We start from the raw sequence: 115,343 nt of genomic DNA, 5'->3' as shown, positions 1-115,343 counted from the left end.
TGCTTAAAGTAATAGCTAAAAGTACATCCTTATCCGCAAAAGATGTGGCCTCCCTCAATATACTCTCATACATTCTTAAGGCCTCTTCATACTGACCTTTTTCTGTGTAACTTACTGCAATAAGTATCTGGCAATTAATTATATTTCTAAACTTATATTCACTACGAAATCCTTCTAATGCTATATTCACAAAATGAATTGCAAGGTGATGAATATCTAAATGAGTATATGCAAGCGCTATATTATAGTACATACCCGTTTCATGATACCCTTGTTCCTTGGCCATTACTTCTGTTTTTAATAAGTGGTCTAGTCCATCCTTCCATCTATACTGCAAACAGCACAATAACCCTCTACTGTACGTATATAATAACTTCTGAAATGGAGAATACTTTTTGTAGACTTTCTTTAATCTCTCTAATTCTTCTTCAATTGCAGATATATCCCTTTTCATAATTAAATAACGTGTATACAGCAGTTTATAATAATTTATAATTTCAAAATCCAACACATGCTTCATTTCACCTTGCAACTCTTCGTATATGCGCTCTACTTGTTGCTTGTCCAAATGAACTAATGCATTCAACCACTCGTCCAACTTCACCTTCACATCTTCTTCTACATCTCTCAAATCCGTCACAGCAATTTCTAGTCTTGTGCAGAGCAATTGTAGAATTTCTTCTGATGCTTCAATCTTTCCATTTTCGATCTTACTTAAGTATGAGACAGAACAAATGCCCTGACATAATTCTTCTTGTGTCATTTTTTGCTGTAGCCGTTTATAAAAAACTTGCTTGCCTATTTTTTCTAATGTTTGTTGCATTGTCCTCCTCCATTCTCATTACCCCCATTACTCTAATAATACATAAAATCTTGAGAAATATAAATTGATAAATGTAAATTTTCTAAAAAATATGCATTATTTCATTTTTTTCTCCCTTGACTTCAATCCCCTATTACTTCTTTGCTACGAAAGGGGGAAAATTGGTATACTATAACCAAATTGCGGAGGTGTTTTCACAATGAATCATTATAAAGACGATAGTTACGCCTTACATACAGATTTATATCAAATCAACATGGCTTATACATATTGGAAAGATGGTATTCATACTCGCCGTTCTGTTTTTGATCTATACTTTCGAAAGCTTCCATTCGAAAACGGCTATGCTGTTTTTGCTGGTCTTGAAAAAATTGTAGAGTACATAGAAAATTTCAGCTTTACCGAAAGTGACATCGCTTATTTAGCAGAGCTGCAATTTGAAGAAGACTTCCTTCATTATTTACAAAACATGAAATTTACTGGCACGATTCGTAGTATGCAAGAAGGCGAAGTTGTTTTTAATAACGAACCATTATTACGTGTTGATGCACCGCTTGGCGAGGCACAAATAATTGAAACTGCCCTCTTAAATATTGTAAATTACCAAACATTAATTGCTACAAAAGCTGCACGTATGAAGCACGCTGCAAATAATGATGAGCTTTTAGAGTTCGGTACAAGACGCGCTCATGAGTTTGATGCTGCCCTTTGGGGAACACGAGCTGCCTTTATTGGTGGGTTTTCATCTACAAGTAACGTTCGCGCAGGGAAACGCTTTGGCATCCCTGTAGCTGGCACACATGCCCATTCTTTCGTTCAAGCATATCGCGATGAATATGTTGCATTTAAAAAATATGCTGAAACACATAAAAAATGTGTATTTCTTGTCGATACATACGACACATTAAAATCTGGTGTTCCAAATGCGATTCGTGTTGCAAAAGAGTTCAGGGATCGTATCGATTTTTATGGCATTCGCCTTGATAGTGGTGATATGGCATATTTATCAAAGGAGGCCAGAAAACAACTTGATGCAGCTGGATTTACAAACACAAAAATTATCGCTTCTAGCGATTTAGATGAATATACGATTATGCACTTGAAATCTCAAGGGGCAAAAATTGATGTATGGGGTGTTGGTACAAAGCTGATTACATCCTTTGAGCAGCCAGCATTAGGGGCCGTTTATAAACTAGTCGCTATTGAAGATACTGACGGAAAATTAAATGATACGATTAAGATTTCATCTAATCCTGAAAAAATTACAACCCCAGGACTTAAACGAATTTATCGTATTATTAACCGTGTTAACGATCATGCAGAGGGCGATTATATTGCTTTAGAGTCAGAAGAACCCGGAAAAGAAGAGCGTTTAAAAATGTTTCATCCAGTTCATACATATATAAGTAAATTCGTAACAAGCTTTGAAGCACGCGAACTGCATCAAGATATTTTCATTAACGGTAACAGAGCGTATGAATTACCTAATATATTAGAGATTCAAAAGTATAATGAACGCAGCCTCTCACTATTTTGGGAAGAGTATATGCGAACTTTAAACCCAGAAGAGTACCCTGTCGATTTAAGCCAAGAATGTTGGGATCATAAAATGAATTATATTCAAACTGTTCGAGAACAAGTTGAAAAAAACATACAAAAATAAAGTGAAGCTTTAATCAGTGGGGTTTTGTCCCTCCCCCACTTCTCCATTTTTCAATATTATATAGATATTTGTAAAAAATATATTAAAATAATAAGAAGAATATTGTTTTTTGTAATTTTATATATTACATTATTCAAAAACAAAATAATATTTGATGTTATTTTCTTGAGTCAATTTCAACAAAATAACCAATAAAAAAGAGGACGCAATTGCGTCCTCTTTTTTATAAATCTTTTACTCGTAGTACACGCATTGCATTTAATACTGCAAGTAACGTCACACCAACATCTGAGAAGACTGCTTCCCACATTGTTGCAATACCAAAGGCGCCGAGTAATAACACTAACCCTTTTACCCCTAATGCAAATATAATATTTTGCCAGACAATACTACGTGTACGTTTTGCAATTTTTACAGCTGTCGCAATTTTTGAAGGCTCATCAGTCATAATAACGATGTCAGCAGCTTCAATTGCTGCATCTGATCCTAAACCGCCCATCGCAATACCAACGTCTGCCCTTGCTAGTACTGGCGTATCATTAATACCATCACCGACAAATGCAATCTTTTCTTTACCGCGTTTTGCTGCATCAATTTTTTCGATTTCTTCTACTTTTTGGTGTGGTAATAATTCGGCATGGACTTCATCTAAACCTAATTCTTTACCAACAGCTTCACCAACTGATTTTGCATCACCAGTTAACATGACTGTCTTCTTAATACCTAGTTCTTTTAACTTTTGAATTGCTTGTTTTGAATCCTCTTTTACCTCATCAGAGATAACAATATAACCTGCATATTTACCATCTACAGCAACATGAACTAGTGTACCTACTGTATTTGGTTGCTTAAATGTAATGTTTTCTTTTTTCATTAATTTAGCATTACCTGCGAAAATTTCTTTTCCTTGTACCTTTACAACCGTACCAAGACCTGAAATTTCACTATAGTCTTCAATACTATTTTCATCGATTGATTTTCCATATGCGTTTCGAATAGATTGTGCAATCGGATGATTTGAATATACTTCTGCAAATGCTGCATATTCTAATAGCTTTTCAGCTGTGATACCTTCACTAGGCTCCATCTTCGTAACTTTAAAGACACCTTTTGTTAATGTTCCTGTTTTATCAAAAACGATATATTTCACATCATTCAATGCTTCTAAATAGTTACTTCCTTTTACTAAGATACCACTTTTAGATGCCCCACCAATACCGCCAAAGAATCCAAGAGGAATCGATACAACGAGCGCACATGGACAAGAGATTACTAAGAACACTAAAGCTCTATAAATCCAATCGGAGAATGTAGCACCCTCTAAAATAAGTGGTGGAATAAATGCCATTATTGCTGCTGTTATAACTACAACAGGAGTATAATAACGTGCAAACTTCGTAATAAAGTTTTCTGTTGGCGCTTTTTTGCTACTTGCATTTTGTACTAAGTCTAAAATTTTCGATACAGTGGATTCACCGAACTCTTTTGTAACTTCGACAATTAATACACCATTTTGGTTTACAAAACCACTTAATACGTCATTACCAACTTCTACTTCCCTCGGTACAGACTCACCTGTTAACGCTGAAGTATCCATCATTGATGTTCCCTCAACTACTTTCCCGTCTAACGGTACTTTTTCACCTGGTTTTACGATAATATACTCACCAACTTGCACATCTTCTGGTGATACTTGTTTCGTTTCGTTTCCAACTTTCACATTCGCATAGTCAGGACGAATATCCATTAATGACGTAATTGATTTTCGAGAACGATTTACTGCAATACTTTGGAACAGTTCCCCTACTTGGTAAAATAGCATAACTGCTACCGCTTCTGGATATTGTTGAATCGCGAAAGCTCCTAAAGTTGCAATTGCCATTAAAAAGTTTTCATCGAACACTTGGCCGCGAGTTATGTTTCTCGCCGCTCTCCAAACGATATCTCCACCTATTAATAAATAAGCAAGGACGAATAATGGAATTGTTATCATTTGCGGTAATCCGGCTAATGCAGCAATTCCTGTCAAAATTCCACCGACTACTAATCGTCCTATCATCTTTTTCACATTTCCATCACCATGATCATGGCCATGGTCGTGTCCTTTTTCCTCTTCACGAACAACTTTTACATCAGGCTCTAACTTTTGAACAACATTTTTTATATTTTGTACAGTTGATTCAAGTTCTCGTTTATTTGCAACTTCTACTCGTAATTTCTTTGATACGAAATCAACAGTCGCTTCTGAAACCGTTGGCATTTCCTTTACCTTATTTTCAATCTTCATTGCACAATTTGCACAATCTAAGCCTTCTAATACAAATACTTCTTTTACTGATTTTGTTTTTTGCTCTTCTTGCACTTTAATATGCGGCTCTAATTTTGTAACAAGTCGCTTCGCTTCCGTAACAACTTGATTTTCTTTATTTTGCGGTGTTTCTAAAAGCATCGTTTTTGTTGCAAAGTTTACGGAACAAGATGTTACCCCTTCTATATTCCCAACACCTTTTTCAATTTTCATTGCACAATTTGCACAATCTAAACCTTCTAGCATAAGTTTCTTTTTCACTAATGCTTCTGCCATCGTTCTCCCTCCTCACTTTTTTATTCTTCCTCGTTTACGTGTTCAAACGCTTGCTCGAAGATATGAATTACGTGTTGATCAGCTAATGAGTAATAAACTACCTTTCCTTCTTTACGGTTCTTTACAAGCTTTGCTTGCTTTAATACACGAAGCTGATGTGAGATTGAAGATTGCGTCATTCCTAATAAATAAGCTAAATCACAAACACACATTTCAGCTTCAAATAATGCATGTAATATTCTCGTACGTGTGCGGTCACCTAATACTTTAAATAATTCTGCTACTTTACTTAAACTTTCATCAGTCGGAATTGTTTGTTTTACTTGATCCACGATTTCCTCGTGAATTACCGTTTGAGAACATGCTTCCTGTTGCGTTTCTACTTTATTTTCAGCCATCACAGCTCACCTCTTTATTTGAACATATGAACAATTATTCATATGTATTATACCTTTATTATATGAGCGTCCATTCATATGTGTCAATGAATTCTCATACATTTTTTAAAACATTTCGTTCACATTTCAAAATAAACATATAAATATTCTCCGCATCTATCATGCTCTCCATACAAAAAGGATACACGAAAACTACCGTGCATCCCTTCTTATTTATTAACTTTTACTGCATCCACAATTAACGAAGCAAATCCTAATTTACCATCTTGATTTCTATGATCAAAACGTTTCGATCGATAAATAAATCCACCGTTCTCTTCCCAATCACTATAATGAAACTGGCCATTCTCATCACAGTATTCTAAAAGCTTTACTTGAAAACCTGCTGCTTCAAACATAGATATAATCGTTTTGTAGTTATGTACAATTTTATGACTTGCAGCTGGATGATCTAACGGGCCAGGTCCTCCCACTTGCACACCACGCTGATACTCTTCATTTTGGAAAAATGCATCCGGCACTGCACAGCGAATATATCCACTATCTTCTAAAAACTCATAACAAACTTTAGCTGCTTCTATACCTTCTTCATACGATAAATGCTCCCATACGTGCTCAGCCAAAATTACTGATAAAGAATTAGGCTGAAATTTATTAAGCCACGTTTCTCTTTTTAATAAATGTAATTCTTTTTCATTCGTATGTAACCACCCTGGGTTATTATTATATCCCTCTGCTCCAACGACAACTTTCGTCTCCATCTTTCCACCCCTTCTTATATTCCGACATAAAAATTCGACAACATAACATTGGTCTCCTTTATTTCCCCAAAAGAAAAAGCCTTGCGCGCTCCCTAGACGCACAAGGCTTACTAACTTTATATCCCTTTAATTAGCTTTTTCTAAACCATCTTGCGAACTTCCATCGTCTTTTAAATGACTATGTTTTTTCGAATAAACAAAGTATACAACCACTCCGATTGCTAACCAAACACCGAAGTATATCCATGTTTTTAACGGTAGATTTACCATTAAGAATAGACAGCTTGCAACTGAAATAATCGGTAAGATTGGTACAAGTGGTACCATAAATCCACGTTGTAATTTCGGATGCGTTTTACGAAGAATGATGACAGTTACACCAACCATCGCAAATGTTAATAACGCTCCAATATTCGCTAAATTCGACAATTCTTTTAAATCGATAAATCCGGCAATTAAAGCACTACCAATTCCTGTTAACCAAACTGAAAATGTTGGTGCTTCTGTCTTCTTGTTAATTTTCGCAAAAGATTTTGGCAATAAACCGTCACGGCTCATAGCGAAGAATACACGTGTCGTAGCGTAGATGTATGCGAAAATTACAGCCATAATACCAATTACAGCTCCAATAGCGATTACACCAGCCACTTTATCTTGTCCTACAACTTCTAATACATAGGCCATCGCTTCAGGTACATCTAATTCCTTATAAGAAACCATACCTGTCATAACGAGACAAACTACAACATAAATGATTGTACAAATGACTAATGAAGCAATAATACCAATCGGCAAATCACGTTGTGGATTTTTCACTTCTTCAGCAGAAGTTGCTAATGCATCAAATCCTAAGAAAGCGAAGAATACTGCTGCTCCTCCGGCAAAGACTCCACTTAAGCCATACGGTGCAAATGGTATCCAGTTTTCTGGTTTCACGTAGAATACACCAACTGCAATGAATAAAACAACAATACCAATTTTAATTAATACCATTATGTTATTCACACGCTTACTTTCTTTTGTACCTCGCGATAATAACCAAGTTATCACCAACGTAACGATAACTGCGGGTAAGTTCACCATACCACCTTGCGATGGAATCGTTAACAACGCTTTTGGAATTTCAAGTCCCAATCCACTCACTAAATTATTGAAATAACCTGTCCATCCGCCAGCTACTGCGGCAGTCGTTACGACATATACGGATAGCAATGTCCATCCCATTAAATGGGCAACAAACTCACCAATTGTTGCATATGAATATGTGTACACACTACCTGAAACAGGAAGTGCAGATGCAACCTCTGCATAACATAAAGCTGCAAATCCACAAACAATTGCTGCAATCATAAATGAAAAAATAACTGCTGGACCAGCATCTCTTGCTGCTACTAATCCAGTTAATACTAGAACTCCTGTACCAATTATCGCACCAATCCCTAGCATTGTTAGGTCAAATGCCCCTAGCGTTTTCGTCAAAGTTTTACTTTTACTTTCCCCTAACAATTGCGTAACGGATTTCTTTTTAAATAGGTTGGCCACGATGAATGCCCCCTTTTACCAAGAAGAGCTAAGAGGTATTATCTCTTAGCTCTTATCATGTTGTTTTATATATTGTTCGATTTTGTTTTGTATAATGCTTCTATTAGCAAGATACTGTTTCTGCTTCTAATAATTCTTTAGCACCCTTGTACTCTACACCGTGAGCTTCTGCAACTGCTTCGAATGTTACATAGCCTTCTAATGTATTAATACCTTTTAATAATGCAGTGTTGCCTAGGCAAGCTTCTTTGTAGCCTTTGTTAGCAATTTGTACTGCATATGGTACTGTTACGTTTGTTAATGCAAGAGTTGATGTACGTGGAACCGCACCTGGCATGTTTGCAACTGCATAATGAACAACGCCGTGTTTTTCATAAGTTGGGTTATCATGAGTTGTAATACGGTCAGTTGTTTCGAAAATACCACCTTGGTCAATCGCGATATCTACAACAACAGAACCTTGTTCCATTGATTTAATCATTTCTTCTGTTACAAGTTTTGGAGCCTTTGCACCTGGGATTAATACTGCACCGATTACAAGATCAGATTCTTTTACAGCTTCTGCAATATTGTAAGGATTAGACATTAAAGTTTTTACTTGGTTTCCGAAAATGTCATCTAATTGACGAAGACGTTCTGCACTTAAGTCGATGATTGTTACATCCGCACCTAGTCCAACTGCAATTTTAGCAGCATTTGTACCAGCTTGTCCACCACCGATAATTGTTACTTTACCACGTTTAACTCCTGGAACACCTGCAAGTAAGATACCTTTACCGCCTTTGTTTTTCTCAAGGAATTGCGCACCGATTTGTGCAGCCATACGACCAGCTACTTCACTCATAGGTGCAAGTAATGGTAAAGAACGGTTTTCTAATTGTACTGTTTCATATGCGATAGCAACAACTTTCTTTTCAATTAACGCTTTTGTTAATTCTGGTTCTGGAGCTAAGTGTAAGTATGTGAATAAGATTAAACCTTCGCTGAAGTGTTTGTATTCGCTTTCAACTGGTTCCTTAACTTTCATAACCATTTCCATGTTCCAAGCTTCTTCAGCCGTATCAACAATTTTCGCTCCCGCTTCAACATACTGAGCATCTGTGAAACCAGATCCTACACCTGCGTCCTTTTGAATGAATACTTCGTGATTGTTACGAACTAAATGTACAACACCTGCTGGTGTCATTGCCACACGGTTTTCGTTGTTTTTAATTTCTGCTGGTACCCCAATACGCATAATGAAATGCCCCCTTATAATTAACAGAAAAAAGGAATTCTTTTTTCTTTTTTAAATAATTAATAACTTACGTCCTTATTCTAGCATAACTTAAAAGTTATGAAAACGCTAACATACTTTTTTTTTAAAGTTTATATATTTAGAATAGTGTAAATATATAAAACATTGATTTTATTGGGTTCTCCGTACCACTCCATCATCTATTACTCTATTTCTATTATATCCATTCAAAATGCATAGTAATTATTTATTATTTGACAATAATGTAACAATGTAAAAAAACTAAGCAATGACGTATACATATACACTTATTACTTTGTTCAATACTTTAGAAATATATTCTTTTCACAAAAAAACAGCTACTGGCATTTAGCCAGCAGCTGGATAACTTATAAATAACTTTGAAAATAGATCTTCTGTCGTCTCACTAATTTTATCAAACATATCACTTTCACGATCTTCTTGCTCTTTTAACATCTTAATTGTTTCACGTGCATCTTCAGGATAATCGGTAATGATACCATCTACGTTTAACTTATAATATCCCTTTAAACTTTCCATATCATTTACCGTCCATACGTAAATTGGCTTGTTTAACTTCCTTGCTTCTTTTACTAATTTCTTATTTAACATGTATTCTTCTGCTACATAAAAATCAGCCTTCACATTCTTTAAGTTAGCTCTACTCGCATACAGTATATATCCTACTTTTATATTTGGATTTGCACGTTTAAACTCTTTAATAAGCGGATAGTGTAACGTTTGAATGACACATTGCTTCTCAAATTCATTATCTTTAATCGCTTTTAATACTTTGTTTACGAAATCTTTTTCGCCACCATGAAGCTTCACTTCAATATTAAGTTTGATTTTTCCTTTTGCCAACTTAATGATCTCATCAAGTGTACTTATTTGTCCTGAAAAACCATCTTGACTAAGGGTAAGCTGTCTTAACTCCTCCATCGTTAAATCGGACACATGAACATTAGCATTAGCAAGACGTTTTAGCTTCAAATCATGTATAACTGCTAGTTCACCGTCTTTTGTTTGCAGTACATCAATTTCAGCGTAGTCTGCTTTGGCATCAATAGCCCCCTGCACAGCTTCTTTCGTATTCTCTACACCTTTTGAAATATAACCACGATGAGCCATAATAATTGGTTCTTTATATGAATTTGAAATAAACGTTACAATGAAGGCAACGACCATTCCGGCAGTAATAATTCCTACAATATATACACCAATAAATTTCCAACGATGTTTTTGGAAGAAACATTTATCTGCTTTTGTTTTCGAATAATCTAATCCTTCTTCTAATAAAACCTCTTCAACCGGAACCTTTTGTAAATACAATCGTGTTATTGCCATAATATAAAATGGCGTCACGATAAAACTAAATAAATACAATGTACTCGTTAAAAATACAGACATTGTTGATTCCGCTAATAATGCAAATGTTCCCTGTGGATTTGTAAATTCATACATGCCCCATAGACACAATAAATACATTCCAAAAAATACACCGTATACAATCCCTATTGAAATAAAAAATCCTACTAAAAAGAATAGTACTTTAAAAAAACTTTCTTTTACTAACGTTGCACTTTTACGTGCTGCTGTGCGAAACGGCTTTTGCTCTAAAACAACAATAGGTAGAACAAAAATCCAGCGAAGGTTCAAATACGCAACTACAGCAAAGAACGTGTAATAACCAACTTGTCCCATCGTTGTCTTAAACAGTTCTCCTGTAATAAAGTTAGGAATTTGAATTTGCGGAATTAATGCCGTTTCATATCCAATATTTAAAAGAGGTAACAATACGACAGCATATAAAATAAATCCTGGTAAGCAATATGTGAAAAGAGTAGGTAAATACGTTACGGTTTTATATAAAATCGGACGTAATTTCACCTTTTGTCTTTTATGAGCGAAGTACGAAATGATAATAAGCACCGCAAATTCCGTAAAGATAAGAAACAGTGCTAACAATGATAAAATTACGATTGCCAAAATGCCGTATGGTGTCTTTAAAAACGCTAATAATTCATCATTCGTCGCATTTGCATAACCACCAAAATACAATAACTTATTAAAAATGATCCCAAATAGCGGGACAAATACAATCGCTGCTAATAATTTATAAGTAAGTTGAAAGGTTAATACATTCCAAAAAGCAAATCTAACTGTTTGAAAGGAATGTCCCATTACTCCTGGTATAGATAGTCTTTTACGGTGTTGCATATATTCCTCCACATTCTAAAACGATATTTGAGATGGATTCCACATTTCCAATTTCAATCCATCTTTTTAATAATAATATATTCCGCTTAACATGAACACTCTTATACATATAATGAAAAAAGTGATGGCTAATCCCATCACTTTTTTCACTCGCTCTATTTTTTCTCTAGTCCTTGTCCAAATGCTTTTAAGAAACTAAAACCGAATGTAATCGCCCTGTTGATATCTGGATCTTTTAATACTTTAAAGAAATCCATCACTTTTGTTTTCTTTCCGTTTTTCAGCTCATCCGTTGCAAATTGTAATCCAGTGACTAAACTAGATGTTATTTGTTTCGTTATTTCTGGGTCCACTGAAGATAATGCCTCCCCTGCCCCCATCATATTGTTTAATGCGTTTTTTACTGGTTCACGATTCAATTGTTCAACAGCTATTTTGGAAACATCTTCTTTTGCAGCAAGTAAACTAATTGCCGCATCTAAAATTCCAGCTTTTTGCAACTGCGCTAATAGCTGCATCGTCTCTTCTACTGCTTCTCTATTTTCAGCTAGATCATTTAACAACTCATCTGTTACTTGCTGTTTTTTTTCTTCTTCTGTTACAATCTTCTTTTTAATTAAAGTAATCTCTTTTGCCATGATCTCCGCCCCCTAATTCTGGTCCACAAGTGATACGTATTGTTTTCTTTGCCACTTTCGCTCGATTTCAACACCATTTTGCGGATAACGTTTTTTATCTCTCGGGTTTGAAGATGGTAACGGACGATTTCCTTTTTCACGTAATACGCGCAGTTTCACCATTGTTTGTTTATAAGCTGGTGTACACGTATAAATGTCTGTTGCTGTTCCTGTTAAAATATTGATTGCCTCTTCATTTACTGTCGCATGCATCGGCAAATATAACTCATTTCCAGTTACACGATCTGTAACAAGCGCTTGTACTTTGATCTTTCCAAATGGTGATGCTAACTCTACAAGACCACCATCTTTCACATTGCGTTCTTTAGCAAGTTTAGGTGAAATTTCAACAAATACTTCAGACACTTTAGATAAAATACCAGCCGACTTATTCGTCATATTCCCTTCATGGAAATGCTCTAGCATACGGCCATTATTTAATAGTAAATCATACTCATCTGGTGCTATAACTGGCGGAACCCATTCATCTAGTGATAAACGTGCTAGTTTGTCTGGGAAGTTAAATCCATCTACATATAATAATGGTGTATCACTACCATCATGGCTACCCCAACATAAACTATTCCAGCCTTCTAGACGGTCGTACGTCGCTTGAGAGTATAACGGTGCAAGCGATGCAATTTCGTCCATAATTTCACTTGGACTTCCATAATTCCAGTCTCCGCCCAGTGCACGAGCTACTTTTTGTAAAATCCACCAATCTGGTTTTGAATCACCAAGCGGTTTCAATACTTCGTATAATCTTTGAATACGGCGCTCTGTATTCGTAAACGTTCCTTCTTTTTCTAAGCTTGGTGCTGCTGGTAAAATAACATCGGCGAAACGAGCTGTTTTCGATAAGAACATATCTTGAACAACAAGAAAGTCTAAATTCGCTAAAATATGTTGTACATGGTTGGCATTTGAATCTACTAAAGCCATTTCTTCTCCCATAACATACATACCACGCAGTTTTCCTTCTTCGGCCGCAAGTAACATTGCGATATTATTTAATCCCGGTTCTTTCGGAATGGTAGTACCGTATGCTTTTTCAAATTTCGCACGATGCACATCATCTGAAACTGCTTGGTAACCCGGAAGCCAGTTCGGTAATGTCGCCATATCACAAGCACCTTGTACGTTATTATGCCCGCGTAACGGATACGCACCGGCACCAGGACGACGGTAGTTACCTGTCACGAGAAGTAAATTTGAAATTGCTGCCGACGTTGTACTTCCTCCTGTATTTTGAGTTACGCCCATTCCCCAAAGTACACAAGTACCATCTGCTTCATATACCATACGAGCCATTTCTTTTAACTGATCTTTAGAAATCCCTGTGATTTTCTCAGTATAATCAAGTGTATATTTTTCTAGCATTTTGCTATATTCATCAAAGTTCTTTACATTTTCAGCTATGAACTTTTTATCGTGCCAATCTTGATCGATAATGTATTTCGTTATCCCAGCAAGCCATACATAATCCGTCCCTTGACTCGGGTGAACAAATATATCAGCACGCTCCGCCATTTCATGTTTACGAAGGTCTGCGACAATTAGTTTTTGTTCATGTAATTTATGAGCACGCTTCACTCTAGTTGCAAGTACAGGATGTCCTTCTGTTGGATTTGCCCCAACAATAATAACAAGACCTGCCTCAGCAATATCTTTCACTGTTCCAGCATCTCCGCCCATACCGACAGTTTTAAATAAACCGTCTGTTGCTGGAGATTGGCAATAACGGGAACAGTTATCTACATTATTTGTTCCATATATTTGACGAGCTAGTTTTTGCATAAGATAGTTTTCTTCATTTGTTACTTTCGAAGAAGAAATAAACCCAAACGCATCGCTACCATACTCTGATTTAATATGTTGCATATTAGATGCAACAACTTCAAGAGCCTCTTCCCATGAAGCCTCAACAAACATATCCCCTTGGCGAATTAACGGCTTTGTAATACGCTCTTCACTGTTCACAAAGTCCCATCCGAATTTTCCTTTTACACATGTGGAAATACCATTAACCGGTGCATCTGAAACAGGTTGCACTTTTAAAATTTGACGATCTTTCGTCCATACTTCAAATGAACAACCTACACCACAAAATGTACAAACTGTTTTTGTCTTATTAATTTTCGTCTTACGCATCGCGGACTCTACTTCTGAAACTGCTAAAATACTGCTATATCCAGGCTCTACATCTTTTACAAAATCAATCATTGGATTTAGCACATCTGGTTTTAAACCAGTCATAAATCCAGCTTCTCCTAGCATCGTTTTTTCCATTAATGCATTACAAGGACAAACTGTTACACATTGCCCACAGCTAACACAAGACGAGTCATTTATACTCACACCATTGTCCCAAATAACACGTGGACGGTCTAAACTCCAATCAATCGATAAAGTTTCATTCACTTGTAAATTTTGGCATACTTCTACACACTGCCCACAAGCAATACATTGATTTGGATCGTATCGATAGAACGGATGCGACGTATCCACTTCGCATGCACTTACTTTCGGTTCATATGGATATTTCTGTTCTTCAATCTCCATCATATGTACTGTATTATGGACTTTACAGTTACCATTATTGTTATCACATACTGTACAATACAATAAATGATTCTCTAGTATTCGATCCATCGCTTCTGTTTGTGCTTCCTTTGCACGTTCCGATTGCCTCTCAATATGCATGCCATCTTCCAACTTCGTCGAACAGGCACGTAGTAAACTTCCATTCACTTCTACAATACATGTATCACAAGTTTGAATAGGATCTACCTCTGGTACATGACAAATTTGAGGATGTTCTAAATTACCTTCGTTAAACAATTGGAGTATCGTCTTTTCACCTGATACGAAAAATTCTTTACCATCAACGGTTACACGGACTGTCTGTTCTGTCATAGTTTCCCCTCTCCTTACAACTAACTGTACAGCACAATTTTGAATCCGTTTTCATAATTTTGTTGTACATATTTTTGAAGCGCCCTGTTGAAATACTTTCCTTTGGAAGTCGATTCTAGATGTTATAAGGTATAACTACGAAAGCTTGAAAATGTCGCTATTCTACAAATCTATTATATCGTACATATACAATAATAACCAAAATAATCTGCCATCTTCTTGTTAGTAGGTGCTTTTATTTTTTCGATGTTTTATGATAAATATGGAGAAAAATACATATAAAGGGGAATTTAATATGGGGCCTATTCAAGAAACATATACAATTGTACGTTATCAATCTGGTACATTTTCAAAACAAACCGATGAGGTTGTTACGGAATCTCCCATTACAATTAAATTAAATAGCGAAGAATACGTAACAATTGTATGCACTCCTAATTACATTGAAGATATGGTAACCGGTTTTTTAATTTCTGAAGGAATTATTTCTTCTTATAAAGATATTGAAGAATTATGGATCCAAAAAGAAAACGGAATTGTCCATGTAAAATCATCAAAAATTAATCCGCTCTATCAAACTTTATATAATAAACGGTACGTAACTTCTTGTTGCGGGAAAAGTAGACAAGGCTTTGTTTTCGTCAACGATGCAGCAAAAGCAAAAAAGTTACATGATATACATATAACTATTACTCCGGAAGAATGTTTTCACCTAATGACTTCCTTACAACAATCTTCAACTACATTTCGCCAAACGGGTGGTGTGCATAATACCGCTTTATGTGATCGAAATAACATTCTTTTATCAAGAATGGATATCGGAAGACATAATGCGCTAGATAAAATATACGGTCATTGTTTACGAAACAATATCTCTGTTCAAGGGAAAATCATTGCGTTTAGCGGACGCATCTCATCTGAAATTTTGTTAAAGGTTTCAAAAATAGGTTGCGAAATTGTTCTATCTAAATCAGCTCCAACTAAACTAGCTCTGCAACTCGCCCACGATTTAGGTATTACCGTAGTAGGATTTATTCGAAATGGATCTTGCAATATTTATACACATCCGGAACGAATCGATGGCTACAAAATAAACGATTGAATACGTAAAAGAAAGTGAAAATTTAATCAGTGGAGGGTTTTTCCCTCCTCACTGATTATTAGCCCAACCAATCGGGCTTTTACGGGCAATCCGACTCCCACGAATAGTTGGATAAAAATGACTCCTTTACAAAGCGGGAATTTTAGTTATAAAAATGTAACATATTAAAACCTTGAATAGTTAATAAAGTTAATATATAATTTCATTACATAAAGTGAAACTATAATCAGTGGGGGGTGTTCATCCCCCACTGATTATTAGCCTTCACCAATCGGGCTTTTACGGGCAGCCCGACTCCCACCTAACTTCTTTGCTCCAGCCGAATTTCGAGGTAGGAGTTTTACTGCCCACAAATAGCGGGATAAATAAAATGAAAACATAGTAGCATAATCTTTTCATTCTTTTACAAATTAAGAAAGAATAGTCACAGAATACATTTAACTAAACTTAATCTTACAAAGTTAATGAATTAAATTTGAATCAATCTAGGAGGTTACAACTATGGAAATTCGCTTATTAACAACAGAGGACGCAGAAATTTATTTGAAAGTTTGTATGGAAGGTTTAACGAAAAACCCTGAGGCTTTTAGCTCTTCTTATGAAGATGTTCTTAAACATGAAAACCCTGTCGCTGCTATGGCAAAGCGATTAAGCAATCCGGATAAGTATACTCTAGGTGTCTTCAAAGATAATGATTTAGTCGGTATTGCTACTCTAGAAACAAAGCCATTTATTAAGCAAGAGCATAAGGCAAAAATCGGCTCCGTTTTTGTTTCTCCAAAAGCGCGTGGTCTCGGTGCAGGACGAGCTTTAATTAAAGCGATTATTGAAAATGCCGATAAATTACATGTAGAACAGCTCATGCTTGATGTTGTTGCTGATAACACTGCTGCAAAAAAATTATATGAGTCCCTCGGCTTCCAAACTTACGGCGTGCAAGAACGGTCCTTAAAACATAATGGCCAATATTGGGACGAAGAGCATATGGTTTTATTCTTAAATAATTAACATTTAAATATAATTTTTCAAAAGCATCTTCTTATTAATTAAGATGCTTTTTTCATTACAACAATGTAATCTTCATGTCACCTTTATCGATCGTTCCAATCCTTTCCATTCGTTATACTAAAAATATAAAGTGAAACTTTACTCAGCGAGGAGGATCCATCTCCCGCTAATTATTAAGTAAACGTATAGCAAGCAATTGATATGTAGAGGAGAATGTAACATGAAACAAAACAAACAAGCTATCTTTTTAATATTTGCTACAGCAATTGTAACTTCTGGATTAGCAATTTTACCTTGGTTTATTATATAGAATACATAAAAAAAGCTTATTGCTTCTTAAGAAGCAATAAGCTTTTTTTCTATTATAAAATCCCGAAAAATTTATTTACACAACTTATCATAATAAGCATAGATACCGCAACACACATTACAACCGCATTACGATCTTGCTTTTCTTTTTGTAAATGCTCTACTTTTTTACTCATGTGTACAATCCCCTTTTAAAAAAAGTGTGAGATAGGAAATTTTTCTTATCCGATGCGAGGTGAATACGAAAACCCTCTCTATCTCACATACACAATAGAATGGAATTGTCATTTTATAAATAAAATGACATGACGTTATGTCGCAACATAGGGTATTTGTGTCGCTACGTTTTCTATTATAAAAAATAGTTGTGCAAAACTAGTGCATTTTTTATGTCAATTGCCCTGATTGAAAAAATCAGCCATCCATTCAATCACATAAAAAGAGTTTTTTATTATTTTCATGTAAACTATACAAGTAGAATGAATAGTTTGGGGTGCACAAGATTATGGTGAAAATTTTATTAGTAGACGATGAAGAACGTATGTTACGATTGTTAGATCTGTTCTTAAGCCCTCGTGGCTATTTTTGTATGAAAGCTACTTCTGGCCTTGAAGCGCTAGAATTAATCGAACAAAAGGACTTCGATATTATTTTATTAGATGTTATGATGCCGAATATGGATGGGTGGGATACTTGCTATCAAATCCGTCAAATTTCCAACGTTCCAATTATTATGCTAACAGCTCGCAACCAAAATTATGATATGGTCAAAGGCCTGACCATGGGAGCAGATGACTATATTACAAAACCATTTGATGAGCATGTATTAGTTGCACGAATTGAGGCCATATTACGCCGTACGAAGAAAGACGGATTTGTTAGCTTCAATGGTATTGAGTGGGATAAAACGAAACATACTGTTACCGTTTATGGTGAAAGAATCTCACTAACTCCTATTGAATTCTCGTTACTTGGACTCTTTTTACAAAATACAAACCGTGCTTACAGCCGTGATGATTTAATTGAAAAAATTTGGGGATATCAAACAGACATCGAATACAGAACTATCGATTCACATATTCGTAATATCCGTGATAAATTACGCAAAAAAGAATTTCCAGTTGAAGATTACTTAGAAACCGTCTATAAAGTCGGATATAAATGGAAAAGTGAATAATTACTTTAATCAGTGGGGATGGATAAAACCCCACTGATTAAAGTTTCACTCTATATGAAATAAGGTATGGTGAGAAAATGAGCAAACTTTCCCTTAAAGTTGGGACATACTTTTTAATATTAGCTTTATGTATTGAGACAATCGCTTTCGTATCTTTTTATAAGAACCTTTCAAACATACGCATTGAAGAGGAAACTCTTGCTCTTTTAGAGAAAGGAAATCGCTATAGTAAAATGATTAAAAACCGCGCGAAGTGGGGTGCATATTCTAAAGAAAAGAAACTCACAGAAAGCGCTGAACACAGTAAACGGCCTAAACGTGCTGTGTACCCCGAGTTTGATATCAACACTGCGGCTGAACACTTAGTTGAATCAGAATTAATTGCTAACTCTGATATAGCTATCATTATAACAGACAATAACGGCAAAATTATTTCTACCTCAGAACCCGTAACGAAAGAAATGCAAAAACAACTTACTTGTAAAACTGAGACTATCCCAGAAGGTGGATTAATCGTTGAAAAAAACTGGAAAAAATCAAAATTCATCTCAACAGTAAGCCCGCTGGAAATTCAAGGATTTCAAGGTAAGTTATATATGTTATTAAAGACATCTTTCTTAGAAAATATGTTACTTAAACTCATGAATCAATTTCTTATCATTAGTGTTTTGACAATTATTTTAACTACTATTTCTGTCTTTGTTTTTTCTCGTGTTATTACAGAACCGCTTATAAAAATGAAGCGGGCGACAGAAAAAATGTCAAAATTAAATAAGCCGATTCAATTAGGAATTAAACGAAATGATGAACTTGGAAGCTTAGCAAAAACGATTGAAGATTTATCTAGTGAACTTACGTATATGAAAAAAGAACGAAACGAATTTCTCGCTAGTGTAGCGCATGAATTACTAACTCCATTAACCTATATGAAAGGTTATGCAAAGGTAGCAAAAAGAGATTCTCTAACGAAAGAAGAACGTGAAGAATACTTACAAATCATTGAAGACGAAACGGATAGTGTAACCGATCTCGTACAAGATTTATTTATGCTTGTACAATTAGAGCAACACCAGTTTGTTATAAAAAAACAAAAAGTAATTCTTAAACCATTTTTAGAACGAATGGTTGAAAAAACAAAAACAACATTAACAAACAAACAAATGCAACTCCATGTACATTGCAAAGATGATTTAGAAGTTTGCATAGACGAAAGACGTATGGAACAAGTTATGTTAAATTTATTACACAATGCTTATCAACATTCACCAGAAAACACTTCTATAATAATACGTGTACTAACCAGTGCGAATACTTTTACAATAAGTGTACAAGATGAAGGTGAAGGTATTCCAAAAGAAGATATCCCACATGTTTTTGATCGCTTTTACCGTGTCGATAAATCCAGAACACGAGCTACAGGTGGAAAAGGTATCGGACTGGCTGTTGCAAAAGAAATTGTAGAACTTCATAATGGTTCTATTGAAGTTAAAAGCGAATTAGAAGTCGGAACAGAATTTATAATTGAATTACCATTTGTATAATATATGCGTGAAATCACCAGTAGTAGTCAACACTACTGGTGCTATTTTATTTATAAAACCAACTATTATAAGCTAAGCTTTTGAAATTATTCTTATTTCAATATAAAATATAGGTACAACTGTCAAAGATTTGGAGGGTGATATAATTGGATATCCATGTATTAACAAAAGACGAAGCAGAAATTTACTTAGAACTTCGAGTAGAAGGGTTAAAACAAAACCCGGAAGCTTTCAGCTCTTCTTATGAAGATATTATTAATAAAGAGTGTGCTATTGAATATAAAGCCCAAAAATTAGCACAAGATGAGAACTATACACTAGGTGCATTTAAAGATGGAGAATTAATCGGAGTTGCAACACTGGAAACGAAACCATATGTAAAACAAGAACATAAAGCGAAAATTGGTTCAGTATACGTGTCTCCAAAAGCACGCGGACTTGGAGCGGGAAAAGCACTTATTAAAGAATGTCTTGAGCTTGCTAAATCTTTAGAAGTAGAGCAAGTTATGCTTGATGTTGTTGTTGGCAACGATGGTGCAAAAAAACTTTACGAGTCATTAGGGTTTAAAACATTTGGTGTGCAAGAACGTTCATTAAAATATAACGGACAATATTGGGATGAAGAGCATATGGTTCTTTTCCTAGATGAAGAAAAATAATAAAAAACATCCTCGCATTTATGAGGATGTTTTTTACTTTTTTATAAACCATGCCTTATTTAATAATTGAATCGCTTTCGCGATTTCTTCTTCTGATAAAATCGCAAATCCAAGTAGCACTATATTTTTAGGTGCAGTACCGTCTTTATAGTACGTAGACACAGGGTATATTTTGATACTATGTTTCGCAGCTTCTTTAATTAATTCTTCTTCCCGCATTCCATTATGCACCTTTAATAAAATGTGCAATCCTGAATCTTCTCCTATCACTTCAACACGATTTGAGAAGTACTTTTCTAGTTCAAAAACAAGTCGATCTCTCTTCTTTCGATAGACGACACGCATTTTATGAATATGTTTTTCCCAATACCCTTCACTTAAAAACCTTCTAATCACTTCTTGATCCATTCTTGAAACACTTTGTGTATAAAATAAATATTGTTGTTGATACTTTTTAATCAATTTCTTTGGTAACACCATATAGCTCATCCGTAATGATGGCAACAATGCTTTAGATAGCGTCCCCATATAAATAACTTTCCCGTCTGTATCTAACCCTTGCAGTGCCGGTATAGGTTTTCCCGAATAACGAAATTCACTATCGTAATCATCTTCAATAATATACCTACCTTCTTCTTTCTTCGCCCATTTTAAAAGCTGCATCCTTCTCGTGATAGGCATAATCATTCCGTACGGAAACTGATGGGAAGGAGTAACAAATACAACGTTCGCATCACTATTCTCTAAATCTACAATACAAATTCCATCTCTATCCAAAGATAACATTTGAACTCTTTTTTCTCCCTGTTCAAAAACAACCATTTTTCTATGATACCCTGGATTTTCAACTGCATAATTACTTCCCTTTAATAATTGAAACAGTAGTTTCACTAATATTTGTGTTCCCGCTCCTAATACGATTTGACTAGCTGCACAACGCACACCTCTAGATTCATACAAATAGTTCGCAATTTCTTCTCTTAAGCTCCATTCTCCTTGTGGGTGACCAAGAAAGAGCAACTCATTATTATGAGGCTGCCATACGTCATTTATAATTTTCCGATACATATTGAACGGAAAAGCATTTGTATCGACTCCTGTTTGTGTGAAATCAAATTTATAATCCCTCTCCTGAAAGGATACTTCTTCTATTCTCTCTTCGTTTTCTTCTACATGAACCATTTGCTCAACCTTACATACAAAATAACCTTTTCTCGAAATTGACTCAATATAACCTTCTGCAAGTAATTGCTCGTAAGCCGCCTCTACTGTATTTTTACTTACTTGTAAATGTGTTGCTAACTTTCGCTTAGCCGGTAATTTCGTAAAAGATAGAATCGTTCCATCTTTAATTTCTTTTTTTATATACTCATACAACTGCACATACAATGCCTTCTTACTATTCATATTTAAATTAGGCGTTAATTCTAACATAATATCTGACCCCTTAATAAAACTAAAATCTGATACTTTTTACAGTACCAGATTTTATATATAATTCCTTTTATCATGTCACACATAAAAAATCAAATACTAAAGAGGAGATGCATGATCATGAACAAAAGTAGACGTATCGGACTCATTATGATTATTACAGGAGCCACATTATGGGGATTATCTGGACCGATGATTCAATGGCTATTTCAACATACGAACGTATCATCAATTGATTTTTTAACAATTCGCTTGTTGCTTGCAGGAGTATTTATTTTGTCTTTCTTACTAATAAAGAAACAAAACATATTTCAAATTTGGAAACACCCTAGACATTCTATACAGCTTATTATTTTCTCTATTCTTGGCATGCTCGGTGCGCAATACGCCTTTATCGAAACAGTTCATATTAGTAATGCGGTCACAGCAACACTCTTTCAATTTCTAGGCCCTGTTCTTATTACTATTTACATTGCGTTTGAGCAAAAGAAATTCCCTGCTTCTATGCAAATACTCGCAATTATAACTGCTCTAACAGGGACATACTTTATTATTACAAACGGTTCAATTGAAAATATTGTTTTATCTAAAGCAGCTATTACTTTCGGCCTATTAACAGCGATTGGTTTTGCGTTTTATACCCTTCATCCGGCTTCCCTTATTAAAGAATGCGGAACAACTATAGTAATTGGCTGGGGGATGTTAATTGGAGGGATTGCACTGCTTATTTGTAATCGTTCTTTTGGATGGAATCAGATTTCGCAAACTTTCACACTTCAAACTTTTTCTATGCTTATTCTTATCATTATAAGCGGCACTCTTTCTTTCCTTCTTTATATCGGTAGTCTTAAATATTTAGCAGCAACAGAAACAAGTATTTTATCTAGCATTGAACCACTTGTAGCTGCCATCGTTTCAATCGCTTGGCTTAATGAGTCTTTTGGAGCATATCAATTATTAGGCGGAGTATGTATCGTCCTTTCTGTTATTTTCTTAACAATGCCTCAAAAAGAGAGAGAACCAACCTTTTCAACTGAACAAATATAAAGTGAAACTTTAATCAGTGGGGGGTTCCATCCCCCACTGATTATTAGCCCTCACCAATTGGGATAGAAAATGTCAAAAGAGGTCGTACAAAACTTACGACCTCTTTTTATGATTTAAAGGAATTGTCTCGTCTTCTAGCAAATACAATTACACTAACAATAAAAATTAGGAGTGTGGCACCATGAAAAAAATCGGAACTATGCTACTTTTCTCCTTCCTCATTACTGGCTGCGCGCAATCGCAACCCGATTCAAATGTACCTAAAAAAGAAGTAATAGAAACGTCATCCTCTCAAATTAACGCACCTTCCTTTTTTCACCTTAGTGTCTTAAAAGATGTAAATTGGGAAGAAGCACCATCATTCGTAGAAGGAAAAATACCGTTAAAAGGCATTGAAAGAAAAATTGCAATGGCTGATAGCTCTATTATCGCAAATGAGCAAAATGAAATAATGTGGTTCTTCCTGGATCCTGAAATGCCAACTGGAAAACTATCTATTATCGCGTTAAAACAAGGAACTACAACTCCAACACCAGTACTCTTTCAAAAAGAAACCTCTAAACAAACTTGGACTACTTCAAATACAGTCGATACAACCGTAAAGGAACTCCCTCTCGTAATGTCACTACCTTCATCTGGATTATGGGTATTAAACATATATGTGAATGAAAGATATTATGATCAATTTGTAATCAATGCCGAATAAAGTGACAAAACTGAAACACTTCCTTACAACAATGTAATTTCTACGTCACGTACTTCGATAGGTGGATTATCTCTCTTCTCTTATACTTAAAGTAAGAAATGACGCGAGGAGAGATGAGAGATGAAAAAAATGATAGAAGTGATCGTAGCAGTAACTGAGGTTTTAATAAATGGTAAACAAGTTGCAATGGAGTTAAATAAATAATGAACGGGGCTTGAATAAATTTACACTTCTTCATTATTTTGATTTCTTATCTCAAAAAAAGCAGTGCCTTTTTAAGGCGCTGCTTTTGACTATTTATAACTTGGCATTTTCGTAATCTGTGCCACACCTGAATCAATGGCTGCTTTCGCTACTACTTCTGCAACACTTGGAACAACTCTTTTATCTAATGGATTGGGAATTACATAATTCGCATTACGCTCTTCGTCCGTAATTATGTTAGCGATCCCATATGCTGCTGCTAATTTCATCTCTTCTGTAATATCAGTCGCGCGTACGTCTAATGCACCACGGAATATACCAGGGAACGCTAATACATTATTTACTTGATTTGAATAATCAGAACGACCAGTTCCAACTACAGCAGCTCCAGCTGCTAATGCGTCCTCTGGGAATATTTCTGGGATTGGATTCGCCATTGCAAACACAATTTGTTTCTCGTTCATCGTCTGTATAAGTTCTTTCGTTAATACGTTTGGAGCAGATACACCGATGAAAATATCAGCTTGATGAATCGCTTCCTTTAATGTTCCACGTACATATTCTCGATTTGTCTTCTTTGAAACTTCGATTTGCGCTTCGTTCATCCATGTTTCACCTTCACAAACAATACCTTCTAAACTAACTAACGTAATGTATTTTGCGCCAGCTTTTAATAATAATTTTCCAATTGCAATTCCTGCCGAACCCGCACCGTTAATAACAATTTTCACATCGTCCATTTGTTTACTTACAACTTTTAATGCGTTAATAACAGCTGCTAAAACAACAATAGCCGTCCCATGCTGATCATCATGAAATACAGGAATATTCGTTTCTTCTTTTAATCGTCTTTCAATTTCAAAGCAACGTGGTGCTGCAATATCCTCTAAATTAATTCCTGCAAATGTAGGCTCTAAATTTTTAACAAGGGTAACGATTTCATCCACATCAGTCGTCCCTAAACATAACGGGAAAGCATCTACATTCGCAAATGTCTTAAATAAAATACTTTTCCCTTCCATAACAGGCATAGCCGCTTTCGGTCCAATATTCCCTAAACCAAGTACTGCAGTTCCATCTGAAACAACTGCAACCATATTACCACGTGCTGTATAGTCATAAGCTGTTTCCTCATCTGCCGCAATTGCTTTACAAGACTCTGCTACCCCCGGTGTATAAGTCAAACTTAAATCGTCCGCTGTATTCACTTCTACTTTACTTGTAATTTCAATTTTCCCTACTAATTCTTTATGCAATAACAATGATCTTTCATTAATTTGTTTTTCTAACATACTTATAATCTCCCCTTAATTTGACAAGCTAGCTATATGAATATAGCTAGCTTGTTTGATCATGAAAACATTTTTAATAAAATTGTCGCTGTTACGACCATTGCAGCCCCACCTAAACGCGTTGAAATTTGTGCGAACGGCATTAATTCCATACGATTTGAAGCTGATAAAATAGCAACATCTCCAGTTCCACCTAAACCACTATGACATCCAGTTACAATCGCTGATTCAACTGGATACATTTTCATCACTTTCCCTACAAGAAAACCTGACGCTACCATTGTAAGAACAACCGATGCGCACACAACAACATATCCTACCGAAAGAACTGCTGCTACGTCTTTTAACGGAATATATAGCAATCCTAAACCGACCATTAATGGCCATGTTAAATTCTTTGAAATGAATTTATATAAATGGAATGCTCCTTGCTCCATTTTTGCTGGCATTAATTTAAAGTATTTCACAAGTGCTGCTGAGAAAATCATAATGATTGCCCCAGGAATACCGATGAACTTAGAAGCAAATCCTCCGAAGATGAAGAACGTACATGCAATTAATAAACCTGCTCCCATTAATGAGAAGTCAATTGGCTTCTCTGTATTTTGTTCTTTTAATAAATCTGCTTGATTGTCTGTTTTCACTAATACACCGTTACCACTAAGCTCCGGTTTCTTCTCACCTAAACGCTTCATATACCCTGCACTCACGATTGCAAACATATTCCCAATAATAGCTGCCGGAATAAGCTGTGATACAAATGTTGCTGATGATTCATTTAAAATATCACTATAAGCTAGCGACAATGGTAAAATCCCTTCCCCGATACCACCACTCACAATTGGTACGATGATAAAGAAGAATGTCTGCTTCATTTCAAATCCAAATAGTGAACCGACTAATAAGCCCACTGCTACAGAAGCTAACGTCCCTACTACTAAAGGAATAAACATACGAACGAAACCCTGCACTAACACTTTACGGTTCATTCCTAAAATACTTCCAACTACTAAACAAGAAATATATAAATATAAAAAGTTCGATTTTTTCATTAACATAGTCGCAGCTTCCATTGAAGCCGGATTCATCCAGTTAAAAAATACAAGTAACGATGGAATAAATAATGAGAGAATTGCTGGACCACCGATATTTTTTAATATCGGAATTCTCATTCCAATATCACCTAAGAAAATACCCATGATCATAATAACTGCAAAACCACCAATCATATCTGCTGGTAATTTATTATATACAGATGCTCCATAAATAATAGCAGCCAATACTACGTATAACGGTAAAGGTATAACACCGATTTTAACGTTCATAATTTTAGAAGCGAAAGATTCACTTTTCAATTCATTGCCTTCAGAAAATGATACCGCTTCCACATTCTTTTGAATTCCCATATGGCACCCCCTTGTTTTCTTAATAACAATATTAAAACGCTTTCAATAGTAAAAATAGTTTTTGTAAGTTTTGTAATTGGTTTTGTAATTAAAAAAAGTATAAGCGACCTATAATAAGTCGCTTATACGTAAAAGTCTATTTTATTCCGGTCAATACACCTTAATTTACTCACCGGTCTTCCCACATTTTGATACACCATTTCATTCTCTAATACTCCGATTTCAGTCAAAAACATTACATACTTTCGAATAGAAACTCTCGAAACCCCTACTAATTGCGCCATTTCATCAGTTGTAAATGCTTGTCCATTAAGCGATGCGATTTTCTGCCAAATGAGTTGCAATGTTTGCTTTGTTAATCCTTTCGGAAGCTCTTTAGTGACAGTTGGCTCTCTTCTTTCTTTTTGCAAAATTAATGAATCTAATTCCGATTGACTAATTTTTTGTTGTTCTTTCATGAAAGTAAATTTTTCTCGATATACAGTTAACGCCTCTTTAAATCGTTCAAATGTAAAGGGTTTAATTAAATAATCTACAACCCCGTATTGTAATGCTTTTTTGATACTTCCCATATCATGCACAGCTGAAATCATCATAATATCAATTTCTTTTTCTTGATTTCGAATATACATTAACAGCTCAAATCCAGTCTCCTCAGGCATAAAAATATCAAGTAATATGAAGTCTACCCGTGACTTCTCTAATACTTCTATCGCTTCTTTAACTGAGTTAACTGCATGAACAAGTTCAAATCCTCCCACTTGCTCTAAATAATGTGTATTTAACATTGCCACCATCGGATCATCTTCTACAATTAAAACTTTAATCATCTTTACCTCTCATCCCTACTATTAGGTATTTCAATTGTTATCGTTGTTCCTTCTCCTACCAATGAATGAATATGAATTTCCCCATTTATTCGCTGTATACTTTCTTTTACAAGATACAAACCATAACCGCGATTATCTCCCTTTGTGGAATAACCTTTTGTAAATAATGCATCCATCTCCTCTTCTTGTATACCTTTCCCCGCATCTTGTACTGTAATAGTTAATGTGTCTGTGTCCCCATACTGTATACCAACTTCAACTTGCTTCTTTTTACAATTCGCTACCGCATCTAACGCATTATCAATTAAGTTTCCGACAATCGTAATAAGTTCATGAATCATACTTTCATCATATATTTCTGGTAAATAAGAGCCTTCACTTATAATTAACTTTATATTTTTCTCTCTAGCATAGCTAAGTTTACCTAATAAAAAACCAGCAAATACTGGGCTTTGAATTTTTTTCATAATCCCCCCTATTTCATATTGATGCTCTGATACCATACTACTTACATATTTCTGCAATTCTTCATACTGTTTCATATGTGTGAGCCCTAATACGACATGCATTTTATTCATAAATTCATGAGATTGTGCCCGTAACGCTTCCGCATATAGCCTAATACCAGTTAGTTCCTCTGCTAATTTTCTAATTTCTGTTTTATCACGAAATGTTGCAATCGCACCAACTATTTCTCCTTTTACATATAAAGGAACACGATTCGTAACAATCGTAATCCCATAAATTTTTTGTTCTTCGTTTAATTGTACCTCTCCTGTTTGCAACACTTCTTTTATACGTGAATTCGGCATATACAATTCAACATCTTTACCAATAAAGTCTTCTTCAAGTCCACTTTTCTTAAATAGCCGTTTTGCTTCATTATTAATTAACGTTACTTTCGCTTCTTTATCTACAGCAATAATACCTTCTTTGACCGATTGTAACATCGTATTTCTTTCTTCAAGAATTTTCGCTATCCTGTGCGGTTCCAGACCAAACAGACTCTTCTTTATATGTCTAGCTAGCAATATCGCTCCTATAATGCCAATTAACAATCCAACTCCGACACCAATATAAATAATATGTCTACTTTCCTTAACTCTTTCTTTTACATTATCTGCTGAAATACCAACAGCAACCGCACCAAGCTGTTCACCTGTGTCAGCAAAAACAGGAACGAATACTCGCATTGAAATCCCTAAAGTTCCTTCTGCTAAAGATACGTGTTCCTTTCCCTTCAATACCGTTCCTTCATCCCCTCCAACGAAATGAAGACCTATTTTTTGAGGATTTGGATGAGACTTTCTTATCCCATCCATGTCCATAACGACAATAAATTGAACACCTGTATTTTTTAATATCCTATTTGTATACGTTTGGATGGCGGATGTATCTGCTTTCCCAATTAAACCATCGATTACCACTGAATCATTCGCCACAATATGTGCAATTGTTTTCGCTTTCTCTGCCTGGCTATCCTCCGTTGTCCGCTCTACATTATGACTAATTAATATATCTGTAACAAGTAAAGAAAAAATTACAACCGTACAAACTAACAATGTAATCGTTTTCCATAAATTCCATAGTCTTTTTCTTTTTTTCATCCCGTTAATGACTCCCCTAATTACTGAATATAAAAATAAGCAAGGTAATATTATTTTCACCTTACTTATTTGCTGTTATTATACTTTAAATTTACTAGTCATTGCTTGTAGTTCTTCGGCCATCTCAGCTAAGTTTTGCGAAGCCGAACTAATTTCTTCCATCGAATTTACTTGTTCTTCTGTTGAAGCTGCAACACTTTGCATACTAGCTGTATTTTCTTCTGCCGCCGCTGCAATTTCATCAATAGCATTTGTTACTTCGTTTGCATCTCCAGCTATACTCTTCGTTGTTTCTACCATTTGATTAACTTGAGAAACAATATGAGTAGTAGAACTTAAAATTTCTGTAAAACTTACTTTCGTTTTTGTTACAACATCTAAGCCTTGTTGAACTTCCCCACTCACATTATCCATTGCCTTAACAGTATGTTCAATATCAGCCTTAATTTCCGTAATTAAATTCGCGATTTCTCCGGATGACTCTCCTGATTGCTCTGCTAACTTTCTTACTTCATCTGCTACAATAGCAAAGCCTCGGCCCTGTTCCCCTGCTCTTGCCGCTTCAATAGCTGCATTTAAAGCTAATAAGTTCGTTTGAGTAGCAATGTTTTGAATTGCTTCAGAAATAGCTCCTACCTGCTTTGATTTCTCATCAAGAAGTTTAATAATAGCATCTGACTGGGATACCGACCTAGAAATAGACTGCATTTGTTTTGCGGTTTGTTCAACTAAATCTTCTCCCTCTTCAGCTCTTTCTCGCGCATGTAATGAGGAAATAGAAATTGACTCTGCGCTTCCAGTTACATCTTGAATTGCTGTATTTACTTGTTGTAATGTAGCCGCGCCTTCTTCAACACCTTGGCTTTGTGATTCAGCCCCACCTGATACTTGTTCCATTGCAATTGTAATTTGATCTGTCGCATCATTCGCTTGCTGTACGCTCGCTGTTAACTCTTCTGCCGATGCTGCAACATGTTCTGCTGAAAAGCTAATTTGGGTGATCACATCTTGTAAAGACGTAGACATTTCATTAAATGCATTCCCTAGTTTCCCTATATCATCCTTGGAATGGATTGTAATTTTTTCTGTTAAATCTCCCTTACTAATTTTATGTGCCGATTCAGCTATTTGTCGTAATGGCCTTGTAATAGAATTTGTAATGAAATAAATTAATACACTACCAAATGCAATAGCGATAGCTATGACAATCAAAGTCTTATAAAACACTGGACTGGCAGCTTGCATAATTTCTTCGTCAAACATAACTCCAACTATTTTCCATCCTGTTTTCTCATTTGTTGTAAAGATTAAATTCTTTTTATCATCTTGTTCTGTATAAGATACATTTCCTTGTTTGTCTTCATAAATTGGTTTAATCCAAGTATCAGTAACCTTTGAACCTGGCTTTCTAGACGGATGACTAACAATTTGCTTATTTTGATCTAAAATAACTGCATAGCCTTTTTCACCAATATTAATCATTTTTGAAACCTTGAGGATGTTATCCAAATTCAAGTTAATACCTATAACACCTTTACCATCTTTTACTTCTTTAGCAATTGTCACTACCATATTTTTTGTAGATGCTGATTGATACGGTGCAGTAACAATTACCTTTCCCTTATTTTCATGCGCTTCTTTATACCATGATCTATCTGTTGGGTTATAGCCATCAGACATTTGAATAAATGGTTCTCTTATAAACTTACCCGTCTGCGTTCCAATATAAATACCTTCTACTTCTGGATGAAGCTTTATATATTGTGCTAACTTCGTTCTTACTATTTCTTCTTGTCCATTTGGATATGTATCCTCTGTTAAGATGTCTGAAAAGTACGTCGCATCAACAAATTTCTCTTCTATATTTTGAGAAATAACAGTATTTAAAACTGAAATATTCTCCTTTGCTTTATCGGTCATTTGATGTTCAAAATTTGTTTTGGCAGTTTGATATGAAACACCACCGATAATAAGTCCTGGTATGGTTAAAATAATAAAAAATGAAATGATTAATTTTTTCTTGATACTCATGCTTTTAACCCAGTTAAATATATTTTGCATAATAAGCCTCCTTTATGTAATAGAACACTTGTGTAATTTTATACAATCAACATGTATAAAACAATATATAATGATAACATGTAATTTTTTTCGTCAATTATGCATTTTTACATATCCACTTCTCCTAAACATTTTAATCCTAAAAAATAAGAGAACTTTAGCTTATTATATAAGCTAAAGTTCTCTTATTTCTTAACAGCTTCTCTTCAAAAAAAAATCTGCAAAACTTCTCTTACAATTCCTTAAATCTTTATCCTTCATCTTATAGTTATATAGTTCATGCTCTTCTTCCTAATTTATTTGGAGTTATTTACATAGCTAATTGCCTGACTCCCCATCTGCACCCATGCCTGTTCAAAGTTTCCTCTTGGCACTTTTACATCTAAGCTATCATCGAGGGGATCTCGAATATATACAGATTCCTTATCGTACCCAACAAGTACAACACAATGTTCATTATACGTAATAGAAACATCCCCACTATTTGTTTCCCATGTAGTAAATTCATCTTCATCTAAAGGAGCATATGTTGCATTCGTAATCATGACTACCGGTTGCCCTGCTTTTACACTCTTATAAATTTCTTCTATACTCTTCCCTGTTAAGTCCACAGCTTTATTAGGTAAATATTTTTTCGCTAACTGAAAAAGTGGTCCGTGATATACACCGTATCCAGATTCAGAAAAGGTATAAATATTCCCTACAAATCCTTCATTCGGATTCCCACGTACACCATCTTCCATAAAATTAACTTTTTTTATTTCATTTGCTAATTTCATCTTATCTACAGAAACACCTGCGTATTGTAACATCATCGCTAAGCTTGTCACTTCGCAGCCTCTCTCTAGCTCTGGTAATTGCTGAATTAAAGGCACATTTGATAACATGACTTTTTCATCGTTATTACTAAACTCTATTCGTTTTTGACTTTGTACACTTGAAAATAGTACCCCCTTTACTTTCTCCACATACTTTGTAATTCCATTTGTATATGCACCCCATACCCCTATACATAGTAAGGCCATACATATATACCACTTCCATTTTCGTATCACTCTCACGCCCTTTTTAATTCGTTAAATACGAATAAAACGCATCAGCATCTGTTTGAATCATCGGTACAAATTTTAGTTCGTTTCCTTTTTCAGGTTGTTCTCGTTTTATTTTTTCCGCTAGCTCTTGAATGCCTATATTCGTTCTATCCATATTAAGCTCATCTGCCATTTCTACTACTTTTTGTTCATTAATTTCTCTTAATACTTGATATATATCTTTGCCGTATAAATCAATATGATATTTTTTTGCTTCTCCCTGCACTTTTTGTTCGTACACTTCTTGTGCTAAATCTTCCATCTCTTTTCCTTTTTGAGAAATACCTAACTTTCCTGCTTCTTCTCTTACTTTCGTTCCATAGATTTCTTCGGCAATGTCTTCTATTTCTTTTCCATTTGTCGAAATACCTAATTTATCCGCTTCATCATTAATTTTAATCGTATTAATTTGAGTAATCAAATTCACAATCGATGTATTATCTATAGATATGCCTAGTTTTGACGCTTCTTGCTTCACTTTTGTTTCATAGATTTCTTCTGAAAGAGTTCCGACATCTTTTCCTTCTGCCGAAATACCTAATTGTTCTGCTTCTCTTCCTACCTCAGTCTCATGAATTTCTTTTTCTAACGTAATTTGTTCTTTCCCATCCGTTTCAATGCCTAACTTTTCCGCTTTTTCTTCCGTATGCATTGCATGTATTTTCCCATCATTTAATTGTTCTTTACTACGCTGCGTGTAATCTGTCTTTCCTTTTTTCATTCCAGAAGGAGAGGCACCCCCTAATATACTTAAACTCATTACTCCAATAGTGAATACCGTCATCATTTTCTTTTGCAAAATTAATTCCTCCCTCTCACGCTTTCTTTTCCCAGCTTTCCCATAATTTTTTTTATACTATACATAAACTTCATCTCTGTTAGAAATAACCTTATGATTTATCCAGTTCATTCAAAAAAACCTTACAGCTTTTCTTTCCATCACAAGCTTCCATGATGTAATACATGATACAAGTTGTTCCTTAACTTTCCCTTAAAAAAAGACGACCTTGTAAAAAACAAGGTCGCCTTCTCACTTATAATCTTTGGTTTTTAGGAAAAATCACTTCAAAACAAGTTCCTTCTCCCCATTTGCTCTCTACCGATATTTTCCCATAATGCTTTTCTACAATCCAATTAGCGATTGAAAGACCTAACCCAGCTCCTTCTGACATACTTCTTGCTTTGTCTCCTTGATAAAAACGATCAAATAAATTTGGAATATCTTCTTCTTTAACTCCTATCCCATTATCTTTCACCCGTATACGAATTGAATTACTCGTTTGTGTGCAATCAATTTGAATATACCCATCTTCATTCGTATACTTCATCGCATTATCTAACAATATGACCATCATTTGATGGATTCTCTCTCTATCACCCATAAACGTTATATCACGTTCTACTTTTAATATCATCGCTTTTTCTTGGTAAGAGGCAATTTCTTTATATGGATTTATAATTTCTTCTAACAACTTATCCAGTTCAAATGTTTTCTTATCCATCTCAATTTGATTAGAATCCGAACGTGCTAACAACAATAAATTGCTAACGAGTTTCGATAGCCGCCTACATTCTTTTGAAATTATAGAGATATCCACGGCTTTTTCTTCTATCGTAGCGGATGGGGACTGGAATAATACATCCGTTTTTGATTGAATAACTGCAAGCGGTGTTCTTAATTCATGTGATGCATCGGAAACGAATTGCTGCTGTTTCTCCCATGAATTTTGAATAGGTATGAGTGCCCTGCCAGCTAGGAAAAAACCGATACCTATTGCACATAGACTGCCTATGCTACAACCTATTATGAGAATTAAAAATAAAGTATTTAGCATTTCTTCTTCAGCTGTTGTATCACGTACAATTTGAACTATTTTTCCATCTTCTTGAAACGCAAACATTCTAAAATATCGTCCTTGCACTTCAATATCTTGCAAATCCCCTACCTTTTTTGGAGAAAACTTTTCCAAATCCCCTTCAAAGTTAGAGCGAAATTTATGGTTATCGCCTTCTATCTCCACTATTTTTCCATTCCAAGTTATTATAGTTATCCGTGGGTCTCGAATTTTGATATTCTCTATACGTTTTCTTGGTGGTGGCATTTTAACATCAAATTTTTCTCTATACTGAGTTATCATTTTTATAGATTGATCCACTTCATTATAAGTACGCTTGTATGTGTACGAATAAATAATACTACCTAATACACCTATTAATAGGATAAATACTAACGAATTCAATATAGTTAGACGAATACGTGTCTTTTGAAACATGCTTCCCTTTCTCATTGTTCTTTTAATATATATCCAATACCACGAACGGTTTGAATATCTTTCTGATAACCGAATGGTTCTAATTTTTTACGTAAATGATGTACATACACTTCTACAATTGCTACTGTCGTATCAGAATCAAATCCCCAAACACGATCAAAAATTTGTTCACGCATTAAAATTTTACCGCTATTTTGAATGAGGTACTCTAGAAGTTCATACTGTTTTAAAGTTAACTTAATTGATTGCCCATCGACTTGTGCGTCTTTGTCTTTTCCAAATAATTCGATTCCTTTATAACAAATTGTTTGTTTTGTTGTTAAACTACCACTTCGTCTTAATAAAGCACGAATTCTCGCTTTTAGTTCTGGTGCTTGAAACGGCTTAACGAGATAATCATCCCCGCCAAAATCCAACCCTTTCACTCGATCTTCTAAAGAATCCCTCGCTGTCAAAAACAGGACTGGTGTTTCAATCTTTTCATCACGTATTTTTTGAATCACTTCAAAACCGTCCATTTCTGGCATCATCACATCAAGCAAAATGGCATCATATATATTCTGTAAAGCTAGAAATAATCCATCTTCTCCATTCAATGCTGTATCTACTTCAAATTCATCGTGTAAAATTTGTACGATAGACTCTATTAAAGAAGCATTATCTTCTACTACAAGTAAGCGCATATTCTCACCTTCCACAATCTATTTCAACTCTCTTTATTATTGCATCTCTTCTCTTCATAACGAAATAATGTAATCATATTATGTAATTTAATTCCCAAATATTCACTTCTAAAGTTTTGCTCGATATAAAATTTTGAACCTTTATTATAAAGGCTCTTTCTTAAATTTTACTTAATAAAAAATTGAAAGAAATAAGATTCCTCTTATCTCTTTCAATTTTTTACTACATATACCTTTTTGCTTGGCAACTCCAAACAATTTAACTGACCACCATACACAGCCCCGCCATCAATCCCAATAATACGATTACTACCAAAATACACTCCGCAATTCTCACTACCATGAAGCGTTTTTGTTTCCGTATGACCAAATACAACAACCTTTTCGCCGCTATATCCATTATGAAATTCATTACGGATCCACATTAATGTATATGGTTCAGATTCAGAAACTCGGTTCATCGGCTCAACACCAGCATGTACAAAGATATACTCTTCTGTTTCAATGTAATGATCTAATTCTTGAATAAACGTTACATGTTCCTCTAATATATGAGATTGTAAAATCGGTTTTTGGAAGTTTTCCTCATTAACCGCAATGTCTTCTTCTACAAATCCATAGCTATATAACGTTCATGGAACCATTCCTTTTTACCCAATGGTTCCATGAACGTTCCTCATCTGTCGTTAACGCCTTAATCATCATATCTTCATGATTTCCCTTTAAAACGAAGGCTCCCTCTTCTTTTAACTCTTTTACCTTTTCAATGACAGCACTTGCATTCGGGCCACGATCTACATAATCCCCCAACAAAATTAGTTGATCCTGTCTTGCATCGTATTGAGCTTCTTCCAATAACTGTTCGAACTTTTCTATTTCTCCATGAATATCACTAATAACAAGTATTCTCTTCATTTCTTCTCCTTCTTTCTAAACCATTCTCTTTCTAATTATAGATTAAAATGAAGGAAATTTCTGAATACTAATCAGAAATAACATTTATTACAAATAAAACTATTATCCTTACAATACTGTAAGTCTCTTGTCATTCAATTCGATAGTTGCAATTACTATATTTCCTTATACTAAAAGTAAGAAATGAAACAAAAAACAAGGAGAGATGAGATATGAAAAAAGTGATGGAAGTTGTAGTAGCGGTAGCAGAGGTTTTCGTAAATGGTAAACAAGTTGCAATGGAGTTAAACAAATAATGAAAAAGACAATATTCGTTCTAGATCCTTTACTCATATAAAAGAGATAAGAGTTCATCATTTCTTTGATCCCTTATCTCCCTGTAAAGAAAGCCGCATCCTGAACAAGGATGCGGCTTTCTCTTATTTTTGACTCGTACGAGCTGAAATACTAATTGCTCTATCTGTTGTTTTTGCAGCTTCATCTAACGCTTCTTTACTATTTTTCCCGTCATACATTGCTTCTAATGCTTTTACGACTGCATCTCTTGATTCTGGGAATACACTAATTAATGCACCTTGAGTTGCTGGAGATTGCTTCGTTGCTTGTAATTGCTCTACCGTTACTTTTAACTGCGGATACTTTTCATACTGCTCTTTTACTAACGGCTCATTATATGCATCTGGATTAATTGAGAAATATCCTGTTGCAGTATGCCATTTTGCTTGTACATCTGGCTTCGTTAAATATTTCATAAAGTCCCAAGCACCTTGCTGCGTTTCTTCTGAAACCATATTCGTCATCCATAATGAAGCACCGCCAATAACAACACCATTTTGTTTCGAATCTTCTGGATACGGAATATACGAAACGCCTACATTAAACTTAGATGCATCAATTAAATCACGAACACCAGCTGAAGAATCTAAATACATAGCAACTTGTCCAGACTGGAACGCAGCACGAATATCATCCCAACTTGCTCCATACTTTCCAAGTGCACCAGCTTTATTTAATTCATCTAACATCCCAAATACTTTTTGACCTTCTTTTCCGTTAAATACCGCTTTCTTTGCAGCATCTTTACGGCCGTTTTCGTTGTCTACATATAAAGCACCTTGTGTCGCTAACAACTCTTCAAAGAACCAACCATAATTCAGCATTGAAAATCCATACTGCTTTACATTTCCGCCTTCTTTAATCGTTAACTTTTTCGCCGCTTCTTTTAACTCATCATATGTTTGCGGAGCTTTCTCTGGATCTAATCCAGCCTTCGCGAAAGCATCCTTATTATAAATTAATACTGGTGTAGATGAATTAAACGGCATAGAATACATTTTTTCATCAACTGAATAATAGTTCGTAATTGCTTTTTCTAATTTTGATGTATCGTACTTATCTTTTTTAATCCAGCTATCGATAGGCGTAATCTTTTTGCTATCAATCATATACTTCGTTGTAATTTCACTCGATTGAACAAGAGCTGGCGCTTCTTTCGTTGCAGACATCGTTTTAAATTTCGTTAAAGACTCTTCGTATGTTCCTTGGAACTCTGCCTTTATCTCGTATTTATTCTGCGACTTATTATAGTCTGCAACAAGCCCATCTAGTACACCTTGTGTTTTTCCACCCATTGCATGCCAGAAACGAATTACAGTTTTATCACCATTCTTTTCAACTGGAGCTACTTTTGCCTGTGCTTCAGGTTTCCCCTCTGTTTTACTATTTGAACAAGCTGCGCCGGTTAATGCCATTGTGGCTGCCATTAAAAGAGCAGCACTTTTTTTCAATAAACTCATCTCAATCCCACCTTTTCCTATGTATGCTTATTTAATTGCACCTTTTGTTAATCCTTTTTGTAATTGCTTTTGCCCTAAAAATAGTAAAATCAACGTTGGAATGACGATAACCGTAACACCGGCCATTACACTGCCCCAATCAGTTGCAACTTCTTGAGATTGAAGCTGCTTTACACCAATTTGAACCGTTCTTACTTTTTCATCAGTGGTTACTAAGAGCGGCCACAAATACATATTCCACGTTGTTAAAAAGCTATATACTCCAAGCGTAATAAAACTCGTTTTACAATACGGAATTACAACACTGAATAAAAACCTTACATTTCCAATCCCTTCAATAAAAGCAGCTTCTTTCAGTTCATTCGGAAGTGTCATAAAATGTTGACGTAGTAAGAAAATACCGAAAGCTGTTGCAAAAAACGGCACCGTCATCCCAGCAAAACTATTAATCCATCCGAAGTTTTGAATCGTTAAAAAGTTCGGTACCATCGTTGCTTCCCACGGAATAAGCATTGTTGAAATAAACAAGAAGAAAATTAAGTTTCTACCTTTAAACTGAAGAAAAACAAAAGCATAAGCTGCTAAACTGGATACGATAAGTTGTCCAAGCATAACAACTGTCGATACAATTAAACTGTTATATAAGTATGTAAAAAGAGGTACTTTTTGAAAAATATTAATGAAATTATCAAAAGTAAATTGAGTTGGAAATAACCTTCTCATTTGAATATCGTCTGGTGTCATAAAGCTTATTAAAAACGCATACAGTACAGGAAAAAACACCATTACTGCACTAATAATGAGCAGCATGTATAATAGGAAATTTTGTTTCCACTGTTTAACGATCATTTATAATGCACCTTTCTCTCAGCAAACTTAAATTGAATCAATGTAGCAATAAAAATGAAAATAAATAATACCATCGCTTGTGCACTTGCTGTTCCAAATTGATGATTTACAAATGCCTCTTTATAAATCGAGTACACAATTAAATTCGTTGCATCATTCGGTCCACCGTGCGTTAAAATATCAATTTGTCCAAAGCTTTGGAATGCACTAATTAACGTTACTGTCACGATAAAAAATAAAGTTGGTGATAGCATCGGTAATGTGACGCGGCGAAGCTTATGTAAATAACTAGCACCATCTATAGATGCACTCTCATATAAAGACGTATCAATATTTTGTAAACCACCTAATATAACTAAAAATGCAAATCCTGTATTCACCCAAACCGTTGTAACCGATACAGAAAACATTGCCCAGTCCGGACTCGTTAACCATGCGATTGCCGGAAGATTCATAGAGGCTAATATATTATTAAATAACCCTACACTTGGATGAAATAAAAATAGCCAAATCACTGCACTAGCAGCTACTGATATTCCCATCGTTGAAGAAAACAGTACTCGGAATAACCCGATCCCTCTTACTTTTTCATTTGCAATTAATGCAAGAAATAAGGCGAATACAATACTAGTAGGCACTGTATATAAAACAAATAATAAAGTTGACTTTATACTTTTATAGAAAGCAGGATCCGAAAATAAATATTGATAATTTTCTAAGCCAACGAAAAGATTAGCTTCTCCGTGTATATCTGTTAAGTAAAAGCTATAGTAGATCGTCCTAAACAATGGATAGAAAAGAAAAATTGAAAATAACAAAATAGATGGCGCCAAAAACAATAATCCTATTCTTAAATCTTTCGTTCTGCCCCATAAACTCTTCTTTTTTGACACTGTTGTTTGAACTGGTAACTTACCTACTTCAATCATTATTTCGCCACCACTTTCAACTCTTCTTCAGCCACCACTTTTAATCGTTCATTCGTATTTTGGTGAAAGAAGCATAGTTTTTCTTGCGAGAATAATAATTTTACTTTGTCACCTTTGTTCAGGAGTAACTGTCCGATGACTTTCGCACTCCAAGTTGTTCCATTTACCGCAAAGTTTAATATAGATTCATTCCCTAATACTTCTACAGATTGCAGCGTAACTTCTTGTCCTTCCTCAGACAATGCAATATGCTCAGGACGCATGCCGATTCGAATTATTCCTTCTGGTAATTGCTTTAACTGTCCAATAGATAATGGAATTTGCAATTGCCCTATATGTAATATGCCTTTTTCTTTATCCACTTCCCCATCATTTATATTCATAGAAGGAGAACCTATAAAACTTGCAACAAATTCGTTTGCTGGTTCGTTATATATATCAAGCGGTGTTCCAACTTGTTGTATACTTCCTTTATTTAAAACCATAATACGATCTCCCATAGTCATTGCTTCTATTTGATCGTGAGTAACGTAAATCATCGTAATTCCTAATCGTTGCTGAATTTCTCTAATTTCAATCCTCATCTGTGCACGTAATTTCGCATCTAAATTCGAAAGTGGTTCATCCATTAAACAAATCGGTGCTTGACTGACGATGGCCCTAGCAAGTGCAACACGCTGTCTTTGTCCACCTGATAGTTGCCCAGGCTTCATTTTGACATATTCCTTCAACCCTACCATCTCAACAGCTTCCATCAATCGTTTTTGTCGTTCTTCTTTCTGTACTTTTCTTACCTTAAGTCCAAATAAAATATTTTCTTCTACAGATAAATGTGGGTATAGCGCATAATTTTGAAATACCATTGATAGATTACGATCTTTTGGCTCTAAATCATTTGCAACATGTTCATTAATAATTAAATCTCCCGAAGAAATTTCTTCTAAACCAGCCAGCATTCGTAATAATGTACTTTTTCCACATCCCGAAGGTCCAACTAAAACAAAAAATTCTCCTCTTTTAATATGAACTGATACGTCTTTAACTGCTGTCTCTTCCGCATTTTTATATACCTTTGAAACATTTTTCAATTCAATCACAAGGTTGCACTCCTTTTTTCTTTTTGTATCCACACTTCATAATGACTCGTTGAAATTGCACTTGCTCCTGCACGAATTGCGATTTCTGCATCCTCTCGCGTTTGAATCAGCCCACCTGCAATAATAGGGAATTTTATTTCCTCCGCTAGCTGTTTAATAATAGAAGGCATAATGCCAGGCATAATCTCTACTGCATTCGGTTTAGTCGTTTTACAATTTTCAATTGATTTTGTAAGAGATAAAGTATCAACAATAAAAATGCGTTGAATCGTTTTCAATCCAATTTTATTGGCATTTCGAATTGTCGATCCCTTTGTCGAAATAATACCTTGTGCTCCGATAACATCTTGAATATATAAAAGTGCTTCCTCTGTGTTCGTATTTAAGCCTTGTATAAAATCACAATGAAGAAATACATCGTGTCCATGTTTCTGTAGTTCATATACACGCTCTGGTAACTCCAGCATTGAACCAGTCATAAGAAAAACTGTTTCCGGTAATTTTTTGTATGTTTTGTACCCTTCCCAATCCTTTATCATCGCAATATAAGGTTCTTTAAACATTTATTCCACCTAGCTTTTCTATTTTTATCCAAACTAAAAACACCTACTTACATAGAACACCTTTCTCCTTATTTGAACTCTAGGGAATAGAGCACACTTAAGAAAGCGACACGTTATATGTAAGCGGGTGTTCTCAAATGTTCTCTACCCTAGTTATTTTGTTACCTTTACTATATTACGCATTTATTAAGTCAGTTTTGATAAATTGTTAATTAGATGTTAATCGAATGTTAATATTCACCATATTACTTTTACAATAATCTAGATATACGAATAAATCCCAACAGAACACAACAATGTTTAAAATTCAATCAATATGTAAATTCATTCCATAGTTAATGAGTTTTAGTTTTCTCGCCACTGCTTGCGAAGCAAAGTTATCCCAAGAAGTACTATAAAGCGGAATGCGCTTTTCCTCTTGTATTGATAGTGCCCAGGCTGTAACGACATCAGCACCATATCCATTCCCTTGAAACTCCACTAAAGTTTCCACACTTGCCTCAGCAGCTACGGGCGTACTTCTGGCACTGCAACATATAGAAACTACCTTTTCATTTTTTACAATTGCAAAATAAGGTCGCCTCCATTCCATCTGTTCTATTAGATTAGAAAAATTTTCTCGCAAAAGCTCTTTATTCTTCTCTGTTATTTGTATTGTTCTAGTTGGCTTATGTAAATTATTAGGAAACATGAAAGCAGGACCCACCCAAATATTCTCCACCGTTCTCTCTTCATTTAATACTTTAATGATCTTTGCTATCTCAATGTGATTTGAGCATTCTCGAATTAATTTCTCAATCTTACTTATCATTTCACCATGCAGTTTATAATGATACCTCGTTATATTGCCTTCACGAGTTCTGCTAAGAAAAAAACGTGGTGCTTTCAGATTTCCATTTTCATTTACACACTTTATTCTTCCTACTTGATTATGAACAAATAAAACTTCTGCCTGAATTGCTATTAACTCAAGTTCTGAAAATCGCATTTATACCCTCCTTAATTACTATTTGTAGCCTTCTCGATATAGCATCCATCCATTTTTTCAAAACAAAAATCCCATTTAAATACACATTACTGAATCCATCATACTAAAATGACTTCTTCATTCTGTCTATCTAAATGGGATTATTTCGTGCTTTTTATTTCTTCAGCTTGTTATTCCGCCAGTTGTGGTTGCGGCTGTACTACTTCATTCGCTCCAGCTATCCTCAACATATTCGCAATATCTTTAAAACCTCTTTTTTCAGCATATTGCAGCGGCGTAATATTTTCCTTATTGGCCATATTTACATCTGCCCCGTGGTCAATAAGCATTTGAATTACTTTCTTATGACTTTCACTACCATTTCCTAATACAATTACTTCTAATAAAGCTGTTCCACCACGTTCATTCTTATAATTCACATCAATATCTGTATGCTCTAATAATTCTTTAACAACCTCTACATGGCCACGCTCAGATGCAGAAATAAGTGCTGTTCCACCTGACTTAGTCGTTTCCTTCGTATTAACTCCTGCATTAATTAATACTTTTACAATATCCGTATATCCTTCTCTACTTGCATAAAGAAATGGATTACTTTGTTTTTCGTCTTGAATTTCAATATCAGCACCCGCATCAATTAATGCTTTAACTGTCTCTACATGATTTTGATACGTCGCTGCAAGGACAGGCGTTTCTCCGTTGTCACCTTCTACATTGATATTCGCTCCATCTTGGATCAGCTTCATAGCTGTTTCTGTGTCTCCAAGCGTCGCAGAAAGTAGCAACTGTTTGTCCATTAAATTTATACTTTTTTCTTCTTTAGATTCTTCCTGTTCTTTATGCTTTTCTTTTTTCTTTTCGTTTTTCACATGAACCGGTTTTGATTCTGGCTCCTCTTGCTTATCGCAAGCCACTACCGTCATTAAAAGTCCTAATAACATACATAATAAAATTTTTTGTTTTCTCACAACTACAGCTCCTATGAAAGATAATGTTTTCTTAACCATTCCTCCATCACATACAATAACTCTTCTTGAGTACATTTATCCATAAGCCCTTTAGATTCCTTCTTTAATCGGATTATCTTAAACTTATACTATGTTTCTCAACCTATTGGAATGATACGCCTGATGGCCTCATCATTAACATTATGAAGCAATTAGTTTAGCACGTTTTTACCGCATTTGTATATATTTCTAAAAAGTACATAAATGATTGCTTTAGGTTACTATATTCCATTGTAACCGTTCTTCTAAAATTTTTACACCTTTTCTATATTTGCACCTGAGTAATAATAGAAAAAGACAACTATATAGTTGTCTTTTTCTATTATTAATGATGCCCACCGTGATTCCCTGTTTTCGGTTTTCCCATCATCTCTTTATTCATTTCCCATTTATGCTCTGATAGCTCTTTATACGAAAGAACTTTCCCCTTATAGTTAGATACAAAACTCTCTGCATCTTTTTTATTTTTAAATGAAATGACATTATAAGCCATCGGTGTCGTTATTGTTTTATCATATACGTAAGTAGCATCTTCTAACGAAACCCAATCTTTCGAATCATAATCTCGAACAAATTTTTCTTTCGTCTTTTCACCTGAATTGATCTCCATCCATTTATACATGCAGCCAATATCATCAAATTTTAATGCTTTTCCACTCTCCAAAATAATTTCTGTTGTGAATTGATTATCCATTACCCCTATTTGACAAATATCACACTTATCGTTTTTCTCATCAACTGCAACAACTTCTATTTCCTTTTTTCCACACCCTACTATTGTAAATACGAAACATAAACATATAACAAGTACGACATATTTTATCCTCATCAATATTCCTCCCTAAAAACCGTTTACTCCACGAAAAGAATATCAAAAGGTTGTGTGAGATTTGTGAAAAAACAATGTTTTTTTTGTAATATATGGAACAAAAAAGAGATGTGCAGTTACTTCTACACATCTCTCATCATTCACAACCAGTAATTAATAAATCATCTTCTAACTTAACTAATAATGTGTCCGCATCAATGTTCTGTCCAACTTCTACATTTACTAATCTTATATTTCCACTGATGCCTACTGCGATTTTTTCAATCTCACCGTCATTTTTTCGGATCATCATTAATTTCTCCCATTCATATACGTAAGAGGATTCATTAATACAAATCTCTTCTACTATTCCTGTACATGAACTATAAATCTCTTCTATTCTTGTTTCCATTCAAAATCTACTCCCTACTTCACGCGCTTCTCTTTTTCACCTTATTCTACCATTCTTGTACGAAGGCATTTATCTTTTTAAAAATTCAAAATTACCTCGTGAACAAAATGATCAAAATAAAGATTATGCTTCTAATGATGTTATTTTCTTAATTATTTACCATTCGAATTGAACCTTTTATTATAAATAAAAAACCTTTTATCTGAATTTTCGTTTTATATTGAAAGCGCAATCATTTTTTGAGGGGGAGATTACATGGTAGCATTACTTGGATTTGCAATGGTATTCGTCTTTATGTTTTTGATTATGACTAAACGTATGTCAGCCTTAGTAGCATTAATATTAATTCCAATTACTTTCGCATTAATTGGTGGCTTTTATGCCAATATGGGCCCGATGATGTTAGAAGGAATTCAAAAGCTAGCACCTACTGGTATTATGCTTATGTTCGCCATTTTATATTTCGGAATTATGATTGATAGCGGTTTATTCGATCCTGTTATTAGTAAAATTTTAAAATTTGTAAAAGGTGATCCTTTAAAAATTGTTGTTGGTACAGCTATTCTTACTATTATCGTTTCATTAGATGGTGACGGAACAACAACATATATGATTACAGTTTCCGCAATGTATCCACTATATAAACGTCTTGGAATGAATCCACTTATATTAGCTGGGGTTGTTATGTTAGGAGCAGGTGTGACAAATCTTACACCTTGGGGTGGACCAACTGCTCGGGTTATGAGTGCTCTTGGACTTGATGCCTCAGAACTCTTCACACCACTTATACCAGGAATGATTGCTGGTGCAATTTGGGTAGTTTTCGTTGCCTATTATCTTGGAAAAAAAGAAAGAAAACGTTTAGGAATTATGGATGTACAATATTTAAAACAAATGCAAACAATGGATGAGCAAGCTGCAACAGTAGAAGCTGCCGTGCATAAACGCCCTAAACTTCTATGGATTAACTTTTTATTGACCGCTACATTACTTGTCTGTCTCATACTAGAAATTATGCCGCTACCTGTTCTATTTACAGTCGCTTTTGCTATTGCCGTTATGATTAACTATCCAAACTTAGAGCAACAGAAAGAACGTATTGCTTCTCATGCTGGAAACGTATTAGCGGTTGTTTCTCTCGTCTTTGCTGCTGGAATTTTCACAGGTATTCTATCTGGAACAAAAATGGTAGATGCGATGGCTCAAAGTGTTGTTACTCTTATACCAGATGCACTTGGCCCACAGCTTCCAATTATTACAGCTTTACTAAGTATGCCGTTCACATTTTTCATGTCTAATGATGCTTTTTACTTCGGCGTATTACCTATTTTAACGAAAGCTGCTGCCGCTTACGGAATTAGTGCCGCAGAAATGGGACGTGCTTCGTTACTCGGTCAACCTGTTCACTTACTGAGTCCCCTCGTTGCTTCCACTTATTTATTAGTCGGAATGGCCAAGGTTGATTTTGGTGAACACCAACGATTTACTTTACTTTGGGCTGTTGGAACAACAATGGTTATGTTGATTACTGGAATTGTAATTGGAATTATTCCAATATAAGATGCAACTAGGAAAAACAGTAGAGGAAATGTAATCCTCTACTGTTTTTATTGTTGTGAAAGTCCCCTATGAAGAAACGCGGAAATACCTTCTTTCTGGTCTCCCCACACTTCCATATATAAGCTCCGCATGCACTTTCTTTCCAGAGATCAAATACTCTAAATAGCGCCTCGCAGTTGATCGGCTTACACCTACCATTGAACTTAGCATCTCTGCAGTAATTCCCTCCTCATTAACAGCTAACATATGCTTTTTTATTTTTGCTAACGTTAAAGGATCGATTCCTTTTGGCGCATATTCTATTGGATTTGCCTGCACCCCTCTTTGGGACCATAGATGTTCAATCTGTTCTGAAGATAATTGAGCATTTTTCTTTAACTTCGTAATCTTCTTTTGATAACCTTCTAAACTTGTTTTAAACCGATCAAATGTAAGTGGCTTTACAATATAATCTGTTACCCCGCCTCGTAAAGCATGCCACACTACATCCGTCTCTGATGCGGCTGTAATCATAATAATATCTGTATCATGCAAATTATGCCTAATATATGTGACGAGTTCTGTCCCTTGCATGTCAGGTAAATATACATCTAATAAAACGAGTTGTGGCTTTACAAACTCTAGCCATTCTTTCGCCTGTTCCCCAGTCGTTGCTGTTCCAATTACTTTAAACCCCTCAATTTTTTCAGTAAAACGACGATGAATTTCCGCAATCCGAATATCATCTTCTACAATCAATACTTCAATCCCCTCATTCATTACAATTCGCCTCTCTCTTTCGGTAATGCAATGATAAATAAAGCACCACCTAAATCCCCTTTTTCAATCGCAATACTTCCATTTAAATCTTCCACTAACTCTTTCACTTTCGCTAATCCATATCCACGTTTTTCGCCCGCCTTCGTCGAAAAACCTTTATAGAATATGCTTGTAATTATTTCATCATGAACACCTTGTCCTGAATCTTCCACTTCAATTAATATTTCTTCGCCAATGTCTGTTACAAACATTCTTACTTTCTTATTATGCTCGTGATTTCTTTCAATTGCTTCAAATGCATTCGTAATCAAGTTCCCTAAAATAGAAACAACGTAATTACTCTCAATATGCGGACTTAACTCTTCTAAACTACTTTCCCGATCTAACATAAAATCAATCTTCAACTCTCGCGCCCTATTATAAAATCCAATTAAAATCCCACCTAACCATGGATTTTGAATTCGTTTCATAATAAATTGAACGAACTCTTGATATACTGCCGTTTCCTTATGAATAAGCTCTAAAGCATCTTCATAAGACTCTAATTGAATAAGACCTGAAAGCGTATACAATAAATTGTTATATTCGTGTGTTTGCGCCCGTAATGCCTCTGTATATTGCCGTGTTTGAGATAATTCCGCTGTTAATTGATCCATCTCAGATTTCAAGCGCAAGCTGGATACTACACCAGTTACTTTATTATTAACTTTAATAGGTAGGCGATTGGCAATAACATCCTGCCCCTTTATATTTAATTGGCGATCAAATTGTTCTTCTCCAGTTTGAAGTACATCCAGTATCGATGAATTAGGAATAACATCTAAAATAAATTTCCCTATTATATTTTGTTGTTTATCTAAAGAAAGGATATCGTATGCCGCTTGATTTACTAAACTAACCATACCATTTTTATCGATTACTACAATTCCTTCACGTACAGATTGAATAACTGTACTATGCTCCTCGTATAAAGATGAAATTTCTTCTGGCTCCATTCCAAACATCATCCGCTTAATACTTTTAGCTAAATATACAGAGCCAATTATCCCAATTAACAGACCTGTTATTGTAATCCAAAACACACGCTTTCCATACACTTCTATCGCTCCATGAATATCATCCATTGAAAAACCGACAGATACTACACCAATAATTTCATTATCCTGATTACGAATCGGGACTTTTCCGCGTAGTGAAGGCCCTAATGATCCCGTTGCTTTCGAAACATAAGATTCCCCTTCTAATAGAACCCCTTCATTATCTCCGCCAACCATTCTCTCTCCTATTTTATCTCGCTTAGGATGCGCATAACGAATACCATCTTTATTTCCAACTACAATAAAATCAGCATCTGTTTCGATTCGAATTTTTTCTGCAATTGGCTGAATAATAGAAGCTGGATTTTCTTTTTGAAAAGCTTCCCCGATTTCCGGTATAGCAGCAACTGTTTTCGCAACATACAGCGCTCTTTTTCCGATTTGGTCTTCTACTGTTTCAGATAATATGTAGTAAAATAAATAACTCGTTAACAGCAGTACAACAAGAATAAGTGTACTAATAGTTAATGTAATTCTCGGTTGCAGTTTCAATTTCTTCAATTTCAAAATCATTCCCCTAACATCAATGAAGATAGAATTTAAAGAAAATACAGTCTTTTGTTTTCGTATTTAATCATAACACGATTACTATATATTTCTTCACTTTATCTCATTACCGTTGCCATAAAAAAGAAACGAAGTAAAATGATTACCTCGTTTCTTAACACTTGCCTCTTATACTTTAAACTTGCCAATCATCCCTTGTAATTCTTCCGCCATTTGCGATAGATGAACTGCTGCTGCATTTATTTCATCTACTGAAGCTAATTGCTCTTCAGAAGAGCCCGCGATATTTTGGACGCTTGCTGCGTTTTCTTCAATCGTTGCTGCAATTTCATTAATAGATGCACTTACTTGTTTTGCATCTACCGTCATTTGCTTCGCTACTTCTACCATACTATCAATTTGTACTACTGTATCATTTGTAGATTTCAATATTTCTACAAAGCTTTTCTTCGTTTCATTTGCAACTACAAGCCCTGATTGTACCTCTGTCCCAACTTGATTCATAGAGCTTACTGTTTCTTTTATATCAAATTGTATCTCTTTCACTAGCTTATCAATTTCCGTAGAAGATTGTCCCGATTGTTCTGCTAATTTCCGTACTTCATTGGCTACAATTGCAAAACCTCTTCCTTGTTCCCCAGCTCTTGCAGCCTCAATTGCAGCATTTAATGCTAATAAGTTTGTCTGCTCTGCAATATGTTGAATCACTTCAAGGATTGCTCCAATTTGTTTCGACTTATCATCTAATAAAACAATGACTTTATCTGACTTTGAAACAGACTCATGAATTAATTGCATTTGATTCACAGTTTGCTCAACTAACTTTCCACCATCTTCAGCTTTTTTCTTCGTATACATAGAGGCTGTAGATACTAATGAAGAACTATCTGCAACACGCTGAACTCCTTCTGTAACTTCTTCTAATAATGTTGCTCCTTCTTCAACTTCTCTCGTTTGTATTTCAGCCCCACTCGATACTTGCTCTATCGCCTGTGTAATTTGTTCCGTCGCTTCACTTGTCTGCTTCATGCTAGCTGTTAATTCTTCTGAAGATGCTGCTACATGACTTGCTGAAATATTTATATTTGAAATGACATTATGTAATGATAATGCCATCTCATTAAAGCTTTCTCCTAACTGCCCAATTTCATCTTTAGAATGAACTGTAATTGATTCTGTTAAATCACCTTCACTAATTTTTTTCGATGATATTACAAGTTGTTTTAACGGTTTAATAATAGAAGCAATTATAAAGTAAATTAAAACCCCGCCGATCATTAATGAAATACCAATAACAGTTATCGTTTTATAGAAAATAGGCTCCGCCGCTTGAATAATTTCTTTTGAAGGCATAATTCCTGCTATTTTCCATCCAGTTTTCTTACTCGTTTTAAAAGTAATATTACGATCTTCACCATCTAATGAATAATGAAAATCACCAGCTTCCTGTTTATAAAATTCCTTACTAAGTTTCTCTTCTAATTTCTCTCCTGGCTTCAGTGTCGGGTGTGCGACTACATTTTTATCTTGATCAAATATCGCTACATACCCTTCCTTACCGATATTAACCATCTTAGAAGTAGTTACAATATCATTGATAATTAAATCAATCCCGAGAACACCACTTTTATCTTCGTTTTGTTTTGCTAGTGTAATAACAATATTCCCTGTCGTTTTTGACTTATATGGAGCAGTTACAATCACTTCTCCGCTTTTTTTCACTGCCTCTTTATACCAATCTCTTTCTGTAGGATTATATCCTTCGGGCATTTGAATAGCTGGTGATTGAATAAATTGTCCATTACTAGATCCTGTATAGATCGCTTCCATTTCTGGATGTAATTTATTATATTCTTCTAGTTTATTTTGGATGTTTTGAATTTGATCCGCTTGGTAACTTGATTGTGTAAATAATTTCGTAAAATAAGTTGCATCTACTTTTTTACTATCCAATTCCTTATTAATTACATTATCCAAAATTTTTATATTATCTTTCGCCGATTTTAAAATCGTTTCATTAAAATTTGTTTTCGCCTGCTGATAAGACGTCCAACCAATTACAATACTTGGAAGAATTAAAATAATAATAAATGACACAAGTAACTTTGTTTTTAAACTACTACTCCTTAATTTCCTTTGAAACATATTCCTACCCCTTCATACCGTTTTACATGCAATAACTTACGATTAATCTATTTATAAAAATTATAAGATATAAATACGTTAATGAGACTCTTTATTTCTCCTTTACTCATCTTTCTAAATTTAAAAGATTATTGCATACATACTTCATTCTATAAAAATTTAATAATTAAAACAATGTATAAAAATGTATATTATTCGAAATATTATAATTCACAGAAGAACCTCTAGTATCCCACTTACTAGAGGTTCTTTCCATCTTACTATTCTTTAGTTTTTTCTACTTCTTTTTCCTTATCTTCTACTACAGATACAACAGGTTTATCATTTGCTAATTGTTGTACTGCCCCTTTTCCTGCAAACCCTTCTAATAACTCTTTTAAATCAATACCAGAAGAAGCTTTTAGTGTTTCCTGCATTGTTGCCATTAAATCAGTCGCATAGCCTGCAACCTTCCCCGCACCGCTATTCTTACCACCGCCGCCTGTATCAACAACTGTAATTTTATCAATATTGCTAAGTGGACTTGCAATTTCTTTCGCATAACTTGGAAGCATTTTTAGAACCATATCCATAATTGCCGCTTGCCCATATAATTCAAATGCTTCTGCAATTTTTTGTTTCGCTTCTGCTTCTGCTAAACCTTTTAACCTAATAACATCTGCTTCCGCTGTACCTTGCGCTTTTTGTACTTCCGCTTTCGCTTGACCTTGCGCTTTTTCAATTTCTGCTTTTGCTAAACCTTCTACACGTACTTCTTCTGCACGTGCTCTTGCTTCTGCTTCAATTTTATATTGATCCGCATCTGCTTTTTTCATTTGTTTTACTTTTTCCGCTTCGGCTGATTGTTCAACAGCATAGCGATCTGCATCTGCCTTTTTCTTTACTTCTGCATCGTATTGCTTTTCACGACGCGCAATCTCTTTTTCTTCTAACTCAATTTGCTTTTCACGCTCAATGATTTTAACTCGCATTTGCTCTTCTGTAACACCTTGTTGCGCTTTCGCTTGTTGTAATTCGTAAGAAAGATCTGCATCTGCACGAGCTTGTTCTTGGTCTCTCTTATAAGATTGTACTTTTAATTCCTTATGTTTTTCAGCTTCAGCGATTTGTGCATCACGCTGGTACTCTGCTTCTTTCGCTTCTTTCTCAGCACGAGCTTTTTCAATTCGTGCCTCTTTTTCACGCTCTGCATTCGCAACTGTTGCATCACGCTTAACCATTGCAATTTGCGGCTGACCAAGTGCATCTAAGTAGCCGTTTTTATCCATTATTTCTTTAATTGTAAAGGAAACGATACGAAGACCCATCTTCTTCAGATCAGTAGAAGCTACTTCATGTACCTTTTGTGCGAATTGCTCTCTATTACTATACGCATCTTCTACTGTCATAGAAGATAAAATAGCACGTAAATGCCCTTCTAAAACTTCTTTTGCTTCTATTTTCAACTCTTCTGTTTCTTTTCCTAAATATTGTTCAGCCGCTGTAGAAACTTCTTCAATTGTCGATCCTACTTTAATAATAGAAACACCGTTTACTGTAATCGGTACACCCTGCTTCGTATACGTATCACGTGTACCAACTTCTAATTTGTAGTTTAGTAAGCTAAGAGGTTCTCCCCTTTGCATAATTGGAACTACAAAAGTACCGCCACCGCGAATAATCTTAATCTTCTTTCCGTCATCAGTGATAACAACATTCTTTCCACCACCAAGCCAGTTCCCTGTCACAATTAATGCTTCATCTGGGCCAACTGTTCGATACTTCGTAATGAATACTAAAATAAGTAGAATTAAAATTGCGAGTAAAACTCCACCGATAATTAATGGAATCGTCATGTAAATTCCCCCTTATAATTTTGGTTTTTTTAAAGAATAAGCGATGTTCTGTACAAGTAAAACACCATCTTGAACTCCCTCAATAATGACCTCGGTTCCTTGTGAAATATCTTTCTTTCCAATTGTTTTCGCTGGTATTGCATTACTTCCAAATGGAGAGGAGATTAACACTTCTCCAAATCCTTCTGTAGGAATTGTCGTAATGACTTCTCCCTTGCGACCAATGAATTCATCCATACGTTGCACCGTATTTTGTTCTGCTTCTGCAATCGGTTTTAAAATTAATATTTTCATTATGAAAACACCGATAAAGGATATAGCAAATGAGCCACCAAAAATAATAATGCTATTAAAGGAAAATAAATATTCTCCTATATAACTAAATCCACATAACATTGCAAAAAAACTAAGTAATAAAGTTAAAATGGATACAGATCCTCCACCAAAGCTAAATATTGATTCAAATATATCTCCAAAGAAGATATAAATGACAGTAAGTATAGTTGCAATTATAAATCCGTATAAATAAATTGTTTCAAGTGGATAACCAAACAAGACCATTTCTTATCCCCCTTTCTTAAACAATCCCTTTTTTGTTATGTGTATGCCCCACCTCTTTCAAAAATCATTAATCTTAATTTTCAGTTATTTACTTTTTAAAGAAAAACCTATAGACAGGTCTCTAAAAAAGAACAGGAGAAACCTATTGTGACAGGCTCCTCCTAGTAAATAACCGATATATTGTATATCTATATAATATACTATTTTCCACAAAAAGTAAAGTTAAACATACATTGGAAAAGCACTTATTTTACTGATAATGCGTACGCTCCATCGCCATTATCATATTTATATACATACAAGTAATACTTACCTGGTTTTGCATTAAATTTTGCTTCTATATGATTTCCATTAGCTTGACCGTAAGCTGCGTAATTTTGCATATTTGATTCATGGTGAAGTACCCATGTCATCCCGATTCCATGCTCATTTAAAACAGAAATATCGATATCTTTCGCTGATGCCACATTAAATGTATAAACATCGGTGTGATCCCCGCCGATAAGGCTACCTTTTATAGTAGTATTTAGCCCGATACGATTTGCTTCTTCTGGACGATTATTTGGTTCTGATTCTGTTACACTTCCATCTTTAATTGTAACAGTTGTTTCGCTTCTACTCTCTTTTCCTTTATCATCTTTTACTACTAACGCTACTTTATAAGTTCCTTCTCTTTCATATGCATGTACTGGATTAACTTCTTTACTTGTTCTTCCATCCCCGAAGTCCCATAAATAAGAAACGATTTTTCCATCTTCATCGTTTGATCCATCACTTTTGAATTGAATTCCTTCTTTTACAAGCCCGTTATAAGGTCCGTTTACATTAACCGTCGGGGCTTTATTTTCTCCGTCATCTTTTGCGATACCGTGGAAAACTACATCATATTCAAATTGATTAGAGCTATTCACACGGTAATTGACGAAATATGCTGTAACCGTTTTGTAGCCACTCCATTCTTTTTGCGTCAATTGTTCTAAAGTCTCATTTACTCTTTTACTCATTGCTTTCCAGTCTTCTGACTCACCTTTTGTTACACTACCTGTAAACGTGCCTTCTAATGTAAATGTATTAAAGAATTGAGATGTATGCTTTGTCATTTTTGTATCTTTCATAGACAACGTTTCACTAATTTCTTTCTTCACTTCTGTTAATGCTTTTGGTGCATGTTCAGCTAAATAATCATCTGCTACTTCCGGCACATTGTACTTATCTTGATTATCAATTAACTGCTGCATATACTCTTGATACTCTTTATTTAACTTAGAATCTTTACTTAAAGTCTCACGATACGTATCATAATTTCCCACATCATTCGCACGAATTAAATCTTGAATTTTATCAAACGTTTCAAATTGATGAGTATATAAGTAAGACTGCAATGCGAACGAGTAGTTATAGAAATCCCAAGAACCATATTTAGCAAATAGTGTACGCTCTGCTGTATAACGGCTTGCAGGATCAGATGATAATCCACTAATGATGCTCTTTCTTGGTACAACGTTATTTGTACGAGTAGATCCTGCGAAAAATTCTGCATTCCCTTCTTGGAACCAAGTTAATCTTTCATTTTGATACATATCTCCTCTTCCAAATAAACCGGGAACTTCATATCTCCCTTGAAGATAATGAGTAAACTCATGACGGAATAACTCTTCTAAACTATAAATACTTTGCTCTGGCGTACGCTCATATGTAAAGAATGTCCCTGTCTCTTCAATATAAATTCCACCGTTGTTTGTTTCATATCCATACAATTGTCTATTTAACTGGTATTCGTCTGGAGTATTATAGATTACTATCGTTAATACGTCGTCTGCATTACCTTGTTCTAAAGCTTTGTCATTTCCGATCACACGGTGATATTGCGCTTTTACTTCCTTCGCAGCCCAATATAATCTCTTAATTTTTTCTTCTGACACTTTATCCCCAGTTTTAAATACAATAGATCCATCATCGAATGTATACGTTTTTGGTAAGTATTGCTCTTTTCCTTCTTTACGTATCTTCTCTAAATCTACCGTATTCCCGCTATAATCTTTCCCATTATAGTTTGTTGTAATTTGTTCTACTGCAACAAAATACGACTCACTTAAACGCGGGTACATATGCATTGCCTGTGTAACAACTTCTAATCCTTTATTTGGATTACTATGAAACTTACCTAAACGACTAGCAAAATAAATTCCATTATTAACGAGCCACTTATTTTCTGGTGTTACTTGATTTAAAAGAGCAATACGATTTATTTCATTAATAAACCCATCTACTTTTCCATACCACATCGTTTCATTCGCTTCTTTACGAGCCTCATTTAAGTAAGACTGTATATCATAATCAATGCCTTGCATCATATCGTATACAGCTTGTCCCTTCATACGATCGTCTACATATGCATTAAAATTATCATTATATTGTTTTAAAATATTCGATGCGTATTGCACCGTTTCAACATCACTTGATGCATTACTAATTAATTTTCCGTATGCAGATACGACTGTATCTTGCTCATTTGTTCCAAGCTTAAAGTTGGGATTTTTCGCAATAGCTTTTAACGCTGGTAAACATTTGTTCTGGAAGCTTCTTTCATTTAAGTCGCTTAATTCATTATTATAAAATGCAAGATAAAAAGCTGAACGTAACACTTCAGTAAACGTTTGAATTCCTTTTGAATCATCTTTCGTAAATGTACTACCTCTATGAGCTAATTCGTCTATAATTACTTGCATTTTTCCGTTATCTTTATAAAAGGCTTTTGCATCTTCATTAAACTGGAATAAGTCTGTAATTTGGTGCCACTTAATACTGCCTAACGTTTCAATTAATTCTTGATCATTCATTTTGTTTAAATCAGCCATTGAATAGCTTTCTTTAGCTTGCTTTACTGCCGAGTTCTTCGTAATAGATGCTGGTCGCTGTGAAAAATCTCCTACTTTTAAACGTTCTTGAAATGATAATGTTTCCTCGGCTTTAGAAGCGTGTCCGATCTCATCTACTGGTTTTTCAATTCCAACTGGTTTCGAATGCAATACATTATACGGTACCTTTTCTTCTGCTGATACATTCGTTTGAATTGCTCCGAGCGATAGCGCCATTGTACTAATACTAAGCAACACTTTATTGATCTTTGATTTCTTGTTCATATTATTGCCCCCTATTTATATATTCCATTCAAAAAATTAACATATTATCTGGATAAAATGATATAAAATGCAATATTTCATATTATTTCTTCATACATTTTGAACATATAGTGAACGAAAGGGACTTACAGTTTCCGCTACAGTTGCTCCATTATTTAAGCAATCGAAACATCCTCGTATTAATATCCTTCCCCTATTCAAAAAGCCCTTATCATAAGCATATTTCAACATGAAATTGCTATAATAAGGGCTTCTCAAAAACTTATATAATCACTTTATATAATAATAAGATAAAACGTTATTCACTTCTTAAATAATCTCTTTCTAAATACAAACATACTTAATGCTGAAAGAACAAGTGCTAATCCAGAAAGTAAGGTCGGTGTGTTAGCTTGACCACCAGTTGCTGCTAAAGACTTCTGATTTTCCTCTTGCTTATTAGCATGTTGTTTATTTGAATCTTTTTCTTTCGCACTCTCTTGTCCTACCACTTTTACTGGACCAACTTGATTATTCCCTTTTGGCTCTTGATCCAATCCAGTTGCTGATTCTTTTACCTCTTCTTTTGTACCTGCAACTTCTTTCGCCGGCTCTTTTACTTCTTCTTTTGTTTCTTCAACTTCTTTTATCGGCTCTTTTACTTCTTCTTTTGTACCTGCAACTTCTTTCGCCGGTTCTTTCACTTCTTCTTTTGTACCTGCAACTTCTTTCGCCGGCTCTTTTACTTCTTCTTTTGTTTCTTCAACTTCTTTTACCGGCTCTTTTACTTCTTCTTTTATTTCTTCAATTTCTTTTACCGGCTCTTTTACTTCTTCTTTTGTTTCTTCAACTTCTTTTATCGGCTCTTTTACTTCTTCTTTTATTTCTTCAACTTCTTTTACCGGCTCTTTTACTTCTTCTTTTGTTTCTTCAATTTCTTTTACCGGCTCTTTTACTTCTTCTTTTTCAACTATATTCTGGATAACTGTTCCGTTAAAGCTTATACTAGTTTCATCCGAATCTAAATCAAATTTATATACCTTTTCACCTGGAGTACTCCATTTCATTACTCCGTTATTAAACGTTCCACCCTCACTTGTTAGTTTAATATTCTCAATAGTTTCTCCTTCTAAGTCATATACCGGAACTTGAATTTCTTCATTTACTTTCGCTTCATTTAAAATGATTTTTTGTCTTCCGGCATCAATTGAAAACCATTGACCTAATTGTATTAACGGCCTTACATCACGAATCTCATTTCCAGCTAATTTTAAACTGAGTAGGTCTAACATTGAGCCAAGAACTGATACATCTTTAATATGATTATCCGCAAGGTTTAACCACTGTAAATTTTCCAGTGAAGATAACGGCGTTATATCTTCAATTTTATTATGAGATACATTCACGTCTTTCAATTGTTTCAAGTTTGAAATGAACTCAATATTTTTCAACCCTACTCCTTCTAAAGTGAGATTTTCTAAGTTCGTCATGTATTCTAAACCAGTTAGATCTTTTATCTCTTTTCCTTTTTCTTTAAGTATCTCTAATGTTTTAATCTGTAATAAATCTTCTTTTGTTATAGGGGCATTTAGATTCTCTCTACCAAAATTCTTTTTATTAATATGTTGTTGTAAATTTTTATCAAGAATTACATTTTTACTTTCTGTTTGTTTTTCAACTATACTTTGTATAACCGTCCCATTAAATCTTATTTTACTTTCAGCAGGATTCGTATCTAGTTTAAATTCATATATTTTTTCTCCAGGACTATTCCATTTTATAAATCCGTTACTCAGCGTAGCCCCCTCACTTTTCAATTTAATATTTTGAAGTGGCTCTCCTTTAAAATTGTATACTGGAATTTTTATTTCTTCATCTACGCTTGCTTCATCTAAAAAGATTTTTTGTCTTTGAATATCTATTGAAGTTCGCTTACCCAATTCCTCAACAGACTTTATGTCAGAAATTTCATTCGCTCCAAGATTTATCTCATGTAAATTTGTTAAATTACTCAGTGGCGATATATCAGAGATATAATTCTCTTCTAAATTCAATACTTGTATTTTTACTAATTTAGATAATGATGATATATCTTTTATTTCACTATCAGCAATTTCTAGTTCAATAAGATTACTCATTTTACTAATAGGCTCAACATCACTAATTTTATTATTTCCTATCCATAATAGATTCACATTCTTTAACTTCTCAATACCCGAAAGATTACTAATTTGATTATTTGCTAAGTATACTTCTTCTAACGATAACACTGTAAATAATGGTGTAAGATCCTTTATATTATTACCAATTAAATCTAATATTTTAATCTTTTTCATTTGACTTAACGGTGTAAGATCTGCAATTTTGTTATCTCTTAAAAAGAGCATGTCAAGATTCTCTAGCTTAGAAACGGGTTGAATGCTTTCAATTGGATTAGAGGATAAATCTAAATATTTCAAATGTCTCAACCCCGAGATAACAGATATGTCTGTTACATTAGACTCTCTTAATGTCAACTTCTCTAAGTTTGTCATATATTCTAAACCAGCTATTTCATTTATCCCCTCACCTGAGTATATGGATAATGTTTTAATTTGTAATAAATCTTCCTTCGTTATAGGTTCATTTATATTTTTTCTCTCTAAGTTATATTTATTAATATGCATTTGCAATTGCTTATCTACTATTACATTTCCATCTTGTTGATCCACTGTATCCTCTTTATTTTCCTTTTGATCTTTTGGAACATTGTTTTCTAGATTTAACGCATTTACTTCAAACTGCACCTGGTACTTATTATCATAGGCCATTGTCGGAATATAAATATGCATTTGCATATTATATCTTTTTCCTAATTCTCCAACTTCAAATTGAATAACCTTCGTCCCATTTTTCTTTTTATCCTCTGATATGACTTTTACATCATGGAATACACCAGGAGTATCAATATCCTCTGTTTTCAAGTATTCGAAGAAATCACTATCACTTAACGTTGCCGTTACAATTTTCTTCCCATTCTCAATAGTTAATTTAGGATCTTTTATATAAACAGCTGCCATAGACTCTTCATTCGTTTTATCTTTATACGCTTTAATAACAGCATCATATGTACCATCTTCTAAAGCATGTCCAGTTTTGTTCGCCTCAATTGCTACAGCTGCTAAAGCAGGCGTTGAATACGTAGCAAATGGAAGTGATAACGCCGCAGCGATAATCATCGCATTTATATGTTTTCTTTTAGTTTTTTTCAACTTTACATCTCCTCCAAAATATATAAATCGAAATGTAATCATTTCTCGAATAAATGATAATGATTTTCATTATCATTGTCAACTAAAAAAATAAAAAGTTTACAAAAAAATAACCCCTTTACAAGGGGTTATGCCATTTTTTCTCCTGATTCTTCTTTAAAAAAGCTCTTCATCGCATGAAATACATCTGCTTTTTGCTTTAAAATATAATATCTGAAATTCTCGTCTTTAATATTTTTATATGCTGACATAAGCGTACTGTGGCGGTTGTACTGATTCACTTCCCCATACCCAAACATATTACATTTTTTCATCAACTCTTCCACAAGCTTTACGCATCTAGCATTATCCGAAGTTAAATTATCACCGTCTGAAAAATGGAATGGATAAATATTATAACGGTCTGGTGAATATTTATTATCGATTAACTCAAGTGCTTTTTTGTATACGGAAGAACAGATCGTTCCACCACTTTCCCCTTTTGAGAAAAACTCTTCTTCTGTGACGACCTTCGCTTCCGTATGGTGAGCAATAAACTCAATGTCTACGGTTTCATACTTTGTGCGTAAAAATCTTGTCATCCAGAAAAAGAAGCTACGTGCCATATACTTCTCCCATATCCCCATCGATCCACTCGTATCCATCATCGCTAATACAACAGCTTTTGAATCTGGCTTTAACACTTCATTCCAAGTACGGAACTTTAAATCTTCTTGGTGAATTGGATGGAAAGATGCTTTACCACGCATTGCATTTCGTTTATATGCAGATATCATCGTCCGTTTCTTATCAATATTTCCCCATAATCCTGTTTTTCTAATATCATTAAATTCAATATGTTCAATCCGGTTTTCATCCATTTCTTTTCTCTTTAAATTAGGCAGCTCTAACTCTTTGAAAAACGCTTGCTCCAATTCTAAAATTGAGACTTCTGCTTCATAATAATCTTCTCCAGCTGCATCTCCTGCCCCTTGCCCTTTTCCTGGTCCCTTCTGCTTTTGACCACCTGATCCATCTCTTGCAACAACATCACCAACTTTGCTGTCACCGTTTCCTTGCCCAACGTGTTTGTTTTTATCATAATTGTATCTAATCTTATATTCATCTAAAGAACGAATCGGTATTTTCACAACATCCTTGCCATTAGACATAACTATACTTTCTTCTGTTACAAGGTCTGGTAAATTATTTTTGATTGCCTCCTGCACTTTTTCTTGATGGCGTTGTTGGTCGTCATATCCTTTGCGATGGAGGGACCAGTTTTCCTGTGAAATCGTGTAATTTGGTTGGTTTTCTTCGCTCATTCCTTTCCCTCCTTACTGTAATTGTCTTCCCCTATGAACAGCAATCTATAATTTTGTTTTCTAGTGTGCGTAACTAGAATATTTGAAAAATAACTGTTCATCGAAAATCATCCCATAAACATATATAGCGTTTTTCATACAATACTCCGAGCATCCTAAACAAAATTTTGCCACTCACATAATTAAGAAAGAAACATTCAGCCGTTGATAAGAAAGAAACACAATGCATTGTTGCACACATTTTCGTTTTGCAACATATTGTATTGTGTTGGCTTTTTTGTATGAATGGTTGGTTACTCTATCATATGCATATTGTAAAAATAATTGACAAGAAATTCATAAAATCGCATCTTAATTTATTATATTCGGACAAGCTATGACATTTTTTACAAATATCAATAGATAACAAAACGCCGCCCCAAGAATAAGAGACAGCGTTTTGTTATCAAACTATCGATTTAACAAACTACCTACATATCGTAACAATTCATTCGCAGATGAAGAATTATAGCCATGCTCATCAATTAAGCGTGCAACAACATCATTGATTTTCTTAAGCTGATTTTCGTCTGGTGTTTTCGTTGATGTTGTAATTTTCACTATATCTTTTAAATCGGCAAATAATTTTTTCTGAATCGCTTCACGAAGACGTTCGTGTGAATTATAATCAAAGCGTTTCCCTTTACGTGCGTAAGCAGAAATGCGAATTAAAATTTCTTCACGGAATGCCTTTTTAGCATTTTCTGAAATTCCAATTTGCTCTTCAATCGAACGCATAAGTTTTTCATCTGGGCTCATTTCTTCACCAGTTAACGGATCACGTAATTTTGATTTATTGCAGTATGCTTCGACGTTATCTAAGTAATTATCCATAAGTGTCTTAGCTGATTCTTCGTATGAATAAACAAATGCTTTTTGTACTTCTTTCTTAGCAATTTCATCGTATTCTTTTCTCGCTAATGAGATGAAATTCATATAGCGCTCTCGGTCCTCACTACTAATTGACGGGTGCTGATCCAATCCGTCTTTTAACGATCTCAGTACATCTAGTGCATTAATAGATGGTACCTCTTTTCGAATAATTGTAGAAGAAATTCGGTTAATGACATAACGAGGGTCAATCCCCTTCATACCTTCATCTTGATATTCGCGTTGCAGTTCCTCTACATCAATCGTATTATATCCTTCTACCGTTTCTCCATCATATAAACGCATCTTTTTAATTAAATCAATATCTGGACGCTTCGGGTCTTTTAAACGAGTTAAAATAGTGAACATTGCTGCAACGCGAAGTGTATGCGGTGCAATATGAACATTGGACACATCACTTTCACGAATCATTTTTTCATAAATATGTTCTTCTTCACTAACCCGTAAATTATATGGAACCGGCATTACAATAATTCGTGAATGCAATGCTTCATTTTTCTTATTTGCTATGAAGGAACGATACTCTGTTTCATTTGTATGCGCTACAATTAATTCATCTGCTGAAATAAGCGCAAATCTTCCTGCTTTAAAATTCCCTTCTTGTGTAAGCGATAGTAAATGCCATAAAAATTTCTCATCACATTTTAACATCTCTTGGAATTCCATCATGCCGCGGTTCGCCTTATTTAATTCTCCATCAAATCGATATGCACGAGGATCTGATTCCGAACCGTATTCTGCAATTGTAGAAAAGTCTAGACTACCTGTTAAATCGGCAATATCTTGTGATTTTGGATCAGAAGGACTAAATGTACCAATTCCTGTACGGCGATCTTCAGAGAAGAAAATACGCTCTACAACTACATCCTCAATTCTTGCCCCATATTCTTGCTCTAGACGCATAACATTTAATGGTGATAAATTCCCTTCAATCCTTACTCCATATTCATCAAAGAAATCATTCCGTAAATGTTGCGGAATTAAATGAAGTGGATCTTCATGCATTGGGCATCCTTTTATTGCAAAAATCGCTCCACGATCTGTTCGTGAATATGTTTCTAATCCTCGTTTCAACATCGTAACTAATGTTGATTTCCCCCCACTAACAGGCCCCATTAATAACAAAATACGTTTCCTAACATCTAATCGTTTTGCAGATGGATGAAAATATTCTTCCACAAGGCGTTCTAAAGCATCCTCTAATCCAAATAGCTGATTACTAAAGAAGTTATATTTTCTTCTACCATCAACTTCTTCAATTCCAGCATCTTTTATCATATTGTAAATGCGAGAGTGTGCTGTTTGAGCCACCCATGGTCTTTCTTTCACAAGCTCCAAATACTCCGCAAACGTACCTTCCCATTGTAAACGTTCTTCTGCTTCCCGATATTGTTCAATTTTCTTTAGAATATCCATTATAGCTCCTCCCCCATCTCCTTGTTCAATCGGATTATTATAAAAGGTATGCTAGGATGTCCTTAAACATTCTTTAAATCAAAACGAAATATATAATAGCGCTATAAAATTCTCTCCAAAATTCAAAGAAAATTCTGTATAATAAAGGTATTAAAGTTTTCACGCTGCTATTCATTGTAAATAAATTCTTTTCTTCTGGGAACCTTACATACATTTCGATTCACAAATAGGATTCGTAAACCGAAAAAGTAAGGGGGAAATTAGTATGAAGTTATTATTAATTTTAGGTGTATCACTCACATTTCTTACAGCTATTTTTACATCTGGTTATAACGATAAGCCAGGTACACAAAAAAAGTGATGTGCTTTTCAGCACATCACTTTTTTTCTTGTTTTTTATACACTATTTAAAATAAATATTTTCCACATCGTATATTGATAAAGGGCGATTATAAAAATAACCTTGTACGATTTTCACATTCTTTTCCTTTAAGAACTGTATTTGTTCCGCCTTTTCTACTCCTTCTGCAATTACATTTAACCCTAGAGTATGTGCTAAATGAATAATTGCAGCCGTAATATTCGTATCTCTTTCATCTTTATATATACCTTCCATAAAAGAACGATCAATTTTTAACGTATCAATCGGATATGTTTTTAAATAACTTAAAGATGAATATCCCGTTCCAAAGTCATCTAAATGAATCTTTAAATTTTGTTCTTTTAACTGCAGTAACACTCTTTTTGATACATCTTTATGTATAAGAGCCCCTTCTGTAACTTCTATTGCTAATAAATGAGGGGGAACGTTGTACTTATTTAAAGCACGTGTAATCATCTCTATTAATGTAATAGAACGAAAATGTCTAGCTGAAATATTAACTGCAATTGGTACAACCTCATATCCTTTATTTAACCATTCACGTATCTGTTCACAAACTTGATGTACTACCCATTCATCAAGTTTAATAATAAACCCTGTTCTTTCAGCAAGTGGGATAAATTGATTTGGCGAGACAAAACCTAGCTCCTTATTCTCCCACCTTATTAAGGCTTCCATACTGGCCATCTTTCCCGTTTCAATATTAATTTGAGGTTGATAATAGAGGGAAAATTCATTTTTCTCTATAGCACGATGTAACTGATTTTCTATTATAAACCTTTGTTCACGTTCACAATCTAATCCACTACAATAAAAATGATAATACCCTTTTCCTTTTTCCTTTGCTTTTTCCAAAGCTGCGTCGACTCTTTGGAAAAGCATTTTTTCATCCATTCCATCTTCTGGGGCCATTACAATCCCAATTGATGCACTCAAATAAACATCCTCTTCTTCTATTACAAAATGCCCACTAATTTTTTTTAATATTGTTTGTGCAACTTCCTCTACGTATTCTCTCGTTATATTTTCTATTAACATAACAAATTGATCATCATGTTCTCTAAATAAATGCATATCTTCTATTTTTAGGTCTCGTAAGCATTCAGTAACTTTTTTTAAGACTTGATCCCCTTCTTTATGACCAAATGTATCATTAATAAGGTGAAATTCATCCAAATCTATAAAAACCAATGCGAATTCTTTATTCTCAGCTAAAAATTCATTTAGCTTATTTGTACATGATATTCTATTCATTAACCCCGTTAACTGATCAAAGTAAGCTAAATATTCTGTTTTCATCTCATTTAATACTTGCCTCGTAACATCCCTCGTAACAATGTACACCCCGACGATTTCACTATTCACAATAATGGGGATTGTCCTCACGGAAATATAAAGTTCATATCCTTCTTTATGAATATATTTCTTTGCAACAATTTGTTTTGCTCTTCCCTGTAAAGCATTTTTAAATATAATTTGAAAATTTTTTTCATATTCTTTATTTATAAACTGACAAATAAATTGGTCCTTTAACTCTTCATATCGATACCCAAAAATTTCATAAGTCGCTGGATTTGCATATGTAATTCTTCCAATAGAATCTACAGATATAATGGAATCATTATTATATTCTAGTAATGACTTAAATAACATTTGTTTTTCTTCTACTTCCACTTTTTTCTTAACCTGTGCTGTAATATCTCTAGTAATACAAATAATAAACTGACATGTTCCATTTACATCGCATACTGGATTAAGTGAAGATTCATAATGTATATCACCAGTTGGCAAACTAATTACATCACAAAATGTAATTGCTCTCGCTTCTCTCATTACTTTTGCATAGTGTCCTTGCAATAACCTTGCCGTATCTTCTGGTAATACTTCTGCAAAAGTTTTCCCATAACATTCTTTCCCTAGCCTGGCGTGATTCATTCCTATTTTATTCACATAAATATATTTAAAAGTTTCATCATCAATAACTTTCACAATAAACACTAAATCTTGAATAGCATGTAACAATCCCTGTCTTACTAAATCCATATCTATCATACTTAAAAAGGTATTTTGATTATTATATTGTTCCTTCATATTTATCTCAACCCGTCTTATCTATTTTTATTCATATATCTCATTCTATATGAATATGTACCTTTTTTAAAATGTATGATTACATATTTTTTTAAAAAATAAAAAAGCCGCCAAATGGCGACTTTTAATACACGATTTCTAAATCTAATCCTGGATAATTTTGTTGACGGAACGCTTCATAAATTAAAATTGCTGCTGTATTAGATAAATTTAATGAACGTACTTTATCCGTCATTGGAATACGTAAACAATGATCGAAGTTTTCTTCAATTACATTAGCTGGTAATCCATTTGTTTCTCTTCCAAATACGAAATAGTAATCCTTCTCACGTTTGCTATAATCAAATGCTGTATGAGCTTTCTCGCCATACTTTGTTAAATAAAAGAATTCACCATCTTTATTTTTTTCATAAAATTCTTCGATTGAATCATAATACGTAACTTTTACGTGCTGCCAATAATCTAATCCTGCACGCTTTAACATTTTGTCATCCGTTGAAAATCCAAGCGGTCTAATCAAATGTAATTCTGTTCCAGTTGCTGCACAAGTACGTGCAATATTTCCTGTATTTGCTGGAATTTCTGGTTGATATAAAACAACATGTACTCCCACGCGATATTCACCTCTATTTTTTATCTACTACGTATTATACCACTTGAACGAAAAATCTCTACCCATTAATAATATGAAAGAATTTATATTTCATTTGTGGTGTATATTTACTAGAATCTTCATAGTTCCAATAACGCCTGCGGCTATTCGCTGAATGTGCATTTACAAGCGGCATACCATCTGCGTCTTTTGCTACTACAATTGTCGTATGATTCCACCTACCATCATCCTCAAAATCATACGCAATTACATCGCCAAGAATAAGGTCTTCTGGCCTTTCTACTGCTTCTGCTCGAAGCCCTGTTGTAGCACCTGACAAATACCAATAAAAAGAGTGTGCTACAGCCCAGCTCCAACTCCACTGGTTTCCCCTTTGCCACCACCCTTTACGAATGTTAGGATGTCCATTCATCGGTACTTCTCCAGTGTGCAGACATTGTGAAATGAAATTTGTACAATTATCCGGAAAATTACGGTATGCAGAATTGCGATCATCCCACCAACGCTCTGCATATTTCACTGCCTCTAAACGATTATATTGATATGAACCGTATTTTTCTTTCGTGACTTCCCGTTCTAACGTTTCACCTATTCCTATTTCTTCTGACACTTCAAGAGCATAATCATCTATTATACAACTATTTTTTAAACAAACTCGTCGTTTTAATTGTTCCTCTTCGATATAAAATAATTCTTTATGCTTAATTAAATATTTCAAGTGTATTTGATAATCAATTTCTTGATGCTCATTACTATTTAATTGTCTAACGAAAGAAATATCTGCAGTTGCTTTCACTATATGTGCACTACGCTTTTGAAACAATTGTTTCTTTCTCTGTACCATTTGTAACAAATCTACTGCAATACCATCTACATCTGTTCGTTTCTCTGTTATATATGCTAAAAACTGTTGCACTTGCTTTTCAATATTCGCTTTTACAACCATTTCGTTTCCCTCCCATATTACAATATGAAAAAGGGAAATATTATCTACTCTTTTTTCTGTGCTAACAATTCAAGTCCACGATTCATTTCATGAAGAACCTCTTCATCTTTCTCACGTTCCATCGCTTTTTCAATCGCTTCTCCTACTCCATCTCCACCAATTTTCCCAAGTGCCCATGCTGCTGTACCTCGAAGTACTGGTCTTGGATCATCTTTCATAACACCGATTAAATCAGGAAGTGCTGCTGTTTCTTTGAAATGTGCAAGTGCTAAAATAGCATTTCGTTGCAATGGTTTTTTACCTCTCCATGAACCAGACATAATTCCATACTTCTCTTTAAAATCACGATTACTAATTGTTAAAAGTGGTGTTAATAACGGTTTAACTAACTCAGGGTCAGGCTCCATTTCAGGATGGTTATGAAAATCCATTCCTTTATTTTTCGGACAAACAGTCTGACACGTATCACATCCATATATACGGTTTCCTATTTTATCGCGATATTCTTCAGGCAGAAACCCTTTTGTCTGTGTTAAAAATGCAATACATTTCTTCGAGTCCAACTGCCCGCCTTGTACTAAAGCACCTGTAGGACAAATATCAATACATTTCGTACAACTTCCACATTGATCTTCTATTGGCCGATCAGGAGGGAATGGAACATTCGTAATCATTTCTCCTAAGTATACATACGAACCAAATTCCGGCGTAATAATAGCGCAGTTCTTACCACTCCATCCAATACCGGCACGCTCTGAAACAGCTCGATCACTTAGCTCCCCTGTATCAACCATTGATTTCACTTCTATATCCGGCAGCTTTTCGATTAAATACGCCTCTAACTTTTGCAAACGATCTCGTAGAACAAGGTGATAATCTTGGCCCCAAGAAGCACGGCAAAAAATCCCACGTCGTTCCCCTCGTTTACTTAATGGTGCATTTTTTAATTTTGAAGGGTATGCTAAAGCAATCGCAATAATTGATTTCGCACCAGGTAACAATAGCTGTGGATTCGTTCTCTTCTCTATATCAGGCTCTTCGAATCCAGACTGATAATTCAATTGTTGTTGCTGGATTAGACGCTGCTTTAATTCCTCAAATGGTGAAGCACTGGCAAAACCTATTTTATCTATACCAATCGTTTTACTATACGCAATTACATCTTGCTTTAATTGTTCAAAGTCCATTTTCAATCGCCTCCACCGATGAATCCATCCCTTATGTAACGACTATATTGGTTATCAATTCACTTTTGGAATAATATTCTTCACTTCTATTTTCGCATACAATTATGATTTTCAAACATTAAAAAACGCAATGCTTCGTTTATCTTAGAAACGAAACACTGCGTTGATCACAATTTATTAGAAAAACATTAAATAAAATTTGGAGCGGGTGAAGAGAATCGAACTCTCGACCAGAGCTTGGAAGGCTCTTGTTTTACCACTAAACTACACCCGCAAATATGAAAAAAATATAAGATATTGAAATAACTTATGTAAAGTAGTATAGCATGTAAAAAAAATCGAAGCAAGAAATTTATCGAAAAAAGTCGAAAAAGTGATGAGATACCTCATCACTTTTTCAATTCTTTATCAATCGCCTTCTTCATACTATCGAAATCAGGGTTTGCAAGATTCCCATTTATATATACTGAAGGAGCACCTTGAACTTTTAATTTTTGAGCACGATCTGAATCTTTACGTACTTTGTCTTTCATTTCTTTACTGTGTAAATCTTTTTTAAACTGTTCTACATTAATTTTCGGAAGCTTTTCTTTCACAATATTAAGAAGTAATTCTTCTGTAATCCATTCTTCCGTATCTTTCTTTTGATTTTGATAAATCTCATCATAGAAAATCCAGAATGAATCTTGATCTTGTTTATAAATTGCTTCACCGGCAGCTGCACCTAAATCAGAGTCTTTTCCGATAAACGGGAAGTTAATAAAATATAACTGCACTTTACCTTTATCAATATACTCTTCTTTTAATCGTGGTAATACTGTTACATCCCAAGTACGACAAGCTGGACATTTAAAGTCTCCAAATTCAACTACCTTAACTGGAGCATCATCTTTCCCTAAAGATTGTTGCGTAGAATAAGCAAACATCTCATTCCCTTTATCTTTCTTGTCATTTATGATGCTATACACAATCGTCCCGATTACAATCAATACTGCGATAGAAAAAACTATACCAAGAGCCATGAGTTTGTTTGATGATTTCATATACATTCCTCTTTAATTTCATATTCTGTATACATCATTGTACACAATACACATAATATCAATACTTACATAGGTCACGCAATGAACACGCTCACATAAATTACAAAAATACAACGTTTGTGACAATATTGTGTCGCCTTTTGTCACAAATTATTAAAAAAAGAAGCTCCTATGTAGGAACTTCTTTTAACTTACTGCTTTTTCACGGGCATTTTTTAACATGGATTGCTCTGTTTTTATATCATGGCGAATTACTAATTTCTCACTAACTGCTTGCACATATTCATCATGATTTATATACCCTTCTTTCTCCATTAGCCTTAAAACTACATTCCGTCTCTCAACTGCTTTATCATAATTTTGTGCAGGTGAGTAATAAGCCGGTGCTTTTACTATAGCAGCCATCATTGCACTTTCAGCCAGTGTTAATTGATCCACTTTTTTACCGAAGTAAAGGTTTGCTGCTTTTTCAATCCCCCATGCGCCTTCTCCGTAGTAAATATTACTTACATACAATTTTAATATCTCATCCTTTGTGAATGTACGTTCAATCTTTTTCGTATAAAAAATTTCTTTCCACTTACGGGAAAATGTACGTTCATTAGATAAGAAAGCATTTTTAGATAACTGCTGTGTAATCGTGCTTCCTCCTTGCACAACACCACCAGCTTTTATATTTTCAATAGACGCCCTGATAATCGCTATATAGTCTAAACCGTTATGATGATAAAACCTTTTATCTTCCGTCGCAATAAATGCGTGTGTTAATGATTCTGGCACCTCTAACTTAGCGGGTACATGTAATTTACTAATATCACTTCGCTCAATCATTACATTTCCAACGAATAATAATGCAAAACTTAACAATAATAATAATATAATGGCTTTATAAAGAAATTTAGTTAATGGATTTAATGCAACTTTTTGATGATAATTCACTCTAGATAATACTCGTTCTTTCATCTCGAACACCTCTTTTCCACACAGCATATAACTCTTAATTTAAGAATACCTTGTTATAAAAGAATATCCCATCGATTTCTCTTACACCTACCTTACAACATTGTAAGGTGTAAAAATGTATTGTATCACAGTCCCTTTTTATCTACTATTCATATGAAATGTTGAATATACATTTATTTATCACACTATTTATAGGAAGTAGGACTCTCCTTAATTTCACTTTATTCTTTTATTATATCAGTTTATACATTTATACTTTTAAACATCTAGCAATCTAATTATATACGATATATCACTATTATACAGAACGAACGTTCTGTAAATCAATACTAGCTTTCGGATTATCTCGCTATTTGTGTGCAGTAAGAATTCTCCCTCAAAACTTGGCTAAAGCTAGGAAATTAGGTGGTAGTCCTGATTCCTCCACCAATTATTAGCCTACACTTTATTATTGTGACCTTTTTCTGAAACAGTATACATAAAGAAAAGGTTAGCAATTTGAGCTGTCCTCAAATAACTAACCTTTTCTTTACAACCTTCCTATAAGATTATATGGCTGAACTTCCCATGTTTCGTATGGAATAAAATGCATTGCTTTCATCGCATCAAGTGTCCTTGATTTCATATGAGGACGCGTTATATACTCATCAATGTTCTCTTCGTTTAAAGCAACAAATTTAGCCTCTTGTATTTCTTCAGATTGAATTTTTATTTCACCACTAACATATGCTACTTTAAAAACAACAGCTACAATATGCATAGAAGCATTATAATAAATCCCTGTAACTCCGATAGGCTTCACAGTTAATCCTGTTTCCTCCATTATTTCTCTGCAAACAGCTTGATCGAGCGCTTCCCCTTCTTCTACCTGTCCTCCAGGCATTTCCCACGTATCTGCTCGCCAGTGCACTTTCGTTAAAAGCACCTCATTCTTTTCATTTGTTAAATAACCTGCTACGGCAACAATATGCTTTGGTGTTTTATGCTCCACAGAAATACCTCCTAGAAATATGATTATTTAAAATACAAACCTATAACCATATTCCCTAGCAGCTACAAAATACCTTTAATACTTTACCACCTTAATTAACTCCATAAAAAAAGACCCTATCCGTTAAAGGAAAGGGTCTTCTGTCTTATATTATTCCCCTAAGTCTACGTTGTGGTAAACTTGCTGTACATCTTCTAAATCTTCTAATGCATCAACCATTTTTTCAAATTGTACTTGAGCATCTTCAGGAAGTTCTACATCACTTTGTGCAAGCATTGTTAATTCTGCAACTGTAAATTCTTCAACACCAGCACCTTTAAGTGCAGATTGTACTGAATGGAACTGATCAGGTTCAGCATAAACGATAACAGAATCTTCTTCTTCTAGAATGTCACGTGCATCTACATCTGCTTCCATTAAGATTTCAAGAACTTCATCTGATGTTTTACCTTCAAGACCTATAACAGCTGTCGCATCAAACATGTAAGCGACAGAACCGTTTACACCCATGTTACCACTGTTTTTGCTAAATGCAGCACGTACATCTGCTGCAGTACGGTTTACGTTATTTGTCAGTGTATCTACAATTACCATAGATCCGTTTGGTCCAAAGCCTTCATAACGAAGCTCGTCATAGTTTTCTTCTGAACCGCCTTTTGCCTTTTCAATCGCACGGTCAATAATTGTTCTTGGCACGTTGTATGTTTTCGCACGTTCTAATACAACTCTTAACGTTTGGTTTGATTCTGGATCTGGCTCGCCTTGTTTTGCTGCCACATAAATTTCACGTCCAAATTTCGCGTATATACGGCTTGTATTTGCATCTTTTGATGCTTTTTTTTCTTTAATATTGTTCCATTTACGGCCCATACTTTCCACTCTCTTTCCCATTTTAAATCTACATAAAAATATTAATATGAAATATAATGTGTATTCAACACATTTTTAAAAGAAATATAAAAAGTTCATTTTTGATTCATATTACAGACATAATATAAATCACTATCATTTTGTTCTTTCGACAAGTTATATTATACATGAATTCCTAAGTTTATTACGAATTTTAGAATCACATAGCATAATTTAACAAAAAAAACCCTAACATTTCTGTTAGGGTCTTTTTAGGTGACATTTATATAGAGTGCTACCCTTAAAATCCTTTATTTTAAAGCATTTTAAAAATTTTGAGCTTCTTTAAACATGATAAATTAAAATGAAACGGGCCAAAATGGAATCATATTAAATAACTGACACCTTTTACTTTCATTTCTCTCCCTTGATTAAATTTATCATATTTCATTTATTACTGTGATGATTTATTTTATTATTTCTCGCTAAACAATAAGAAACAGGGCAAAGCTGCCATGTCCTTTTAAAGATTTGTTATGTAGTATGTTATGAACTATTCATTATCAAACTAAAGTTATTCCTTTTCATTCCTCTACTAATCCCATAATATTTCCTTAATTACTTTCTATTGCTGTATAATTAAAATAGGAAAAAATTTGAAGAAAAGATGGAGGGAGAATTATGACACATTCAAATGAGAAAAAATCACATGGTTTTAAAGGAATAGGAGAGAAGTTAAACCCAACTATCTATCAAGTGAGATTCATAAAATTGGATGGTCCAATTCAATTTGATTCGTTCCCTAAATTAAAGGAATTAGGGGACTGGATGAGTACTTCAACGCAAATATGGTCGTGTCACTCAACTATGTACAAGTACAACAGAGAAGAGTTTGAAAAGAAGTTTTTCGAAATTACGAAATTACCAGCTGATAATGTGGTAATTTCAACTGGTGGTATCGGATTTAACTTCATGTCACCAGGGTGGAGAGATTCTCTCTAGAGTGCTCGAAAAAATTCTTGTATATGTAATATTCTACTGAAATTTTATCCTTTTAATACTTCATAGTTTCTTCCAACTGTATCTAAAGTTCGTCACTTACTCACCGCACACTACCCCAACGCACTATTAGTGCTTATTTTGTAGTGTAAAAAAAACACAAAAAAACTCTACACAATTAGTGTAGAGCCTTGATGTTACGCCGTTCGTGATACCGATGGTCGGGGTCGAACCGACACTCCCGAAGGAACACGATTTTGAGTCGTGCGCGTCTGCCAATTCCGCCACATCGGCATAAAAGAAAGGCGGCAACCGGATTTGAACCGGTGGTAAAGGTTTTGCAGACCTCTGCCTTACCACTTGGCTATGCCGCCATATGAAGTTAAAGTGGAGCGGAAGACGGGATTCGAACCCGCGACCCCAACCTTGGCAAGGTTGTATTCTACCACTGAACTACTTCCGCAAAAATGGCTGGGCTAGCTGGATTCGAACCAGCGCATGACGGAGTCAAAGTCCGTTGCCTTACCGCTTGGCTATAGCCCACCGAAGTTTTACTTAATTATATGTAAGTATCCATTAATTTATTTGTAATTTTTAAAAAATAAAAATGGGGCGACTGATGGGAATTGAACCCACGAATGCCGGAGCCACAATCCGGTGCGTTAACCACTTCGCCACAACCGCCATGTTGTGTTTATATATTTGGCAGGGGCAGTAGGAATTGAACCCACACTGGAGGTTTTGGAGACCTCAGTTCTACCTTTAAACTATGCCCCTATGTAAAATGGTGGAGGGGGGCAGATTCGAACTGCCGAACCCGAAGGAGCGGATTTACAGTCCGCCGCGTTTAGCCACTTCGCTACCCCTCCGAAACTTACATGGTGCCGGCTAGAGGACTTGAACCCCCAACCTACTGATTACAAGTCAGTTGCTCTACCAATTGAGCTAAGCCGGCATATTTTATTAAAATGGTGGCTCGGGACGGAATCGAACCGCCGACACGAGGATTTTCAGTCCTCTGCTCTACCGACTGAGCTACCGAGCCTTATTAAAATGGCGGTCCCGACCGGGGTCGAACCGGCGATCTCCTGCGTGACAGGCAGGCATGTTAACCACTACACCACGGGACCATTTGGTTGCGGGGACAGGATTTGAACCTGCGACCTTCGGGTTATGAGCCCGACGAGCTACCGTACTGCTCCACCCCGCGATAATATTATTTATATAATTATATGATAAGTGTTAGCAACTACATTACGAGAATGTTTGGTTGCGGGGACAGGATTTGAACCTGCGACCTTCGGGTTATGAGCCCGACGAGCTACCGTACTGCTCCACCCCGCGACAATATTATTCATATAATTTATATGGTGGAGGATGACGGGATCGAACCGCCGACCCCCTGCTTGTAAGGCAGGTGCTCTCCCAGCTGAGCTAATCCTCCAAAAGTGGTGACCCGTACGGGATTCGAACCCGTGTTACCGCCGTGAAAGGGCGGTGTCTTAACCACTTGACCAACGGGCCAAATATTATAAATTCCTTATGGCGGAGAGCAAGGGATTCGAACCCTTGATACGCTTGTGACGTATACACGATTTCCAATCGTGCTCCTTCGGCCAACTCGGACAGCTCTCCAATGGCTCCGCAGGTAGGAATCGAACCTACGACCGATCGGTTAACAGCCGATAGCTCTACCGCTGAGCTACTGCGGAATAATATTGCCTGGCAACGTCCTACTCTCACAGGGACAAGGTCCCAACTACCATCGGCGCTAGAGAGCTTAACTTCCGTGTTCGGTATGGGAACGGGTGTGACCTCTCTGCCATCATTACCAGACATTATTCTTTTGAGACAATCATTATTATAACTTATTCACCCTGAAAGTCAATAAGTTTTTTATATTCTCTCAAAACTAGATAACGTTGCTTCATATTATATGGTTAAGTCCTCGATCTATTAGTATTCGTCAGCTCCACATGTCACCATGCTTCCACCTCGAACCTATCAACCTGATCATCTTTCAGGGATCTTACTAGCTTACGCTATGGGAAATCTCATCTTGAGGGGGGCTTCATGCTTAGATGCTTTCAGCACTTATCCCTTCCGCACATAGCTACCCAGCTATGCCCTTGGCAGAACAACTGGTACACCAGCGGTGCGTCCATCCCGGTCCTCTCGTACTAAGGACAGCTCCTCTCAAATTTCCTGCGCCCACGACGGATAGGGACCGAACTGTCTCACGACGTTCTGAACCCAGCTCGCGTACCGCTTTAATGGGCGAACAGCCCAACCCTTGGGACCGACTACAGCCCCAGGATGCGATGAGCCGACATCGAGGTGCCAAACCTCCCCGTCGATGTGGACTCTTGGGGGAGATAAGCCTGTTATCCCCGGGGTAGCTTTTATCCGTTGAGCGATGGCCCTTCCATGCGGAACCACCGGATCACTAAGCCCGACTTTCGTCCCTGCTCGACTTGTAGGTCTCGCAGTCAAGCTCCCTTATGCCTTTGCACTCTACGAATGATTTCCAACCATTCTGAGGGAACCTTTGGGCGCCTCCGTTACACTTTAGGAGGCGACCGCCCCAGTCAAACTGCCCACCTGACACTGTCTCCCGGGTCGATAAGACCCGTAGGTTAGAATTTCAATACAGTCAGGGCGGTATCCCACCAGCGCCTCCACCGAAGCTAGCGCTCCGGTTTCAATGGCTCCCGCCTATCCTGTACAAACTGTACCAAAATTCAATATCAGGCTACAGTAAAGCTCCACGGGGTCTTTCCGTCCTGTCGCGGGTAACCTGCATCTTCACAGGTACTATAATTTCACCGAGTCTCTGGTTGAGACAGTGCCCAAATCGTTACACCTTTCGTGCGGGTCGGAACTTACCCGACAAGGAATTTCGCTACCTTAGGACCGTTATAGTTACGGCCGCCGTTTACTGGGGCTTCAGTTCAGAGCTTCGCTTACGCTAACCCCTCTCCTTAACCTTCCAGCACCGGGCAGGTGTCAGCCCCTATACTTCGCCTTACGGCTTCGCAGAGACCTGTGTTTTTGCTAAACAGTCGCTTGGGCCTATTCACTGCGGCTTTCCGTTAAGAAAGCACCCCTTCTCCCGAAGTTACGGGGTCATTTTGCCGAGTTCCTTAACCAGAGTTCTCTCGCACACCTTAGGATTCTCTCCTCGCCTACCTGTGTCGGTTTGCGGTACAGGCACCTTTTATCTCGCTAGAAGCTTTTCTTGGCAGCGGGGAATCAAAGACTTCGCTCCATAAGGAGCTTCCCCATCACAGCTCAGCCTTCACGATAAGCGGATTTGCCTACTTATCAGCCTAACTGCTTGGACGTGCACAACCAATCGCACGCTTCTTCTATCCTTCTGCGTCCCTCCATTGCTCAAACGATAAAGAGGTGGTACAGGAATATCAACCTGTTGTCCATCGCCTACGCCTGTCGGCCTCGGCTTAGGTCCTGACTAACCCTGAGCGGACGAGCCTTCCTCAGGAAACCTTAGGCATTCGGTGGACGGGATTCTCACCCGTCTTTCGCTACTCATACCGGCATTCTCACTTCTAAGCGCTCCACCAGTCCTTCCGGTCTGACTTCACTGCACTTAGAACGCTCCCCTACCACTGATACCATTGGTATCAATTCGCAGCTTCGGTGGTGTATTTAGCCCCGGTACATTTTCGGCGCAGAGTCACTCGACTAGTGAGCTATTACGCACTCTTTAAATGGTGGCTGCTTCTGAGCCAACATCCTAGTTGTCTAAGCAACTCCACATCCTTTTCCACTTAATACACACTTTGGGACCTTAGCTGGCGATCTGGGCTGTTTCCCTCTTGACTACGGATCTTATCACTCGCAGTCTGACTCCTAAGGATAAGTCATTGGCATTCGGAGTTTGACTGAATTCGGTAATCCGATGAGGACCCCTAGTTCAATCAGTGCTCTACCTCCAAGACTCTTACACTTAAGGCTAGCCCTAAAGCTATTTCGGGGAGAACCAGCTATCTCCAGGTTCGATTGGAATTTCTCCGCTACCCACACCTCATCCCCGCACTTTTCAACGTGCGTGGGTTCGGGCCTCCATTCAGTGTTACCTGAACTTCACCCTGGACATGGGTAGATCACCTGGTTTCGGGTCTACGACCACGTACTAAACGCCCTATTCAGACTCGCTTTCGCTGCGGCTCCGCCTCTTCAGCTTAACCTCGCACGGGATCGTAACTCGCCGGTTCATTCTACAAAAGGCACGCCATCACCCATTAACGGGCTCTGACTATTTGTAGGCACACGGTTTCAGGATCTCTTTCACTCCCCTTCCGGGGTGCTTTTCACCTTTCCCTCACGGTACTGGTTCACTATCGATCACTAGGGAGTATTTAGCCTTGGGAGATGGTCCTCCCAGATTCCGACGGAATTTCACGTGTTCCGCCGTACTCAGGATACATTCAAGAGAGAACGAAGTTTCGACTACGGGGTTATTACCCTCTGTGACGGACCTTTCCAGGTCGCTTCGTCTACCTCGTTCCTTTGTAACTCCGTATAGAATGTCCTACAACCCCAAGAGGCAAGCCTCTTGGTTTGGGCTAGATTCCGTTTCGCTCGCCGCTACTCAGGAAATCGCATTTGCTTTCTCTTCCTCCAGGTACTTAGATGTTTCAGTTCCCTGGGTCTGTCTTCCATACCCTATGTATTCAGGTAAGGATACCATACCATTACGTATAGTGGGTTTCCCCATTCGGAAATCTTCGGATCAAAGCTTACTTACAGCTCCCCGAAGCATATCGGCGTTAGTCCCGTCCTTCATCGACTCCTAGTGTCAAGGCATCCACCGTGCGCCCTTTCTAACTTAACCAAACTAAAATTAAAAAAATATGAGCTACACTGTTATCTAGTTTTCAAAGAACATACATTTAAACTTGAGAGATAGTTCTCTCAAAACTGAACGAAACAAAACAAGTCAACGTTTATTGATGAACTGCGTTCATCAATTCTCCATAGAAAGGAGGTGATCCAGCCGCACCTTCCGATACGGCTACCTTGTTACGACTTCACCCCAATCATCTGTCCCACCTTAGGCGGCTGGCTCCATAAAGGTTACCCCACCGACTTCGGGTGTTACAAACTCTCGTGGTGTGACGGGCGGTGTGTACAAGGCCCGGGAACGTATTCACCGCGGCATGCTGATCCGCGATTACTAGCGATTCCAGCTTCATGTAGGCGAGTTGCAGCCTACAATCCGAACTGAGAACGGTTTTATGAGATTAGCTCCACCTCGCGGTCTTGCAGCTCTTTGTACCGTCCATTGTAGCACGTGTGTAGCCCAGGTCATAAGGGGCATGATGATTTGACGTCATCCCCACCTTCCTCCGGTTTGTCACCGGCAGTCACCTTAGAGTGCCCAACTTAATGATGGCAACTAAGATCAAGGGTTGCGCTCGTTGCGGGACTTAACCCAACATCTCACGACACGAGCTGACGACAACCATGCACCACCTGTCACTCTGCTCCCGAAGGAGAAGCTCTATCTCTAGAGTTTTCAGAGGATGTCAAGACCTGGTAAGGTTCTTCGCGTTGCTTCGAATTAAACCACATGCTCCACCGCTTGTGCGGGCCCCCGTCAATTCCTTTGAGTTTCAGCCTTGCGGCCGTACTCCCCAGGCGGAGTGCTTAATGCGTTAACTTCAGCACTAAAGGGCGGAAACCCTCTAACACTTAGCACTCATCGTTTACGGCGTGGACTACCAGGGTATCTAATCCTGTTTGCTCCCCACGCTTTCGCGCCTCAGTGTCAGTTACAGACCAGAAAGTCGCCTTCGCCACTGGTGTTCCTCCATATCTCTACGCATTTCACCGCTACACATGGAATTCCACTTTCCTCTTCTGCACTCAAGTCTCCCAGTTTCCAATGACCCTCCACGGTTGAGCCGTGGGCTTTCACATCAGACTTAAGAAACCACCTGCGCGCGCTTTACGCCCAATAATTCCGGATAACGCTTGCCACCTACGTATTACCGCGGCTGCTGGCACGTAGTTAGCCGTGGCTTTCTGGTTAGGTACCGTCAAGGTGCCAGCTTATTCAACTAGCACTTGTTCTTCCCTAACAACAGAGTTTTACGACCCGAAAGCCTTCATCACTCACGCGGCGTTGCTCCGTCAGACTTTCGTCCATTGCGGAAGATTCCCTACTGCTGCCTCCCGTAGGAGTCTGGGCCGTGTCTCAGTCCCAGTGTGGCCGATCACCCTCTCAGGTCGGCTACGCATCGTCGCCTTGGTGAGCCGTTACCTCACCAACTAGCTAATGCGACGCGGGTCCATCCATAAGTGACAGCCGAAGCCGCCTTTCAATTTCGAACTATGCAGTTCAAAATATTATCCGGTATTAGCCCCGGTTTCCCGGAGTTATCCCAGTCTTATGGGTAGGTTACCCACGTGTTACTCACCCGTCCGCCGCTAACTTCATAAGAGCAAGCTCTTAATCCATTCGCTCGACTTGCATGTATTAGGCACGCCGCCAGCGTTCATCCTGAGCCAGGATCAAACTCTCCAATAAAGTTAGTTTGTCTAGCATCTAAAAATAAAAATTGACGTTCACGTTGTTTGTTTCGTTCAGTTTTCAAAGAACTACTTCGCCACTCAATTGCGACTTCCTTATGTTAACATCTTCGTTTTTCGATGTCAACTAAGTTTTTTAAATTTCTTTTTTGTCGTTTACTGCGTTTCCGTATCAGCGACGTTTATTAATATATCACGCAGTATATATAGGGTCAATACTTTTTCTGAAAAAATTTCACATCCCGTTAAAAAACTAAATTAACTATAGAAAAAAATTACTACTCCTCTTTTATAGACATGCTCCTTCCACCTAATCTCTTTCTGTATTTCATCTTAAAAGAAAGCACTACTGTTCTTTAATAAGTGATAAATTTAATCATCACCTTCGTTTTCATAAAATATTCTAAATTGTGTGTTATATTATTCCTATAGGAGTGTGGTGGGAATGGGTATTAAATATTCGAACAAAATTAATAAAATCCGAACCTTTGCATTGAGTTTAGTATTTATCGGCCTCTTCATTGCATACTTAGGTGTCTTTTTTCGCGAAAACATCATTATTATGACAACCTTTATGATGGTTGGTTTTTTAGCTGTCATCGCTAGCACTGTTGTTTACTTTTGGATTGGTATGTTATCTACAAAAACGATACAAATTATTTGTCCAAGCTGCGATAAACCAACAAAAATGCTCGGTCGTGTCGACGCATGTATGCATTGCAATCAACCTTTAACACTTGATCGAAATCTAGAAGGAAAAGAATTTGATGAGAAATATAATAAGAAGAGTTATAAATCATAGGTATATGGAGCTTACAAAACTAAAGAAGTTTCATCTCATTAAAAAGGTGATTTCTTAACTAAGAAATCACCTCTTGTATTTGTTCTTATTAAATTTGATTCTTCACTTAACATTTTAAATACTCATGAGTCTAACACGATTCCCATATATAATAAAGAAAGAGGTCGACGTATAGCCGTCAGCCTCTTTCTTTATTATATATTACGCCTTATGACACTCTGGACAAACGCCATAAATTTCTAAGCGATGACTATTAATAACGAAGCCTGTCGTTTTTGCAGCTTCCTCTTCAAGCTGTTCCAATCCTCCATAAGGAAAATCAACAATCTTACCACATTTTTCGCAAATCACATGATAATGTTGACTTGTAACATAATCAAATCTACTTGAAGCATCCCCATAAGTTAATTCCTTTACAAGTCCAACTTCTTTAAACACACGTAAGTTATTATAGACAGTTGCAACACTCATATTTGGAAACTTACCTTCTAATGCTTTATAAATGTCATCCGCTGTTGGGTGCGTCATAGATTCCACAAGGTACTCTAAAATAGCATGACGCTGTGGAGTAATGCGTACACCCGTATTTTTCAGCATTTCTAGCGCTTCTTTTAATTCTTCTTTGACCACCGTCATGCACCCCGATTCTATACGGATTATTATTTTATAATTCTTATAAAGAGTGTACTCTTTTTCTTATAAATCGTCAATATTTCTACTATAAGTATGTGGTTTATTTTCGTATATAGCCTTATTCTTATGTATCTTCCCCCATTCCCTATACATTTACATAGAAAAAAGTGCGACATAATCGCACTTGGAATACTATCATCTGAGGAGGTATGCCCTACACTTTCACTTTATGTATCGCAAGAAAATATGTATAGACGCATGCCTTACATATGTATTTTTTCTCCTCATTAATATAGATTTATTTTATATAAGAAAGAACATCCTCAATATGCCCTTTCACTTTCACTTTACGCCACTCATTTACAAGCTCACCGTCTTTATTAATAAGGAATGTAGAACGCTCAATTCCCATGTACTCTTTTCCGAAGTTCTTTTTCAGCTTCCAAACATCGTACAATTCTGCTACTTTATGATCTTCGTCTACTAAAAGTACAAATGGAAGCTCATGCTTCTCAATGAATTTCATATGTCTATTTGCTGAATCTGGACTTACACCAAGTATAACCGTATCCTTCTCTTGAAATAATCCATATGCATCACGAAAATCACATGCTTCAGTTGTACATCCCGGAGTCATATCTTTCGGATAAAAATATAGGACTACATTTTTACCGCGAAAGTCATCTAAGCGAATTTGTTCTCCGTTACTTCCTTCTAATGTAAATTCTGGTGCCATTTCTCCTACTGTAATCATTGTTATCACTCCTTCTCTTTTCTTTTACTATATCAAATGCGACCTTATTTTTCATTGTCTATTACAGATCTCATCACAAAGGCAAACGGTAATGTATATCCAATTAGCGCTTCTCCAATTGCAATCCATCTTCCGATTCCAATCGGAGCTATATCACCATATCCAACGGACAATAAAGTAACCGCGCTAAAATATAAACATATTTCAACGAGCTGAAAGGAATGAGCACTTAACCTATCCCCATCTTCTTTCAAAACTGCAAAACCCATTTCCTCTAGCACAACATAACTTAATCCAAACGCAATCAGTACCGTTGTATAAATCAAAAACAACGTAGCTAAATTGTACAGCGAAAAGAAACGATTGGAATTTGAATATGAACTCCATAATAATTGGACACTTCTCAAAATAGCGATTGCTGCAATTAATAGAATAAATCCCCATAACATGTCCTCCACCTCGTTTTATATGTATGAGGACTGTAGCTGATTTATCCCTTAGAAACGAACAAGCTTCTATAATTAATTTCCTGCACCACGATATCGTTTAACCCCTTGATTCCAGAGGGTAATTGCAATAGTAAAACAGATAACACCAACAATTGGAGTTGCGAAAGCATAGCTATTCCACTCTGTTTTTCTTAAAAAGTATGCTGCTGGATATACCCCAACAAATGCAAACGGTAAAACAAACGTTAAAACAAAGCGAATAACACGGTTATAAATATCAACAGGGTAGCGTCCATAATTCCCTATGTTATACATAAGCGGCATAATGGAACTTTTCGCATCCGACCAAAAGCCAAAACTTGCAAGCGTAACAAATATCCCGCCGTATACAAGTGCCCCTCCCCCTACCATGAGTAGGAATAAGAAGAAATCATACCAGTAAAAAGATAATTGCAGCTCCATTGCTGCATAACCCATCACAATAATCCCCGTAATAGCTCCAATTAAAGATTCAAGTTCCATTCTTTCTAATATAATTTGAAATAAACTATGAATCGGTCTCGTTAATATACGGTCCATTTCTCCTTTAATAATGTAACGATCATTAAAGTCCCATATATTAAAGAAAGCTGAAAAAATGGCAAACGGTACTAAAAAGAACCCATAAATAAAGATCACTTCTTCTCGGCTCCACCCTTTTAGTGCTTGGGTATGCCCAAACACAACGAGAATGAAGATTAAATTAACAGCTTGTAGTGATAAATCTGAAAGTAATCCGACGATAAAATCGCCACGATACTCCAATTTTGTTTTTATATATTGACTTGCATATTGCAAAAATAATTTTATATATATCATCTCGTCATCCCCCTTGTACGATTAGACGTTTTCTCGCCGTTTTCCACATCAGTACAATTGGAATAATAAGTATAATTGCCCAAATCACTTGAAATAATAAAGCTTCATATAACTTATTTCCTTGTATACCTTCAGAGAAAATCATACTCGGAATATAACTAATTGCTTGAAACGGTAAAAACACCATTGCTTTTTGGGCCCATAACGGATAAAAACTAATCGGTAATAATAAACCAGAAAATAAATCGATAACAACACGTTTCGCATACATAATTCCACTATTATTAAATAAGAAGAATGTAAGCATTCCTGTCATTAAATTTATTTGTGTATTAATGATAAAACTAAATATTAAAGATAAGAAGAAATATAACCACGTTTGAAAATTTGTTGTAATTTGTAATGAAAATAATAACGTAACAATAACCATACCCGGAATTGAAAAGAAAGCAAAACGAAATATCCCTTCTCCAAGCCCTTGCATAACTTTCATACCTAAATAGTTATATGGACGAATTAGCTCTACCGCCACACGTCCTTCTTGAATTTCCATCGCAATTTCTCTATCTATATTATTGAAATAAAAAGCGCGTGCCATCCATGCGATCGCAATATACGTAGTCATTTGCGAAATAGATAAACTTTCAATATTCTCTTTCCCGCTATAAATTGCTTGCCATAAAAAATAATACGCACCAATGTTAATCGTATAAATTAAAATCCCGCTGTAATAATTTGTACGATAAGCAAGCATCATTAAAAAGCGAATCCGAATCATTTCAATATACTTACCCATGCATAATACCTTCTTCATAAATGTTACGAATAATTTCCTCTGTAGACACTTCGTTAATTTTCAAATCTTTAATTTGAAAGGCTTGTACTACTTTAGAAATCAACATAGAAATGATAACTTCTTCATTCGGTATTTTTGCAACCCATGCGTTTTCTTCTTTCGCTTTTAACCAAACAACATGGCTATCTGGCATAACCATTGATAACTCCTGGTATGAAACTGGGGCAACAAACTGAAAATGTATTTCCTTCTCTACTCCCCACTGCGTACGAAGATTATCTAAAGATCCGTCATACATAATATTTCCTTCATCAAGCATGATGACGCGTTCACATAAAGCTTCAATATCAGTAATATCATGTGTCGTTAATAAAATTGTTGTTTTATAACGTTCATTCATCTCTTTTAAGAATTCTCGTATTTTCAATTTCACAAGAACATCTAGTCCAATTGTTGGCTCATCTAAAAATAATAACGGCGGATTATGAATTAACGCCGCTGCCAATTCACAACGCATTCTTTGACCAAGAGATAATTTCCGTACCGGTTTATCTAACAAAGGACCGATATCTAACGTTTCAATAACATGTTCCATATGTTCCTTATACTGAGCGTCTGATACACCGTACACTTTCTTCAATAAACGAAATGATTCTTGTACAGCAATATCCCACCAAAGCTGGGAACGCTGACCAAACACAACGCCGATTGTTCTTACAAATTCTTCTCTCTGTTTGTGTGGATTCATTCCATTCACTGTAATTTGTCCTGATGTCGGAGTCAAAATCCCTGTAAGCATTTTAATCGTCGTTGATTTACCAGCACCATTCTCACCAATATAACCAACCATTTCACCTTGCTTTACAGTAAAAGAAACATCATTTACTGCTGGTACTATTTTATAATTACGATTTAATAAATCGCGAAATGCACCCTTTAATCCCGGACGACTTGAATAAGCTGTAAACTCTTTACGTAACCCTTGTACCTCAATTACCGATTTCATAATCGGACCCCCTTCCTAAATGTCACAACGAATAGTTTACCCAACTGCTCCTTCTATCACAAACAATACGTCTTTTCAAAAAACATGTTAGAATAATACATAGATTTTTGTAAGGAGATGAATTGTAGTGAATTTCACAAAATCAGAAGCGTTACATAAAGAAGCTTTAGAACATATCGTTGGTGGTGTTAATAGTCCTTCCCGTTCTTTTAAAGCAGTTGGAGGCGGTTCTCCTGTTGCAATGGAACGCGGAAAAGGTGCTTATTTCTGGGATGTAGATGGAAATAAATATATCGATTATTTAGCAGCATACGGTCCTATTATTACTGGACATGCTCACCCGCATATAACAAAAGCAATTACAACAGCTGCTGAAAATGGTGTACTATACGGAACGCCAACAGCACTAGAAGTAAAATTCGCAAAAATGTTAAAAGAAGCAATGCCCGCTTTAGATAAAGTCCGCTTCGTGAACTCTGGTACAGAATCCGTTATGACAACCATTCGTGTTGCTCGTGCTTACACTGGCCGCACAAAAATTATGAAATTCGCTGGTTGTTACCACGGTCATTCCGATTTAGTACTTGTAGCAGCTGGTTCTGGTCCTTCTACTCTTGGAACTCCTGATTCAGCTGGTGTGCCACAAAGTATTGCACAAGAAGTTATTACCGTTCCCTTTAATAATGTAGAAACCTTAAAAGAAGCGTTAGATAAATGGGGACATGAAGTAGCAGCTATCCTTGTAGAGCCAATCGTTGGAAATTTCGGTATTGTAGAGCCTAAACCAGGATTCCTTGAAAAAGTAAACGAACTTGTTCACGAAGCTGGCGCATTAGTAATTTATGATGAAGTTATTACTGCTTTCCGCTTTATGTACGGTGGTGCTCAAGACTTACTTGGTGTAACACCAGACTTAACTGCACTTGGTAAAGTTATTGGCGGCGGACTTCCAATTGGCGCTTACGGTGGTAAGAAAGAAATTATGGAACAAGTTGCCCCGCTAGGACCTGCATACCAAGCAGGTACAATGGCAGGAAACCCTGCTTCTATGGCATCAGGTATCGCTTGCTTAGAAGTACTTCAACAAAAAGGCGTATACGAGAAATTAGATGAACTTGGCGCAATGCTTGAAAAAGGAATTTTAGAGCAAGCTACAAAACATAACATCGATATTACAGTAAACCGCCTAAAGGGTGCATTAACTGTATACTTCACGACAAATACAATTGAAGATTACGATGCAGCCAAAAATACAGATGGTGAAATGTTCGGTAGATTCTTCAAACTTATGCTTCAAGAAGGTATTAATTTAGCACCATCTAAATATGAAGCATGGTTCTTAACGACAGAACATACAAAAGAAGATATCGAATATACAATTGAAGCTGTTGGAAGAGCATTTGCTGCTTTAGCAGACAATAAATAATACTGTCATTACAAGGAAAAAAGAAAGCTTACCTTTCTTTTTTCCTTTTTTCTATTTCATAAATCCCACATTAATAGTATAATTATTCATAATTATCTGTTTTATATTCTTTTAGATCGTTATTATCTCTGTGTACAAGGTGATTTACACCTTAAATAGTAAGATTATTCAATCTTTTAAAAGAGGGGGGATTGACGGATGCTCAATAAAAAAAATAAATGGACACCGTCTTTATTTCGAGATTATAGAAATGCAGAACATGATGCGTGTGGAATCGTTTCCGTTATGGAAAAAAGAAGAATTCCTACAAAAGAAAACATCGATCTTTGTATACAATCGCTAGTCAAAATGAATCATAGAGCTGGTTTCATTAATGGCGAAGGAGATGGTATCGGAATTCATATCGACATGCCAAAAGCACTTTGGAATGAAAAACTGAAAAGTAGCGGATATAATCCAACGATTGTGGATCATCCCCACTTTATCGTTGGACATTTTTTTCTAAACAAAAAAGAAAACATTGCTGAGTTAAAAGATTACATTCGTACGCAACTAAACAATGAAAGCTTTACAATTGTTCTCGAAAATGATGATGTAATAAACTCAGATGCACTCGGTCCGCTTGGTAAACAAGAAGAACCTTTATTTTGGCAAATTGCCCTTATCGCCGAAAGTGAAGTTAAAAATATTGAACAAACATTATTTTCTGTAACAATAAAAATCGAAGAAAATGAAGCAATTCATGTTGCCTCATTAAGTCGTGATCATGTTGTATATAAAGTTCTAGGTGCTGGAGATACACTCGTTGCTTATTACAACGATTTACAACACCCACTTATCGCTTCAACTATGACACTAGGACATAATCGCTATTCTACTAATACATTATCTAATTTTTTTCGTGTACAACCATTTAGCATTCTCGGACATAATGGTGAAATTAATACAATTGCCAAATTACGCGATCAAGCTGAAATGATTAATGTACCACTTACTGCCGGGGGCAGTGATTCCCAAGATTTAAACCGCACCTTAGAAACCCTTCTCGTTCAGTATAACTACAGTTTATTTGAAGCAATGGATATATTATTTCCACCAATTATTAATGAAATAAAACTTTACGAAACAAACTTACAAAACTTATACACTTATATACGTGAGGCTTGGGGGCATTTCGCACAAGGTCCAGCTGGTATTATTTCACGTTATAAAGATGAAGCTGTTTTCAGTGTCGATTCCCTTGGATTACGCCCAGTTTGGAAAGTAGAGACAGAGAGCTCCTATATTTTCTCTTCTGAACCTGGCGTTGTATCACCAACTGAATATGTAGCAGAGCCGAAACCACTCGCTCCTGGAGAAAAAGTTGGCTTAAAATGGAATCAACAAGATGAGCTGGTTCTCTATGAATACGACAATTATCAAATTGAAGTATATAACCGTTTTAAGAAACGAATCGATGTTACCAATTATCATGTAAACTTATCTATCCCTGAAACGAAAGAAACTGAGGGATTATGTGATTCGGTTCAAGTTGAAACGAATCAATACGTCGCTTTCGGCTGGGATCGAGAACATATTCAGCTCCTTGAACAAATGGCGACAAAAGGCGTCGAACCAATTCGGTCACTTGGGCATGACTCACCACTTGCCGCACTTGATACAGATAGACGAAATATTGCTGATTTCATTAAGGAAAGTGTAGCCGTTGTTACAAATCCAGCAATCGATCGCGATCGCGAAGTTGAACACTTCTCCACACGTACTGTACTCGGAGAGCGTCCGGGTTTATTAGATAACTCTAAACAACCATTTGTAATCGAGATGCTTTCACCCATTATTTTAGAAGGGAATTTAGCTCAATCTATCGCGGCAGACTTACACACGATTACGTACGAACAACTTATACAGCTATTCATTACTCATAGCTCTGTCTCTACAATTTCTGTTACATTTAGTCCATCAGAAACTCTACAAATCGCATTAAATCGAATTAGTTCCGAAGCGATAGCAGCCGTTAAAAATGGTGCTTCCCTACTATTATTAGATGACGCTAAATCTCATCAAAATGAACTGTTATGGATTGACCCACATTTAGTTACTGCTAAAGTACATCAAGCATTAACTGAAAATAAATTACGCCGGAAATGCTCTCTCGTTATACGTTCCGGTGCCCTTCGCTCCTTACACGATATCGTCACGCTATACGGATTAGGGGCAGATGGTATTAATCCATATTTATTGTTCGCAACGGTAAATGATGAAACAAAAGTACCAATTACTAATTTGTATACCGCACTTAATAAAGGACTAGAGAAAGTAATTTCAACGATTGGAATTCATGAATTACGCGGTTACGGTCGCCTCTTCTCCTCCATTGGATTACATGAGGAAATCGCAAATATATTACAAATTACGAATTTCTTCGGTTCAAATGATTTAGCTTTTTCACTTGAATCGCTTGCTAAAGATGCAAAATCGCGGGCAGATGATTATAACAACCCTAAAATTAGAATGCGAAAATCATTTCATATATTCCCGCGGATTTGGAAAGCAATTGGTGATGTTGCAAAAGGAAACTCTTATGATGATTACCGCGACAAGTTAAGTGAATTAGAAGAAAACACTCCCATCACAATCAGGCACCTTGTTCAAACAAAACAAGCACAGCATGTAGTTCCGACTGAAGAAGTGTCCATCGGCATTCACAATCATGATTTACCATTTATTATTAGTTCCATGTCATTTGGTTCTCAAAATGAAATTGCCTTTCGCGCGTATGCAGAAGCTGCCGATCAGCTAAATATGATTAGTTTGAACGGTGAAGGCGGCGAAATTAAAGATATGATTGGTAAGTACCCACATACACGCGGACAACAAGTTGCATCTGGCCGATTTGGAGTAAACGCTGAACTACTAAATTCATCAAATTTAATTGAAATTAAAATAGGTCAAGGAGCAAAGCCTGGTGAAGGTGGACATTTGCCTGGTTCAAAAGTGACTGCCAAAATTGCGGAAGCACGTAATGCTACAATTGGTTCGGATTTAATTTCACCTTCTAACAACCATGATATTTATTCAATTGAAGACTTGGCTCAAATGATTACAGAAATTAAAACGGCTAATCATCTTGCAAAAGTAGCTGTAAAAGTTCCTGTCGTTCCTAACATCGGAACAATTGCTGTCGGTATCGCAAAAGCTGGCGCTGACTTTATTAACATTAGTGGATTTGATGGCGGAACAGGTGCTGCGCGTATTCACGCATTGCAACATGTTGGTCTTCCTGTAGAGATTGGTGTTAAAGCTGCTCACAATGCGTTACTAGAAGCAAATATGAGACATAAAGTAGAGATTTGGGCAGATGGCGGTATTCGAAGTGTAAATGACGCCTTAAAAATCATGCTCCTCGGAGCAAACCGGATCGGATTTGGCACATTATCAATGATTGCAATCGGCTGTACAACTTGCCGTGGTTGTCATCTTGATACGTGCCACGTCGGAATTGCAACACAAATTGAATCTGAAGCTCAAGCGAAAGAACATGGACTGCGCCGTTTCGTTCCACGTGAATTAGAAAGCGCAGTTACAGGGCTATTAAGCCTATTCACCACTTTCGGTGTAGAATTGAAACGGTTAACAGGGCAACTCGGTTATACAAATTTACAAGAAATTGTCGGGCGTTCCAATTTATTAGAACAAGTTCGAGGTCAAGATTTGTTAGAGTTATGTAATTTACTGCAAACAATAGAAAATCCAACTGTTACAACAACAGTATCTGTAAAAGAAAAACAATTTGAAACAGTGCATTCTCCTCACTCAAAAGAATTAGTAGGAGTTGGCGTAGAACAACGAGTTATGGGCGGTTTAGAATCTTGTTATCGCGTTCGCAGTAAATTATATGAAGATACAAAGCTTGAACCACTTACATTAAAGTATACAAATGGCTCTGTTCCTGGAAATGGATTAGGTGCTTACAATAGCGAAAACTTATTTATACACGTAAATGGCGGTGCGCAAGATGGTATCGGTAAAACTTCATTTGGCGGTGGCATTTATATAACGAAAGCAAAAGGTAAAAATGGAACATATTATAACGGATCTGTCGGAAAAGGATTTGGATACGGCGCTCAAAAAGGTGCATTATACGTGCAAGGTAACGCTGATGCTCGTGCTGGCATTCGCCTTTCTGGAGCAGATATGATAATTGGAGGCAGAATTACAAAACCACTCCGCGAAAAAGAACAAGGAAATATCGGAGTATATTCTAATATAAAAGGATTTGCTTTTGAATATATGACAAATGGTCGCGCTCTTGTTTTAGGAGATCCTGGTCCATGGATTTGTGCCGGCATGACTGGTGGTGTTGTTTATTTACATCATGAGCCAAACTTAGGTTTAACAGAACACGCTTTAAAAAGAAGAATTGCTAAAGGTGCAAATGTAACATTGCAGCCAATTAGTAAAAATGGTTTGCAAGATGTGAATGAATTATTATTAGACTACATTCGTGTATTAAATGAGCACGAACAATATGAAGAAGTCGCTTTGTTAACGCCATTATTAGATGATATCCAGCTTCACTTCTATGAAATTATCCCGAAAAAAGAACAGGCGGATCCATCTATTTCAACTGAATGACATGTACAATATTTATTTTCATAAAAAAATTGACGAAGCGAACATCGCATAGTAATCTAGAATAACAATTTGAAACCTGCTGAAATTCAGCAGGTTTTTTTATTAAAGAATAGATGTTTAAAGAGAATTTGGAGAAATTATAAATTGATTGTAATTTATTTATTAAACTTTTTAACGTCACTAAAATATCACTTGCTAACATATTGTAATGAATGTATAGTATCATGTTGTACATTCATTATGACAAGAGAAAGGATATCAATAAGGGTATGAAACTTGGTGCTCGCATTTTAAAAACGGGTATTGCCATTACATTAGCTTTATTTGCTTGTATTTTACTTCAATTACCGAGTCCTGTATTTGCGGGAATCTCAGCTATCTTTGCTGTTCAACCGTCTGTATACCGCTCGTATTTAACTGCTCTTGAGCAAATTCAAGCAAACGTAATTGGTGCTGTATTCGCTATCGTATTTGCTACTGCTTTTGGACATAATCCTTTTATTATTGGATTAACGTGTATATTAGTAATTGCTCTTACTTTACAATTACGCTTAGAAAAAACAATATCACTCGCTTTAGTAACAGTTATCGCCATTATGGAGTATCAAGGCGAAGATTTCTTTAATTTTGCCTTACTTCGATTCGCGACGATTATGATTGGAATTATTGCGGCTTCGCTTGTAAATTTAGTATTTATGCCGCCAAAATATGAAACAAAACTTTACCATCGCATCGTTGATAATACAGAGGAAATTGTTAAATGGATTCGTATGAACAGTAGGCAAGCTTCTGATTTTACAACGCTAAAAACCGATATTGATCGCATGAAAGAAAAAATGATTAAACTAAATCATTACTATTTGCTGTATAAAGAAGAAAGAAGCTATACGAAAAAAATACAATTCGCGAAAATTCGTAAGCTCGTTTTATTCAGACAAATGTTAGCGACAACAAGCCGCGCTTTAAGCACGTTAAAATCATTACATCGCACCGAAAATGAACTGCGCTATATGCCAGAAGAGTTTCAGGAATCTATTCAAAACGAACTTGATTCATTAACGCATTATCACGAACAAGTGTTATTAAAATTTATTGGTAAAGCAAAGAAACAACAATCCGTTGAGATGCTTGATGAAGTTGAAACCGGTAAACAAGAATTGATTGATATCTTTATGGATTATCAAAATAAAGACGATGAGGAAGCATATAAAATATGGTTACACCTCTTCCCTCTTATTTCTTCAATTATTAACTACAGTGAGGAAGTAGAGCATTTAGATTTACTTGTGGATAGCTTCTACACATACCATAAACCAGAAAGCGAACTCCAAATCGAAGATAAAAAAGAAGACGAATAAAAAAACAGCTCCTTTTACGCTAAAGGAGCTGTTTCTGTTATATGCTGAAGTTGATATAGATTGTAATAAAACCCCCTCTTTTTCATTAACTCTTCATGAGAACCCTTTTCTTTTATTTCACCATCTTCAACATAAATAATTGTATCAACATGCGTAATCGTCGCTAATCGATGTGCAATAATAATTGTTGTCCGATCTGCAGCTAACGTTTGCAGTGCCTCTTGAATATATCGTTCATTTTCTAAATCTAAAGCGGAAGTTGCTTCATCTAATATAAGTAAAGACGGATTCTTTAGAAAAACCCGTGCGATTGCTACACGCTGTCTTTGTCCACCAGATAATTTCACACCACGTTCCCCAACGACAGTATCATAGCCCTCTGGCAACTCTGTAATAAAATTATGAATTTGTGCAGCTTTGGCAGCTGAAATCACTTCCGCCTCTGTAGCTTTCGGATTGCCATATAAAATATTAGCCCCGATTGTATCGCTAAATAATAAATTATCTTGTAGCACAATTCCAATATGACTACGTAAATTTCTCATATTATACTTTCTTACATCTATCCCGTCTATATAAACTGCACCTTCAGAAACATCGTAAAAACGCGGAATTAAACTAGCAAGAGATGACTTTCCTCCTCCACTTGCCCCTACAAGCGCAACCTTCTCTCCCGGGCGCATAGTTAATGACAGATTATGCAATATTTCTTTTTCATCCGCATTATAACGAAAAGAAACATTATCAAATATAACTTCCCCATCTAGCCTTTTCGCTTGCACCGCATTTGGCACATTAACAATATCGTATTTTTCATCCAACAATTCAAACACTCGATCCATCGAAGCGAAAGACTGTGTTAATGTTGTAGATGAATTAACAAGGCGACGAAGCGGACTATATAAACTATCCATATATCCAACAAAAGCAACCATCGTACCCAGTGTTAACGACCCTTGAATTACCTCATATGCCGCAAAACCAATAACAAGTAACGGCCCTAAATCCGTTAACGTATTCACTACCGAAAACGTTCTCGCCGTCCAACTCGTATGAGTTAGTGCTTTCGTTAAAAATTCATTGTTTCTCTTTTCAAACTGTCCTCTTTCATACTCTTCTAATGCAAAACTACGTGTCACTTGCATCCCTTGAATACGTTCATGTAAATACCCTTGCATAGTTGCTAACGCTTGCGAGCGCTCTTTCGTCAATTTTCGAAGGCGCCCGAAAAAATATTTCACTGCAACTACATAAATAGGTAAGATTAATAAAGCAACAAAGGTTAATTTTATATTCATAGAAAACATAACGATAATGGCAATAACAATTGTTGCAGTATCTAACCAGACATTCATAAGACCAGTAATTACAAAGTCCTTCGTTTGTTCTACATCATGGATTACACGTGAAATAAGCTCCCCTGTTTTTGTGTTCGAATAATAACGTAAGCTCAATTTTTGCAAGTGCCCAAAAATGTATTTTCGTAAATCGTATAGTATTGTATTGGCAATGCGCTGCGCGAAATATTGACGATAATATTCTATCGGCGGTCTTACTACTGCAAAAATAAAAAAAGCAATCCCAATTGCGGTTATTAATTGAGACGTTTTTTCTTGAAGCGATCCCGTGCCTTGAATAACATCATCAATAATATACTTTAATAACCATGGCATAATAAGCGGGATACCGAACTTCACAAGACCAATAATAATTGTAATAGCAATAAGCCATCGATATGGTTTAACAAATTGTAAATATCTTTTTATACCTTGCACATAATCCCCCCTCTAATAGGACAAACCTGCCGGGAAATTCCCTGCAGGTTTGTTTTAATTTCTGTACATTAAATATCTTTCGTACCACATATCTACGAAATCCGGTGCGAATGGACCTTTTCTTTGATGAATCCACTGTGTTAAATGTGCTACATTTCGTTTTAAAATTGTATCAATAACAGGTGGATACTGCATGATTTGACTATGCTTTTCATACTCATCTTCATCCAAAAGTGTATATGTCATATCTGGATACACTTTAATGTCTAAGTCGTAATCAATATACTTTAATGCTTCAGAGTCATATGCAAAAGGAGAACTTAAATTACAATAATAATATACTCCTTCTTCTCTCAGCATTCCAATTACATTAAACCAATAATTAGCATGGAAGTAACAAATCGCAGGTTCGCGAGTAACCCATGTTCGACCATCTGATTCCGTAACTACTGTACGATCATTTGCTCCGATCACAAGGCTCTGCGTTCCTTTTAAAATTGTTGTCTCTTCCCACATTCTATGAATGGAGCCATTATGTTTATAACTATGTATTTGTACCTTTTCTCCTTCTTTGGGAAATCCCATATATGCTCCCTTCTTTCAACCGCAAATGCTTTTCTTAAGTTGTCTTAACTACCCCTTGAACTGCATTCACTTTTTTTCTATTATAACTTTTTTGTCAAAATTTTAAAACTAAAGCGATAGGACACTTGTTTTCATGAGGAATATAATGAAGTTTGTATTATTGAATACCACATCACTAACCCTTTTAACGAAGGAACATTTCCTATGAATTAGCAATACGTATTTTAGAAGATTAAACGAAGATATAACAAAAAGAAAAGCCCCCTCACCTCTGTTTAAGAAAGGACTTTTCACCTAAAATCAACAACATATCTCACCCTTAATTTGAAATTATTTTTTCGGTTTCAAAAGATTGAATCACATTATTCGTTTGCTGTTCAAATTTTTCATGCAAAAGTTTTAATGCTATTTCTGTTCTATATATTTCTTGACGGATAAAATGCAATTCTTTTTTATCGCACGTATCCCTTCCACTCATTTCAATTTGCTGATACTTCTCTAAATGTGATTGTAACTTTAAAAGCTCATCCATCGTTTCCAACTGCTCTCCTACCAACTTATCAAAATCGTTCATCACTTACCCCCTTTTTGATTCATTCGCCAGTTATAATTCCTATTACATATTTTCTAATCGTGAACTTCTTTCTCCTTTGACTATATTTGTTGACTTATTAGAAGTTATGTCGTTCCCTTTATTTTCATTACAGTGACACGCACACAAAGAAAACACTTCTCTCGAATTGGAGAAGTGTTTTTCTTTCATTACTCGTTTGAACTAGAAGATTGTGATTGTTTTGCAGCTGATTGTGCATTTTGTTTTTTCACTGCATGCACATCTGTTTCAGTTGCAAACTCTGTACCATAACTAGCATTTGCACTTTGAGCAGCAGAAGCTTGTGCTTTCTGTGCCTCTGATTGTGCGTTCGCTTGTTTTACTGCTTGTACATTCGTTTCAGTTGCAAACTCTGTACCATAGCTAGCATTTGTACTTTGAATGCTAGCACCAGAAGTTGCCTTATTATAACCTTGTTGTTTTTTACTCATCTTTCTCACCTCCACAATCAATAATGTAACCAATTCACTTAGAAGTTATCCCTAATTTTCTTTTTAAAAATTCACGTATATATCTCTTATCACTCATTCAAACTACATATGATGGAGGTGGGAATATGTATACTGGACGTGATATGACTGAGCTAACTATGATTTCCAAAAATGAATGGAAAGAGGATGAATTAGCTTATTTTCATCATTCATTTCAGCAAATTATGCCTTATCTAAATGTAGAGGGACAAACGATTTATAAAGAAGTTGTGAAAGAAATCGAGTCACGGGGCGGATTATAAACGCGTGGATTTTCAACCTCAAAATACAAATTTATTTTCAATATAAAAAAACGTGTTCCAAAGTTCTGGAACACGTTTTTATTATTTATCCCGCTATTTGCCGGGCAGTAAGACCCCACCTCAAAATGCAGCGAAAGCAAAGAAGTTAGGTTGGGGTCGGGCTGCCCATAAAAGCCCGATTGGTGAGGGCTAATAATCAGTGGGGGATGAAGAAACCCCCCACTGATTAAAGTTTCACTTTACTGCATTGTAATTTTCTCAACACACTTTTCGTAAATTGTACGATGTGATTTCGAGAAAGGTAACTGTTCAAACGCTTCTTTCGATACAAACTTTAATGTATCCGTTTCGACAATATTACCTGTTACTTTTCCGTAAAATATGAAGATATCCCAAGTACGATGTGTAAAAGTATGTTGTACATTCATCGCGTATTCATCAATAGAAACAGAGAGATCAAAGCTCTCCTTCATATAATCCGTAAGCTGTTGTTTTTGATTACGAATACCTTCACTTAGTTCAATATTCGGGAACTCCCACATATTAGCCAGTAATCCCGTACTTGGGCGTTTATTAATTACGTAACGGCCATCTTCAGTTTGAAGTACTCCCGCAACGAGCGGTACCATTGTAGGTGCTTTCGCTTTACTCTTCACTGGTAGTTCTTTTTGAACACCTTCAGCATACCCTCTGCAATGTTCACGTACAGGACAAAGTAAACAAGATGGATTTTTCGGTATACAAATTAATGCCCCTAATTCCATCAAACCTTGGTTAAAATAAGATGGATTTTCTATAGAAATAATTTCACGCACAATCTCTTCAAAAACTTTTCTCGTTTTCGGTTTTGCAATATCATCCCACACTGATAAAATACGAGATAATACGCGCATAACATTTCCATCAACCGCTGGCTCTGGTATGCCATATGCAATACTTAAAATGGCACCTTTTGTATATGGTCCCACTCCTTTTAATTTTTCAATTTTCTTTACATCGCTCGGTACTGTCCCGCCGTATACTTCTTTTACCTCTTTTACTGCAGCATGTAAATTTCGTGCTCTAGAATAATAACCTAAGCCTTCCCATGCTTTTAATACTTCTTCATCATCGGCAGTTGCTAGCGCTTCAAGCGTAGGAAACTTCCCCATAAAATTTGCGTAATATGGTTTTACAGCCTCTACCCTTGTTTGCTGTAACATAATTTCTGAAACCCAAACACGGTATGGATCTTTATTTTTTCGCCACGGTAAATCACGTTGTTCTTTTTCAAACCAACCAATTAAATCATTTTGAAACTGTTCTATGTTAAACTCATTTAATATTTCAAGTGTCAAACTTGATCCCCCTCATTTTTTTGCATATACGTACTATTATAAAGATTTTAGGAAAAAATTTAAGTAAGATGACATAGGAAATAGAAGGCAAAGGACTTGAGGTATCGAATAAAAAGAGTTACATTAATAAAAAACGGAGGTGGATTTCTATGGACACAGCCACTCACCTTGTTATGGGCGTTACTCTAGGCAGTTTGGCAACATTAGATCCAGCTATAGCACAAAGTGATATTGGGCCACAAGCAGTGATGCTTGCAACAATTGCTGGTTCCAATATTCCTGACATCGATACAGTTTTAAAATTGCGTAATAACGCTAAATATATAAGAAATCATCGCGGGATTACTCATTCCATCCCTGCAGTGATCCTTTGGTCACTCCTTATAAGTGGCATCTCTTTCGCCTTCTTTTCAGACGCTCCCTATCTGCATCTACTACTTTGGTCATTTATTGCCGTCTTTCTTCATGTCTTTGTGGATATTTTCAATGCCTATGGTACACAGGCATTAAGGCCCTTCACAAAAAAATGGGTAGCGCTCGGCATAATTAATACGTTTGATACTGTCATTTTCTTTATCCATATACTTGCTATCGCCTGTATGCTTGTCGGAGCACATAAAGGCTATACTGCTTTAGCAGCGTATATATTAATGTTTGTTTACTATATCGGCCGCATTATGATGCATCGAAATATTAAAAGTGTAGTATACAAACGTTTCAAAAATGTAGAGAAAGTAATTATTTCTCCTTCTTACAAATTTTATCATTATCATTTAGCCGTCGTTACAACTGAACATTACTACGTAGCAAGATGGCACCGCGGTAACATCCTTGTATACGATAAATTTAATCGCGTACCGTTCCCGAATACCGCCATTATGCAAGCCGCTGTGCGAGATGAAAATATATCTGCTTTCTTATCTTTCTCGCCTGTATATCGCTGGGATATTTTCGATTATGATAACTATTATGAAGTTCGATTTATTGATTTGCGGTATCGAAGTAAAGATTATTATCCATTCGTCGCAATCGTTCAGCTCGATCAAAATTTAAATATTATTAGTTCATATACAGGATGGATTTTCAGCGAAGAGAAACTTCGAAAGAAACTGGAATTGCTTCCACATTAAAAAAAGCGACCTACGTCGCTTTTTTTAATGTTTCAAATGATCTTCTTGATTGATTAAATGGCTATACTTCGGATTATTTGTACGCATTTCATGAAGGCGCCCTCCATGATTATTAACCCATGTTCGTACCACTTGTTCAGTCATTTCCTCACCTTGGTAACGACCTGATTTAGCATAAGTTGTTCGGAAGTCTTCCCACAGTAATTCAACCCATGCACGAGCTTGTGCGTAAGAAAGGTTGTCATTTTTATCTAATAATTCTTTCGTTAATGTTTCATAAATATCATTCATGTTCTATTCTCCTTTTACCTATTTATTCCCTTAATTTCTAAAGGATAGTTTCTTCTATTTTGCACATTCTATAAGTGATACTTCTTAAAGAGGTATCAACTGATAATGAGGGGGCGTTCTTAATGGGTAGACAAGCCGAATTTTGGTCTGAGTCAAAAAACAACAGCAAAATCGACAGTCAACCGAAAGCGAAATCACGCTTCGCTTCGAAACGACCTAACGGCACAATTAATACGCACCCACAAGAGCGTATGCGTGCTGCAAATCAGCAGGAAGAGTAGTACAAATTAAATTCCTACACGAGGTGATAAAGATGAGCTACCGTGACCATTTAGATCGTCGTTCTGAATTATTTAACCATACGTGGACTCGTCCAAAACATGCGAAGGCGCAAGTTAACGGACAGACGCAACAAACCCAGTCTCTCATTATACTGGCAAACGAATGTAAAAAACGCCAATTTTAGAATCTCCTATCTCCTTTAACGCCTACCAAAGATGAAAACCAGAGAGATTCGCTCTCTGGTTTTTATTTTTCTTGTAGCAAGGAAATTGGTATTCCAATCTCTTCATTATCATGTTGCTTATATCCCCAAGCAAATACCCCATTGAAATACGTAATTTTAAATACCACACCAGGTTCTTCTACTAATTCATATGTCTCACCAATATGGAATTTATTTATATCTATCATATAAGCACGAGCCATAGCCATTTTTCTCATTAATACATCGAATTCATTTACAATTCCAAGTTGCTCAGCCTTTACTGCTTGCTCCTTCAAAACCCCAATTTCTTCCCTTAGCTCATGTGGTGTCATTTCACTATAGCGTTTTGGCGTACCCATCTTATTTCCTCATCCCTCTTCACGTTTCATTTGTAAAAATATATCTATCTCATCAATAGAGAATCCTTTTCGATATAACGCTTGCTTCACCTTATTTTCGAATGTCCAACCATCATACTTCTTATATTTCTCATAATATTTATTCCCATGATAGTGTAACGCTTCTTCTTGCTGTTCGTCATCTTTTTCGTCTTTCAATTCTTCCAAGCAAATTTGAATCACATCTCTAGAATATCCTTTACGAACAAGCATTTCATCTAACTTTAGCTTCATTTGTAAAAATGAATGCTTTTGATAAGATTTTTTCTTCTTTTCTATAAGAAACAAAGCATTCTCCATTTGCTTCTCCTTTGGATACTCTTGTAAACTATGTGTAATGATTAAATCCTGAACACCTTTACTTAATAGCCCTCTCCTAATAACAGTTGGACCTTTTTGATTCACATTACTTTGCGTTCGCACGTATGAAATAGCGTACTCTTTATCATTAATATATCGATCATGTAATAATTTCGAAACGACTTCAGAGATGATGGCCTGTCCCACTTCTTTTTTTCGTAAGAAATCTTCTATTTCTTGTTTTGTTCTCATTTGATAGGATAAATAGGAAATCGCTTGTAAATATGCTTTTTGTACCTCTTCATTGTACAAAATATTCCCTAACGCTACTTCATCAATTTCTAAGCCTTTTTGTAACCCATGTTTCATTAAGATTGATTGATTCACACTAAACCCGTACTCTTCGCCTTGACCTTTATCAATATAAATATTAAATCGTTCTTTCGATCGTTTTTGCACTTCTATTTTTGTAATGACAGTCATACTCTCACCTCTCTATTATTTTAACATAGTCAAGGAACGTTTTTTCTTTTCAAGAATATATATAATGAGGAGGAAATGATTGTGAAAATCGCAATTTCTGGTGGCTCTGGCTTTATAGGCAAATCCCTTTCTAGTTTTTTTATTCAAAAGGGATTTACTGTTTACATTCTTACTCGAAAAAAAATTGCTGAAACTTCACACACTAACCTTCAATACGTACAGTGGACACCGGATTTACAGACCTTCCCTCTCTCCTCTATCGATGTAGTTATTAATCTAGCCGGAGAATCTATTAATAGTAGATGGACAAAAAAACAAAAAGAATCAATTTTAAACAGTAGAATTCAAACAACAAAAGGACTCATTAAACAATTACAAACACTTGAAACAAAGCCACACACATTTATTAATGCAAGTGCCATTGGATACTATGGGACATCTGAAACCGAATCTTTTACAGAACAGCAAGAGACTCCAGGAGATGACTTTTTAGCAAACACAGTATATTTGTGGGAGCAAGAAGCATCTAAAGCCCGCTCCATTGGAATAAGAACTGTCTACACAAGATTTGGAGTCGTATTAGGCGCAGATGGAGGAGCTCTTCCAAAAATGCTACTTCCCTATCAATTATATATCGGCGGTACACTTGGATCTGGAAACCAATGGTTATCATGGATTCATATAGACGATGTCGTTCGCATGATTGATTTCATCATTCACAAAAAAGAAATTGACGGACCTTTTAATATTACAGCGCCAACGCCAATACGGATGAAAGAGTTCGGTGAAATTATTGCCACTATAACTAGGCGACCTCATTGGCTACCTGTTCCTTCATTTGTACTTCGCGCTTTACTCGGTGAGATGAGTATACTTGTATTAGAAGGGCAACATGTATTACCCAATAAAGCTATTAAACATGGATATCAATACACATTTCCAACAGTTAACCATGCATTACAAAATATCCTCTTGCATACAATGTAGTACTTTTAAAATACAGTTTTACGGGTAGTCTATCTCCTCCAAGACTTCTTACTTTTTAAACACCGGAGCATTACTACACGAAAAACCTTTCAGTTACTTTGTCTAAACCTATTCTACACATTACAAGGTGACGGAAATGAGGTCTCTATGAAAATATTGCTCAAACAAGCCATTGTATATCCTATTACATCCCAAAAGTTTCAAGGAGATGTACTCGTTATAGGAGAACGCATTGCCGCGGTCAAACCTCATATTGATACTACTCAGGATATGACCGTTATAGATGCACGAGCTCTTCATCTCTTGCCTGGATTTATTGATGTTCATACTCACCTTGGCCTCTACGATGAAGGTACTGGTTGGGCTGGTAATGATGCAAATGAAACATCCGAAGTTTCAACACCACATATCCGTTCTTTAGACGGGATTCATCCTTTTGATATTGCATTTCAAGACGCTGTACAAAATGGTGTTACGACTGTTCACGTGATGCCCGGAAGCCAAAACATTATCGGCGGTACTACTTGCGTAATAAAAACTGCTGGAACTTGCATAGATCATATGATTATTCAGGAACCTGCTGGTTTAAAAATTGCCTTTGGAGAAAACCCTAAAAAGTTCCATAGTAACGGTACAAAAGAATCAATAACACGTATGGGAATTATGGGGTTACTTCGTGAATCATTCTATGACGCACAACACTACGGGCATGAAGCTGATTTTCGAATGCTACCTATTTTAAAAGCACTCCGCCGAGAAATACCGGTACGTATCCACGCTCACCGCGCAGATGATATCACTTCAGCTTTACGCTTTGCGACAGAATTCAATCTTGATTTACGTATTGAACATTGTACAGAAGGACACTTTATTGTTGAAGAGCTTTCGAAACACAATTTAAAAGTTTCAGTTGGACCTACTCTTACGCGACGTTCGAAAATCGAACTTAAAAACAAAACGTGGGATACTTATCATATTTTATCGAAAAATGGAGTAGAAGTTTCTATTACAACCGACCACCCTTATACACCAATTCAATATTTAAATGTTTGCGCTGCCATTGCAGTAAGAGAAGGATTAGATGAGAAAACAGCGTTGGAAGGAATCACTATTTTCCCAGCTCGAAATTTACGTTTGGAGGATAGAATTGGAAGCATTGATGTTGGAAAAGATGCTGACCTCGTGTTATGGACACATCATCCTTTCCATTATTTAGCCAAGCCTGTACTCACTATGATTGACGGAAAAATAATTTACAAAAAAAATAAAAAAAACTAGTTTATTTTTTTGACTAGATACAGTATTATACGATTATAAACTGAATGAAACCATAATCAATTTGTGTCGTGATTATCATTTTCAAATTGATGAATGGGGAAGGCAAATGGTGCGCCACCAGCGTTAGAAACTGGTTCTAGTGGGTTCGATTCCCACCCCGAAATTTTTTAAAGATTGATATAAAAATTTCGAGGGTGGGTGCTTTTTCGTCATGCTACCCTCGTGTGAGGAGGAGTTAGTGTGTTGAAAAAACGCGACTTACACGACAGCCACGTTCTATACGAATTAATGGTGGATCCTGCTGTCTTCCCTTTTGTGCGTCAAAAGGCCTATTCTTATGAAGAATATTTATTTTTAACGAAACAAACAATCGAAGCCGAAGAGCGTGGAGAATTAATCTCACGCACAATTTTAGATGAATGGGGTAACCCCATCGGCACAATTACTTTATTTGATGTGCAAGAAAAAGCTGGATTCCTCGGAACTTGGCTTGGCAAACCATATCATGGTAAAGGATATAATAAATTGGCGAAAGATTCATTTTTTAGCGAACTTTTCTATGAATTAGATATTGAAACGATTTTTATGCGTATTCGTAAAATAAATATTCGGTCTATTAAAGCTGCCGAAAAACTACAATATGTAAATCTAGCAAACGAAACAAGAAAAGCCGTTTATGATGAAATTAACGCGCATGAAGAAGTATATAATTTATATGAAATTCCAAAAGATCAGTATACACTTGCAACAATGCGAGATACAACATTCCAAGAAGCACACCAATTAAAAGAAGCGTAATCTAAAAATTCAGAAATAATAATCAATCATTACTAGTTTGACATATATGTATATCACCCCATGTCTTTGGAAACGATAGATAGTGACTTTAGGACACGAGGTGATTTGTAATGGATAAAAAGAAACATGATAAAGCAAAAAACACATTATCTAGTACACAAGAAGTTCTCTATCAGCGAGAATTTCGAAAAGCAGATCGTGCAGCGGGCTATCGCTCAAAAAGTATTTAAAGTGAAACTGAATAATTAGAAGGTTTCCCCCCTAATTATTCAGTTTCATTACATAAGATTTTCCAATGAATTAGCAAAAAAGGTTCCTTATTTATAAGGAACCTTTTTTGTGGACAACCTTATCCACAAAAACCGTAGAATTGTGCATAAATTACAAAAGTATTTTACGAATTCATTTATTTAAATGAATTCTAAACGTGAGAATTGTGGATAATTTTCTAAAAATTGTGGATTATGTGGATATAGCTGTTAATATTCCGATTTTACTGTCTAATGAAAGCGTAATCCTTTGTGGATAAAGTGAAACTTTAATCAGTGGGAGTTTTGTTTATCCCCACTGATTATTAGCCCTCACCAATCGGGCTTTTGCGGGCAGTTAATCCCCACCTAACTTCTTTGCTTTCGCTGAATTTTGAGGTAGGGGTCTTACTGCCCACAAATAGCGGGATAAGTTAATAATTCACGTTTATTTTTTTTACAACAATAAAAAAAACCCTCTTTAAATGCTTAAAAGAGGGTTTCATATTAAGTAAAAGATTCGGCAAGAACTGGTGATTTAATAGGTATATGATTCGGCTCTGCATGATTTTCTGCCAAAATTGTATCCACAATATGACCAGCTGGCTCAGGACGATAAATACTTTTCATTGCTTCTTTCATCTGAAGAAGCTTCATATCATCTTGTAATAACGCCTCTGTTTTTGCAAAAACTTCACTATCATCACGAATTACAACTGCAGCCCCTTTTTTTTCAAAATACAACGCATTTTCATTCTCTTGTCCTGGGACAGGTTTATATAAAATGACAGGTACTTGTAATGCAGCTGCTTCGCTTAATGTAATACCACCTGGCTTCGTAATCATACAAGAAGTAACACGGAACAATTCATCAATGTTTTCAACATAACCAAATACTTTTAAAGCATCAGAACCTTGTTCCTGTAGTTCCATTAAATCCTGCTTTAAAGCTTCGTTTTTCCCACAAACGACAACTACTTGTAAGTTTGGTACTGACATAAATGACTGGCATAGCTCTTTTACACTCCCTAGCACACCATGAGCACCTGCTACAATTAGTAACATCTTTTTATCCTTACATAACTGATATTTATTATATATAATTGCTGGATTTATCTTTAGCTCAAAACTGCTACGAATCGGAATCCCTGTTTCAACAATTTGTTCTGCAGGTACACCGATATCAACCATCACTTTTTTCACATGATCGGTTGCTACAAAATAACGATCTACTTCTCGATGGATCCATATTTTATGCACGCAAAAATCCGTTAATACGTTATAAACAGGAATAGAAATACCTATTTGCTTTTTCAATTCTGGTACAGCGATGATTGGAAAGGTATTAATAACAATATCCGGTTTCTCCACCTGTAATAGCGTCTTCAAACGCTTTCTCCCAAAATTCGCATACCAAGATGCTATTTTTTTATCATAAATTTTCTCTACACCATAATAAAACAAACGATATAATTCTTTTCCTACCGTATAGCTTTTTAAATATAAATATTTTGTAATATCGGTTATAACTGGATGTGATTCTCCAAACAAGTCGCATACAATTACATCTTCGATTCCTTTTTGACGAAATGTTTGTTCTAATGTTTTTGCCACTTGCACATGACCGTTACCGTAATGTGCAGTTAATATTAAAACCTTGGGGTTTTTTATCAAACAAATCCACTCCTAGCTTTTTGTTTCTCCATATTGCATATACGACAATAGGAAAAACATTTTCCTTAAAAACTACATACTCGGATTCTAATACTTTCCTGTTAGCTATGTATCTGTCGTGGATATGCAAAGCATATAAGATTGACCCCTTAATCCTATCTGTGCTCATATCTTTACATTATACTTTCCTATAAGAGCTTTCGCAATAACTTACAAATGTTCTATATTCCATAATACTCACTCTTTTACTTCTTAATTCTTTTTACTATTTTGATTTCCCTTTACAATTATGTAAATTTCTCCGCTTATTCTTTACAAAAATATGGATATTCCCTTTTCAGTATACTCTTTTCTAAATATATACTCTAGATTTTATTATGAAGAAACAAAAAGCCTAACCAAATGTTTAGGTTAGACTGCTTGTAAAATATGTTTTGCATGTTCAACATTTTCTTCTGTCGGTGGATTCACATCCGCAAGTGGATACTTATGTCCAAGTGCCTCCCATTTATAAACACCGAGCTTATGATATGGCAGCACTTCCACTTTCTTAACATTAGATAGACTTTGAATAAAGTTTGATAATTTTTGCAAATCCTCTTCACCATCGGTAACGCCGGGAACCAATACATGTCTTACCCAAATTGGTTTCTTTCTATCCGATAAATAACGAGCAAATTGTAAAATGTGTTCATTTGGTTTCCCTGTTAATTTACGATGTTTCTTTGAATCAATATGCTTCAAATCCAATAAAACTAAATCTGTATACTCCATTAAAATATCTAGCTTATTTTGGAATTCTGGTTCTTCAGAATAACAACCGCCAGAAGAATCGATTGTTGTATGGATACCAGCTTCTTTGCACTTTTTAAACAACTGGGTTAAGAAGTCTAGCTGTAATAGTGGCTCTCCACCGCTAACTGTTATACCACCTCCAGAAGCTTCAATAAATGGAAGGTAACATGTCACATCCTGCATCACTTCTTCAACTGTTATTTCTTTACCTTTACCGATTTCCCATGTATCAGCATTATGACAATATTGACAACGTAATAAACACCCTTGTGTAAATATGACATAACGAATCCCTGGGCCATCAACAGTACCACAAGACTCTACAGAATGTATTCTTCCTTTTACCATGTTACTTCCTCCTTTATTGAAACAGCCTCCCTCCGCTATATATTAAAAGCGGAGGGACACTTTTTTCACTTACATGCTTTCATGCATTGTACGGTTTATTACATCAATTTGTTGTTCACGAGTTAATTTAATAAAGTTAACAGCGTAACCAGATACACGAATTGTTAATTGTGGATATTTTTCAGGATGCTCCATTGCATCCATTAATGTTTCACGGTTAAATACGTTAATATTTAAGTGGTGTCCTTCTTTTATTGCATATCCATCAAGCATAGATACTAAGTTGCGTACTTGTACATCATCTTCTTTACCAAGTGCTTTTGGAATAATAGAGAATGTATTTGAAATACCATCTTGTGCATCTTCATATGGTAATTTAGCTACAGATAATAATGATGCTAATGCACCTTTTGTATCACGGCCATGCATTGGGTTTGCGCCCGGTGCAAATGGTTCTCCAGTACGACGTCCATCTGGAGTGTTACCAGTTTTCTTACCGTATACAACGTTAGATGTGATTGTTAAGATTGACATTGTATGAACAGAATTACGGTATGTTTTATGTTTGCGAATCTTGTTCATAAATGTTTTCACAAGATTTACTGCGATTTCATCTACACGATCATCATTGTTACCGTATTTAGGGAAATCTCCCTCAATTTCGAAATCAACTGCAATACCATTTTCATCACGAATTGGTTTTACTTGTGCATATTTAATTGCACTTAAAGAGTCTGCTACTACAGATAATCCAGCGATACCTGTTGCCATTGTACGAAGAACATTTGTATCGTGAAGTGCCATTTCAATACGTTCATAGCTATATTTATCGTGCATATAGTGAATTACATTTAATGTATTTAAGTATAGACCAGCTAACCATTCCATTGTCATATCGAATTTACGCATAACTTCTTCATAATCTAATACTTCAGAAGTAATTGGTGCGTATTCAGGACCAACTTGTGCTTTTGACTTTTCATCTTTACCACCGTTAACCGCATATAGTAATGCTTTCGCTAAGTTTGCACGTGCTCCGAAGAACTGCATTTGTTTACCAATTCTCATTGCTGATACACAACAAGCAATACCGTAGTCATCACCGTAGTCAGCACGCATAATGTCATCATTTTCGTATTGAATTGCTGATGTTTTAATAGACATTTTTGCACAGTAGTTTTTAAAGTTCTCTGGTAATTGTTTAGACCAAAGAACTGTTAAGTTTGGTTCTGGTGCTGGTCCTAAATTATCTAATGTATGCAAGAAACGGAATGAGTTTTTTGTTACTAACGGACGACCGTCTAACGCCATACCACCGATAGATTCAGTTACCCAAGTTGGATCTCCAGAGAATAGTTCATTATAATCAGGTGTTCTTGCAAATTTCACAAGACGTAATTTCATAATGAAATGGTCAACAATTTCTTGTGCTTTTTCTTCTGTTAAAGTACCATTTGCTAAATCTCTTTCAATGTAAACATCTAAGAATGTAGAGGTACGTCCAAGGCTCATTGCTGCCCCGTTTTGCTCTTTAATTGCTGCAAGATAAGCAAAGTATAACCATTGGAAGGCCTCTTGTGCATTTGTAGCTGGCTTAGAAATATCGAATCCATGAGAAGCAGCCATCTGTTTTAACTCTTGAAGTGCACGCATTTGCTCAGATAATTCTTCACGTAAACGCATTGTATCTTCGCTCATTACACCGCCAGTTAAATTATAATCAGCTTTTTTCGCTTCAATTAAATGATCTATACCATATAGCGCTACGCGGCGATAGTCACCGATAATACGTCCACGTCCATACGCATCTGGAAGACCAGTAATAACACCTGATTTACGAGCCGCTTTCATTTCTGGTGTGTATGCATCAAATACACCTTGATTATGAGTTTTACGCCAGTCTCTGAAAATCTTGCTAAGTTCTTTATCCATTTCATATCCATACGCTTCACAAGCTTGTTCTGCCATACGAATACCACCATATGGTTGTAAAGAACGTTTAAATGGTTTATCAGTTTGGAAACCGACCACTTTTTCAATATCTTTATTTAAATATCCTGGTTCATGTGATGTAATAGAAGAAACAATTTTTGTATCCATATCAAGAACGCCACCGTTTTCACGTTCCTTTGTTGTTAAATCCATTACTTGATCCCAAAGTTGTTTCGTTGCTTCAGTTGCTTCCGCTAAGAAAGAGTCTTCTCCCTCGTAAACGTTTACATTATTTAAAATGAAATCGCGAACATCAATCTCTGCTTTCCATTTTTCACCTTTAAAGTTTTCCCACGCGCTTTTTACATTTTCTAATACTTGAGTCATCCTAATCTCCTCCATTTTTGATTAGTACAGGACTACGTTTTTTTATATAACAGCTTACACACTTAGAATACTACTTTTTTTCGGAAGTGGACGAAATAGTTGTGACATGTTTGTGAAATATTGAGCAAACTACTACATACATAGTGTTAACCTCATATAAAACTCTTTAGAATTAACCCTTTCTTTAATTGTATTTTTTTGGTATTCTTATATACGAGTCCTATTTTGTAATATAAGAACGATACCCATTGTAGAGCTGTAATACTCTTATCTCCTAATCTGTTATAGTTTTTATAACAGATCAAAAAAGTGTACATACGTTGTACACTTTTTTTGTTACCACTATAAAACATCTCTTTTTCTATTTCCATCGTAAAATCCACCACGACTGTTTGTTAATGCAATTAATTGCTCTAATCCTTCTATATGATCACCAATAATTCGAAGGACAGCTGGAGGATGACCTATTTTTGCGAAATGTTCACTGGGACGAATACGGTTCATCTTATCAACATCGACACGACTTACACAAGCGATTTCAAAACCTGAAAGTACAGCTTTCACTTGTGCTACACAAGGTGACAATAATGATTTATACCCTATTTCCTTCAAACAAGTACGACTAAACGCATTAGGTACAGCAATAAGAGAGCCTACTCCTAAATCTTTTCTATCACAAGCTAAATTTAATGCATATTTAAATGCTGTTACAAGATGAAGTGGTACTCTCAAATCTAAATAATGATTTAAATCATTTAATGCGACATCCGTTCCATCTGCAATAGCTTTTGCAAAGGGATATAGCTCACTAGCTGGAATAACAAAGTCACCGTCTATAAATAAAACAATTTCTCCTTTTGCAAAATAAGTTCCAAGCGAACGCCCCACATCGTTTCCAAGTGCTTCTTTATACACAATTGTTGTTGCTCCCTTGTCTTTTGCAATTGTTGCCGTTTTATCGGACGAACCATTTACAACAACGATGATTTCAAAAGGTTCAATTTTGCGAAGCTCTTCTATAACGTTTCCAATTGTTTTCTCTTCATTTTGCACAGGAATAATTACCGATAATTGCTCTCCTTTATACAAATTAGATGTAACGCCCCATCCTTGATAAAAATCTTCAAAATTTAGAGTATGATAGACACTCTCTCTTTTCCTATTTCCATCATAATATCCTCCGCGCCCATCGCTGCCTAATATCCGCTCTGCTACAGCTTCTATATGATCACCTATCATTCGTTTTTCAGATTGAGAAAGATCCGTGCCATATGCAGCATGCTCGAATGGACGAAATTTATTTGGCGTAATAACGTCAATTGCACAATGACGACTAATTCTCCATTTACTTTGTGCTAGGCGTAGATGAGCCACAATAGGATTAACAAAGCATTCGTCTCCAATACTTTGCACAACTTCCTTCGTCAGCGCATGAGGTACAGATAATAAAGAATCAATTTTTAATTCTTCACGCTCTAACATTGCATTTAATATTTGGCGCCATACTGTCACGGAGTGCGGTTTTTGTTTCTTTAAAAATAATGCGTCCAAATTATTTAAAACGATATCCGCCTGATCATGTAAAATCGGATTAAGGAATAATTGTAATTTTGAAGTTTGAATAGCAAAATCTCCATCTACAAACAGTAATACATCACCTATCGCATGTTTTGCACCAACTGCGCGTCCAACGTCGTTACCAAGTGACTCTTTATGCTGGATTACTGTACATCCTAAGCTCTCAGCAATCGCTTCTGTACCATCATTACAACCATTTGCTACTACAATAATCTCTACTGGATTCAATGGTTTTACCGATTGAACCACATCTGAAATCGTATCCACTTCATTACATACGGGAATAATAACTGATAACGACTTAGCCATTGTTTTCTTCACGAAACCATTTAATAGTTTCTTTCAATCCTTGTTCCCACGTTACTTTCGCTTGAAACTGAACGAGTTCTCTTAATTTCGTTACGTCTGGTCTTCTATTTGGAATCTCTTCAAATCCATGTGGATATACTTCCTCAAATGGAACGTGCACAATTTTGGAAATAGACTTCGTTAATTTTTTTATATCTTCCGCTACTACCCTTATATTTTTTTCATTCTCAGAACCTATATTAATAATTTCACCATTTACCTTCTCATCCATTGCACGAATTGTTGCCTCGACCGCATCACTTACATACGTAAAGCAGCGTGTCTGCTTTCCATCTCCATACACGAGAATATCGTCACCTTGCAAAGCCGCACGAATAAATCGTGGAATTACTCCTGCGTACGGACCATCTTTCGCTCTTGGACCATAAATATTAAAATAACGAACAATCGTTACAGGTAAACCTTCTAATGCGTACCCTAAACATAATGTTTCCTCTAACGTTTTACAAATTGCATAACTCCAACGTATTTTGGAAGTTGCACCGTATAAACGATCTCCTTCTTCAGAGAATGGCGGCTCTCCCTTTCCATATACTTCAGAAGTAGATGCAAATACTACTTTCTTCTTCCCTTTTAACGCTGCTTGTAAAATATTTCTCGTTCCATCGAAATTTGTTTCAATAAGCTCGACACTTTTTTCCATTGTAGTTTTGACTCCCAAAATTGCAGCTAAATGAAACACCACATCATGTTGATTCACTAATTCATAAATTGAATTTTTATCTAAAACGCTTATTGGAATAACCCGGAGCTCTTTCATTAACTCATTATGATATTTATTTTTTCCTTTATAGAAGTTATCCACAATAGTAACTTCATAACCTCTTTTCACCAACTCTTCAGCTAAATGCGAACCAATAAATCCTGCTCCACCTGTAATTAAACATTTTTCACTCATACACTCACCTTCTTTACGATTCCACGTGTATCTATTAATCGCTCAATCCCTTTAAAAAGATTCCAATCGATACTAGAGTGATCCGTTACAATTAAAATACAATCTGCTTGTTTAATTCTTTGTTCATCTAATGGAACAGATTGATATAGTGTATCTCCAATTTTCGCTGTAGAAATATACGGATCATGATATTCTATCTTGTATCCTTCTTTTATTAATAATTGAATAATTGGCAACGCCGGTGATTCTCTCAAATCATTTACATCTTTCTTATATGCAATCCCTACTATTAAAACCGTTGCGGGTGATTGCACCACACCTTTTACTTTCCCGATTATTTTCGCTGGCATTTCTTCATTAATTACATGTGCTGCCTCAATTAATTGACTAATTGCTCCAGCCTTTCTTATTCTCCATTGAAAATATAAAGGATCTACCGGAATACAGTGTCCTCCTATTCCTGGTCCTGGCCAATACGGAGTAAATCCAAACGGTTTTGTAGATGCCGCTTCAAGCACCTCATAAAAATTAATATTCAAACTTTCACAAAGTATATTTAACTCATTTACTAATGAAATATTAACTAAGCGCTGAATATTTTCAAATAGCTTACACATCTCGGCCACTTTCGGAGAGCTAACTGGAACGACTACATCAAATATAGTGCTATACAAATCCTGTACTTTTTGTTTACACTGCTCGGTTTGTCCACTAATAACTTTTGGAATTGTTTCAACTGAATACTGGCTATTCGCTGGATCAATTCGCTCTGGAGAATACCCAATATAATAATCTTCTCCTACCTTTTTACCTGTTTGAGAAATAATCGGAATGATAACTTCCTCCAGTGTACCTGGATATGTGGAGCTTTCAAAAATGAAGGTTTGTCCTTTTTGAAGGTTTTGTTGTATATAATGGGAGGCTGAAATGAGGGCACTTAAATCTGGTTCTTTCTGCTCATTAATTGGGGTTGGCACGGTCACAATAACATAATCGCTACGCTTAAAATCCGCAACACCTTTATCTGGTGTATTCACTATTAATCTTCTTTCGTTTATTAAGCCTTGTAATACTTTAGAAGAAACATCAGGAATATAACTTTCTCCTTTAATTATTGATTCTATCTTCCTAGTATCTTTATCTAATCCCAGTACAGCATGTCCTCTTTCTGCAAAAAGGACCGCTAAAGGAAGGCCAACATATCCTAATCCAATAATGGTTACTTTACTACTAGCATTCATCTATATTCTCTTCTTCCCTTCTCAATTGTAGTATTATATCTCTATCCCTTTCTCCGTCTGTAAAACTCCCGCGCTCATTCGTATGTTGTAATAAATAAGCAATCGCCTCAAGCTGATCACCGAAAATACGATCGAATGCAGGAATTCGTCCATTTACAAACCCATGCTGCTCTGGACGTACTCGATTTGTTTTTATAACATCTACAAATTCCACTGCTGTAATAGAGCATTCTTCTAAAATAGCTTTCATTTGAGCTAGTGGTGGAATGATAAGAGAATCATATCCAATTTTCTCTATTACCTTTTTATGCATAGCATGTGGCACTGCCGTTAATGAATTGTTCCATAAATCTGGTCGTTTCGCTACCAAATTCACGAAATATTTCCCCATACTAATTGGATCTGCCGGGTGAAACATATCTAACAAACATTGCAAATCATTTAACGCCACATCATTTCCGTCTTCAATAGCATGCAAAAATGGAATTAGCTTTTTTGCCGGTATAGCAAAATCACCATCAACAAATAAACAAATATCTGCCGTAGCATGCATAGCCCCTATCGCTCGTGCTACATTATGTCCAAGTGCCTTCGCGAATTCAACTACAATAACATTCTCTAGCTTTGCTTGTTTAATTGTCTCGGCATCTGCTCCATTCGCAACAACTATAATTTCATCTACACCTGCTTTTTTCACTTCCTGTATGACAGATCTTATAGTCATTTTTTCTTCTGATACGGGTATAATAGCACTGTATTTCGCTTTTTCCTTTTGTAATAAAACTGGTTTATACTTCCCTATAAACTCTCTATCCCTGTTTCCCTCCGAAAAACCGCCACGTTTACCATATGTTTCGATTACGTATTGCAAAGCACGTAAATGATCGCCCATAATGCGACTAGTCGCTTTCGGATAAGGAGAACCAGGTGATGTACCAGTATGCACAGGACGAACTTTATTTGTATGAATTACATCAACCGAAGCCATATCGACAATATCTACTCCTCTAGACATCGCCATCGCTTGAAATAGCGCTGGATCTGCTAAGTTCCACCACCCAAGATTCTGAATAATTTCCCTACTCATCGCATGTGGAATTGCGATTAAAGAACCAACAACAAGCTCTTTTTTATTCAAATAACGATTCAACATGAATTTTCCAACTGTCGTATAGTGTGGTCTCATCTTTAAATAAACAGACCATGTTAAATTATTCACAACAATTTGGTGCCCTTGCTGAACTCCTTTCACGAAACGTTGTAGCTCTTTACTCTCAATAACGATGTCACCATCTAAAAACAATACAATTTCACCTTTTGCTTCTCTAGCTCCAATTGCCCTTCCTACATCATTACCAAGAGAATGTTTATAATAAATCACATGGCAACTATGCTGTAATGCGACTTCATTCGTTCCATCTGTCGATCCATTATCTACTACAATAATTTCATACGGCTTCAGCTTCTCCACTTCTACTAAAACTTGTGATAAAGTACTTGCTTCATTATGCGCTGGAATAACAACTGATATTCTCATACTTGTATCACTCTTACCCTTCCAAGCGAACATAAGCAATAATAGGAATACGCACAAGTACATCTTCAGGTGGTCCATAAGAAGGAGATGTACGAACACTTACTGCCCCGTCCGTAACAGATAAAAGAATACCTGCAACAATTTCAACAGCTGTCACAACTTGCACTAATTCACCAACATGGTTACGCAATTCATCAGTAAATAACATATATAAGTCTCCTTTCTTACACTTCTTTCATTGATATAATACTTGTAAATGGTAATAAAACTTCAGTTCCTATTCCTTCTTGCAGCGTTAAGAAATCGTCACCAACTGCTACAATAACACCTATTAACTGTCCAACTGTCACAGTAATTTCTACGTTTTTACCTAAATATTGCTTTGCAATTTCCTTAAAAGGTGATGTATTGCATTCTTTTAAAATGTTACAAATAATAGATTGAAATTGACTTGATTCTATAAACTCTTCCGTAGCTTGCTTAGAATTTCTTTGAATAAATCTCGCAAAGTTTTGTGAAAATAAAAGTCGTTCCACAGCAGGCAGTAACTTATTATCTAAAAAATAATCTAATTGTCTATTAAACAATCTCGATAACTTTTTCCAATACTTACCGAACAGACACATACACTTCTCCTCCTATTATTTTTAAATTATAAAAAATACATCCATACATCTTA

General features: G+C 35.9%; 92 protein-coding genes, 17 tRNA genes, 3 rRNA genes and 3 pseudogenes (1 of these 115 running past the window's edge). 22 read left to right on the top strand and 93 right to left on the bottom strand.

The features are described 5' to 3' along the window. Positions 1–823, bottom strand: the 5' portion of a protein-coding gene (locus MHH59_RS03020; RefSeq protein ID WP_016101848.1) for a tetratricopeptide repeat protein. The gene continues 449 nt to the left of window position 1, outside the view; only the first 823 of its 1,272 coding nucleotides appear in the window; the start codon lies at positions 821–823; the stop codon falls past the left edge of the window. Between the two features lie 199 nt (positions 824–1,022). On the opposite strand from MHH59_RS03020, the gene MHH59_RS03015 reads away from it, so the two are divergent. Next, positions 1,023–2,486, top strand: a complete 1,464-nt coding sequence (locus MHH59_RS03015) for a nicotinate phosphoribosyltransferase (RefSeq protein ID WP_340850812.1) — start codon at positions 1,023–1,025, stop codon at positions 2,484–2,486. Positions 2,487–2,709: 223 nt separating this feature from the next. Here MHH59_RS03015 and MHH59_RS03010 read toward each other — a convergent pair whose 3' ends face one another. From MHH59_RS03010 to fdhF, 8 genes are all read right to left on the bottom strand, one after another. After that, a complete protein-coding gene (locus tag MHH59_RS03010) occupies positions 2,710–5,070 on the bottom strand; it encodes a heavy metal translocating P-type ATPase (RefSeq protein ID WP_078178068.1) in 2,361 nt (786 codons plus the stop codon). Between the two features lie 20 nt (positions 5,071–5,090). Next, positions 5,091–5,468: an ArsR/SmtB family transcription factor gene (locus MHH59_RS03005; RefSeq protein ID WP_002010461.1), complete on the bottom strand. Its 378-nt coding sequence runs from the start codon at positions 5,466–5,468 to the stop codon at positions 5,091–5,093. A 209-nt stretch (positions 5,469–5,677) separates the two neighbouring features. Then, entirely contained in the window at positions 5,678–6,229 is a 552-nt protein-coding gene (locus tag MHH59_RS03000; RefSeq protein ID WP_002134328.1) for a class I SAM-dependent methyltransferase, read from the bottom strand. Between the two features lie 126 nt (positions 6,230–6,355). Further along, positions 6,356–7,771 carry an amino acid permease gene (locus MHH59_RS02995; protein WP_340850811.1) on the bottom strand — a complete coding sequence of 472 codons (1,416 nt, stop codon included), beginning with the start codon at positions 7,769–7,771 and terminating at the stop codon, positions 6,356–6,358. A gap of 103 nt (positions 7,772–7,874) precedes the next feature. Beyond that, positions 7,875–9,008, bottom strand: coding sequence for an alanine dehydrogenase (ald, locus tag MHH59_RS02990; protein ID WP_002010453.1), 1,134 nt, complete (start codon positions 9,006–9,008; stop codon positions 7,875–7,877). Between the two features lie 369 nt (positions 9,009–9,377). Further along, complete coding sequence (locus tag MHH59_RS02985; protein ID WP_078178069.1) at positions 9,378–11,249, bottom strand: glycerophosphoryl diester phosphodiesterase membrane domain-containing protein; 1,872 nt, start codon at positions 11,247–11,249, stop codon at positions 9,378–9,380. A gap of 155 nt (positions 11,250–11,404) precedes the next feature. After that, positions 11,405–11,887: a DUF1641 domain-containing protein gene (locus tag MHH59_RS02980; RefSeq protein WP_002010449.1), complete on the bottom strand. Its 483-nt coding sequence runs from the start codon at positions 11,885–11,887 to the stop codon at positions 11,405–11,407. Between the two features lie 12 nt (positions 11,888–11,899). Further along, on the bottom strand, positions 11,900–14,842 hold the full coding sequence (gene fdhF, locus MHH59_RS02975; protein ID WP_340850810.1) for a formate dehydrogenase subunit alpha: 2,943 nt from the start codon (positions 14,840–14,842) through the stop codon (positions 11,900–11,902). A 295-nt stretch (positions 14,843–15,137) separates the two neighbouring features. On the opposite strand from fdhF, the gene fdhD reads away from it, so the two are divergent. Together fdhD and MHH59_RS02965 are read left to right on the top strand one after the other, a co-directional pair. Next, positions 15,138–15,944, top strand: coding sequence for a formate dehydrogenase accessory sulfurtransferase FdhD (gene fdhD / locus MHH59_RS02970; RefSeq protein ID WP_033727980.1), 807 nt, complete (start codon positions 15,138–15,140; stop codon positions 15,942–15,944). A gap of 501 nt (positions 15,945–16,445) precedes the next feature. Further along, positions 16,446–16,952, top strand: coding sequence for a GNAT family N-acetyltransferase (locus MHH59_RS02965; protein ID WP_000405886.1), 507 nt, complete (start codon positions 16,446–16,448; stop codon positions 16,950–16,952). 362 nt (positions 16,953–17,314) lie between these two features. On the opposite strand, the gene MHH59_RS02960 is transcribed toward MHH59_RS02965, so the two are convergent. Beyond that, a complete protein-coding gene (locus MHH59_RS02960; protein ID WP_002125145.1) occupies positions 17,315–17,437 on the bottom strand; it encodes a hypothetical protein in 123 nt (40 codons plus the stop codon). 329 nt (positions 17,438–17,766) lie between these two features. Between MHH59_RS02960 and MHH59_RS02955 the strand changes: the two genes are divergently transcribed. From MHH59_RS02955 to MHH59_RS02945, 3 genes are all read left to right on the top strand, one after another. Continuing rightward, on the top strand, positions 17,767–18,438 hold the full coding sequence (locus tag MHH59_RS02955) for a response regulator transcription factor (RefSeq protein ID WP_002010439.1): 672 nt from the start codon (positions 17,767–17,769) through the stop codon (positions 18,436–18,438). Positions 18,439–18,515: 77 nt separating this feature from the next. Beyond that, complete coding sequence (locus MHH59_RS02950; protein WP_016121438.1) at positions 18,516–19,979, top strand: sensor histidine kinase; 1,464 nt, start codon at positions 18,516–18,518, stop codon at positions 19,977–19,979. A 146-nt stretch (positions 19,980–20,125) separates the two neighbouring features. Then, on the top strand, positions 20,126–20,638 hold the full coding sequence (locus MHH59_RS02945) for a GNAT family N-acetyltransferase (protein WP_000351210.1): 513 nt from the start codon (positions 20,126–20,128) through the stop codon (positions 20,636–20,638). Positions 20,639–20,671: 33 nt separating this feature from the next. Here the strand turns inward: MHH59_RS02945 and pdxR are convergent, their stop codons facing one another. Next, positions 20,672–22,072, bottom strand: a complete 1,401-nt coding sequence (pdxR, locus tag MHH59_RS02940) for a MocR-like pyridoxine biosynthesis transcription factor PdxR (protein WP_078178071.1) — start codon at positions 22,070–22,072, stop codon at positions 20,672–20,674. A 120-nt stretch (positions 22,073–22,192) separates the two neighbouring features. Here pdxR and MHH59_RS02935 point away from each other — a divergent pair, with 120 nt between their 5' ends. Both MHH59_RS02935 and MHH59_RS02930 read left to right on the top strand, forming a co-directional pair. Next, positions 22,193–23,119: a DMT family transporter gene (locus MHH59_RS02935; RefSeq protein WP_340850807.1), complete on the top strand. Its 927-nt coding sequence runs from the start codon at positions 22,193–22,195 to the stop codon at positions 23,117–23,119. Positions 23,120–23,300: 181 nt separating this feature from the next. Next, a complete protein-coding gene (locus MHH59_RS02930) occupies positions 23,301–23,825 on the top strand; it encodes a DUF4871 domain-containing protein (protein ID WP_002010428.1) in 525 nt (174 codons plus the stop codon). A gap of 293 nt (positions 23,826–24,118) precedes the next feature. On the opposite strand, the gene MHH59_RS02925 is transcribed toward MHH59_RS02930, so the two are convergent. From MHH59_RS02925 to MHH59_RS02835, 20 genes and pseudogenes are all read right to left on the bottom strand, one after another. Then, complete coding sequence (locus MHH59_RS02925) at positions 24,119–25,321, bottom strand: NAD(P)-dependent malic enzyme (protein WP_002125135.1); 1,203 nt, start codon at positions 25,319–25,321, stop codon at positions 24,119–24,121. Between the two features lie 59 nt (positions 25,322–25,380). Then, complete coding sequence (locus MHH59_RS02920) at positions 25,381–26,727, bottom strand: 2-hydroxycarboxylate transporter family protein (protein ID WP_002063728.1); 1,347 nt, start codon at positions 26,725–26,727, stop codon at positions 25,381–25,383. Positions 26,728–26,849: 122 nt separating this feature from the next. Further along, the gene (locus MHH59_RS02915; RefSeq protein ID WP_002063727.1) at positions 26,850–27,557 is read right to left on the bottom strand and encodes a response regulator; all 708 of its coding nucleotides are present in this window, start codon (positions 27,555–27,557) and stop codon (positions 26,850–26,852) included. 2 nt (positions 27,558–27,559) lie between these two features. After that, positions 27,560–29,164, bottom strand: a complete 1,605-nt coding sequence (locus MHH59_RS02910; RefSeq protein ID WP_078178075.1) for a sensor histidine kinase — start codon at positions 29,162–29,164, stop codon at positions 27,560–27,562. Between the two features lie 78 nt (positions 29,165–29,242). Beyond that, positions 29,243–30,061, bottom strand: a complete 819-nt coding sequence (locus MHH59_RS30790; protein WP_434087954.1) for a methyl-accepting chemotaxis protein — start codon at positions 30,059–30,061, stop codon at positions 29,243–29,245. A 120-nt stretch (positions 30,062–30,181) separates the two neighbouring features. Beyond that, positions 30,182–31,084, bottom strand: a pseudogene (locus tag MHH59_RS30785) (HAMP domain-containing protein); the annotation flags it as partial. Positions 31,085–31,521: 437 nt separating this feature from the next. After that, positions 31,522–32,250 (bottom strand): C39 family peptidase, encoded by a 729-nt coding sequence (locus MHH59_RS02900; protein WP_078178077.1) that lies wholly within the window; start codon positions 32,248–32,250, stop codon positions 31,522–31,524. A gap of 43 nt (positions 32,251–32,293) precedes the next feature. Continuing rightward, positions 32,294–33,115 carry a hypothetical protein gene (locus tag MHH59_RS02895; RefSeq protein WP_002063724.1) on the bottom strand — a complete coding sequence of 274 codons (822 nt, stop codon included), beginning with the start codon at positions 33,113–33,115 and terminating at the stop codon, positions 32,294–32,296. A gap of 235 nt (positions 33,116–33,350) precedes the next feature. Next, positions 33,351–34,589 carry a sensor histidine kinase gene (locus tag MHH59_RS02890; RefSeq protein ID WP_340850803.1) on the bottom strand — a complete coding sequence of 413 codons (1,239 nt, stop codon included), beginning with the start codon at positions 34,587–34,589 and terminating at the stop codon, positions 33,351–33,353. Positions 34,590–34,600: 11 nt separating this feature from the next. After that, complete coding sequence (locus MHH59_RS02885) at positions 34,601–35,272, bottom strand: response regulator transcription factor (protein ID WP_078178087.1); 672 nt, start codon at positions 35,270–35,272, stop codon at positions 34,601–34,603. 212 nt (positions 35,273–35,484) lie between these two features. Continuing rightward, positions 35,485–36,187 (bottom strand): annotated as a pseudogene (locus MHH59_RS02880) (metallophosphoesterase family protein). A 419-nt stretch (positions 36,188–36,606) separates the two neighbouring features. After that, a complete protein-coding gene (locus tag MHH59_RS02875) occupies positions 36,607–37,983 on the bottom strand; it encodes an ABC transporter substrate-binding protein (RefSeq protein ID WP_002134301.1) in 1,377 nt (458 codons plus the stop codon). Between the two features lie 27 nt (positions 37,984–38,010). Next, positions 38,011–38,832, bottom strand: a complete 822-nt coding sequence (locus tag MHH59_RS02870) for a carbohydrate ABC transporter permease (RefSeq protein WP_002125118.1) — start codon at positions 38,830–38,832, stop codon at positions 38,011–38,013. After that, the gene (locus tag MHH59_RS02865) at positions 38,829–39,761 is read right to left on the bottom strand and encodes a carbohydrate ABC transporter permease (protein WP_078178080.1); all 933 of its coding nucleotides are present in this window, start codon (positions 39,759–39,761) and stop codon (positions 38,829–38,831) included. The genes MHH59_RS02870 and MHH59_RS02865 overlap by 4 nt, the downstream gene beginning before the upstream one ends. Next, positions 39,761–40,858, bottom strand: coding sequence for an ABC transporter ATP-binding protein (locus MHH59_RS02860; RefSeq protein ID WP_002169198.1), 1,098 nt, complete (start codon positions 40,856–40,858; stop codon positions 39,761–39,763). Before MHH59_RS02860 ends, MHH59_RS02865 begins: the two co-directional genes overlap by 1 nt. Continuing rightward, positions 40,855–41,421, bottom strand: coding sequence for a glycerol-3-phosphate responsive antiterminator (locus MHH59_RS02855; RefSeq protein ID WP_340850802.1), 567 nt, complete (start codon positions 41,419–41,421; stop codon positions 40,855–40,857). Before MHH59_RS02855 ends, MHH59_RS02860 begins: the two co-directional genes overlap by 4 nt. A gap of 307 nt (positions 41,422–41,728) precedes the next feature. After that, positions 41,729–42,409: a GNAT family N-acetyltransferase gene (locus MHH59_RS02850; protein WP_002125110.1), complete on the bottom strand. Its 681-nt coding sequence runs from the start codon at positions 42,407–42,409 to the stop codon at positions 41,729–41,731. Between the two features lie 170 nt (positions 42,410–42,579). Then, the gene (locus MHH59_RS02845) at positions 42,580–43,452 is read right to left on the bottom strand and encodes an ankyrin repeat domain-containing protein (RefSeq protein WP_002125108.1); all 873 of its coding nucleotides are present in this window, start codon (positions 43,450–43,452) and stop codon (positions 42,580–42,582) included. Between the two features lie 289 nt (positions 43,453–43,741). After that, entirely contained in the window at positions 43,742–44,245 is a 504-nt protein-coding gene (locus MHH59_RS02840) for a nitrous oxide reductase accessory protein NosL (protein WP_002125106.1), read from the bottom strand. 136 nt (positions 44,246–44,381) lie between these two features. Next, positions 44,382–44,636, bottom strand: a complete 255-nt coding sequence (locus MHH59_RS02835; protein ID WP_002169200.1) for a hypothetical protein — start codon at positions 44,634–44,636, stop codon at positions 44,382–44,384. Positions 44,637–44,891: 255 nt separating this feature from the next. Between MHH59_RS02835 and MHH59_RS02830 the strand changes: the two genes are divergently transcribed. Further along, positions 44,892–46,196, top strand: coding sequence for a CitMHS family transporter (locus MHH59_RS02830; RefSeq protein WP_078178081.1), 1,305 nt, complete (start codon positions 44,892–44,894; stop codon positions 46,194–46,196). A gap of 66 nt (positions 46,197–46,262) precedes the next feature. Here MHH59_RS02830 and MHH59_RS02825 read toward each other — a convergent pair whose 3' ends face one another. The 19 genes and pseudogenes from MHH59_RS02825 to MHH59_RS02740 all read right to left on the bottom strand — a co-directional run bounded on the left by MHH59_RS02825 (position 46,263) and on the right by MHH59_RS02740 (position 72,209). Next, on the bottom strand, positions 46,263–46,955 hold the full coding sequence (locus MHH59_RS02825; protein ID WP_002169202.1) for a response regulator: 693 nt from the start codon (positions 46,953–46,955) through the stop codon (positions 46,263–46,265). Continuing rightward, the gene (locus MHH59_RS02820; RefSeq protein ID WP_003187227.1) at positions 46,955–48,565 is read right to left on the bottom strand and encodes an ATP-binding protein; all 1,611 of its coding nucleotides are present in this window, start codon (positions 48,563–48,565) and stop codon (positions 46,955–46,957) included. Before MHH59_RS02820 ends, MHH59_RS02825 begins: the two co-directional genes overlap by 1 nt. Before the next feature lie 162 nt (positions 48,566–48,727). Next, positions 48,728–49,588 carry a methyl-accepting chemotaxis protein gene (locus MHH59_RS30780; protein WP_445290622.1) on the bottom strand — a complete coding sequence of 287 codons (861 nt, stop codon included), beginning with the start codon at positions 49,586–49,588 and terminating at the stop codon, positions 48,728–48,730. An 81-nt stretch (positions 49,589–49,669) separates the two neighbouring features. Beyond that, positions 49,670–50,704, bottom strand: a pseudogene (locus tag MHH59_RS30775) (HAMP domain-containing protein); the annotation flags it as partial. Positions 50,705–50,964: 260 nt separating this feature from the next. After that, on the bottom strand, positions 50,965–52,539 hold the full coding sequence (locus MHH59_RS02810; protein ID WP_002169205.1) for a flotillin family protein: 1,575 nt from the start codon (positions 52,537–52,539) through the stop codon (positions 50,965–50,967). A 12-nt stretch (positions 52,540–52,551) separates the two neighbouring features. After that, positions 52,552–53,100, bottom strand: a complete 549-nt coding sequence (locus MHH59_RS02805; RefSeq protein WP_078178083.1) for an NfeD family protein — start codon at positions 53,098–53,100, stop codon at positions 52,552–52,554. Between the two features lie 245 nt (positions 53,101–53,345). Beyond that, positions 53,346–56,243 carry a collagenase ColA gene (colA, locus tag MHH59_RS02800; protein WP_201055479.1) on the bottom strand — a complete coding sequence of 966 codons (2,898 nt, stop codon included), beginning with the start codon at positions 56,241–56,243 and terminating at the stop codon, positions 53,346–53,348. 302 nt (positions 56,244–56,545) lie between these two features. Next, positions 56,546–59,473, bottom strand: coding sequence for a leucine-rich repeat domain-containing protein (locus tag MHH59_RS02795; protein ID WP_340850800.1), 2,928 nt, complete (start codon positions 59,471–59,473; stop codon positions 56,546–56,548). 128 nt (positions 59,474–59,601) lie between these two features. After that, positions 59,602–60,777 (bottom strand): sporulation protein YhbH, encoded by a 1,176-nt coding sequence (yhbH, locus tag MHH59_RS02790; RefSeq protein WP_002010376.1) that lies wholly within the window; start codon positions 60,775–60,777, stop codon positions 59,602–59,604. A 450-nt stretch (positions 60,778–61,227) separates the two neighbouring features. Then, complete coding sequence (locus MHH59_RS02785; RefSeq protein ID WP_002125087.1) at positions 61,228–63,123, bottom strand: PrkA family serine protein kinase; 1,896 nt, start codon at positions 63,121–63,123, stop codon at positions 61,228–61,230. A gap of 403 nt (positions 63,124–63,526) precedes the next feature. Next, positions 63,527–65,596 carry a sensor domain-containing protein gene (locus MHH59_RS02780; protein ID WP_201055474.1) on the bottom strand — a complete coding sequence of 690 codons (2,070 nt, stop codon included), beginning with the start codon at positions 65,594–65,596 and terminating at the stop codon, positions 63,527–63,529. Between the two features lie 124 nt (positions 65,597–65,720). Further along, the gene (gene trmL, locus MHH59_RS02775) at positions 65,721–66,209 is read right to left on the bottom strand and encodes a tRNA (uridine(34)/cytosine(34)/5-carboxymethylaminomethyluridine(34)-2'-O)-methyltransferase TrmL (RefSeq protein WP_000538149.1); all 489 of its coding nucleotides are present in this window, start codon (positions 66,207–66,209) and stop codon (positions 65,721–65,723) included. A gap of 58 nt (positions 66,210–66,267) precedes the next feature. Continuing rightward, complete coding sequence (locus MHH59_RS02770; RefSeq protein WP_002029655.1) at positions 66,268–67,155, bottom strand: amidase domain-containing protein; 888 nt, start codon at positions 67,153–67,155, stop codon at positions 66,268–66,270. A gap of 44 nt (positions 67,156–67,199) precedes the next feature. Then, positions 67,200–68,342, bottom strand: a complete 1,143-nt coding sequence (gene queG, locus MHH59_RS02765) for a tRNA epoxyqueuosine(34) reductase QueG (RefSeq protein WP_201055465.1) — start codon at positions 68,340–68,342, stop codon at positions 67,200–67,202. Positions 68,343–68,542: 200 nt separating this feature from the next. Beyond that, positions 68,543–68,616 (bottom strand) — tRNA-Gly (locus tag MHH59_RS02760). A 115-nt stretch (positions 68,617–68,731) separates the two neighbouring features. Further along, positions 68,732–69,385 (bottom strand): DsbA family protein, encoded by a 654-nt coding sequence (locus MHH59_RS02755; RefSeq protein WP_002091101.1) that lies wholly within the window; start codon positions 69,383–69,385, stop codon positions 68,732–68,734. Between the two features lie 186 nt (positions 69,386–69,571). Continuing rightward, positions 69,572–70,348 carry a transglycosylase domain-containing protein gene (locus MHH59_RS02750; protein WP_002091102.1) on the bottom strand — a complete coding sequence of 259 codons (777 nt, stop codon included), beginning with the start codon at positions 70,346–70,348 and terminating at the stop codon, positions 69,572–69,574. 529 nt (positions 70,349–70,877) lie between these two features. Next, positions 70,878–71,339 carry an NUDIX hydrolase gene (locus tag MHH59_RS02745; RefSeq protein WP_002010362.1) on the bottom strand — a complete coding sequence of 154 codons (462 nt, stop codon included), beginning with the start codon at positions 71,337–71,339 and terminating at the stop codon, positions 70,878–70,880. A gap of 150 nt (positions 71,340–71,489) precedes the next feature. Then, positions 71,490–72,209 carry a YebC/PmpR family DNA-binding transcriptional regulator gene (locus tag MHH59_RS02740; protein WP_002113875.1) on the bottom strand — a complete coding sequence of 240 codons (720 nt, stop codon included), beginning with the start codon at positions 72,207–72,209 and terminating at the stop codon, positions 71,490–71,492. A gap of 660 nt (positions 72,210–72,869) precedes the next feature. Here MHH59_RS02740 and MHH59_RS02735 point away from each other — a divergent pair. Beyond that, complete coding sequence (locus MHH59_RS02735; RefSeq protein WP_002169209.1) at positions 72,870–73,190, top strand: DUF3884 family protein; 321 nt, start codon at positions 72,870–72,872, stop codon at positions 73,188–73,190. 209 nt (positions 73,191–73,399) lie between these two features. Here the strand turns inward: MHH59_RS02735 and MHH59_RS02730 are convergent. The 19 genes from MHH59_RS02730 to MHH59_RS02640 form a co-directional block, all read right to left on the bottom strand. Continuing rightward, positions 73,400–73,481: transfer RNA gene (locus MHH59_RS02730), tRNA-Leu, on the bottom strand. Between the two features lie 9 nt (positions 73,482–73,490). Further along, a tRNA-Cys gene (locus MHH59_RS02725) sits at positions 73,491–73,561 on the bottom strand. A gap of 14 nt (positions 73,562–73,575) precedes the next feature. After that, a tRNA-Gly gene (locus tag MHH59_RS02720) sits at positions 73,576–73,650 on the bottom strand. A gap of 5 nt (positions 73,651–73,655) precedes the next feature. After that, positions 73,656–73,730: transfer RNA gene (locus MHH59_RS02715), tRNA-Gln, on the bottom strand. Positions 73,731–73,795: 65 nt separating this feature from the next. Beyond that, positions 73,796–73,871 (bottom strand) — tRNA-His (locus MHH59_RS02710). A 19-nt stretch (positions 73,872–73,890) separates the two neighbouring features. Next, a tRNA-Trp gene (locus MHH59_RS02705) sits at positions 73,891–73,964 on the bottom strand. An 8-nt stretch (positions 73,965–73,972) separates the two neighbouring features. Beyond that, positions 73,973–74,056, bottom strand: a tRNA-Tyr gene (locus MHH59_RS02700). 10 nt (positions 74,057–74,066) lie between these two features. Further along, positions 74,067–74,142, bottom strand: a tRNA-Thr gene (locus MHH59_RS02695). Between the two features lie 14 nt (positions 74,143–74,156). Further along, a tRNA-Phe gene (locus MHH59_RS02690) sits at positions 74,157–74,232 on the bottom strand. A gap of 9 nt (positions 74,233–74,241) precedes the next feature. Continuing rightward, a tRNA-Asp gene (locus MHH59_RS02685) sits at positions 74,242–74,317 on the bottom strand. Positions 74,318–74,320: 3 nt separating this feature from the next. Beyond that, positions 74,321–74,397: transfer RNA gene (locus MHH59_RS02680), tRNA-Met, on the bottom strand. 57 nt (positions 74,398–74,454) lie between these two features. After that, positions 74,455–74,531 (bottom strand) — tRNA-Met (locus MHH59_RS02675). A 24-nt stretch (positions 74,532–74,555) separates the two neighbouring features. Continuing rightward, positions 74,556–74,631: transfer RNA gene (locus MHH59_RS02670), tRNA-Val, on the bottom strand. 5 nt (positions 74,632–74,636) lie between these two features. Continuing rightward, positions 74,637–74,711, bottom strand: a tRNA-Glu gene (locus MHH59_RS02665). Between the two features lie 19 nt (positions 74,712–74,730). Further along, positions 74,731–74,822: transfer RNA gene (locus MHH59_RS02660), tRNA-Ser, on the bottom strand. A 2-nt stretch (positions 74,823–74,824) separates the two neighbouring features. Next, positions 74,825–74,899 (bottom strand) — tRNA-Asn (locus tag MHH59_RS02655). Positions 74,900–74,907: 8 nt separating this feature from the next. After that, positions 74,908–75,023: ribosomal RNA gene (rrf, locus tag MHH59_RS02650) — 5S ribosomal RNA — on the bottom strand. Between the two features lie 100 nt (positions 75,024–75,123). After that, positions 75,124–78,045: ribosomal RNA gene (locus tag MHH59_RS02645) — 23S ribosomal RNA — on the bottom strand. 146 nt (positions 78,046–78,191) lie between these two features. After that, positions 78,192–79,743: ribosomal RNA gene (locus MHH59_RS02640) — 16S ribosomal RNA — on the bottom strand. Together the 16S, 23S and 5S rRNA genes with 16 tRNA genes alongside form the textbook arrangement of a ribosomal RNA operon. Positions 79,744–80,190: 447 nt before the next feature. Between MHH59_RS02640 and MHH59_RS02635 the strand changes: the two genes are divergently transcribed. Further along, positions 80,191–80,547: a YgzB family protein gene (locus MHH59_RS02635; protein WP_002125074.1), complete on the top strand. Its 357-nt coding sequence runs from the start codon at positions 80,191–80,193 to the stop codon at positions 80,545–80,547. A 201-nt stretch (positions 80,548–80,748) separates the two neighbouring features. On the opposite strand, the gene perR is transcribed toward MHH59_RS02635, so the two are convergent. The 6 genes from perR to MHH59_RS02605 form a co-directional block, all read right to left on the bottom strand. Next, entirely contained in the window at positions 80,749–81,177 is a 429-nt protein-coding gene (gene perR / locus MHH59_RS02630; protein ID WP_000237831.1) for a peroxide-responsive transcriptional repressor PerR, read from the bottom strand. Between the two features lie 301 nt (positions 81,178–81,478). Next, entirely contained in the window at positions 81,479–81,934 is a 456-nt protein-coding gene (gene bcp, locus MHH59_RS02625; protein WP_201055463.1) for a thioredoxin-dependent thiol peroxidase, read from the bottom strand. A 44-nt stretch (positions 81,935–81,978) separates the two neighbouring features. Next, entirely contained in the window at positions 81,979–82,383 is a 405-nt protein-coding gene (locus MHH59_RS02620) for a potassium channel family protein (protein ID WP_002125072.1), read from the bottom strand. A 72-nt stretch (positions 82,384–82,455) separates the two neighbouring features. After that, positions 82,456–83,241, bottom strand: a complete 786-nt coding sequence (locus MHH59_RS02615; protein WP_002125070.1) for an ABC transporter permease — start codon at positions 83,239–83,241, stop codon at positions 82,456–82,458. Between the two features lie 4 nt (positions 83,242–83,245). After that, positions 83,246–84,037, bottom strand: coding sequence for an ABC transporter permease (locus MHH59_RS02610; RefSeq protein ID WP_002140292.1), 792 nt, complete (start codon positions 84,035–84,037; stop codon positions 83,246–83,248). Next, positions 84,030–85,043, bottom strand: coding sequence for an ABC transporter ATP-binding protein (locus MHH59_RS02605; RefSeq protein ID WP_002010347.1), 1,014 nt, complete (start codon positions 85,041–85,043; stop codon positions 84,030–84,032). Before MHH59_RS02605 ends, MHH59_RS02610 begins: the two co-directional genes overlap by 8 nt. 127 nt (positions 85,044–85,170) lie before the next feature. Here MHH59_RS02605 and hemL point away from each other — a divergent pair, with 127 nt between their 5' ends. From hemL to MHH59_RS02590, 3 genes are all read left to right on the top strand, one after another. Next, positions 85,171–86,469, top strand: a complete 1,299-nt coding sequence (gene hemL, locus MHH59_RS02600) for a glutamate-1-semialdehyde-2,1-aminomutase (protein WP_002125067.1) — start codon at positions 85,171–85,173, stop codon at positions 86,467–86,469. Between the two features lie 198 nt (positions 86,470–86,667). Then, complete coding sequence (locus MHH59_RS02595) at positions 86,668–91,104, top strand: glutamate synthase-related protein (RefSeq protein ID WP_078178178.1); 4,437 nt, start codon at positions 86,668–86,670, stop codon at positions 91,102–91,104. Positions 91,105–91,373: 269 nt separating this feature from the next. After that, the gene (locus MHH59_RS02590; RefSeq protein WP_002063696.1) at positions 91,374–92,462 is read left to right on the top strand and encodes an aromatic acid exporter family protein; all 1,089 of its coding nucleotides are present in this window, start codon (positions 91,374–91,376) and stop codon (positions 92,460–92,462) included. A gap of 14 nt (positions 92,463–92,476) precedes the next feature. Here the strand turns inward: MHH59_RS02590 and MHH59_RS02585 are convergent, their stop codons facing one another. From MHH59_RS02585 to MHH59_RS02570, 4 genes are all read right to left on the bottom strand, one after another. Continuing rightward, the gene (locus MHH59_RS02585; protein ID WP_002169212.1) at positions 92,477–94,237 is read right to left on the bottom strand and encodes an ABC transporter ATP-binding protein; all 1,761 of its coding nucleotides are present in this window, start codon (positions 94,235–94,237) and stop codon (positions 92,477–92,479) included. A gap of 54 nt (positions 94,238–94,291) precedes the next feature. Continuing rightward, complete coding sequence (ntdP, locus tag MHH59_RS02580; RefSeq protein WP_000506630.1) at positions 94,292–94,822, bottom strand: nucleoside tri-diphosphate phosphatase; 531 nt, start codon at positions 94,820–94,822, stop codon at positions 94,292–94,294. Positions 94,823–95,141: 319 nt separating this feature from the next. Further along, the gene (locus MHH59_RS02575; RefSeq protein ID WP_002010338.1) at positions 95,142–95,396 is read right to left on the bottom strand and encodes a YgaB family protein; all 255 of its coding nucleotides are present in this window, start codon (positions 95,394–95,396) and stop codon (positions 95,142–95,144) included. Positions 95,397–95,584: 188 nt separating this feature from the next. Further along, on the bottom strand, positions 95,585–95,866 hold the full coding sequence (locus MHH59_RS02570) for a gamma-type small acid-soluble spore protein (RefSeq protein WP_002125062.1): 282 nt from the start codon (positions 95,864–95,866) through the stop codon (positions 95,585–95,587). Between the two features lie 125 nt (positions 95,867–95,991). Here MHH59_RS02570 and MHH59_RS02565 point away from each other — a divergent pair, with 125 nt between their 5' ends. Continuing rightward, on the top strand, positions 95,992–96,168 hold the full coding sequence (locus tag MHH59_RS02565) for a hypothetical protein (protein WP_002091123.1): 177 nt from the start codon (positions 95,992–95,994) through the stop codon (positions 96,166–96,168). A gap of 239 nt (positions 96,169–96,407) precedes the next feature. Here the strand turns inward: MHH59_RS02565 and mutY are convergent, their stop codons facing one another. Continuing rightward, positions 96,408–97,505, bottom strand: coding sequence for an A/G-specific adenine glycosylase (gene mutY / locus MHH59_RS02560; protein WP_002091125.1), 1,098 nt, complete (start codon positions 97,503–97,505; stop codon positions 96,408–96,410). 149 nt (positions 97,506–97,654) lie between these two features. Here mutY and MHH59_RS02555 point away from each other — a divergent pair, with 149 nt between their 5' ends. Continuing rightward, entirely contained in the window at positions 97,655–98,635 is a 981-nt protein-coding gene (locus MHH59_RS02555) for a metal-dependent hydrolase (RefSeq protein WP_002125060.1), read from the top strand. A 24-nt stretch (positions 98,636–98,659) separates the two neighbouring features. Here MHH59_RS02555 and MHH59_RS02550 read toward each other — a convergent pair whose 3' ends face one another. Next, the gene (locus tag MHH59_RS02550; RefSeq protein ID WP_002010328.1) at positions 98,660–98,926 is read right to left on the bottom strand and encodes a YfhJ family protein; all 267 of its coding nucleotides are present in this window, start codon (positions 98,924–98,926) and stop codon (positions 98,660–98,662) included. Between the two features lie 122 nt (positions 98,927–99,048). Between MHH59_RS02550 and MHH59_RS02545 the strand changes: the two genes are divergently transcribed. After that, positions 99,049–99,207 carry a small, acid-soluble spore protein K gene (locus tag MHH59_RS02545; RefSeq protein WP_002125059.1) on the top strand — a complete coding sequence of 53 codons (159 nt, stop codon included), beginning with the start codon at positions 99,049–99,051 and terminating at the stop codon, positions 99,205–99,207. Between the two features lie 32 nt (positions 99,208–99,239). Beyond that, positions 99,240–99,392: a YpzG family protein gene (locus MHH59_RS02540; protein ID WP_002010325.1), complete on the top strand. Its 153-nt coding sequence runs from the start codon at positions 99,240–99,242 to the stop codon at positions 99,390–99,392. A gap of 62 nt (positions 99,393–99,454) precedes the next feature. Here the strand turns inward: MHH59_RS02540 and MHH59_RS02535 are convergent, their stop codons facing one another. Further along, on the bottom strand, positions 99,455–99,772 hold the full coding sequence (locus MHH59_RS02535) for a YfhH family protein (RefSeq protein ID WP_002010323.1): 318 nt from the start codon (positions 99,770–99,772) through the stop codon (positions 99,455–99,457). A gap of 9 nt (positions 99,773–99,781) precedes the next feature. Further along, a complete protein-coding gene (gene recX / locus MHH59_RS02530; protein WP_002125056.1) occupies positions 99,782–100,594 on the bottom strand; it encodes a recombination regulator RecX in 813 nt (270 codons plus the stop codon). An 81-nt stretch (positions 100,595–100,675) separates the two neighbouring features. Between recX and MHH59_RS02525 the strand changes: the two genes are divergently transcribed. The 4 genes from MHH59_RS02525 (at position 100,676) to MHH59_RS02510 (ending at position 103,887) form a co-directional block, all read left to right on the top strand. Then, positions 100,676–101,581 carry a TIGR01777 family oxidoreductase gene (locus MHH59_RS02525; protein WP_002140287.1) on the top strand — a complete coding sequence of 302 codons (906 nt, stop codon included), beginning with the start codon at positions 100,676–100,678 and terminating at the stop codon, positions 101,579–101,581. 147 nt (positions 101,582–101,728) lie between these two features. Continuing rightward, positions 101,729–102,859 carry an amidohydrolase gene (locus MHH59_RS02520; protein WP_002010318.1) on the top strand — a complete coding sequence of 377 codons (1,131 nt, stop codon included), beginning with the start codon at positions 101,729–101,731 and terminating at the stop codon, positions 102,857–102,859. A 240-nt stretch (positions 102,860–103,099) separates the two neighbouring features. Further along, entirely contained in the window at positions 103,100–103,657 is a 558-nt protein-coding gene (locus MHH59_RS02515; protein WP_002091129.1) for a GNAT family N-acetyltransferase, read from the top strand. A gap of 110 nt (positions 103,658–103,767) precedes the next feature. Next, positions 103,768–103,887: a YfhE family protein gene (locus tag MHH59_RS02510; RefSeq protein ID WP_078178179.1), complete on the top strand. Its 120-nt coding sequence runs from the start codon at positions 103,768–103,770 to the stop codon at positions 103,885–103,887. 525 nt (positions 103,888–104,412) lie between these two features. Here the strand turns inward: MHH59_RS02510 and MHH59_RS02505 are convergent. From MHH59_RS02505 to MHH59_RS02460, 10 genes are all read right to left on the bottom strand, one after another. Further along, on the bottom strand, positions 104,413–105,579 hold the full coding sequence (locus MHH59_RS02505; RefSeq protein WP_002125051.1) for a diglucosyl diacylglycerol synthase: 1,167 nt from the start codon (positions 105,577–105,579) through the stop codon (positions 104,413–104,415). Between the two features lie 411 nt (positions 105,580–105,990). After that, positions 105,991–106,722: a pyruvate formate-lyase-activating protein gene (pflA, locus tag MHH59_RS02500; RefSeq protein WP_002010313.1), complete on the bottom strand. Its 732-nt coding sequence runs from the start codon at positions 106,720–106,722 to the stop codon at positions 105,991–105,993. Between the two features lie 69 nt (positions 106,723–106,791). Further along, positions 106,792–109,041 carry a formate C-acetyltransferase gene (gene pflB, locus MHH59_RS02495; RefSeq protein WP_002029623.1) on the bottom strand — a complete coding sequence of 750 codons (2,250 nt, stop codon included), beginning with the start codon at positions 109,039–109,041 and terminating at the stop codon, positions 106,792–106,794. Between the two features lie 152 nt (positions 109,042–109,193). Next, on the bottom strand, positions 109,194–109,412 hold the full coding sequence (locus tag MHH59_RS02490; RefSeq protein WP_078178180.1) for a hypothetical protein: 219 nt from the start codon (positions 109,410–109,412) through the stop codon (positions 109,194–109,196). Further along, positions 109,384–110,928, bottom strand: a complete 1,545-nt coding sequence (locus tag MHH59_RS02485; protein WP_002166984.1) for a glycosyltransferase family 2 protein — start codon at positions 110,926–110,928, stop codon at positions 109,384–109,386. Before MHH59_RS02485 ends, MHH59_RS02490 begins: the two co-directional genes overlap by 29 nt. Then, entirely contained in the window at positions 110,921–111,886 is a 966-nt protein-coding gene (locus tag MHH59_RS02480; protein WP_002140285.1) for an NAD-dependent epimerase/dehydratase family protein, read from the bottom strand. Before MHH59_RS02480 ends, MHH59_RS02485 begins: the two co-directional genes overlap by 8 nt. Further along, a complete protein-coding gene (locus MHH59_RS02475; RefSeq protein ID WP_050000842.1) occupies positions 111,883–113,127 on the bottom strand; it encodes a nucleotide sugar dehydrogenase in 1,245 nt (414 codons plus the stop codon). Before MHH59_RS02475 ends, MHH59_RS02480 begins: the two co-directional genes overlap by 4 nt. After that, positions 113,117–114,664 (bottom strand): glycosyltransferase family 2 protein, encoded by a 1,548-nt coding sequence (locus MHH59_RS02470; RefSeq protein WP_050000841.1) that lies wholly within the window; start codon positions 114,662–114,664, stop codon positions 113,117–113,119. The genes MHH59_RS02475 and MHH59_RS02470 overlap by 11 nt, the downstream gene beginning before the upstream one ends. Positions 114,665–114,677: 13 nt before the next feature. Next, the gene (locus MHH59_RS02465) at positions 114,678–114,872 is read right to left on the bottom strand and encodes a hypothetical protein (RefSeq protein ID WP_002029614.1); all 195 of its coding nucleotides are present in this window, start codon (positions 114,870–114,872) and stop codon (positions 114,678–114,680) included. A 16-nt stretch (positions 114,873–114,888) separates the two neighbouring features. After that, the gene (locus tag MHH59_RS02460) at positions 114,889–115,290 is read right to left on the bottom strand and encodes a hypothetical protein (protein ID WP_050000840.1); all 402 of its coding nucleotides are present in this window, start codon (positions 115,288–115,290) and stop codon (positions 114,889–114,891) included. Positions 115,291–115,343: the final 53 nt, after the last annotated feature.

The organism is Bacillus sp. FSL E2-0195 (genome assembly GCF_038003645.1).
Taxonomy (GTDB): Bacteria; Bacillota; Bacilli; order Bacillales; family Bacillaceae_G; genus Bacillus_A; species Bacillus_A mycoides.
The sequence above is the reverse complement of the archived record's forward strand: the minus strand, read 5'-3'. Positions and strand labels throughout refer to the sequence as shown.

Excerpts from the sequence above, each read along its gene's own strand:
- MHH59_RS02510 (WP_078178179.1), top strand. The coding sequence starts at position 103,768 with ATGGATAAAAAGAAACATGATAAAGCAAAAAACACATTATCTAGTACA.
- MHH59_RS02965 (WP_000405886.1), top strand. The coding sequence starts at position 16,446 with ATGGAAATTCGCTTATTAACAACAGAGGACGCAGAAATTTATTTGAAA.
- MHH59_RS02520 (WP_002010318.1), top strand. The coding sequence starts at position 101,729 with ATGAAAATATTGCTCAAACAAGCCATTGTATATCCTATTACATCCCAA.
- MHH59_RS02755 (WP_002091101.1), bottom strand. The coding sequence starts at position 69,385 with ATGAAATCATCAAACAAACTCATGGCTCTTGGTATAGTTTTTTCTATC.
- MHH59_RS03010 (WP_078178068.1), bottom strand. The coding sequence starts at position 5,070 with ATGGCAGAAGCATTAGTGAAAAAGAAACTTATGCTAGAAGGTTTAGAT.
- MHH59_RS02590 (WP_002063696.1), top strand. The coding sequence starts at position 91,374 with ATGAAACTTGGTGCTCGCATTTTAAAAACGGGTATTGCCATTACATTA.
- MHH59_RS02785 (WP_002125087.1), bottom strand. The coding sequence starts at position 63,123 with ATGGATATTCTAAAGAAAATTGAACAATATCGGGAAGCAGAAGAACGT.
- MHH59_RS02770 (WP_002029655.1), bottom strand. The coding sequence starts at position 67,155 with ATGGTTGTAAAAGCGAATATTGAAAAGCAAGTGCAACAGTTTTTAGCA.
- MHH59_RS02595 (WP_078178178.1), top strand. The coding sequence starts at position 86,668 with ATGCTCAATAAAAAAAATAAATGGACACCGTCTTTATTTCGAGATTAT.
- MHH59_RS02925 (WP_002125135.1), bottom strand. The coding sequence starts at position 25,321 with ATGTTAGAAAAACAAATTAATGAAAGATCATTGTTATTGCATAAAGAA.
- MHH59_RS02865 (WP_078178080.1), bottom strand. The coding sequence starts at position 39,761 with ATGATTGAAGTAGGTAAGTTACCAGTTCAAACAACAGTGTCAAAAAAG.
- MHH59_RS02750 (WP_002091102.1), bottom strand. The coding sequence starts at position 70,348 with ATGAAAGAACGAGTATTATCTAGAGTGAATTATCATCAAAAAGTTGCA.
- MHH59_RS02540 (WP_002010325.1), top strand. The coding sequence starts at position 99,240 with ATGAGCTACCGTGACCATTTAGATCGTCGTTCTGAATTATTTAACCAT.
- MHH59_RS02570 (WP_002125062.1), bottom strand. The coding sequence starts at position 95,866 with ATGAGTAAAAAACAACAAGGTTATAATAAGGCAACTTCTGGTGCTAGC.
- MHH59_RS02920 (WP_002063728.1), bottom strand. The coding sequence starts at position 26,727 with ATGGGAATTCAAAAGAATGTGGAAGCGGTATCATTTTCTGAAGGCAAT.
- MHH59_RS02810 (WP_002169205.1), bottom strand. The coding sequence starts at position 52,539 with ATGACGATTCCATTAATTATCGGTGGAGTTTTACTCGCAATTTTAATT.
- bcp (WP_201055463.1), bottom strand. The coding sequence starts at position 81,934 with ATGATTACAGTAGGAGAAATGGCACCAGAATTTACATTAGAAGGAAGT.
- MHH59_RS02615 (WP_002125070.1), bottom strand. The coding sequence starts at position 83,241 with ATGATATATATAAAATTATTTTTGCAATATGCAAGTCAATATATAAAA.
- MHH59_RS02740 (WP_002113875.1), bottom strand. The coding sequence starts at position 72,209 with ATGGGCCGTAAATGGAACAATATTAAAGAAAAAAAAGCATCAAAAGAT.
- MHH59_RS30790 (WP_434087954.1), bottom strand. The coding sequence starts at position 30,061 with ATGGAACAAGTATCAGGTGGGGCTGAATCACAAAGCCAAGGTGTTGAA.
- MHH59_RS02735 (WP_002169209.1), top strand. The coding sequence starts at position 72,870 with ATGACACATTCAAATGAGAAAAAATCACATGGTTTTAAAGGAATAGGA.
- MHH59_RS02840 (WP_002125106.1), bottom strand. The coding sequence starts at position 44,245 with ATGAGGATAAAATATGTCGTACTTGTTATATGTTTATGTTTCGTATTT.
- MHH59_RS02875 (WP_002134301.1), bottom strand. The coding sequence starts at position 37,983 with ATGAGTTTATTGAAAAAAAGTGCTGCTCTTTTAATGGCAGCCACAATG.
- MHH59_RS02550 (WP_002010328.1), bottom strand. The coding sequence starts at position 98,926 with ATGAATGATATTTATGAAACATTAACGAAAGAATTATTAGATAAAAAT.
- MHH59_RS02565 (WP_002091123.1), top strand. The coding sequence starts at position 95,992 with ATGTATACTGGACGTGATATGACTGAGCTAACTATGATTTCCAAAAAT.
- MHH59_RS02930 (WP_002010428.1), top strand. The coding sequence starts at position 23,301 with ATGAAAAAAATCGGAACTATGCTACTTTTCTCCTTCCTCATTACTGGC.
- queG (WP_201055465.1), bottom strand. The coding sequence starts at position 68,342 with ATGGACTTTGAACAATTAAAGCAAGATGTAATTGCGTATAGTAAAACG.
- MHH59_RS02475 (WP_050000842.1), bottom strand. The coding sequence starts at position 113,127 with ATGAATGCTAGTAGTAAAGTAACCATTATTGGATTAGGATATGTTGGC.
- yhbH (WP_002010376.1), bottom strand. The coding sequence starts at position 60,777 with ATGAGCGAAGAAAACCAACCAAATTACACGATTTCACAGGAAAACTGG.
- pflB (WP_002029623.1), bottom strand. The coding sequence starts at position 109,041 with ATGACTCAAGTATTAGAAAATGTAAAAAGCGCGTGGGAAAACTTTAAA.
- MHH59_RS03000 (WP_002134328.1), bottom strand. The coding sequence starts at position 6,229 with ATGGAGACGAAAGTTGTCGTTGGAGCAGAGGGATATAATAATAACCCA.
- fdhF (WP_340850810.1), bottom strand. The coding sequence starts at position 14,842 with ATGACAGAACAGACAGTCCGTGTAACCGTTGATGGTAAAGAATTTTTC.
- colA (WP_201055479.1), bottom strand. The coding sequence starts at position 56,243 with ATGAACAAGAAATCAAAGATCAATAAAGTGTTGCTTAGTATTAGTACA.
- MHH59_RS02850 (WP_002125110.1), bottom strand. The coding sequence starts at position 42,409 with ATGCGATTTTCAGAACTTGAGTTAATAGCAATTCAGGCAGAAGTTTTA.
- pdxR (WP_078178071.1), bottom strand. The coding sequence starts at position 22,072 with ATGTTAGAATTAACGCCTAATTTAAATATGAATAGTAAGAAGGCATTG.
- MHH59_RS02890 (WP_340850803.1), bottom strand. The coding sequence starts at position 34,589 with ATGTTTCAAAAGACACGTATTCGTCTAACTATATTGAATTCGTTAGTA.
- MHH59_RS02545 (WP_002125059.1), top strand. The coding sequence starts at position 99,049 with ATGGGTAGACAAGCCGAATTTTGGTCTGAGTCAAAAAACAACAGCAAA.
- MHH59_RS02470 (WP_050000841.1), bottom strand. The coding sequence starts at position 114,664 with ATGAGAATATCAGTTGTTATTCCAGCGCATAATGAAGCAAGTACTTTA.
- MHH59_RS02465 (WP_002029614.1), bottom strand. The coding sequence starts at position 114,872 with ATGTTATTTACTGATGAATTGCGTAACCATGTTGGTGAATTAGTGCAA.
- MHH59_RS02825 (WP_002169202.1), bottom strand. The coding sequence starts at position 46,955 with ATGAATGAGGGGATTGAAGTATTGATTGTAGAAGATGATATTCGGATT.
- MHH59_RS02935 (WP_340850807.1), top strand. The coding sequence starts at position 22,193 with ATGAACAAAAGTAGACGTATCGGACTCATTATGATTATTACAGGAGCC.
- MHH59_RS02950 (WP_016121438.1), top strand. The coding sequence starts at position 18,516 with ATGAGCAAACTTTCCCTTAAAGTTGGGACATACTTTTTAATATTAGCT.
- MHH59_RS02960 (WP_002125145.1), bottom strand. The coding sequence starts at position 17,437 with ATGAGTAAAAAAGTAGAGCATTTACAAAAAGAAAAGCAAGATCGTAAT.
- MHH59_RS02490 (WP_078178180.1), bottom strand. The coding sequence starts at position 109,412 with ATGGAAATAGAAAAAGAGATGTTTTATAGTGGTAACAAAAAAAGTGTA.
- MHH59_RS02900 (WP_078178077.1), bottom strand. The coding sequence starts at position 32,250 with ATGGCCTTACTATGTATAGGGGTATGGGGTGCATATACAAATGGAATT.
- MHH59_RS02555 (WP_002125060.1), top strand. The coding sequence starts at position 97,655 with ATGGACACAGCCACTCACCTTGTTATGGGCGTTACTCTAGGCAGTTTG.
- MHH59_RS02805 (WP_078178083.1), bottom strand. The coding sequence starts at position 53,100 with ATGGTCTTGTTTGGTTATCCACTTGAAACAATTTATTTATACGGATTT.
- MHH59_RS02955 (WP_002010439.1), top strand. The coding sequence starts at position 17,767 with ATGGTGAAAATTTTATTAGTAGACGATGAAGAACGTATGTTACGATTG.
- MHH59_RS30780 (WP_445290622.1), bottom strand. The coding sequence starts at position 49,588 with ATGAAGCAGACAAGTGAAGCGACGGAACAAATTACACAGGCGATAGAG.
- MHH59_RS02910 (WP_078178075.1), bottom strand. The coding sequence starts at position 29,164 with ATGAAAAAAAGAAAAAGACTATGGAATTTATGGAAAACGATTACATTG.
- MHH59_RS02885 (WP_078178087.1), bottom strand. The coding sequence starts at position 35,272 with ATGCGCTTACTTGTAGTAGAAGATAATGCTTCTTTAATAGAGTCTATC.
- MHH59_RS02460 (WP_050000840.1), bottom strand. The coding sequence starts at position 115,290 with ATGTGTCTGTTCGGTAAGTATTGGAAAAAGTTATCGAGATTGTTTAAT.
- MHH59_RS02480 (WP_002140285.1), bottom strand. The coding sequence starts at position 111,886 with ATGAGTGAAAAATGTTTAATTACAGGTGGAGCAGGATTTATTGGTTCG.
- recX (WP_002125056.1), bottom strand. The coding sequence starts at position 100,594 with ATGACTGTCATTACAAAAATAGAAGTGCAAAAACGATCGAAAGAACGA.
- MHH59_RS02620 (WP_002125072.1), bottom strand. The coding sequence starts at position 82,383 with ATGTTATGGGGATTTATTCTATTAATTGCAGCAATCGCTATTTTGAGA.
- MHH59_RS02915 (WP_002063727.1), bottom strand. The coding sequence starts at position 27,557 with ATGATTAAAGTTTTAATTGTAGAAGATGATCCGATGGTGGCAATGTTA.
- MHH59_RS02485 (WP_002166984.1), bottom strand. The coding sequence starts at position 110,928 with ATGGCTAAGTCGTTATCAGTTATTATTCCCGTATGTAATGAAGTGGAT.
- MHH59_RS02635 (WP_002125074.1), top strand. The coding sequence starts at position 80,191 with ATGGGTATTAAATATTCGAACAAAATTAATAAAATCCGAACCTTTGCA.
- MHH59_RS02985 (WP_078178069.1), bottom strand. The coding sequence starts at position 11,249 with ATGCAACACCGTAAAAGACTATCTATACCAGGAGTAATGGGACATTCC.
- MHH59_RS02575 (WP_002010338.1), bottom strand. The coding sequence starts at position 95,396 with ATGAACGATTTTGATAAGTTGGTAGGAGAGCAGTTGGAAACGATGGAT.
- MHH59_RS02845 (WP_002125108.1), bottom strand. The coding sequence starts at position 43,452 with ATGTACTCAAGAAGAGTTATTGTATGTGATGGAGGAATGGTTAAGAAA.
- MHH59_RS02855 (WP_340850802.1), bottom strand. The coding sequence starts at position 41,421 with ATGTTTAAAGAACCTTATATTGCGATGATAAAGGATTGGGAAGGGTAC.
- MHH59_RS02820 (WP_003187227.1), bottom strand. The coding sequence starts at position 48,565 with ATGATTTTGAAATTGAAGAAATTGAAACTGCAACCGAGAATTACATTA.
- MHH59_RS02535 (WP_002010323.1), bottom strand. The coding sequence starts at position 99,772 with ATGGGTACGCCAAAACGCTATAGTGAAATGACACCACATGAGCTAAGG.
- MHH59_RS02780 (WP_201055474.1), bottom strand. The coding sequence starts at position 65,596 with ATGAAGGAACAATATAATAATCAAAATACCTTTTTAAGTATGATAGAT.
- pflA (WP_002010313.1), bottom strand. The coding sequence starts at position 106,722 with ATGGTAAAAGGAAGAATACATTCTGTAGAGTCTTGTGGTACTGTTGAT.
- ntdP (WP_000506630.1), bottom strand. The coding sequence starts at position 94,822 with ATGGGATTTCCCAAAGAAGGAGAAAAGGTACAAATACATAGTTATAAA.
- MHH59_RS02830 (WP_078178081.1), top strand. The coding sequence starts at position 44,892 with ATGGTAGCATTACTTGGATTTGCAATGGTATTCGTCTTTATGTTTTTG.
- fdhD (WP_033727980.1), top strand. The coding sequence starts at position 15,138 with ATGGGGCCTATTCAAGAAACATATACAATTGTACGTTATCAATCTGGT.
- MHH59_RS03005 (WP_002010461.1), bottom strand. The coding sequence starts at position 5,468 with ATGGCTGAAAATAAAGTAGAAACGCAACAGGAAGCATGTTCTCAAACG.
- MHH59_RS02870 (WP_002125118.1), bottom strand. The coding sequence starts at position 38,832 with ATGATCGTTAAACAGTGGAAACAAAATTTCCTATTATACATGCTGCTC.
- ald (WP_002010453.1), bottom strand. The coding sequence starts at position 9,008 with ATGCGTATTGGGGTACCAGCAGAAATTAAAAACAACGAAAACCGTGTG.
- MHH59_RS03015 (WP_340850812.1), top strand. The coding sequence starts at position 1,023 with ATGAATCATTATAAAGACGATAGTTACGCCTTACATACAGATTTATAT.
- MHH59_RS02835 (WP_002169200.1), bottom strand. The coding sequence starts at position 44,636 with ATGGAAACAAGAATAGAAGAGATTTATAGTTCATGTACAGGAATAGTA.
- MHH59_RS02980 (WP_002010449.1), bottom strand. The coding sequence starts at position 11,887 with ATGGCAAAAGAGATTACTTTAATTAAAAAGAAGATTGTAACAGAAGAA.
- MHH59_RS02610 (WP_002140292.1), bottom strand. The coding sequence starts at position 84,037 with ATGGGTAAGTATATTGAAATGATTCGGATTCGCTTTTTAATGATGCTT.
- MHH59_RS02605 (WP_002010347.1), bottom strand. The coding sequence starts at position 85,043 with ATGAAATCGGTAATTGAGGTACAAGGGTTACGTAAAGAGTTTACAGCT.